The organism is Paraburkholderia steynii, from assembly GCF_900100565.1.
Classification (GTDB): Bacteria; Pseudomonadota; Gammaproteobacteria; order Burkholderiales; family Burkholderiaceae; genus Paraburkholderia; species Paraburkholderia terrae.
In genome coordinates, this window is sequence record NZ_FNDI01000002.1 from 457,823 (window position 1) to 559,136 (window position 101,314).

General features: G+C 61.1%; 88 protein-coding genes and 3 pseudogenes (1 of these 91 only partly in view). 42 read left to right on the plus strand and 49 right to left on the minus strand.

The annotated features are described in order from the left end of the window. A protein-coding gene (locus BLT65_RS05950) for a ShlB/FhaC/HecB family hemolysin secretion/activation protein (protein ID WP_091775883.1) crosses the window boundary here: on the plus strand, positions 1-1,400 show its 3' portion. The gene continues 382 nt to the left of window position 1, outside the view; only the last 1,400 of its 1,782 coding nucleotides appear in the window; the start codon falls outside the window, past its left edge; it ends in the stop codon at positions 1,398-1,400. 82 nt (positions 1,401-1,482) lie between these two features. Here the strand turns inward: BLT65_RS05950 and BLT65_RS05955 are convergent, their stop codons facing one another. The 8 genes from BLT65_RS05955 to BLT65_RS05990 all read right to left on the minus strand — a co-directional run bounded on the left by BLT65_RS05955 (position 1,483) and on the right by BLT65_RS05990 (position 12,008). Further along, a complete protein-coding gene (locus tag BLT65_RS05955; protein WP_091775886.1) occupies positions 1,483-2,628 on the minus strand; it encodes a cytochrome D1 domain-containing protein in 1,146 nt (381 codons plus the stop codon). A gap of 167 nt (positions 2,629-2,795) precedes the next feature. Continuing rightward, a complete protein-coding gene (locus BLT65_RS05960) occupies positions 2,796-3,338 on the minus strand; it encodes a DUF3280 domain-containing protein (protein ID WP_244186428.1) in 543 nt (180 codons plus the stop codon). A 144-nt stretch (positions 3,339-3,482) separates the two neighbouring features. Then, a complete protein-coding gene (locus tag BLT65_RS05965; protein WP_007576887.1) occupies positions 3,483-3,668 on the minus strand; it encodes a hypothetical protein in 186 nt (61 codons plus the stop codon). A gap of 133 nt (positions 3,669-3,801) precedes the next feature. Next, complete coding sequence (locus BLT65_RS05970; RefSeq protein WP_091775892.1) at positions 3,802-5,265, minus strand: heavy metal sensor histidine kinase; 1,464 nt, start codon at positions 5,263-5,265, stop codon at positions 3,802-3,804. Continuing rightward, positions 5,262-5,948 (minus strand): heavy metal response regulator transcription factor, encoded by a 687-nt coding sequence (locus BLT65_RS05975; RefSeq protein WP_007576885.1) that lies wholly within the window; start codon positions 5,946-5,948, stop codon positions 5,262-5,264. Before BLT65_RS05975 ends, BLT65_RS05970 begins: the two co-directional genes overlap by 4 nt. A gap of 78 nt (positions 5,949-6,026) precedes the next feature. Further along, positions 6,027-7,538: an efflux transporter outer membrane subunit gene (locus BLT65_RS05980; RefSeq protein WP_091775895.1), complete on the minus strand. Its 1,512-nt coding sequence runs from the start codon at positions 7,536-7,538 to the stop codon at positions 6,027-6,029. Then, positions 7,535-8,773, minus strand: a complete 1,239-nt coding sequence (locus BLT65_RS05985; protein ID WP_091776165.1) for an efflux RND transporter periplasmic adaptor subunit — start codon at positions 8,771-8,773, stop codon at positions 7,535-7,537. Before BLT65_RS05985 ends, BLT65_RS05980 begins: the two co-directional genes overlap by 4 nt. 49 nt (positions 8,774-8,822) lie before the next feature. After that, positions 8,823-12,008: an efflux RND transporter permease subunit gene (locus tag BLT65_RS05990; RefSeq protein WP_091775898.1), complete on the minus strand. Its 3,186-nt coding sequence runs from the start codon at positions 12,006-12,008 to the stop codon at positions 8,823-8,825. Positions 12,009-12,296: 288 nt separating this feature from the next. Between BLT65_RS05990 and BLT65_RS05995 the strand changes: the two genes are divergently transcribed. Then, positions 12,297-12,905: a CDP-alcohol phosphatidyltransferase family protein gene (locus BLT65_RS05995; RefSeq protein WP_042311829.1), complete on the plus strand. Its 609-nt coding sequence runs from the start codon at positions 12,297-12,299 to the stop codon at positions 12,903-12,905. Between the two features lie 22 nt (positions 12,906-12,927). On the opposite strand, the gene BLT65_RS06000 is transcribed toward BLT65_RS05995, so the two are convergent. From BLT65_RS06000 to BLT65_RS06135, 28 genes are all read right to left on the minus strand, one after another. After that, positions 12,928-13,206: a hypothetical protein gene (locus BLT65_RS06000; protein ID WP_042311776.1), complete on the minus strand. Its 279-nt coding sequence runs from the start codon at positions 13,204-13,206 to the stop codon at positions 12,928-12,930. Positions 13,207-13,354: 148 nt separating this feature from the next. Then, positions 13,355-14,386 carry a histone deacetylase family protein gene (locus tag BLT65_RS06005; protein WP_091775901.1) on the minus strand — a complete coding sequence of 344 codons (1,032 nt, stop codon included), beginning with the start codon at positions 14,384-14,386 and terminating at the stop codon, positions 13,355-13,357. A gap of 63 nt (positions 14,387-14,449) precedes the next feature. Further along, on the minus strand, positions 14,450-15,772 hold the full coding sequence (locus BLT65_RS06010) for a TIGR00366 family protein (RefSeq protein WP_091775905.1): 1,323 nt from the start codon (positions 15,770-15,772) through the stop codon (positions 14,450-14,452). 203 nt (positions 15,773-15,975) lie between these two features. Further along, positions 15,976-16,704 carry an ABC transporter ATP-binding protein gene (locus tag BLT65_RS06015; RefSeq protein WP_042311826.1) on the minus strand — a complete coding sequence of 243 codons (729 nt, stop codon included), beginning with the start codon at positions 16,702-16,704 and terminating at the stop codon, positions 15,976-15,978. Positions 16,705-16,750: 46 nt separating this feature from the next. Then, positions 16,751-18,679 (minus strand): branched-chain amino acid ABC transporter ATP-binding protein/permease, encoded by a 1,929-nt coding sequence (locus BLT65_RS06020; RefSeq protein WP_091775908.1) that lies wholly within the window; start codon positions 18,677-18,679, stop codon positions 16,751-16,753. 8 nt (positions 18,680-18,687) lie between these two features. Continuing rightward, positions 18,688-19,563: a branched-chain amino acid ABC transporter permease gene (locus tag BLT65_RS06025; RefSeq protein ID WP_091775911.1), complete on the minus strand. Its 876-nt coding sequence runs from the start codon at positions 19,561-19,563 to the stop codon at positions 18,688-18,690. 107 nt (positions 19,564-19,670) lie between these two features. Further along, the gene (locus BLT65_RS06030) at positions 19,671-20,885 is read right to left on the minus strand and encodes an ABC transporter substrate-binding protein (RefSeq protein WP_091775914.1); all 1,215 of its coding nucleotides are present in this window, start codon (positions 20,883-20,885) and stop codon (positions 19,671-19,673) included. A gap of 317 nt (positions 20,886-21,202) precedes the next feature. Then, entirely contained in the window at positions 21,203-21,682 is a 480-nt protein-coding gene (locus tag BLT65_RS06035) for a nuclear transport factor 2 family protein (RefSeq protein WP_091775917.1), read from the minus strand. 150 nt (positions 21,683-21,832) lie between these two features. After that, on the minus strand, positions 21,833-22,528 hold the full coding sequence (locus BLT65_RS06040; RefSeq protein WP_091775920.1) for a GntR family transcriptional regulator: 696 nt from the start codon (positions 22,526-22,528) through the stop codon (positions 21,833-21,835). A gap of 8 nt (positions 22,529-22,536) precedes the next feature. Continuing rightward, positions 22,537-23,625 carry an ABC transporter ATP-binding protein gene (locus BLT65_RS06045; RefSeq protein WP_091776168.1) on the minus strand — a complete coding sequence of 363 codons (1,089 nt, stop codon included), beginning with the start codon at positions 23,623-23,625 and terminating at the stop codon, positions 22,537-22,539. Positions 23,626-23,639: 14 nt separating this feature from the next. After that, positions 23,640-24,434, minus strand: coding sequence for an ABC transporter permease (locus BLT65_RS06050; RefSeq protein ID WP_007576855.1), 795 nt, complete (start codon positions 24,432-24,434; stop codon positions 23,640-23,642). Between the two features lies 1 nt (position 24,435). Continuing rightward, positions 24,436-25,320 (minus strand): ABC transporter permease, encoded by an 885-nt coding sequence (locus tag BLT65_RS06055; protein WP_091775923.1) that lies wholly within the window; start codon positions 25,318-25,320, stop codon positions 24,436-24,438. A gap of 51 nt (positions 25,321-25,371) precedes the next feature. Continuing rightward, complete coding sequence (locus BLT65_RS06060) at positions 25,372-26,403, minus strand: ABC transporter substrate-binding protein (protein WP_007576850.1); 1,032 nt, start codon at positions 26,401-26,403, stop codon at positions 25,372-25,374. Between the two features lie 76 nt (positions 26,404-26,479). Continuing rightward, complete coding sequence (locus BLT65_RS06065) at positions 26,480-26,794, minus strand: NIPSNAP family protein (RefSeq protein WP_042311757.1); 315 nt, start codon at positions 26,792-26,794, stop codon at positions 26,480-26,482. Between the two features lie 9 nt (positions 26,795-26,803). Further along, positions 26,804-28,276, minus strand: a complete 1,473-nt coding sequence (locus tag BLT65_RS06070) for an aldehyde dehydrogenase (RefSeq protein WP_007576847.1) — start codon at positions 28,274-28,276, stop codon at positions 26,804-26,806. 33 nt (positions 28,277-28,309) lie between these two features. Further along, a complete protein-coding gene (locus BLT65_RS06075) occupies positions 28,310-29,353 on the minus strand; it encodes an LLM class flavin-dependent oxidoreductase (RefSeq protein WP_091775927.1) in 1,044 nt (347 codons plus the stop codon). Positions 29,354-29,469: 116 nt separating this feature from the next. After that, on the minus strand, positions 29,470-30,426 hold the full coding sequence (locus BLT65_RS06080; RefSeq protein ID WP_091775930.1) for a flavin reductase: 957 nt from the start codon (positions 30,424-30,426) through the stop codon (positions 29,470-29,472). Further along, a complete protein-coding gene (locus tag BLT65_RS06085) occupies positions 30,419-31,327 on the minus strand; it encodes an alpha/beta fold hydrolase (protein WP_091775933.1) in 909 nt (302 codons plus the stop codon). Before BLT65_RS06085 ends, BLT65_RS06080 begins: the two co-directional genes overlap by 8 nt. Beyond that, positions 31,317-31,904: an amino acid synthesis family protein gene (locus BLT65_RS06090; RefSeq protein ID WP_007576843.1), complete on the minus strand. Its 588-nt coding sequence runs from the start codon at positions 31,902-31,904 to the stop codon at positions 31,317-31,319. Before BLT65_RS06090 ends, BLT65_RS06085 begins: the two co-directional genes overlap by 11 nt. A 969-nt stretch (positions 31,905-32,873) precedes the next feature. Further along, positions 32,874-34,406, minus strand: a complete 1,533-nt coding sequence (locus BLT65_RS06100) for a T6SS phospholipase effector Tle1-like catalytic domain-containing protein (RefSeq protein WP_091775936.1) — start codon at positions 34,404-34,406, stop codon at positions 32,874-32,876. A 2-nt stretch (positions 34,407-34,408) separates the two neighbouring features. Further along, the gene (locus BLT65_RS06105; protein ID WP_091775939.1) at positions 34,409-34,927 is read right to left on the minus strand and encodes a DUF3304 domain-containing protein; all 519 of its coding nucleotides are present in this window, start codon (positions 34,925-34,927) and stop codon (positions 34,409-34,411) included. 3 nt (positions 34,928-34,930) lie between these two features. Beyond that, a complete protein-coding gene (locus BLT65_RS06110; protein ID WP_091775942.1) occupies positions 34,931-36,307 on the minus strand; it encodes a DUF4123 domain-containing protein in 1,377 nt (458 codons plus the stop codon). Between the two features lie 3 nt (positions 36,308-36,310). After that, positions 36,311-38,650, minus strand: a complete 2,340-nt coding sequence (locus BLT65_RS06115; protein ID WP_091775946.1) for a type VI secretion system Vgr family protein — start codon at positions 38,648-38,650, stop codon at positions 36,311-36,313. Between the two features lie 380 nt (positions 38,651-39,030). After that, positions 39,031-39,717 carry a GntR family transcriptional regulator gene (locus BLT65_RS06120; RefSeq protein ID WP_091775949.1) on the minus strand — a complete coding sequence of 229 codons (687 nt, stop codon included), beginning with the start codon at positions 39,715-39,717 and terminating at the stop codon, positions 39,031-39,033. A 144-nt stretch (positions 39,718-39,861) separates the two neighbouring features. Beyond that, positions 39,862-41,025 (minus strand): GGDEF domain-containing protein, encoded by a 1,164-nt coding sequence (locus BLT65_RS06125; RefSeq protein ID WP_091775953.1) that lies wholly within the window; start codon positions 41,023-41,025, stop codon positions 39,862-39,864. Positions 41,026-41,116: 91 nt separating this feature from the next. Beyond that, the gene (locus BLT65_RS06130) at positions 41,117-41,935 is read right to left on the minus strand and encodes a flagellin domain-containing protein (RefSeq protein WP_042311733.1); all 819 of its coding nucleotides are present in this window, start codon (positions 41,933-41,935) and stop codon (positions 41,117-41,119) included. Between the two features lie 64 nt (positions 41,936-41,999). Further along, a complete protein-coding gene (locus BLT65_RS46350; protein WP_143036485.1) occupies positions 42,000-42,206 on the minus strand; it encodes a hypothetical protein in 207 nt (68 codons plus the stop codon). After that, on the minus strand, positions 42,181-43,332 hold the full coding sequence (locus tag BLT65_RS06135) for a porin (protein WP_042311731.1): 1,152 nt from the start codon (positions 43,330-43,332) through the stop codon (positions 42,181-42,183). The genes BLT65_RS46350 and BLT65_RS06135 overlap by 26 nt, the downstream gene beginning before the upstream one ends. A 562-nt stretch (positions 43,333-43,894) precedes the next feature. Here BLT65_RS06135 and BLT65_RS06140 point away from each other — a divergent pair. Then, on the plus strand, positions 43,895-44,656 hold the full coding sequence (locus BLT65_RS06140; RefSeq protein ID WP_042311818.1) for a FadR/GntR family transcriptional regulator: 762 nt from the start codon (positions 43,895-43,897) through the stop codon (positions 44,654-44,656). 79 nt (positions 44,657-44,735) lie between these two features. On the opposite strand, the gene BLT65_RS06145 is transcribed toward BLT65_RS06140, so the two are convergent. Next, positions 44,736-46,316, minus strand: a complete 1,581-nt coding sequence (locus BLT65_RS06145; RefSeq protein WP_091775956.1) for an aldehyde dehydrogenase (NADP(+)) — start codon at positions 46,314-46,316, stop codon at positions 44,736-44,738. A gap of 229 nt (positions 46,317-46,545) precedes the next feature. On the opposite strand from BLT65_RS06145, the gene garL reads away from it, so the two are divergent. The 5 genes from garL (at position 46,546) to kdgD (ending at position 51,807) form a co-directional block, all read left to right on the plus strand. Continuing rightward, on the plus strand, positions 46,546-47,349 hold the full coding sequence (garL, locus tag BLT65_RS06150; protein ID WP_091775959.1) for a 2-dehydro-3-deoxyglucarate aldolase: 804 nt from the start codon (positions 46,546-46,548) through the stop codon (positions 47,347-47,349). 60 nt (positions 47,350-47,409) lie between these two features. Beyond that, positions 47,410-48,303 carry a 2-hydroxy-3-oxopropionate reductase gene (locus BLT65_RS06155; protein ID WP_007576827.1) on the plus strand — a complete coding sequence of 298 codons (894 nt, stop codon included), beginning with the start codon at positions 47,410-47,412 and terminating at the stop codon, positions 48,301-48,303. Beyond that, positions 48,300-49,361: a lactonase family protein gene (locus BLT65_RS06160; RefSeq protein ID WP_091775962.1), complete on the plus strand. Its 1,062-nt coding sequence runs from the start codon at positions 48,300-48,302 to the stop codon at positions 49,359-49,361. The genes BLT65_RS06155 and BLT65_RS06160 overlap by 4 nt, the downstream gene beginning before the upstream one ends. A 96-nt stretch (positions 49,362-49,457) precedes the next feature. Then, positions 49,458-50,798 (plus strand): glucarate dehydratase, encoded by a 1,341-nt coding sequence (gene gudD, locus BLT65_RS06165; RefSeq protein WP_091775965.1) that lies wholly within the window; start codon positions 49,458-49,460, stop codon positions 50,796-50,798. A gap of 91 nt (positions 50,799-50,889) precedes the next feature. After that, the gene (gene kdgD, locus BLT65_RS06170; RefSeq protein WP_091775968.1) at positions 50,890-51,807 is read left to right on the plus strand and encodes a 5-dehydro-4-deoxyglucarate dehydratase; all 918 of its coding nucleotides are present in this window, start codon (positions 50,890-50,892) and stop codon (positions 51,805-51,807) included. A gap of 816 nt (positions 51,808-52,623) precedes the next feature. On the opposite strand, the gene gcvA is transcribed toward kdgD, so the two are convergent. Next, positions 52,624-53,538 (minus strand): transcriptional regulator GcvA, encoded by a 915-nt coding sequence (gcvA, locus tag BLT65_RS06175; RefSeq protein ID WP_244186429.1) that lies wholly within the window; start codon positions 53,536-53,538, stop codon positions 52,624-52,626. A gap of 173 nt (positions 53,539-53,711) precedes the next feature. Between gcvA and BLT65_RS06180 the strand changes: the two genes are divergently transcribed. The 20 genes from BLT65_RS06180 to BLT65_RS06275 all read left to right on the plus strand — a co-directional run bounded on the left by BLT65_RS06180 (position 53,712) and on the right by BLT65_RS06275 (position 79,024). Next, entirely contained in the window at positions 53,712-54,557 is an 846-nt protein-coding gene (locus BLT65_RS06180; RefSeq protein WP_091775974.1) for a transketolase, read from the plus strand. Continuing rightward, the gene (locus BLT65_RS06185; protein ID WP_091775977.1) at positions 54,554-55,552 is read left to right on the plus strand and encodes a transketolase family protein; all 999 of its coding nucleotides are present in this window, start codon (positions 54,554-54,556) and stop codon (positions 55,550-55,552) included. Before BLT65_RS06180 ends, BLT65_RS06185 begins: the two co-directional genes overlap by 4 nt. Positions 55,553-55,604: 52 nt before the next feature. Next, positions 55,605-56,369, plus strand: coding sequence for an SDR family NAD(P)-dependent oxidoreductase (locus BLT65_RS06190; RefSeq protein WP_091775980.1), 765 nt, complete (start codon positions 55,605-55,607; stop codon positions 56,367-56,369). 149 nt (positions 56,370-56,518) lie between these two features. Next, on the plus strand, positions 56,519-57,562 hold the full coding sequence (locus BLT65_RS06195) for a TRAP transporter substrate-binding protein (protein ID WP_091775983.1): 1,044 nt from the start codon (positions 56,519-56,521) through the stop codon (positions 57,560-57,562). Between the two features lie 5 nt (positions 57,563-57,567). Beyond that, a complete protein-coding gene (locus tag BLT65_RS06200; RefSeq protein WP_091775986.1) occupies positions 57,568-59,427 on the plus strand; it encodes a TRAP transporter large permease in 1,860 nt (619 codons plus the stop codon). 102 nt (positions 59,428-59,529) lie between these two features. After that, positions 59,530-61,518: a transketolase gene (gene tkt / locus BLT65_RS06205; RefSeq protein WP_244186430.1), complete on the plus strand. Its 1,989-nt coding sequence runs from the start codon at positions 59,530-59,532 to the stop codon at positions 61,516-61,518. Positions 61,519-61,544: 26 nt separating this feature from the next. Next, complete coding sequence (locus BLT65_RS06210) at positions 61,545-62,501, plus strand: D-2-hydroxyacid dehydrogenase (RefSeq protein WP_091775989.1); 957 nt, start codon at positions 61,545-61,547, stop codon at positions 62,499-62,501. A 1,289-nt stretch (positions 62,502-63,790) separates the two neighbouring features. Then, positions 63,791-67,330 carry an efflux RND transporter permease subunit gene (locus BLT65_RS06215; protein ID WP_091775992.1) on the plus strand — a complete coding sequence of 1,180 codons (3,540 nt, stop codon included), beginning with the start codon at positions 63,791-63,793 and terminating at the stop codon, positions 67,328-67,330. Positions 67,331-67,449: 119 nt separating this feature from the next. Beyond that, on the plus strand, positions 67,450-68,241 hold the full coding sequence (locus tag BLT65_RS06220) for a GntR family transcriptional regulator (protein ID WP_091775996.1): 792 nt from the start codon (positions 67,450-67,452) through the stop codon (positions 68,239-68,241). Next, entirely contained in the window at positions 68,238-70,004 is a 1,767-nt protein-coding gene (locus tag BLT65_RS06225) for a fumarate reductase/succinate dehydrogenase flavoprotein subunit (RefSeq protein ID WP_091775999.1), read from the plus strand. Before BLT65_RS06220 ends, BLT65_RS06225 begins: the two co-directional genes overlap by 4 nt. A 14-nt stretch (positions 70,005-70,018) precedes the next feature. After that, entirely contained in the window at positions 70,019-70,264 is a 246-nt protein-coding gene (locus tag BLT65_RS06230; RefSeq protein WP_035995390.1) for a 4Fe-4S dicluster domain-containing protein, read from the plus strand. Positions 70,265-70,328: 64 nt separating this feature from the next. After that, entirely contained in the window at positions 70,329-71,762 is a 1,434-nt protein-coding gene (locus BLT65_RS06235) for an ABC transporter substrate-binding protein (protein WP_091776002.1), read from the plus strand. Between the two features lie 37 nt (positions 71,763-71,799). Beyond that, the gene (locus BLT65_RS06240; RefSeq protein WP_091776006.1) at positions 71,800-72,645 is read left to right on the plus strand and encodes an ABC transporter permease; all 846 of its coding nucleotides are present in this window, start codon (positions 71,800-71,802) and stop codon (positions 72,643-72,645) included. Continuing rightward, a complete protein-coding gene (locus BLT65_RS06245; protein WP_091776010.1) occupies positions 72,642-73,433 on the plus strand; it encodes an ABC transporter ATP-binding protein in 792 nt (263 codons plus the stop codon). The genes BLT65_RS06240 and BLT65_RS06245 overlap by 4 nt, the downstream gene beginning before the upstream one ends. Before the next feature lie 29 nt (positions 73,434-73,462). Then, entirely contained in the window at positions 73,463-74,458 is a 996-nt protein-coding gene (locus BLT65_RS06250) for a HEAT repeat domain-containing protein (protein ID WP_091776016.1), read from the plus strand. Continuing rightward, complete coding sequence (locus BLT65_RS06255; RefSeq protein WP_042311869.1) at positions 74,455-74,742, plus strand: gamma-butyrobetaine hydroxylase-like domain-containing protein; 288 nt, start codon at positions 74,455-74,457, stop codon at positions 74,740-74,742. The genes BLT65_RS06250 and BLT65_RS06255 overlap by 4 nt, the downstream gene beginning before the upstream one ends. 171 nt (positions 74,743-74,913) lie before the next feature. Beyond that, on the plus strand, positions 74,914-75,990 hold the full coding sequence (locus BLT65_RS06260) for an LLM class flavin-dependent oxidoreductase (protein WP_042311871.1): 1,077 nt from the start codon (positions 74,914-74,916) through the stop codon (positions 75,988-75,990). A gap of 18 nt (positions 75,991-76,008) precedes the next feature. Then, complete coding sequence (locus tag BLT65_RS06265) at positions 76,009-76,824, plus strand: class II aldolase/adducin family protein (protein ID WP_091776019.1); 816 nt, start codon at positions 76,009-76,011, stop codon at positions 76,822-76,824. Beyond that, positions 76,824-77,420 carry a cysteine dioxygenase family protein gene (locus BLT65_RS06270; protein WP_091776022.1) on the plus strand — a complete coding sequence of 199 codons (597 nt, stop codon included), beginning with the start codon at positions 76,824-76,826 and terminating at the stop codon, positions 77,418-77,420. The genes BLT65_RS06265 and BLT65_RS06270 overlap by 1 nt, the downstream gene beginning before the upstream one ends. Next, positions 77,417-79,024 carry a rhodanese-related sulfurtransferase gene (locus BLT65_RS06275; RefSeq protein WP_091776025.1) on the plus strand — a complete coding sequence of 536 codons (1,608 nt, stop codon included), beginning with the start codon at positions 77,417-77,419 and terminating at the stop codon, positions 79,022-79,024. The genes BLT65_RS06270 and BLT65_RS06275 overlap by 4 nt, the downstream gene beginning before the upstream one ends. Before the next feature lie 29 nt (positions 79,025-79,053). Here the strand turns inward: BLT65_RS06275 and BLT65_RS06280 are convergent, their stop codons facing one another. Next, on the minus strand, positions 79,054-79,965 hold the full coding sequence (locus BLT65_RS06280; protein ID WP_091776029.1) for a LysR family transcriptional regulator: 912 nt from the start codon (positions 79,963-79,965) through the stop codon (positions 79,054-79,056). A gap of 190 nt (positions 79,966-80,155) precedes the next feature. Between BLT65_RS06280 and BLT65_RS06285 the strand changes: the two genes are divergently transcribed. Both BLT65_RS06285 and BLT65_RS06290 read left to right on the plus strand, forming a co-directional pair. Then, complete coding sequence (locus tag BLT65_RS06285) at positions 80,156-81,088, plus strand: ABC transporter substrate-binding protein (RefSeq protein ID WP_091776032.1); 933 nt, start codon at positions 80,156-80,158, stop codon at positions 81,086-81,088. A gap of 46 nt (positions 81,089-81,134) precedes the next feature. Continuing rightward, a complete protein-coding gene (locus tag BLT65_RS06290; RefSeq protein ID WP_091776035.1) occupies positions 81,135-82,337 on the plus strand; it encodes an acyl-CoA dehydrogenase family protein in 1,203 nt (400 codons plus the stop codon). 1,003 nt (positions 82,338-83,340) lie between these two features. Here the strand turns inward: BLT65_RS06290 and BLT65_RS06295 are convergent. Then, complete coding sequence (locus BLT65_RS06295) at positions 83,341-84,639, minus strand: FAD-binding oxidoreductase (RefSeq protein ID WP_244186431.1); 1,299 nt, start codon at positions 84,637-84,639, stop codon at positions 83,341-83,343. Between the two features lie 989 nt (positions 84,640-85,628). On the opposite strand from BLT65_RS06295, the gene BLT65_RS06305 reads away from it, so the two are divergent. Further along, positions 85,629-86,336, plus strand: a complete 708-nt coding sequence (locus tag BLT65_RS06305) for a hypothetical protein (RefSeq protein ID WP_091776043.1) — start codon at positions 85,629-85,631, stop codon at positions 86,334-86,336. A gap of 415 nt (positions 86,337-86,751) precedes the next feature. Here the strand turns inward: BLT65_RS06305 and BLT65_RS48555 are convergent, their stop codons facing one another. From BLT65_RS48555 to BLT65_RS06320, 3 genes are all read right to left on the minus strand, one after another. Continuing rightward, complete coding sequence (locus BLT65_RS48555; protein ID WP_341865826.1) at positions 86,752-86,913, minus strand: class II aldolase/adducin family protein; 162 nt, start codon at positions 86,911-86,913, stop codon at positions 86,752-86,754. Positions 86,914-87,444: 531 nt separating this feature from the next. Beyond that, positions 87,445-87,783 (minus strand): type II toxin-antitoxin system RelE/ParE family toxin, encoded by a 339-nt coding sequence (locus BLT65_RS06315; protein WP_091776047.1) that lies wholly within the window; start codon positions 87,781-87,783, stop codon positions 87,445-87,447. Then, complete coding sequence (locus BLT65_RS06320) at positions 87,783-88,067, minus strand: type II toxin-antitoxin system Phd/YefM family antitoxin (protein WP_042312033.1); 285 nt, start codon at positions 88,065-88,067, stop codon at positions 87,783-87,785. The genes BLT65_RS06315 and BLT65_RS06320 overlap by 1 nt, the downstream gene beginning before the upstream one ends. A gap of 328 nt (positions 88,068-88,395) precedes the next feature. On the opposite strand from BLT65_RS06320, the gene BLT65_RS47820 reads away from it, so the two are divergent. From BLT65_RS47820 to BLT65_RS06345, 5 genes and pseudogenes are all read left to right on the plus strand, one after another. Next, positions 88,396-88,677: a CppA family protein gene (locus BLT65_RS47820; protein WP_081921203.1), complete on the plus strand. Its 282-nt coding sequence runs from the start codon at positions 88,396-88,398 to the stop codon at positions 88,675-88,677. Continuing rightward, positions 88,661-89,122: pseudogene (locus tag BLT65_RS06330) on the plus strand (UPF0182 family protein); the annotation flags it as partial. The gene BLT65_RS47820 and the pseudogene BLT65_RS06330, both read left to right, overlap by 17 nt. 506 nt (positions 89,123-89,628) lie before the next feature. Then, positions 89,629-90,249 (plus strand): SEL1-like repeat protein, encoded by a 621-nt coding sequence (locus BLT65_RS06335; protein ID WP_091776050.1) that lies wholly within the window; start codon positions 89,629-89,631, stop codon positions 90,247-90,249. A gap of 67 nt (positions 90,250-90,316) precedes the next feature. After that, on the plus strand, positions 90,317-90,514 hold the full coding sequence (locus tag BLT65_RS48670) for a hypothetical protein (RefSeq protein WP_208545734.1): 198 nt from the start codon (positions 90,317-90,319) through the stop codon (positions 90,512-90,514). 252 nt (positions 90,515-90,766) lie between these two features. Further along, positions 90,767-91,350, plus strand: a pseudogene (locus BLT65_RS06345) (hypothetical protein); the annotation flags it as partial. A gap of 435 nt (positions 91,351-91,785) precedes the next feature. Here BLT65_RS06345 and BLT65_RS06350 read toward each other — a convergent pair. From BLT65_RS06350 to BLT65_RS48560, 3 genes are all read right to left on the minus strand, one after another. Further along, positions 91,786-92,070: a hypothetical protein gene (locus tag BLT65_RS06350; RefSeq protein ID WP_042304718.1), complete on the minus strand. Its 285-nt coding sequence runs from the start codon at positions 92,068-92,070 to the stop codon at positions 91,786-91,788. Between the two features lie 247 nt (positions 92,071-92,317). After that, positions 92,318-92,617 carry a hypothetical protein gene (locus BLT65_RS06355; protein WP_091776053.1) on the minus strand — a complete coding sequence of 100 codons (300 nt, stop codon included), beginning with the start codon at positions 92,615-92,617 and terminating at the stop codon, positions 92,318-92,320. A gap of 585 nt (positions 92,618-93,202) precedes the next feature. Next, a complete protein-coding gene (locus tag BLT65_RS48560) occupies positions 93,203-93,325 on the minus strand; it encodes a DUF4304 domain-containing protein (RefSeq protein WP_333783733.1) in 123 nt (40 codons plus the stop codon). Between the two features lie 331 nt (positions 93,326-93,656). Between BLT65_RS48560 and BLT65_RS06365 the strand changes: the two genes are divergently transcribed. The 3 genes from BLT65_RS06365 (at position 93,657) to BLT65_RS06375 (ending at position 95,599) form a co-directional block, all read left to right on the plus strand. Next, positions 93,657-94,478, plus strand: coding sequence for a YkgJ family cysteine cluster protein (locus tag BLT65_RS06365; protein WP_244186436.1), 822 nt, complete (start codon positions 93,657-93,659; stop codon positions 94,476-94,478). Positions 94,479-94,532: 54 nt separating this feature from the next. Next, positions 94,533-95,252, plus strand: a complete 720-nt coding sequence (locus BLT65_RS06370; protein ID WP_091776059.1) for a DUF1223 domain-containing protein — start codon at positions 94,533-94,535, stop codon at positions 95,250-95,252. A 143-nt stretch (positions 95,253-95,395) separates the two neighbouring features. Next, positions 95,396-95,599, plus strand: coding sequence for a cold-shock protein (locus BLT65_RS06375; protein WP_035988139.1), 204 nt, complete (start codon positions 95,396-95,398; stop codon positions 95,597-95,599). Positions 95,600-95,766: 167 nt separating this feature from the next. Here BLT65_RS06375 and BLT65_RS06380 read toward each other — a convergent pair whose 3' ends face one another. Continuing rightward, complete coding sequence (locus tag BLT65_RS06380) at positions 95,767-96,525, minus strand: H-NS histone family protein (protein ID WP_091776063.1); 759 nt, start codon at positions 96,523-96,525, stop codon at positions 95,767-95,769. 388 nt (positions 96,526-96,913) lie between these two features. Here BLT65_RS06380 and BLT65_RS06385 point away from each other — a divergent pair, with 388 nt between their 5' ends. The 3 genes from BLT65_RS06385 (at position 96,914) to BLT65_RS06395 (ending at position 99,732) form a co-directional block, all read left to right on the plus strand. Further along, positions 96,914-97,240, plus strand: a complete 327-nt coding sequence (locus tag BLT65_RS06385; RefSeq protein ID WP_091776066.1) for an H-NS histone family protein — start codon at positions 96,914-96,916, stop codon at positions 97,238-97,240. Between the two features lie 385 nt (positions 97,241-97,625). Further along, complete coding sequence (locus BLT65_RS06390) at positions 97,626-98,660, plus strand: D-alanyl-D-alanine carboxypeptidase family protein (protein WP_244186433.1); 1,035 nt, start codon at positions 97,626-97,628, stop codon at positions 98,658-98,660. A gap of 214 nt (positions 98,661-98,874) precedes the next feature. Continuing rightward, positions 98,875-99,732 carry an MBL fold metallo-hydrolase gene (locus tag BLT65_RS06395; protein ID WP_091776072.1) on the plus strand — a complete coding sequence of 286 codons (858 nt, stop codon included), beginning with the start codon at positions 98,875-98,877 and terminating at the stop codon, positions 99,730-99,732. 604 nt (positions 99,733-100,336) lie between these two features. Here the strand turns inward: BLT65_RS06395 and BLT65_RS06400 are convergent. After that, a complete protein-coding gene (locus tag BLT65_RS06400) occupies positions 100,337-100,594 on the minus strand; it encodes a DUF4242 domain-containing protein (protein ID WP_012404431.1) in 258 nt (85 codons plus the stop codon). A gap of 47 nt (positions 100,595-100,641) precedes the next feature. Beyond that, a pseudogene (locus BLT65_RS06405) lies at positions 100,642-101,314 on the minus strand (AAA family ATPase); the annotation flags it as partial.

Sequence of the window (101,314 nt, forward strand, 5' to 3'; positions counted from 1 at the left end):
GTAAGGTCGGACTCGACATACTGACGAAGGGATTGCAGCAGACAATCCTGTCGCGCGGCTACGTGACAACGCGCGTTCTGCTGTCCGAACAGGACCTGTCAACGGGCACATTGAAAGTCGCGCTCGTACCGGGTGTCGTGCGCCATCTGCGCTTCGCCAACCCTGACACGCGCGGCACATGGAAGTCAGCATTTCCCGCGCGCGACGGCGATCTGCTGAACCTGCGCGATCTTGAACAGGGGCTGGAGCAAATGAAGCGCGTCGCATCGCAGGACGTGGACATGAAGATCGAACCAACGGACGCGCCAGGCGAAAGCGATGTCATGCTCAACGTCAAGCGCTCGAAGCCCTGGACGTTCGTCGTCTCAGCCGACAACTCGGGCACGGACGCAACGGGTAAATGGCAAGGCAACATCAGCCTCGGCATTGATAACCCACTCGGCCTGAATGACGTATTCATGGTCGGCGCGAACCAGGACCTGTCGTTCGGCAACAAGACACTCGGCTCGCACGGTTTCAACGGCTCGTATTCCGTACCGTGGGGCTACTGGACGGCAACGCTCTCGGGCAACACCAATACCTACTATCAGAACGTCGCAGGCGTGAACCAGACGTTTGTGTCCAGCGGCAACTCGCAGACGGCCGCATTCAGGCTCGCACGCGTGCTCTCGCGCAGCCAGAGCGACGTGCTCGGCGCATACGTCCAGCTATCGAAGCGCTTCGGCGAGAGCTTCATCGAAGGCACGACGATCCCGATTCAGGACCGCAACAACACCTTCATTGAAGCGGGCACAACGGATCGTCATTTCTTCGGCGCGGCACAGTTCTACGGCACGCTTGCGTACCGTCAGGGCATTCACGGCCTCGGCGCGACGGGCGACCCCGACCCGAACCTGTATGACCCGACCGCACAGAGCAAGACACGCCCGACGTACCTGTACAAAATGGCGGTACTCGACGCAAACCTGTCGATACCGTTCGCCGTCGCGTCACAGAACTTCCGCTACGTGACGACCTTTCACGGCCAGTTCACCAACGATCTGCTGTTCTACATCGACGACCTGACCATCGGCAGCCGCTACACGGTGCGCGGTTTTGACGGCGAAACGATGCTCGCGGCAGAGAAAGGCTTTTACTGGCGCAACGAACTGCAATGGCCCGTATTCCAGACGGGACAGACGATATACGCAGGCATCGACTACGGGCGCGTGTTCGGCCCGAACACGGCGATTCTGGCGTGTACCCAACTCGCAGGCGCGGTGATTGGCATTCGTGGCGGCATCCCGGCGAAGTACGCGGGTTTCTCGTATGACCTGTTCGCGGGCACGCCCATCTACAAACCATCGGGATTTCCGACTGCACGCGTCACGGCAGGTGTACAGGCGACGGTCCAGTTCTAGAGCAACGAATGCACTCCGGAATCCATTGTGCAAAGCGTTACACCTGAATGGGACCGACGCCCCGACGGTCCCCGCCCTCTCTTCACCGCGACTCAATCGACCCCTGACTCGGCGGCGACGTCACGATACCCCACGCCAGCGGCAAGTCGCCAATCTGCCCGACCGTCTGATAGGTCTTTGCATCAAGCACGAACACGGCATTCGAGCGCCCGCACGCCATCAGCACTTTCGACCCATCCGGCGTGAAGCTGAAATGCCAGCAGCGCTGCCCGACAGGCGCATCGGTCACGTGCTCGTACGTCTTGGCATCGAACACCTGCAAGGTCTTGTCGCGCGCGGCGGCGACGAGCAGATGCTTGCCCTCGGGATCGAACGCGACGCCGTATGGACCCATCTTCGTATCGACCGTCTTCAGTGTCTTTAACGTCGCCGCGTCGAGCACGACGAACTTGTTGGTGTTCTCCAGCGTCACCACATACTGCTTGTGGTCCGGCGACGCCTTGATGCCGCGCGGCCGCGAGCCCTTGTCCATCTTCACCGTGCGCACGAGCTTGCCCGTGCCGGTGCGATACACCGACACCGTATCGTCGCCCTCGTTGGTGACGAGCAGTTCACGCCCATCCGGCGAAAATTCCACACCCTCTGTCTCGTGCCCGCTCTTCACCGAGCGCACCACCTTCATCGTCTTCAGATCGACGATCGCGACTTCGGCGGGCGGGCCGTTCGCGTCGTCATCGTCGTCGTGGCCTTTCCCCGGGCCGCCGCCCGCGCCGGCTTCCGGCTTGCCTTCGGGCTTGCCTTCCGGTTTGCCCGCGCCCTGAGCGCCCTGATTCGCCGCCAGCGCCTGCGGCGGCGGCCCGCTCTCGCCTGGTTCAAATGTCACATAAGCAAACCCGCGATGCACGCGCACGAACTCCGGGTTCTTGCCGATCTTCACGCGCTTGACTACCTCGTCCGTCGACGTATCGATCACCGACAGATCGCCCGTCTTGTTCGCCACCAGCAGCTTGCTGCCGTCCGCCGTCAGGCTCAGCCCGCGCGGGCCGTCCTTACCAAGCGCGATGGTCTTCTTCAGCGTCATCTGATCGAGGTCGATCACGCCGACGCCGTTCGTCTCGCTCGTCACGTACGCGACGGACGCTGCCGATGCCTGGCCGATACCCGCGCCAAGCAGCACGGCGAGCGCGACGGATACGGCCATGCGTGTATGTCTGGTCGTGCAATGCATCGATGTCTCCTGCGGAGTGTTGTTCGACGGGCCCGCGTCGGATCGCGCGAGCCATGTTCGTTGTGCCGCAAGGGCAGATTCACCCACGCTCAAGTTAGCGCATCGCGCGTCGGGATGACAGCATGGAAGGCCGGGAGTTTTTCCCGAAATCGATGGATGCGAGCGGCTCAATGCGCGGCTTCCGGTTCCGACGCGAGCAGGCCAACCAGCGCATCGACGCCGCGCCGCCACGACTGGTCCGTATTGCCGCGGATATCGACGGAACGCTGGAACACGACCTGCCCGCCCGCCGTGTCTTCGATGCGCAGATTGATGTTGAGGATCAGGTTGCTGATTTTCTGCACCCAGCACACGCCGACGCGTTGCACGCCGAGCTTTCGGCCGATCTCCAGTTCGCAGCCGTTACAGGCGCTCAGGTCCTGCGTCTTCGTGAAGCCGTCGATCAGCGCCGCCGCCGGACGATTGTCCGCGACCTTGTACAGGCCGCGCTGGTCGACACGCGCGCGCAACTCAGTGCTTGCCATCTCGGCGCGCGCCTGTTGCGACTGGGTGACGGAGGCATCGTTGTACGCCGCGTTGTCGTCGATCACGACGCAGTCGAGCAACACGATGGAGGACGGCGCGGCATCGACTGTCACCGAAACGGTACAGAGTGCGGCGCCCGCAGCGAGCAGACTACACAGCGCGCGAGCGCGCCGCAGTCCACACATGTCAGCGTTGGATCGCCAAGCGGTCAACCGGTAAGCCCTCCACGATCGAAATACACCCGGAGCAGGCGCACCAAAACGCACCCGCCCTCGCGGCAATCGTGAAGCAGATAACGCGCCTGAACGCTGCAGCGCGCCGGCGGCAGGTCAGGTTTCGGAAACCGAATCCGCAGTCTGCGCCGCCGCTTCCGCAGCCAGCGCCTTACCGACCTCATCCGCGAATCGCTGCAACGCTGAAAGTGGCCCGCAGACGCTGTGATACATCTGACTGCCGATCTGCGCGTCCAGCAACACCTGCATGCCGGACTTCTTAGCCATTTCGATCAGATCCACCTCGTTCTCCTTGCCGGATACGCTCTGTAGCGACAACATCAGCGTACCCAGTCAATTTGACCGTCATTCCCCTGAACAGAGGCCATGAAGCGGATCAATTTACCTGTTTCGACGCCTAACCTTACCGGCAGCCTCACGGCGATTTGAGCGGCGCCGACACCACGGGCCGTGACGCAAGCGGCTGCGCGTCCTTCGCGGGCGGCTCGGCTTTCGGCGGGCGCGCCGTATCGGCGCTCATGATCGAAAAACCGAAGGTGTTCACGCCGTCCAGGCTGCGCGCGAACACCACGCCGCCGTGCATATCGGCGACCGCCTTGACGATCGCCAGCCCGAGGCCGTGATTCTCGCGGCTGTTCGTGCGCGACAGTTCCGCACGATAGAAGCGGTCGAACGCGTGATCGAGCACGTCCCGCATGATCGGCTCGCCGGGATTGGCGACAGCGACCCACACGCGGCCCGCTTCGCGCGACACCGTCACCTGGATCATCGCGCCGGGCGTCGTATGGTGGATCGCGTTGATCAGCAGGTTCGCGAAAGCCCGGCCGAACAGCGAACGATTGACGCGCGCCACCGCATCGCCGTGCAATTGCGCCTGCACCTGGGCCTCTTCCATCGGCATTTCGAGGAACTCGATGGTGCGCGCAATTTCCGTTGCAAGCGAGACCTCGACCAGTTCGGTCGCCCGCTCGCCCTGATCGGCCCGCGCCAGAAACAGCATGTCGTTGATGATGCCGCGCATCCGCTCGAACTCTTCGAGATTCGATTGCAGCGTGCGGCGCAGATCGTCGACCGAACGGTTGCGGGTCAACGCCACTTGCGTCTGCCCAATCAGGATCGTCACAGGCGTGCGCAACTCGTGCGCAACGTCGGCATTGAACGACTCGAGGCGCACGTACGCCTGATCCAATCGCTCCAGCGCGCCGTTGAACGAATGGGCGAGATCGTTCAACTCGAAGGGAAGTTCCGTGGTGCGCAACCGCTGCGAGCGGTTATCGGCGCTCACTTCGGATGCGTCCACCGTCAGTCTGCGCAAGGGCGCGAGGCCGATGCGCGTGACCCAGTAGCTCAGTAGCGACGCGCCGAGCGCGCCCAGCGCCGACAACGCAGCCAGTGCAAGGCCGAATTCGCGCAACGCCTGCTCAGTCGGTGCGTAACTGGTCGCCACCTGCAACTGCACCTGCGGACGCTCGCCGTTCGGCGGAATGGTCAGCGTGCGCGTCAGCAAGTCATGGTCGGTGCCGTTATTCGTGACGCGTGCATAGTCGCCGCGCCATTGCTGCGCAATCGTACCCGTCACAGCGTGGCCGTAATTGAACAGCGGATTCGTGCTCGAAATCGAATAGGCACTCGTGCCGTCGCGCGGCGTCATGTCCGCGAGCTTCTCTTGCGCGATGCGCCACTTGTCGCGGTTGATCGCGTGATGCACGATGATCCGCGCGACTTCCGTGCGGCTATCGAGCGAATCGCGCAGGCGCTGCTCCAGTTGCGAGCGCAGCACGAGGAACAGCCCCGTGTCCACCAGCGTAAAAACAGACAGCGCGACGAGCGCGAACAGCAGCGCGAGACGTCGTGCGATGGAACGGGTCGAGCGAGTCATGATGCCTCCGCTTCCTCGCGGACTTCAAGCACATAGCCCATGCCGCGCATGGTGTGCAGCAGCTTGGTCTGGAACGGGCCGTCGAGCTTCGCGCGCAGCCGCTTGATCGCCGTCTCGACGACGTTCGTGTGGCTGTCGAAGTTCACGTCCCAGACGAGTTCCGTGATGATCGCCTTCGACAGAATATCGCCCTGCCGACGCGCGAGCACGCTGAGCAACTGGAATTCTTTCGCGGTCAGATCGAGCCGCACGCCGCTGCGTGTCGCGCGCCTGCCGATCAGATCGACATACAGGTCGCCGACGCAGATCAGCGTCGATTCCTGCACGCGCGTGCGCCGTGCGAGCGCGTGCAGCCGCTCGACCAGTTCGAGAAACGAAAAGGGCTTGGTCAGATAGTCGTCGGCACCTTCGCGCAGGCCGCGGACACGGTCGTTCACGTGATCGCGCGCGGTCAGCATGATGACGGGCGTCGACTTGCGCATGCGCAGTGCCTTGAGCACGCTGAGCCCGTCGCGCTTGGGCAGCATCACGTCGAGCACGATGATGTCGTAGTCGAACTCGGACGCGAGATGCAGGCCCTCTTCGCCGTCCAGCGCGACGTCCACCACCCAGCCCTGCTCCGTCAGCCCACGGCGCAGATAATCGACGACCTTGAATTCATCCTCCACGATGAGCAGCTTCATGGGCGCTCCTTTTGTATTGTCCTCTTCATTATAAGTAGGCTTTTCAAACCTGTTCAGCCCGTCCTTTACAGTTTGCTTTCAATCTGGTGGGTGCGTACTCGATGCACCTGCATCATTCGATGCATCTTTTGCTGCATCGCCCGGCATGCGCTGCGCATCCGCTTGCTGCACGTCCCAACCGCCGCCGAGCGCTTTCACGAGCGCGACGGATGTCGTCATCTGCTGGCCGTGAATCTGCACGTCCGTACGCTGGCTCGTCAGCAGTGATTGCTGCGCGGTGATCACATCCAGATAGGCGACGAGTCCGCCCGAATAGCGGTCGTTGGCGAGCGACAGCAGCCGCTGCGCATCGGCCACGGCATCGTGCGACTGGGACGCGGCGCTATCCAGCACGGAAAGCCCCGTGATACCGTCCTGCACCTGCTGGAACGCCGTCAGCACGGTTTGGCGGTAATTGGCCTGCGCAGCCTTGTAGCCCTCGCTAGCGAAATCGACATTGGCCGCGCGCCGCCCACCGTCGAACACGACCTGGCTCACCGCGGTGCCTAGTGTCCACACCAGGCTCGGCGCGCTAAACAGGCTCGCGAGGTCCGTGCTTTGCCAGCCGATGCCCGGCGTCAGCGTCAGGCTCGGAAAGAATGCTGCCTTCGCGACGCCGATCTGCGCATTCGCCGCCGCCATCGCGCGTTCCGCCGACGCAATATCCGGGCGACGCTGCAGCACATCGCTCGGCAGGCCAAGCGGGATCGCAGGCACGGAATACTCGACCACTTTCGGCTCGATCGAAAACTGCGGCGCGGGCACCGCGACGAGCGCGGCAATCGCATGCGCGAACGCCTCGCGCTGTGTGACGAGAAGCTGCGCCTGAACGCGCGTCTGATCGAGCAGCGACTTCTGCTGCAACACGTCGAGCCCGGAAACGGCGCCGAGATCGTGCTCGGTCGTCACGTAGTCGAGCGCTTTCTGTTGTAACTGCACCGAGCGGTTCAATACGTCGATTTCCGCATCGAGCTCGCGCAGTGAGAAATAGTCGGTGGCGAGATCGGTGGTGAGCACGAGCCGCGCATTCGCGAGGTCGTCGCGCGACTGTTCCGCCGACGCCCGCGCGCCCTCCACTTCACGTCGGATGCGGCCGAACAGATCGACGTCGTAGTTGATCGTCGGGCCGATCTGCAAGTCGTTTTGCACCATCGACTGGTTCGGCACCGTGAAGCTCGTGGCGGGCCGGTTCTTCGAAATGCGCTGGCGGGCCGCCGAGGCCGACAGATCAACTTCGGGAATCAGTTGCGCGCGCGTATTGGCGAGCGTGGCGCGCGCCTGCGCGTAATGCGCGCTGGCGGCGGCGAGCGTCTGGTTTTCCGCAAGCGCCTGCGTTTCGAGCGTATCGAGCGTCGCGTCGCCGAACGCCTTCCACCAGTCTGGCGCGAGCGGCGCATGTGAGGGCTGCGCAAGACGCCAGTACGAATCCGTGCGCCACGTAGGCGGTGCGTCCGTCATCGGCGTCTTGTAGTCGGGGCCGACCGTACACGCGCACAACGTGGCCGCAAGGGCCAGCGTACTCGCTCGCGCGGCAAGGATAAGGGTATTCACGACGCCGCCTTGTTCTTCGCCTGCGGCTGCGATTGCGGACGCGTCACTACGACATGGTCGCCGTCCTCGATCGAATCGCTCGGGTTGATGATCACGCGGTCGTTCGGCTCGACGCCGCTTTCGATTTCAAGCGTCTGCCCGAGATCCTGCGCAATCGTTACCTTGTGCAGATGCACGACGCCATCGTTGTCGACCACGGCAACGCGCGGCCCTTCCGCGCGGAACAGCAACGCATTGCCCGGTACCGACAACTGCGCGCGCGCGCCCGAAGGCAGCGCGACCTGCACGTAGGCACCCGGCCTCAGCTTGCCGTCGGGATTGCGCAGTGTCACTTCGACCTGCAATGAACGTGTGGGCACGTCGATCGCGCCGGAAATGTGCGTGATGCGTCCATGGAACTGCTGGCCCGGCAGTTCTGCCTGCGTGACGACCACATCCTCGCCGACCTTGATGTTCTGCGCGTAGGCCTGCGGCAATTGCACAAAGACGCGCAGCGGGTCCGACTGCGCGAGCGCGAACAGCGCGCGGCTCGTGCCGCTGCCCGCGTCGATCAGATCGCCGACATCGACATTGCGTTGCGTGACCACGCCCGCGAACGGCGCGACGATGCGCTTGAAGCTTTCGAGCTGGCGCAAGCGCTTCACGTTCGCTTCGGCGGCGGCGAGATTGGCGACATCCTGCGAGTATGTGCTTTGCCGTTCGTCGAGTTCCTGTTGCGAGACGGCGTCGCGCTGACGCAATTGCTGCCAGCGCTCGTACGAGCTCTTTGCGAGGCCGAGGCTCGACTGCATCTGGTCGCGCTGCGCAACGGCTTGTGCAAGTTCCTGATCGATCTCAGGCGTATCGAGTTCGGCGAGCAACTGCCCTTCCTGTACGCGTGCGCCGATATCGGCATACCAGTGCAGCAGATAACCCGTTGCGCGCGCGAAGATGGGCGACTCGACGTAGCCGCGCAATGTTCCCGGCAGGACCGTGACGCCCGCGCTGCCATCCGTCTGCTTCGGCGTCACCACATCGACGTATTGCTTGGCGTTTTGCTGCGTGGTCTGCGCGACAGAGCGGCTTTGGATGATGTTCGCCACGACAGTCCGCAACGCGCCGATCGCCAGCAGAATCAGCACGATCACGACCGCGATCTTCGCGCGGCGCCATTCGCGATGGCGCGGCGGCAGCGCGTGCCCGTCCTGGGTCTCCCGTGCGGGGATCGCTAGCGAAGAATGCGTTTTTTCAGTCATCTCAATCGTCCGTGTTCGGGCTGTGTCCGTGCTCGTCGTCTCGGCCATGTCATCCATGAGCGTCACCGTGCTGTTGCTCGCCGTGCTCGCGTATTGCCTTGCGATGCGCGAGCCGGCTGTGAATGCCCGCGAACAGCAAGGGCACGAAGAAAAGCGTCGATACCGTCGCGAACAGCAGGCCGCCGATTACCGCCCGCCCGAGCGGCGCATTCTGCTCGGCGCCTTCGCCGAGTCCGAGCGCCATCGGAATCATGCCGATGATCATCGCGAACGCCGTCATCAGAACGGGCCTGATCCGGCTCGCGCCCGCTTCGAGCGCTGCCGTGAGCGGCGGCGCGCCCGCCGTGAGGCGTTGGCGCGCGAACGACACCATCAGAATACTGTTCGCGGTCGCGACGCCCATCGTCATGATTGCGCCCGTCAGCGCGGGGACGCTCAGATGCGTGCCCGTCAGGAACAGCATCCACACGATGCCCGCCAGCGCGGCCGGCAACGCGCTGACGATGATCAGCGGATCGATCCACGACTGGAAGTTCACGACGATCAGCAGATAGACGAGCACAATCGCCATCGCCACGCCGATGCCAAGGCCGAAGTACGACGTGCGCATCGTCTGGACCTGGCCGCGTATCGCGATCTGGCTGCCGCGCGGCAGCGTCGCGCGCGCCTGATCGACGAGCTTTTCGATCTGCCTGTCGACGCTGCCGAGATCGCTCCCCTCGACGCTCACGAACACATCGATCACGGGGCGGATGTTGTAATGCGTGACCATCGCGAACTGGGTCTGCGGCGAGACCTGCACGAGGTTGCCGAGTAGTTGCGTCGGCCCGGTCAACGATGCCGATACGGGTGTGCGCAACAGTTGATCCACTGACGAGATCTGATATTGCGGCGTCTGCACGGCGAGGTTGTATTCGACGCCGTTGCGCGGGTTGAACCAGAATCCCGGCGACGTCTGCGTACTGCCCGACAGCGAGATCAACACGTTCTGCGCGACATTGTTTGCGTTGAGATTCAGCTGCTGCAAACGCGTGCGGTCCATTTGCAGATTGATGACAGGCTCGTCGAGCTTCTGCTGGATGTGCGCATCGACGGCGCCTGGAACGGCGCGGATCTGCTTGAGCAGTTTGCGCGCGATGTCCAGATTGCCTTCCTGATTCGCGCCGACGATCTGTACGTCGACGGCGGCGGGCAAGCCGAAGTTGAGGATCTGCGTAACGATATCGGCTGGTTGAAAGAAGAACTCGGTGCCCGGAAAACGCTGCGGCAATATCGCGCGCAACCGGTCGACATAGCCGAGGCTCGGCTTGTGGTCTTCGTTGAGCGCAAGCAGGATGTCGCCGTCGAGTGTGCCGATCGTTCCGGCGTTGCTGTATGAGAGATTGATGCCGCTATAGGGCAAACCGAGGTTGTCGAGCACAGTCCCGAGTTCGTCGGGCGGAATCACCTCGCGCACCACCTTCTCGACCTGATCGGCGAGCCGGGCCGTTTCTTCGATCCGCGTGCCTGTCGGCGCGCGCATATGCAGGCGTATCTCGCCGGCATCGACGCGTGGGAAGAAGTCTTCGCCCAACACGAATGCCAGGCCCAAGGACACCACACAGAAGCCGAGAAACAACGTGCCGAACATCCGACGCCGCACCAGCAGGCTGCTGAGAACCATGATGTACGCGGCCCGCATCGTCTCGAAGCCGCGGTCGAAACGGTGATACATCCGCATGAACAGATTGGGCCGTGCATTCTCGTCGCGCTTGTGCGCGTGACCCATCAGCAGCATCGCGAGCGTCGGCACAAGGGTTCTCGACAGCACGTACGATGCGAGCATCGCGAACACCACGGCTTCCGCGAGCGGCACGAACAGATAGCGCGCGACACCCGTCAGAAAGAACATCGGCACGAACACGATACATATACACAGCGTCGACACGAGCGCGGGAATAGCAATCTCACCCGCGCCGTCGAGAATCGCGTCGTGCAGATTGGTGCCCATGTGCAAATGCCGCTCGATGTTCTCGATAGTGACGGTTGCATCGTCGACCAGTATCCCCACCGCGAGCGCGAGGCCGCCTAGCGTCATGATGTTGATAGTCTGGCCGAGCGCATGCAGCGCGATCAGCGACGTCAGAATGGACAGCGGAATCGAAATGGCGATGATGCAGGTACTGCGCCAGTTGCCGAGAAACAGCAGGATCATCGCGGCCGTCAGCGCGGCGGCGATCAAGGCTTCGCGCACCACGCCCTGAATGGCGGCCTTCACGAACACCGATTGATCGAATAGCGGCGTGACCTTGAGATCGGGCGGAAGCGCGGCCTCTGCGCTCGGCAAGAGCCCGCGCAGCGTGTTGACAATCGAGAGCGTCGACGCGCTGCCCGTCTTCAGAATCGAAATCAGCACGCCGCGTCGGCCATTTTCGCGCACCACGTTCGTCTGCGGAGAAAAGCCGTCGCGCACGTGCGCCACTTCGCGCAGATAGGTCGTCGCGCCGTTGACCGTGCGCACCGGAATGTCGTTCAGACCCGCGACGGTGGTCGGCGAGCCGTTCATGTTGACCGTGTATTCCTTCGGTCCGATCTTCGCGGTGCCTGTCGGCAGAATCAGGTTTTGCGCGTTGACGGCGTTGACAACGTCGAGCGGCGTCAGTCCCTTGGCGAGCAGTGCGCGCGTGTCGAGATCGACGGAAATCAGGCGGCTCTTGCCGCCATACGGATACGGCACGGCTGCGCCGGGAATCGTCACGAGTTGCGGACGCAGGAAGTTGAGCGCCGTGTCGTTCAGATCCTGCTCGGACAGACGCGGGCTCGACAATCCCAGTTGAATCACGGGAATGCTGGATGCCGAATAGCTGATGACGAGCGGCGGCGTCGCGCCGGGCGGCATTTGCTTCAATTGCGCCTGCTCGACGGCAACGGTCTGCGCGATGGCTGTTTGAATGTTCGCGTTCGGTTGCAGGAACAGCTTGATGATCGAGATGCCCGCGAGCGATTGCGATTCGATGTGCTCGATGTCGTTGACGGTCGTCGTGAGGCTGCGCTCGTTGACGGACGTGATGCGGTTCGCCATGTCCTCGGCGGACAGACCCGTGTAGTTCCAGATAATGCTAACGACGGGAATGTTGATTTCCGGCAGAACATCGACGGGCGTCGTGAACAGCACGAATGGCGTCGCCAGCACGATCAATATGGCCATCACGATGAACGTGTACGGCCGCTTCAATGCGAGATTGACGATCCACATACAGGTGTTGGTATCCGAAAGAAGCGCGCAAGTGTGACGTGAGGCAGCGGCGTCAGTGTCTTTCTGCGCGTCCGCGGCAACCAGGTGTAAATGCTAGTGCGCAAGGCCCAACGAACTGATGGCGCCAAAATGGCAGTTTTGCCATTTTCGACTTTGAATGCTATTTGTCGTGCATGCACGTATTACCGTCTGTTTCAGCGTGAGCGCGTTTTTGCGGCACGTGCCTTGCAGGCATCGCATGCAATCGCGACCGCTATACTCGTTCCACTGCCCGACAAAAAGGCCCATATGAAGCGTTTTTCGATGATTCGCGAGTTTCATCTCGCCGACTGGTTTACGCTCGGCAATGCCGTGTGCGGCACGGGCGCACTGTTTTCGATGATGAGCTACATCGGCAGCGCGAACGTCATGCACGTGTACTTCGCCAGCGCGCTCGTATTTGCGGCGCTGGTGTTCGACGTGCTGGATGGACGCATCGCGCGCTGGCGGCAGAAGGCTTCGCTGCTCGGGAAGGAACTGGATTCGCTAGCCGACGTGATCTCGTTCGGCGTGGCGCCCGCCATCATCGGCTATGGATGTGGCATGCGGGGCCTGTATGACCGCGTTCTGCTTGCGTATTTTGTGGCGTGCGGCGTGTCGCGGCTCGCGCGCTACAACGTGACGGCTGAGACGATGTCGGGCGGGACGGGGAAAGTGACCCACTTCGAGGGCACGCCTATTCCGACATCGTTCGCAATTGTGCTGCTACTTGCCATCGCCGCGTGGCAGGGGGCTCTCGGTCCGCAATTATGGTTCGGCGAGTGGCGGATTGCAGGTCATGTGCTGCATCCGTTGACGCTGGTCTATGGCATTTCCGGATCGCTGATGATCAGCCGCATCCGTATTCCAAAGCCCTGATTGTCAGGCATGTGGTGCGTGATCAATTGCCATTGTAAACGGTGCGATTGAGCGTTTGCAGTTGCCCGTCACGCTCGGACTGTATCAATTGCTGGCGCACGTCCTGACGCGTCTCCGGGTCATTACGGGCGCCTTGCGCCGCGCTGCCCCAATTGACGCCGCCCTGACCCGTGTCCGCTGGCGCTGCCGATTGCGCCTGGGTCTGGTCCATCGGTTGATCGGTCGGCATTTGCTGCGCGTATGCGCTCGACATGGCTGCTACGCCCGCCGTTACCACGAGACTGAGAAGAAGTTGCTTCATTTCAAGGCTCCTTGATCGCGAGAGACTGTGCAGCGAATACAGTCGTCGCAGACGGCTCGCGGTGTCTGCAACGGCTGTATTAACTCTACGCTTCAAGAGTGGCGCAATGCTGGCATAAGTATGACGAAGCTGCCAGATTCGCGGCGGTTTATGCCCGGCCTTCAAAACCCAACAGTACATTGACGGCATTGATGCCGATCTCATCGACCATGTACCCGCCTTCCATCACGAAGAGCGTCGGCAAACCAAAGCCCGCGAGCATTTCACCGACGCGCAAGTAGTCCGGCGTGCGCAAACGGAAATGGCTGATGGGATCGCCCTCGAACGTATCGACACCGAGCGAAACAACGAGCGCGTCGGGCGCATGATTCGCGATTGCCGAACCCGCTTGCTGTAACGCAGGCCCGTACTGTTCCATTGCCGTTCCCTTCGGCAGCGGCAGATTCAGGTTGAAGCCCTCGCCTTCGCCCATGCCGCGCTCGTCGGCAAAGCCCGAGAAGTACGGAAACGATACGGCGGGATCGCCGTGTATCGACACGAACAGCACGTCCTTGCGGTCGTAGAAAATATCTTGTGTGCCATTGCCGTGATGGAAATCGATATCGAGCACGGCGACGCGCTTCGCGCCTTGCGCGATGCAACGTTGCGCGGCGATTGCGGCATTGTTCAGATAGCAATAGCCGCCCATGTACTCACGGCCTGCGTGATGACCCGGCGGACGGCACAGCGCAAAGACCGCCTTGTCGCCGCGTGCCAGCGCATCGATTCCTGTCAACGCCGAGTTCGCGCTCGACGATACCGCGCTCCATGTTCCCGCGTTGATGGGCGAACCGGCATCCATCGAAAAGAAGCCGAGCTTGCCGTCGATGAATTGCGGCATCGCCGTGGAGGGCAAGCCACGTACGGGCCATACGAGCGGCAACGCCTGGCATGCGCGGCCCGTTGCGGCCCACTCGTCCCATGCCGATGCGAGAAACTCAACGTAACGTTCGCTATGCGCGCCGACATAGCACGACCGCTCATAGACGTTCGGCGCCAGAACATCGCCCAAGCCCGCAGTTTTGACCTGCTTCAGCACGGTCTCTGCGCGGATAGGCTTTTCGAAAGAATCGGAGACGGCGCCGTCCTTGAGTTCGACGCCTTGATGCAAGCGGTGATCGCTACTGTAGATAGTTTGCATGGTTCTGTACGCCGCAGAAAGGAACGCACAGTCTACCGTTGCGACACCGCGTTGCGAACGACGTCAGAAAAGATACAGTCCCGCGACGAAAATCACGCCCGAGAACAGCAGCGCCGTCACGCAATAGCCCATGATGTCGCGCACGCCGAGCCCGGCGATCGCCAAAGCAGGCAGCGCCCAGAACGGTTGGGCCATGTTGGTCCACGCTTCGCCATAGGCAATCGCCATCGCAGACTTGCCGAGGTCCGCGCCGATCGCCTTCGCCGCGGGCATCACGAACGGACCCTGCACGACCCAGTGGCCGCCGCCGCTCGGCACCGCGAAGTTGATGACGGCCGAACTCAGCAACGTCAGCAGCGGGAACGTGTGGACGTTCGCAATTTCGATGAACCAGTTCGTGATCACGCCCGCCAGACCCGAATGGTCCATCGTGGCCTGAATGCCCGCATAGAACGGAAACTGGATCATGATCCCCGCTGTGCCGCGCGCCGCATTGCCGATCGCACGTGCATAAGCCATCGGCGTCTTGTGCAGGAGAATGCCCGCAGCGAGGAAAACGATGTTGACGGTATCGATGTCGAGGCTAAAGCCTTTCTTCGTGAAGCGGATCACCAGATACGCGGCGATCAGCAGCGCGACCAGAATCGACAAAATGCGGCTCTCTTCGATACGTTCGGCCGGCGTGGATTGCGCCGTGATCTTGCGTTCCATCACGGGTTCGTCGACGAGCAGCGCGGGATCGACGGAGACGACATCTTCGGCTCGCGGCATCATCGCGCGCACCAGCAGCGGCAATGCGACGATCAGCGCGGCGGTAATGAAGAGGTTGTATCCCGTGAAGAGCGTCTGCGACACGGGAATCAGGCCAATCACCTTTTCCATCGGATTGCCCTTGGTCGCCGCGACCAGCGGCACCGAGCCCGACAGGCCGCCGTGCCAGGTGAGGAAGCCCATATACGCGGCCGCAACCAGCAGCCGGTAATCGACGCCGCGCACACGCCTCGCCACTTCTCGCGCGAACATGGCGCCGAGCACGAGACCGAAGCCCCAGTTGATCGCGCATGCCGCGCCGCTCACGAATGCGACCAGCATCGTCCCTTGTGCAGGCGTCTTCGCCACGCCGCCAAGAGCCGACAGCACGCGCTTGACGGGACCCGACGTCGCCAATGCATGTCCCGTCACGAGGATCATCGCCATCTGCATCGTGAAGGCGAGCAGATTCCAGAAACCGCTGCCCCACATGAAGACGAGATCGCCGGGTGACTGGGGCGTGAGGCCCAATGCCAGCGCAAAGGTAATCGCCGTTAGAAGCAGCGCGAAAATAAGAGGATCAGGCAGAAAGCGATGAACCACCTGCGTAAAGAAGCGGGCAATACCTTGAATCACGACGTCTCCGGCACTTGTTCAATTGTTCGTTGGATGCGCGCGAGATTCTGCCACAGCTATGCGTAACGAGTCGGCGAACTGCACAAGCAGTCGCGTTACGTTCTATTGGAGAGGAATGAGTGCGGGCGGGTCGCTGAATTAAAGCTTTCAACGACCTTAAAGAAATGAATGGAATGTGCGCCGTCATTAACGGCGCATCCGGCTCAGTGCCCCAGATAAGCGGCCTTGACCATCGGATCATTACGCAACTGCATCGCCGTTCCATGCGTCGCGATGCGGCCGTTTTCCAGCACGTAGCCGTAATCGGCGACGTTCAACGCGGCGGCCGCGAACTGCTCGACGAGCAGCATCGTCACGCCCTGTTCTTTCAGTCGCTCGATGATCCGAAACACCTCGTCGACGAGAATTGGCGCGAGTCCCATCGACGGTTCGTCGAGCAACACGAGATCCGGATTCAGCATGATCGCGCGCGCCATGGCCAACATCTGCTGCTCGCCGCCCGACAGCGTCCCCGCTAGTTGATTGCGGCGCTCCTTGAGGCGCGGAAACAGATCGATCGCGCGTTCGAGATCCGCGTTGATGTCGCCGCGCGGACGCGCCCACGTCAGGCGCGGAAATGCGCCGAGCAACAGATTGTCGGTGACGGTCATCGTCGAGAACACGCGCCGGCCCTCGGGCGAATGCGCGAGACCCAGACGCGCGATACGGTGCGAATCGAGCGAATCGATGCGTTTGGCCGATGCGCCTTCGCCCATCCTGATCTCGCCCTCGCTCGGACGGATCATGCCGGATACGGCGCGCATCGTCGTGGTCTTGCCCGCGCCATTCGAGCCGATCAGCGTGACGACGGAAGCCTTCGGCACGTCCATCGAAATGCCGTGCAGTACCTGAACCTTGCCGTAGCCCGCATGCAGGTTGCGGATCGATAACATCGCGTGTTCCCCATTCATGCCGTTGTCGTTCGATCGAAACGTGTGCTCAAGCGGTCACGCCGCCCAGATACGCTTCGATGACTTTTTCGTTTTCCTGGATCTCGGACGGTTTGCCCTCGGCGATCTTCTGCCCGAAATCGAGCACAGATACCGTGTCGCACACCGACATCACGACGTCCATGTGATGTTCGATCAGCACCACCGTAATGCCGTGATCGCGAACCTTGCGAATGATGCGCACCAGTTCCTTGATGTCGGGCGCGGTGAGACCCGCGGCGGGTTCGTCGAGCAACAGCACCTGTGGATCGAGTGCCAGCGCGCGGGCAATTTCGAGCAGACGCTGCTTGCCGTACGGCAGATTGCGCGCCTCTTCCGCCGCGACGTTCTCCAGACCGACGAAGCGCAGCATGCCGAACGCGCGCTCGCGTGCCGCGCGTTCTTCATGACGATAGCGCGCAGTCATCAGGCCGATATCGGCGAAGTTCGAGCGGAACGTATGATGCAGACCGACCAGCACGTTTTCGAGCGCGGTCATCTCGCCGAACAACTGCACGTTCTGGAACGTACGCGCGATGCCGGACAGCGCAATCGCAGCAGACGTTCGCCCTGCAATCGATTCGCCGCGATACTCGATCGCGCCCGCCGTCGGTATATAGATGCCCGTCAGCACGTTCATCATCGTGCTCTTGCCTGAGCCATTCGGTCCGATCAGACCATGTATCGTGCCGCGCCGCACGTTCAGGTTTACGTTGTTCAGCGCCTTCAGGCCGCTGAACTGCATCAGTACGCCACGCACATCGAGAATCGTTTCGTGGCCTTTGGCTTGCACGTCGAGCACGGCATCAGCGGTGATTTCCGCGGGCCTTTCGGTATTGACGGTCACGGTACGCATGCGGCCATGCGTGAAGAACTTGCGCACGAAGCCGACCACGCCGTCCTGCAGGTAGTAGACGACCAGCAGAATCATCAAACCGAAAATTGTCAGCCGCCAGTCGGTCAGCGCGTCGATCCAGTACGAGAACACCGCGAGGCCAACCGTGCCGACAATCGGAATCGCGACCTTGCGCGGCGTCACGCTCTTGCGCGCAATCGAGAACAGCGCGCCCGCGACCACGATGACGGCGAGCGCCGTCGCGACCATGCGGAACATCGAGATGTCGTCGAGCAGCTTGGGCAGCAGCACGATGATCGTCGAGCCGATCAGCGCGCCCGTGCGCGTCTTGCGGCCGCCCATGATGATCGCGAGCAGGAACAGGATGGTCAGCTCGAAGTTGTATGTGTTGGGCGAGATGTACTGCTCAGAATACGAATACAGACAGCCCGCGAGCCCGGCAAAGCCCGCGCTGATCACGAACGCGTAGACCTTGTGCCGGTACACCGAGACGCCCATGCAGTCGGATGCAATCGGGCTGTCTCGCAGCGCTTCGAATGCGCGGCCCAGGTGCGACTTCAGCACGCGATGCACGACCACAAGCGACACGACGAGCAACGCGGCTACCACCCAATAGTATTGGGTTTCATCGAGCATATGGCCCGCGATCACGGGTTTCGTGATCTTGATGCCCATCGGCCCGCTGGTAAGGAAATCCATTTCGTTGATCAGGATCTGGATGATCGTGCCGAACGCGAGCGTGACCATCGCGAGATACGGACCCGACACGCGCAGTGCGGGCAGCGCGAGAATCGCGCCGAACGCCGCCGTCACGACGATCGCCATCGGCACGGTCACATAGAACGGCATGCCGAGCTTGATGAACAGCACGCCCGCCGTGTAAGCGCCGACGCCGAACAGCCCCGCGTGTCCAAGCGACACTTGCCCCGTGTAACCGACCACGATGTCGAGACCGAAGAGCAGGATCGCGTAGATCATGATCGTCTCGACCAGGTGGATGTAGTACGGGTTGCCCGACAGCACCGGGAAGACCGCTAGCGCGACCAGCCCGAGCAGCGCGCCGATGAGGTTTTTCTTTTTCACGGCGGACCTCAAACTTTCTTGATCGCGGTTTTACCGAACAGACCCGCCGGACGCAGCGCGAGCACGATCAGCAGCAGCACGAGTCCGGGCACGTCTTTATAGCCCGTCGAGATGTAGAAGCCGGTTGTGGTCTCGGCGATCCCGAGTATCACGCCGCCGACCACGATGCCAAGACCACTCGACAATCCGCCGATAATCGCCACCGCGAACGCCTTGAGGCCGAGCACTGCGCCCATCGTCGCGCCCGTCAGCGTGAGCGGCGCGATCAGCACGCCGGCGAAGGCCGCCGTCAGCGACGACAGCGCATACGAGAACGTGATGACGAGACCCGTGTTGATACCCATCAGCGCAGCGGCATCGCGATCGTTCGAGGTAGCCACGACCGCCTTGCCGAAGATGCTGCGCCGGTTGAAGAACTCGACGGCCAGCATCAGCACCAATGCGCCGCCCACGACGAGCAGTTCCATCGGCAGCACGTTCGCGCCGAACACCTTGATAGGCGCTTCGGGCAGCGGCGACGGAAAGCGCAGGTCGTCGCGGCCCCAGACGTTTTCCGCGACGTTCTTGAAGATGATGCCGAGCGCAATGGTCGACATGATCCAGCCGAACTCGGACTTGATCTTGATCGCGGGCCGCACGCCGATCCGTTCGACGAACGCGCCCTGCAACAGGCCGAATACGCACACGATGGGAATCATCAGCCAGTAGTTGACGCCCAGCGTGACAAGCGTGAGACCCACGAGCGCACCGAGCATCAGCGCATCGCCCTGGCCGAAGTTCAGCGTGCCGGATGTCGCGAACGTGAGTTGGTAGCCGAACGCGATCACGGCGTAGATCATGCCGAGCGCAATGCCGCTATAGATGAGCTGAAGAAGAATGGCCATAGTCCAATTGCCTCGATCGCAACGCCCCGTAGGTGATGCCGTGAGCCACGCAGCACAAAGCCGCCCCCGCCGGTCTGGCGGGCGCGGCTTCGCTTTTCATGCTGTGCTCAGTTTGCGGATGCCTGCTTGCTGCGCAGTTGCCCGCCGCCTTTCTTGTCGTTGTCGTATGCGTAGATCACGCGGCCGCCCTTCACTTCGCCGACGACGGGTACGTTCGGGCTGATCGCCTCGTGGTCGTCGTGCGAGAACGGCTTGTCGTACACCATCACGACGCCTTCGACCTTCGTGTTGAGGTTTTCGAGCGCGGCGCGCACCTTCGGCCCATCCGTCGTGCCTGCCTGCGTGATCGCGGCGGCAAGCAGATAGACCGAGTCATAGCCTTGCGCCGCTGACACGGGCGAATCGATCCGGTTGTTCTTCGGCTTGAATTCCTTCATGTAGGCTTCGATGAAGGCCTTGCGCTTCGGCGTGTTGGGTTCCTGGATGAAGGTCTGCGGCATACGCGCGCCTTCGCCGTTCGAGCCGGCGTTGTCGATGTAGTTCGCCATCGACAGCGTCCAGCTGCCGATCAGCGGCACCTTCCAGCCAAGCTTGGCCATGCCGTTGGCGATCTGCGCGAGCTCGGGTCCGATACCGTAGGTCAGCACGGCTTCCGCGCCCGCGTCTTTCGCCTTCAGCAACTGGGCCGTCATGTCGACGTCCTTGATGTTGAACTTCTCGACGGCAACCGGCTTCACGCCCTTCGCAGCGAGCGCCTTTTCCAGATCCTCGCGGCCGAGTTGTCCGTAGTTGGTCGAATCGGCGAGAATCGCGACCTTCTTGAAGCCGCGTTTGGTGACGGCTTCTTCAACGATCATCGGTGCCTGAATGCGGTCGGCGGCTGAGTTGCGGAACACGTAGTTATCCGGCTGATCCGCGAACTGCTTCGTGACGATACTGCCCGTCGCGACGTTGTTGAACACGGGGATTTTCGCTTCCTGGAAGAAGCGTTGCGATGCGAGCGCGACACCCGTATTGATGTAGCCGACCACGGCGACTACCTTTTCCTTGTTGATGAGTTCCTGCGCGATCTGCACGCCGCGTTCGTTCTTCGCTTCGTCGTCGCGCTCGACGAGTTCGATCTGCCGGCCCAGCACGCCGCCCGATTTGTTGATCTCAGCAGCCGCAAGCCGCACGCCGTCGCGCATGCTGACGCCCATCGACGATGAACCGCCTGTGAAAGGACCATCGACACCGATCTTGATGGGTTCGGCCGCATAGCCCCCCGTTGCGACCACACACAATGCGAGAGCAGCAACAACGCTCTTCAGGCGAAGTACCATGTTCGTCTCCGTAGCATGTTCTTTATATTCGACGGGCGCGGGCTGTCTCCCGACACCGCCTGATTCGTAAAATGGCGTGCTTTATATCGCCTTCATACGAAACGGCAACCTAGTATAGAAATCGTAAGCTTTTTGCCACTATGCGGAGTTACCCGTAAGGAACAACAAGTTCAGTGTGCTTACGCACGTACGCACTGTATCGGTGCAGATGCAACGAGTGTTGGTTGTGCGTGCAACTGGGAATGGAAGCGCGCCTAGCCGACATGCAGATGTCGGCTGGCAGAAGGTGATGAAAGATTCCGGGTCAGAACGACAGATCAAAGACCCAGATCGCTCAACCCTGGATGATCGTCGGGGCGGCGGCCGAGCGGCCAGTGGAACTTGCGCTCGCTTTCCTTGATCGGCAGGTCGTTGATGCTCGCGTGACGATGATGCATCAGGCCATCGGGGCCGAACTCCCAGTTTTCGTTACCGTATGAGCGGAACCAGTTGCCAGCATCATCGCGCCACTCGTAGGCGAAGCGCACCGCGATACGGTTGTCCGTAAAGGCCCACAGTTCCTTGATCAGACGGTACTCGAATTCCTTGCTCCATTTGCGTTCAAGGAATGCGCGCGCTTCCTCGCGGCCCTGAACGAATTCGGCCCTGTTTCGCCACCATGTGTCGGTGGAATAGACCAAGGCGACTTTTGCGGCGTCGCGAGAGTTCCAGCCGTCTTCGGCCTGGCGTACTTTCTGAGTAGCGGTTTCGCGCGTGAACGGCGGCAGCGGCGGACGGACTTCGGTAGTGCTGGACATCGACTTCTCTCTTTGTGAATGGTGACGGTGTAGGTCATTATTCGCAAATGCGAGTCGTCGTCATGTCGGGAAGTGTGGTGGTTTTTGGATTTGCACGGCGGCTATTTCGAGGTTCGGTATGTGTGATGCGGTGTGAGGCGTTGAATGCGCTCAAGCCGACGCTTCCCCCACCGTTTGACGCAACAACTCCGCTGCGATGTCCGCGACGCGCGCCACATGCGCGGTCGCTGCGTCGCGGGCGCGTTGCGCGTCACGGGCACGAAGTGCATCGAGTATGCGGTTCATTTCCTGCACGGCCTGCCGGCCGCGATCGTCGGATGCAATCGTCATCGCACGCAGGCGATTGATGCGCGCATTCAGCGTTTGCACGATCTCCCATGCGACCTTCTTGCCGCCGCCATGAAACATCTGCTCATAGAACATTGTCGTCAGTTCGCGCACGGCCTGATGCTCATGCCGCTCGAATGCCTGTTGAATGCTCGCGATGCAATCGGCAAGCCGCGCGAACACGGCTTCGTCGGCGCGCAGCGCGCATGCCATTGCAGCATCGCCTTCCAGCAATGCGCGAATCTCGTAGATCTCGGCAGCCGTATCCGAATCGAGCAGCGCGACGATCGGCCCCTGGTTCGGGATCGAATCGACGAGTCCTTCCGTCTCCAGGTGCCGCAACACTTCGCGTACCACCGTCCGGCTCACACCCAGTTCCTCGCACAACGAACGCTCGACGAGCCGCTCGCCCGGATGAAAATGCGCCTCGAGTATGGCGGTGCGCATTTTCTCCAGCGCGAGTTCGCGCAACGTCGTCGTGCGACGTTCGACTTTCAGCGAAGGCTGCGCGTCACTCATGGCTGGGCTCACGCCTGAGCAAAGAGACGCACATCGCGCGTATCCCAATCGACGAGCGCTTGCGTGCCGATCGACAACCCGCTGTCATGCCGATGCCCCGCCGGCATGCGAATCGAAATCTCCTGCTGCCACGGCGTCGCGACCGCGTAGTGCATGGCGTCGCCGAGATACGTGATGTCGCGCACGGTAACGGGCAAGCCTGTCGCGCTGCTCGCGTCGCGCAGTGACTGAATGCGCATCTGCTCGGGGCGAACCATCAGCGTGCCGTCGTCGCCTGCCGTGAGCGCCGGATTGAAACTGCCGGACGCCACTTCATGGCCGTTCGGAAACACGCCGTTCATACGGCCATCGCTGTGCGACGTCACGCGCACCGGCAGGAAGTTCGAATTGCCGATAAAGCTCGCGACGAAACGCGACGCCGGGTTCGAATAGAGTTCCTCGCCCGTGCCGACCTGTTCGATACGCCCCTTGTTGAACACGGCGATCCGGTCCGACAGACGCAGTGCCTCTTCCTGATCGTGCGTTACATAGAGAATCGTGACGCCCGTCTCCTGATGGATGCGGCGCAGTTCGAGCTGGATTTCTTCGCGCAGCTTCTTGTCGAGCGCCGACAGCGGCTCGTCCATCAACAGCACAGGCGGATCATAGGCCAGCGCCCGTGCAATCGCGACGCGCTGCTGCTGTCCGCCCGACAGTTGTGCGGGCATCCGGTCGCGGCACTCGGACAGATGCACGAGCTTGAGCATTTGCTCGACCTTCGCCTTCACGTCCGCGTCGGGAAGGCGGCGCACGCGCAGCGGAAACGCGATGTTCTCGCCCACCGTCAGATGCGGGAACAGAGTATAGCGCTGGAACACCATGCCGATATTGCGTTTGTTCGGCGCGACGGACAGCAGCGGCTTGCCGTCGAGCAGCACGCGTCCTTCGCTCGGCTCCTGGAAGCCCGCGACGATATACAGCGTCGTGCTCTTGCCCGATCCCGACGGCCCAAGAAAGGTCATGAACTCGCCCTTGCGCACGTCGAGGGAAACCTGGTCGATAGCGACGACGTCGTCGTAAGTCTTGCGCAGGCGCTGGATTTGCAGGAATGCAGTCATGTCGTTCACCTTGGTTATCGCGCGCGGCGCAGCACGGCGCCCGCAAGCATCAATACAGCCGTCAAGCCGACCAGCAGCGAAGACGCCGCCGCGACGACGGGCGTCAAGTCCTGCCGCAGCGTCGCCCAGATACGCACGGGCAAGGTCTGCAACGTGGGGCTCGCCATGAAGATCGACACCACCACTTCGTCCCACGATGCGAGGAACGAGAAGATCGCCGCAGCGAAAATGCCGAGCCGGATCGCGGGCAATGTCACGCGCAGTTTCACTTCGAGCGGCGACGCGCCGCAGATCAGCGCGGCATCTTCAAGCGCCGTGTCGAAGCTCGCGAGCGAGTTGCTGATCGATATGATCGAGAACGGCAACGCGATGATCAGATGGCCGATCACGAAGCCCGTGATCGTGCCGTTCAGGCCGATGCGCAGGAAGAACGCATACAACGCGACAGCGAGCACGACGACGGGCAGCACCATCGGCGTCAGAAAGAACGCCTGCACGGCATTGCGTCCCCGAAACTTGCCGCGCACCAGCGCAAGCGACGCGAGAAAGCCGATCAATACCGAGAGCACCGTCACGATCACCGCGAGCTTCGCGCTCGTCAGCAACGAGTCGATCCAGCCGGCGTCGGTGAAAAGCTGTCGATACCACTCCAGCGTCCAGCCAGGCGGAGGAAATATCAGCCATTGCGAATCGCCGAACGACAGCGCGACGATGAATACGATCGGCAGCAGAAGAAAGAGCGCGACGGCGGCGCCGATAGAGAGCAATGCCCAGCGCAGCGCGCCCAGACGATCGAAATCGAGCAACATGTCAGCGACCTCCCAAACTTGCACTCGCACTGCCCGTAAAGCGCAGTTGCAGCGCATACAGCGAGAGCGTCACGGCGAGCAGCACGAAAGCGGCGGCGCCAGCGAGACCCCAGTTCAACAGTTGCTGCACGAGCTGCGCGATGAGTTCAGCCAGCATCATGTACGACGCGCCGCCAAGCAACGCAGGCGTGACGAAATAGCCGAGCGCCATCACGAACACCATCAACGCACCCGACGCGACGCCGGGCATTGCCAGCGGCACCAGCACGCGCCAGAATGCCTGCCACCGGCTCGCGCCGCAGATCGCCGCCGCTCGCAGCGTCGACGGATCGATGCCGCGTAGTGTTGCATGCAGCGGCATCACGAGAAATGGCAGCATGATGTACGTCATGCCGATGGTCACGCCGATCAGGTTGTTCACGAGCGTCAGCGGCTCGCTGATGATCCCGAGCGCCATCAGCATCCGGTTGATCGGTCCCGTCTGTTGCAGCAGCACCATCCACGCGAAGGTGCGCGCCAGCAGGTTGGTCCACATCGACAGCAGCAGGATCGCAAAGAACACCGAACTCAGCTTGCGCGGCGCAATGGCGAGCAGCCACGCAGTCGGAAAGCCGATCGCGAGCGTCGCTAGCGTCACGACCGTCGCGACCAGAAACGTGTTGCCGAATACGCGCAGATAGTCCGTCGAGCCGACCAGTTGCGCGTAGTTGTGCAAACCCGGCGACGGCTCCAGCACGCTGCGCAACAGCAGCGACAGCACGGGCAGCAGAAAGAAGATCACGAGCAGCAGCAGCGCGGGTATCAGCAGGCGAACGCTGCGCCAGTCGCGCCGCCGGCGCGCGGCCGTCGCGGGCGGATGCGCGACGGTACTCAGGACATTAGGCATGGTGTCTCCCATCCACTCCGATAACGATTGCGACGCTGTCGTGCAGCACGCTTACTTTGACTGCCACGCGTACCAGCGCTTCGCAATCGCGTCGCGATTCTCGGCCCAGTACTTCATGTCGAGATTGATCTGCGAGTTCTTGTACTGGTCGGGCAGCGTCTTCGCGATGGCGGGCGACATCAGCGCGGCCGACTTCACGTTGATAGGCGCATAACCCGTGTCCGTTGCGAACTTCGCCTGTGCTTGCGGGCTCGTTGCAGCAGCGAGGTACTTCATCGCTTCAGCCTTGTGCTTCGCGCCCTTCGGGATCACGAGCATGTCGGCCGCCGTCAGGTTCTGGTTCCATGAAATGCCGACGGGCACGCCCGTCTGTTCGAGCGCATGCAGGCGCCCGTTCCAGAACATGCCGATAGGCGCTTCGCCCGATGCGAGCAATTGCTGCGATTGCGCGCCACCGCTCCACCAGACAATGTCGCCCTTGATCGTGTCGAGCTTCTTGAACGCACGGTCGAGGTCGAGCGGATAGAGCTTGTTCGGCGGCACGCCATCGGCGAGCAGCGCAATTTCTAGCACACCAGGTGCCGACCATTTGTAGAGCGTGCGCTTGCCGGGGAATTTCTTCGTATCGAACAGATCGGCCCAGGTGGACGGCTGCGCGTCCTTGTATTTCGCCTTGTTGTAGCCGAGCACGAACGAATAGTAGAAGCTGCCTACGGCCGCCGGCGTCGCGAAGCGCGGGTCCAGCTCATCCTTCTTTACGACGGAGTAATCGATGGGTTCGATCAGGCCGGCCTGTTGCGCCGCATACGCAAAATCGCCTTCGACATCGACGACATCCCAGTTCACGTTGCCACTGTCGACCATCGCCTTGAGCTTGCCGTAGTCGGTCGGGCCATCCATCAGCACGTTGATGCCCGTCGCCTGCGTGAACGGCGCCGCCCAGTTCTTCTGCTGCGACGATTGCGTGGTGCCGCCCCAGCTCGTGAACACAATCGGGTCCGCGGCAAGTGCCGGCGTTGCCGCGAGCGTCGCCGCGCAAAGCGCGATCAGCGGCGCGAAATACGTGGTGCTTCTGCTGCTCATGTCTGTCTCCAGGGAATATGTCTTGTGTCGATGCGATGGGATTCGTACAGCGGGCGGCCCGTCGAAATGCGTTCTCTCAGGCTAGCGGCGAAAAACGCGCTGGCTTCATGATCTTGTTTTCCATCTCTTCCATCAGCGCCTGAATCTTCGGCGCGAAGGCCTGCCATGCGGGGTCTTCAGCGAGCGCCGCGCGTCGGCGTTCGCGTTCGTCGAGACTCGGATAGGCCCAGATATGCACGATCTGATTCTGCGGACCGATCTCCGAAAAGAAGTAGCCGATCAGTTGGCCCAGATAGCGCTTCTGCAACGCAATGCCTTCTTCTTCGACCAGCTTCAGATAGGCAGGCACGGCGCCCGTCCTGATGCGATACGTGCGGATTTCGTAGAACATGCGGGCTCCTTAACGCATCACGAACGGATCGGCGATCGGTTCATCCGATGTGCGAATCCAGACCGATTTCGTGCGCGTATATTCGAGCACCGCTTCGAGCCCGCCTTCGCGTCCAAGCCCACTCAAACCATAGCCACCGAACGGCACGATCGGCGACACTGCGCGATACGTGTTGACCCACACAATGCCCGCGCGCAACGCACGCGTGAGCCGATGCGCGCGCGTCAGATCGCGTGTGAAGACGCCGGATGCGAGGCCATAGCGTGTGTCGTTCGCAAGGGCGATCGCGTCGGCTTCCGTGTCGAATGTGACGACGCTCAGCACCGGTCCAAACAGTTCTTCCATCACGCTCGGCACCTGCGCATTCGGGCAATCGACGATGGTCGGCAAGAAGTAATTGCCCTTGCCGATACCGTCCGGCTGCTTGCCGCCCGTTACGATGCGCCCGCCCGCTTCGACACTCGCGCGCAGCACGTTCTCGATATGTTCAAGTTGACGACGCGTCGCCAGCGGTCCCATTTCGGTTGCCATGTCCTGCGGGTTGCCGATGCGGATCGTTTGCGCTTTAGCAATGAGACGTTCGAGAAGCGCATCGTGAATACCGCGTTGCACGACGAGCCGTGAACCGGCCACGCAGCTTTGCCCCGTCGCCGCGAAAATGCCCGCGATTACGGCGTTGCATGCGCTGTCGAGATCGGCGTCGTCGAATACGAGCACGGGCGACTTGCCGCCGAGTTCCAGCGACATCGCCGCGAGGTTCTCCGCCGAATTGCGCACCACGTGACGCGCCGTTTCAGGTCCGCCCGTGAAGGCGATGCGCGAGACGAGCGGATGGCTCGTCAGCGTGCGTCCGCAATCGTTGCCGAAGCCCGTCACGATGTTGACGACGCCCTTCGGAAAGCCCGCTTCCTGCACGAGCCGCGCGAATTCGAGCAAAGGCGCGGGACCTTCTTCCGATGCCTTGAGGACAATCGTGCAGCCCGCTGCGAGTGCCGGTCCTACTTTGACAGCCGACAGAAACAGTTGCGAATTCCACGGCACGATGCCCGCCACGACGCCAACGGGTTCGCGCCGCAGCGTCACTTCCATATCGGCTTTATCGACGGGCAGCCACGCGCCCTGAATCTTGTCGGCGACGCCCGCGTAATAGCGGTAATACTCGGCGACATACCCAATCTGGCTGCGCGTCTCGCGAATGATCTTGCCCGTGTCCTGCGTTTCGAGTTCGGCAAGACGCGGCGCATGTTGCGCGACGAGATCGGCGAGTTTGTACAGCAGCTTGCCGCGCGCGCTCGCCGTGAGGTTTGCCCACGCCGGGTCGTTCAATGCGCGATGCGCGGCGCGCACCGCGCGGTCGACATCGTCCGCGCTCGCGGCGGGCATTTGCGCCCAGACGTCGCCCGTCGATGGATCGATGCTGTCGAAATGCTCGCGCGCCTCTTCGAATGCACCGTCGATGTATTGCTGGAACCGCTGGACCATGTCAGCCACTCCGTTGTCTGTTAGCGCGTGACGTCAGCGGGTTGCAAAAGCAGGCATCACGTCGGAAATGAACAGTTCCAGCGACTTGCGCTTGCGTTCGAAGCTCATATGACTGTCGAGCCAGAAGCTGTACTGGTCGTAGCCGAGTTCCTCATAGCCCTTGAGCCGCGCGATCACCTGTTTCGGTTCGCCGATCACGAGGTTCTTACGGATCGACTCGGACGAGTATTGCGGGAACATGGCGACGTCGGCATCCGTCAGTGGCTCGATAAAGCCTTGTTCGATGGAACGTTCGTTCTTGAACCACTTGCTGAAGTAGCGATAGAACGTCGCGAGATCTTCCACGCCTGCATCCACTTCCGCCGCATTCGCGCCGACGAACGTATGCATCAGCATCATCACCTGCGGACGCGGCACCTCGGGATGCGCGGAGCACGCAGCGTTGAAACGCTCCATCAGGCTCACGACTTCGGCATCGCCCGAAGCCAGCGACGTCACCTGAACGTTGCAGCCGTTCGCCACCGCGAACGCATGCGAGTTCGGGTCGCGCGCGGCGAGCCACATGGGAGGATGCGGTTGTTGAATCGGGCGCGGCACGGGCGTCGTTTTGGGCCACGACCAGAATTCGCCCTGATGCTCGTAATCGCCGTTGAAGAGCTTGCGCAACGCGGGCACCAGTTCACGCATCCGCGCTCCGGCGCTCATCGCATCGAGGCCGGGCAACAGGCGCTCATATTCAAATGAATAGGCGCCGCGTGCGATGCCGAGATCGAGCCGGCCATTGCTCGCGACGTCGACCATGCCCGCTTCGCCTGCGAGACGAATCGGATGCCAGAACGGCGCGATCACCGTGCCCGTGCCCAGTCGAATACGCTCCGTCTTCGCCGCGAGGTAAGACAGATTGACGAACGGGTTCGGCGCGATCGTGAATTCCATCGCGTGATGCTCGCCGATCCACGCGGTCTCGAAGCCCCCGCGCTCGGCCATCTGCACGAGTTCGGTCATCTGATCGAACAGTTCGCGATGCGACGTCGTGTCGTCATATCGCTCCATGTGCAGGAATAGTGAAAACTTCATGATGTTCAGTCTCCTGTGTCGACGAGAGTTAGCGCTTTAGCGCTTACTCTCGTCCCATGCAAGGCTCTCGACGAGAGTTAGCGCTTTAGCGCTTACTCTCGTCTCATGCAAAGCATTCATTGAGTCAGCGCTAACGTCTGCACAGTGCCCGCTTCCGTGTCGCCGACGTAGATGCCGAAGGCATCCTCGCTGCGTTCGCGTACATAGCGTTCAAGCATCGAGCGCACGGCGTCGTCGTGCAATTCATCCCACGGAATCTGCGCCAACGGCACGATGCGGATCGCGCTGTCCATCCACGCTGCGCCGCTGTCGATCACGCGGCCGCGATAATAGACTTGCACACTCGGTGCCTGGCCGCTGCCCGATTCGAATACGGCGAACAGAAAGTCGAGATGCGCGTCGAGGCCGAGTTTTGCCAGCACGCCGCGCAGACTGGCAGCATCGCTTGCGGGTTCGAGTTTGTTGCCAGTCGGCAGTTGCAAACCTTTGGGCGTATCGAGCAGCACGATGCCATCGCGATGTTCGAGAATCGCGCCGACCTGCGCGCGCGGACCGGCCGCTGCGAGTGCGTCCTGCGACAGGCTGAAGTTCACATACGCGCCCCGGCAATAACCGAGCGGCGACGAGCTGGTATGAAGAAAATCGACCACGCGTCCGATCAATATAATGTGGTCGCCAGCATCGACGACATCGTGCGTCGTGCAGTCAAAACACGCGGCTGCGTTGTCGACAACGGGCGCACCCGTTGCGCGCGCACTCCACGCGACTTGTGCGAACTTGTCGGCGGCCTTCGATGCGAACACGCCCGACACCGCTTTCTGGTCTTCGGCCAGCACGCTCACCGCGAACTGAGGCGCTTGCGAAAACACCTGATAACTCGATGCCGTCTTCGCGATGCAGACGAGGATCAGCGGCGGATCAAGCGACACCGACGTGAACGAATTCGCCGTGAAGCCGCGTGGCGAACCGTCGGCCTGGATCGTCGTGACGACCGTCACGCCCGTCACGAACGCGCCGAGCGCGCGGCGAAATTCGGCGATGTCAAAGGGCAGTTCGTTGACGGCATCAGTCATGGCGTTCTCCAGAGATCGATCCGTGCAGCGCGTTCGCTGCTGTCGCGGCGCGCTGCGCCGAGGTTTCCGTCAGAAACGCGAGCAGCCGTTCGTTGACGCGCGCCGGATCGGTGACGTTCATCATGTGACGTTCGTTGGCGATGATTTCCGCGCGGCCGAATGGCGCGGCCTCCGCCATCGCGCTCGACATCGACGGGCTCGAGTTCGGATCGAACTCGCCCGTGAGAAACAGCGCGGGTACGGCGAGTTCTGCAAGGCGGCCGACATGCGCATCGTCCGAACTGGCGAAGAGCCGGTACGTGCGCGCATAGCCGACGGGATCGACCGACAACAACAGATCTCGCACGGCCTGCGCCGATTGCGTCAGATGTACGGGAATCGGATCGCCGAACCAGCGTGACAGCGTGGCGTCCACGCCGGCGGCGGCGGGATTCTCCGTGGGCGCATCGCCGAGCATCGCGGCGCGCGTCATCACAGCTTCACGCTGTGCGGGCGTGCGGTCGTACACCGCGTTCAGCGCGACGACGCTCAGCGTGCGTTGCGGATGCGCAAGCGCAAATTCGAGTGCGACGAGCGCGCCCATCGAATGCCCGACCACATGCGCCTGTTCGATCTGCATCGCATCGAGCAGCGTTTCGAGTTGCGCCGCGTATTCGTCAAGCGTCGGCGCGGGCGTCGGCAGTGTGCTGTTGCCGTGGCCGAGCATGTCGTACACGACGACCTGATACGCCGCCGTCAGCGCATCGATCTGCGGTGCCCACACGCTCTGGTTCATGCCGACGCCGTGGACCAGCACCACCGTCTCGGGTGCATCCGCCGACTGCGGCGCGTAGACGCTGTAGCTAGTGCCCGCAGCCTCGCCACGCGACACGGTGCGCCCGGAGACATGCTCACGCTTCATTGGACTCGAGCTCCTTCAGGTCCTGATAGCGGTCGCCGATCCGATGATGCGGACGGCCGCCAATCGATGCGCCGAGCGCAATCACCAGTTCATCGGGTGCGGGTGCATCGACGATTGAAAACTGCACCGTCAGATAGTGCGAACGCATGCCTTCGTCGTGCTTGTGCATCAACGGAATGGCGATCGGGCAGTTCGGGCCGCCGCGCAGATTCGTGAAGCTCAGATAGCTCTTCGCGCCGACGGCTTTCCGATAGTAGTTGCCGAAACGCAGCGTATGGATCAGCGCGGACGCATGCTCGATCTCGCCCGACGTACCGACGATAGCCGCCTTGCCATACCCTTCGATCGCATCGCCCGAACCGGCGACGCGCAGCATTTCAGCCGTCAGCATTTCGCCGAGTTGTGGCGCCAGGCCGTGAATCTCCGGCTTCAGATCTTCGACGAAGCCGCGTCCCGCCCACGGGTTGCGCAGCACGGCCGCCGCGCCGATCAGCTTCAGCGGCCGGGCCGCAGCCTTGCCACCTTCGATAAAGGTCTCTTCGACGTACGTGACCAGCTTGCGCACTTCCAGCTTCATATCGTTTCTCCTGACGGGGCCTAGGCCGTGAATGTCGTTTGTTGAGATTATGGTATTCCATCTTATGGTCCGCACCAAGGACCAAAGTATTATGGAATACCATGATACGGATGCGGTGACTTCAGGCACGGTTTGGGCATAAGGCGACGACTTGTGCGACGCAGCATCCCGATGGGAAGGCGCAAAAAAGAAAAGCCGCCGGCAACGCCGGCGGCCTTGTTTTTGAACCAGATCAGCCGTTATCAGCTGACTCGTCCTGCTGCACCAGCGCATTCAACGCCCAGTTCCGCCGTACGCCAATCCGAAATCATCGAAAGGTTGCGTTTTTTTGGCAGTGGGTTCGTGCCTTGGACACGTCCGAGCCGCGTGAGAACTACTGGCTATATAACAATCAGCATCCGCTGCGATGCTGCGAAGCGACCAACCTGGGCGATGGATCGCATTTGCACACACAGAGGTCATCGCTCAACGCACTGTGTTTGCCACCAGCACCTGTTTCGTGGGGATGCGCTCCGACGCACACGATATAACCGGTCGTACCGCAGGCGAAGCACTTGACCATGTCGTGCTCATACGCGATCTCTTTGCCGTCCAGTGTGTCGCCTCGACGGGGCGAGAAGACGATTCCACACGCGGTCGTAGAGTCGCCGTCCCTGATGTCATAGCGTATGGTCAATTGCTCTCGTCCTGGATTTTGTTGTCGTCAACACTCTTTCCAAATGCAAGTAGTCTGGGTGTCTCACCGCGCCCGACAGTGAGAAGACCGCGCCTGACTGTGCCTTGCAGGTTTCGAAAATTGCAATCGCGAATCCGCCCCGCAAGATCGGTCGAATAACCGAGCGTTCCTTTGTTAAGGAAGGGCACGACGTGAGACACGGTATTGTGAAAGTTGCTGATCGTGTATTGAAGATGAGGTGAGCGTCGGCAATCGTCACCGACCGGGAATTTTGTAGTCCGCCAGACAGCGGGTTATCGCGTGACTGACGGCGTGGCCTGAACATGTGTGCTTCCGAGGGGCGTAAGCTGGTTCGAGGAAATGGAGTCCGTTCCGGCTATGGTGGGAGGATTTTTGACGACATTGGTCTGTTCTCCGGACGGCGAAATGATCTCCCGCGCTGTCAGATACAGCCCCTTGCCGATGAACGATTCGAATCCAGCTCGCGAGTCGTGAACATATTGATCGAAGAAACGGATCAGGTTGTCGGAAAGTACTGGCGGGTTGAGCCAGGCTTCATAGTAAGCCTGCTCTTCCGCGGAAAGTTTCGGTGGTACGCCGCCGTTTTTTGCGCGGTCGTGCCACTCGCACGGGTTTGTCTTCTCAACCTCCATCCAGTAACGCCGCCAGTTGAGCGAGTCCATCTGCGCAGTGATCGTTGTATGGGAAGACCTGATTCTCTCAAGGTCCTTTTCGCTCTGTGAATTTGCGCCGCAAACGCCCTTGTACACATCACATGGGTTTGTCTGATACCGGGCTTTCAGCCACCCGTAATAAAGACGCATGTGTGCAGCCATCTTGGCGTCTAAAGTGGTTCCGATATCCGCCGCAGCCTCAAACTCGTCAAAAGCTGCTTTCAAGTCTGCGCCATAGTCAAAGAGGTCTGAGGTCTTCTTGTCGAGAAGCGCGGGTGGTGTGAAGGGAACTCCGGCTATCGCAGCTTCAAGGCGCATTCTGTTAAGCGGGATACGTGCAAGCGTGTCAATGCGCGCCTGCTCGCCCGGTTTGTATCCGCCGCCCACGTCGGAATGCACGCCAGGATAGACAAACTCACGATGTGTAGCTGTCATCACTCCCAGTCGCGTAAGCGGGAATGCTGAGCGGACTTCGTGTCCGGCCACAAGGTGCAAACACTGTTCTACTTCGTTCGGCACACGCATCAACATATCGCTAAAGTCATGTGCGGGCATTCCGACTGACTCGACCGTATCGAAGAGTCCGAGAAATCGGATATGCAGCGGCGCGCTCTTGCCATCGTCAGCAGTCGGACAGGGCCAGTGTGGTATGCCATTGATGCGTTCAACCTTATCGAGCAGTTTGTTGACGAAGGCGCGCGCCAACGTCGCGCCGCGCGAGAAGCCAAAAACGGCTACGTCAATACGCGTAACGCGATGATTTGTGGATAACGAATCGTTGAGCAGACGCATTGCTCGTTTCAATCGCGCATCTCCCCCTAGTCCTGTTCCGCCACCTAATAACTCGCTATCTCTAATATCATCTATCCAGCTTGGGTCACTCGAATCAAATCGTGTCCCGATTCCTTCCAGGTAGTGTCGGACGATCAAAGGCGCGTCGCTCGCGTGCCCCTCATAAAGTCTCGCAACGTTAGATAGTTTTTCATTCGCGATGTCTGCATTCTTGTTGTTTCCGGTCCCGTCGAAGAAGAAACTGATCCAAGGCTGTTGGTCACAAGTGGTACAGGTATCGAACTCTTCCGCGTGCAATTGAGTGAGAGTCTTGATCGCCTTCCCAAACGCTTCGTGACTATCGGTAAACCAGTCCTGCATCGCTATTCTCCAATTTTTCGCATCACTCGTTGACCATAGAAAATCTGGTCGCGTCTTGGATTTCGCGTGGCCCTTGGTCCATTTGGATCAGAGAGAATTTCCACTTCTACTTGTTGGCCGGAAAAGAACCGAACGATCATGTAGTTAAACCTGTCACCAGACGGAGGCGACGAGCCTCTCACTATGACTGTTTTATGGAGAAGGGGCGTCTGGTCCGCGTTGATATCCTTGGTCCCTTCCTGCCACCGAACGGTGATTTTCTGCCCGGCATCCGGCATCGACCTGCAACAGTCTGTGCCGCCAGTTCCACCGTTTTTGAATGGATGAACGCTGCCCCCAATATTCAACGGCCGGTCATCGGCGTCGTCCAGGCTGTAGTAGACGTACTTGTCGGTGTAGTTAGCGGTAAAGACAGCGACCTCTGGCACGTAGCCGATTTGTGAAAGGCTCGCGCAGCCAAGCAACGGTGTAGCAGCTGTGAAAATCGCGAGTACTATTCGTTTTCCCATATCTATTTTCATCAGTTATTTTTGTTCCCTTGTTATCGATAGATCGAGCGGATCGATGGAATGCATCACGGCTTCGGGATTCTTGCTAATCAGCGTGACTTCCAGTACACCGCTATTTTCGTCAATTGGAAGATCGCCTTCAACGGTCAACACATGCTTTTCCGACCACCCATAAGGCTCGCTCCAGTAGACCGTCATCCGCAAACCCGGGACTGGAACCTCCATATGATTACGTTCGATAAAACTCGGCGAGCGAGGGTTCCACTTGATGCCGCCGTGTATTTTCTGATATTCGATGTGTTCGTCATCCGTGAACCAAAAGCGGACGAAGTTAATGTCTTTTCCTCTCGCATTCACAAAACGCAGAGTCGTCTTTACGCGGCCCGCTTCCTGTAGCTTGCTGTGCCAATTTGCGCGCTTTTCTTCATCAACTCGTTGTTGTCTAGTCGTTAACAGTTCCTGCCATACGTCGCCGCCTATTGCACGATATCGATCGATCAGCGGCAGTCTCGATGCGCTCTGATCTGCAAGCATCTGCTGCAATACCGGGTGCGTGTCGTAGTTGTGAAGGTAATGAAGTCCGTAGGCGACGAATGCCGCGACATCGGTTTTGCTGTAAAGACCATAGTCCAGCGCACGCGTAACAAACGGCCCAATTTCCTCCATTCGTTCGTTGGGGTGACGGGACTTGATGAGGCCGGGCGTGGCCTTGTCGAGCCATTCGAGTACCTGTCGCGGTATTACCTCCCGCTGCAACTCCGTCACGGTCTTTGCTGGAATAGGAAAGGCATCCCACGCGCGGGGTATCGTGCAGCTTTCACCGGCCAGTTCGACTAGCCGTTTTCGCGTGTTCAATGTCCACCACGCATGACACGGACCGAACAAGTGCCTTCGCGTCTCGTCCGGTAACGAGCGATGCAGTACCTGCAGGTACGATGGCTGGTAGAAAAAGAACCAAACGTCATCCTCGGTAGGGCCGAGACGCGCGTGAAGCAGAGTTTGCAGGTGATCGACAAACGGCTCCATGTCGCACGACGTCCAGACCCACGAGACAAGCTGCGCGTCTATTTCAGCCAGTTGCAATACCTTCCAGAAGACCATCAGCGGATTCACCTGCTGATTGAGGAAGCTGGCCGTGTAGGTTTCTTCCCCCTGTATGTCGGGCATTGCGAAAAGCGTCGGGCCGGTCTGCTCCAGGTGGTCCAAGCCGGAACCCGAATAGAGTGGTATGTGCTGGCTATCCCAGTCGTTGAACAGAAAATCCCGTTCCCGGACTTCCATGCGGCCGATATCGACAAGTGCGTATAGGCGCACCCCTGGATCGGATGCCGTCAGCTCTGCGTGCATTGCACGAAAGCGCGCAAGCATACCGTTTTCGAAGTCGAGATACATCGCTCAGCCCTCCAGCTTTGCGAACGGCATCCCCGACTGACTCGCGCGCAGCGCACATTGCGTTGCGGCCGGCTTGGGCAGAACAGGCAGTTCTTCGGGAAGATGGGCCGGCCCCCGGCGCGAGAACGACGCAGCTTTCCACGTACGGTCCCCTCGCGTGCCGTCCTCGATGCCCGTCATCGTCATGCGCAGGTAAGACCCGCCGCACTTGAGGATGAGTTCTTTCTTTGCCTCGATCACGACACGCCCATTCGCGCTCCGGATCGTCATATCTTTCTCGGAATCGAGCGACATGGCGTCGTTCTGCGCCTGTATCTCGACCTTTCCTTTTCCAGCAAATAGCTTGATTCCCATCCGGCAGGCGAATACCGACACGGCTTCACCCGCAGCCATCGTGATGCGCTTCATGATGCTCATATCCGCGTTGCCGCCAGCGGTGGCAATGAGGTTCTTCGCCGCGCTGAACTGGAGTTCACCGCCCGTAGCCATTGCGATTCCTTCCGGGGCGGTCACGAATATCCCCGAGCGCTTGAGTTGATCGATTGTCTCGTCGAGAAGTGCTTTCTGCCGTGCGCAGTCGGCTGCAATCGCCTGTGCCGTCTTTACGGTTTCCGCGAGAGCCGAACTCTGGTCCAACGCCTGACGTAGCAGGTCCAAACCAGGCGCCATATCCAGTTGCTGTCCGGTTGCACCCGGCTTGTCATGCGCAATGAACAGCAGACCTTTCCCGCCCCGCACGGCGGCATGCCCGGACGTCCGAATCTCTGCGCCTTCACCGCGCTTCTGTTTCTTCGAATCGACCAGAAACCCGAGATTCAGTTGTGTCTTGCCGGAATGTTCGGTCGAGAGCTTGATGCCCTCCTGACCTTCCCAGTCCTCCATACGCAGCTTGTTGTTGCTCTGCGTCCGGATCACATTGCGCGATAGCCAGCGGTTGTCGCTCGTGATGTGATCGACGGCCTGGCTGTTGTGCATCGCGTGCGCAATGTATGGCCGGTTCGGATTGCCGTCATGGAAAGCAATCGCAACCTCGGTGCCGTCGAGCAACGGGAAGTGAAAACCCGTTTGCAACGCACCCGCAAAAGGCTTCGCAAGACGCAGCGGCACGCTCTCGCCGCCCGGATTCCATTCATCGAAATCCAGATCGAAGCGAACGACGTAATAACCGGCGGCGGTCAGGTACGCATATTTGTACTGGTCGGGTGACGTCACGCGGGCACTGAGTGTGCCCGCAATCCTGGGCCACGCTCCCTCATCCAGCGCGAGTCGGAAACGCCGGTCAGAAGGAATCGCCTTGTATGTATTGGCGTAGGCATCGTCCCGCGCACCACGATGGACCACTTCGACGATGACCTGCCCGTTCGGCGCATCAGGTAGCGCTTCATCGATATGCAGGACGCGCGCGGGCATCAGCGCAAGAACATTGCTCTCGCCTTCATAGATGACCTGGGAGGCGACAGCCGCCTCGTGCCTGAGTTGGGCTTCCCACTTCGCGGCCTGTGCGTCCGGGTGATGCGTGCCCCATACATAGGGCTGGCCGTAGGTGGTCTTATTTTCGGCTGCTACGTTGGCATCGTCCCTGATTCGCTCCCATGCACTGTCGGCGTTATAGTCGGCAACCTGGAACGATTGCGCTACGGTCTGCATCCGCGTGACGAGCGAAGTGACGGCCTCGATGCCCGACTCCAGACCAGCCTGTTCGCGATACGGCACATCGAGCGACGGCTGATAGACATAATGGTCAATATCGTCACAGACGTTCAGCACGTCGCCATGCTCACCCGCCGTGATATAGCTGTAGAGGCCTTCCTGCTTCATCAGCAGTTGCACCCACGCCAGGTCATCCATCTGGTACTGCATGCGAAACGCGTGCTGCGGGTACTGCCGGCGCAGCCGGAAACGGTAGTGATGGCCCCGCAAGCCATGTCGTTTCAGTACCTTCTCGATGATTTCCGGCGCTGTGACGTGCTGATAGATGCGACTGGAATGCACGCGCGCCAGCTTCGAAAAATGCGCCTCGAGCACCACTTCATAGCTGGTGAAATCGCGCGTCGTCTTCAGTTCGGTAAAACTGGTGATCCAGCCCGAAAATCGGCGCCCGTCGAGGTCTTCCGTAACGATCGAAAACGTCGCATCCTTGCCGAGATAGTCTGCACGCGCCAGTCGAAATGGGTGTGTGAGCCGGATCGTGACGCAGTAGGGTTCGCCAATTCTCTCAGTCGCTGCGAAGGAGACTACTGATAGCCCGCTTGCGCTTGTACTGCCCGGCACTTCGAGAAAGAAGGGCTGTCTGCCAGTCAGTCCATTGAGACGCAGGCCACCGCCTTCAAAACCTTCAGCCATAGTTTGATATCCGAATTATCCCGATGTCTGGGTGACATCGTGGGCCGACGATGATTCGAACGTGCAACGGCGTGCCGCGCTATGAGAAATATCTGAAAGTGGCGCACGCGGAGAAATTTATGCTTTCTGAATGACGAAACCAGAAAAATCAGAATCTTTTGATTTGCACCGATCGGGACAGGTAGACCTCACGCCCGCTCCGACACCATGCATATGAGTCCGTATACGGAGTTGCGGCCCGTCAAGACCTTCTGGGCGGCCAGATTCCGATCGACAACGCGTGCCTACGGCTCCCGGAAGCGGGTATTGCCGCGTCGCCTCAAAAGAAAGGCCGCCGGTGATGCCGGCGGCCTTGGGGACAGTAGAAGAAAGGAAACGAATCAGGCGTTGTCGGTCGATTCGTCCTGCTGCGCGAGCGCATTCAGCGCGAGTTCCGCCGTGCGCCTGATATGCGCAAACGACGCCGCCGACGCCGCGTCGCCATCGCGCCGCTCGATGGCGTCAAGCAACTTGTTCATCTCGCGATTCGACTCGCCACCGCGACCGGGCACGGCAATCGTCAACGCGCGCAACCGGTTGATACGCGCGTTAAGCGTCTTCACGACAGTCAGCGACACATGTTTCTGCGCGCCTTCGAACATCGCCTCGTAGAAGCGTTCGGTGTAATCGAGCACGCGCGGCAGGTCTTCTTTCTCAAAGGCGTCTTCGATGGTCTTGCGGATGTCGCGCAGTTGCTGCACGAGTTCGGGTGACGACTGCTCGGCGCAGGCGCGTGCCGCGTTGGCTTCAAGCAAACCGCGCAGTTCATAGATTTCGCCGACCTGCGCCGGGTCCAGCCGCGCGACGATCGGCCCTTGCCGCGCGACGATCTCGACGAGCCCTTCCGTCTCCAGGTGCCGCAGCACTTCGCGCACCACCGTCCGGCTCACGCCCAGTTCATCGCACAGCGTCCGTTCGACGAGCCGCGCGCCCGGCCGAAAATATCCTTGCACGATCGCGCCGCGCAGCTTGTCGAGCGTAAGTTCGCGCAGCGTCTTCGCGTTGCGGTCGATTCTGAGGTCTGACATAGGCAGCAGTAAGGAAATGGACGAAGGCCCAACTCGGCTCGCGAAACGCGAACGTTGAAGCTGGAATGCCATATTATCGTCCATCTTGCCGCGCTGACGGCTGGATGAAAAGCGGCGGCTATCCGCCCAGGCGCTCGGGCGCCTCTAGATCAGGATCACGTGGTCGCTGAGCTGGACGCAATTACGCCCGCCGCGTTTCGCGTTATACAGGGCTTCGTCGGCATCTCTCGCCAGTTGCTCGATGGTCGCGTCGCTCGCGGCCATGCACGCGACACCGATACTGCATGTATAGCCGGGCAGCGTCGCATCGTCTTTCTGCGCGACGCGCTGGCGGATACGCTCGGCGTGTTCCCTCGCCTCGTCGGGAAGCACGCGCGGCAACAGTACGGCGAACTCCTCGCCGCCCCAGCGCGCGACATGCCCCGGCGCCGGCAACAGATCGGCGACGCGCTTCGCGAAGTCGATCAGGATGCGATCGCCCGTGGCGTGCCCATATGTATCGTTGACCCGCTTGAAGTGATCGAGATCGATCAGCAGCAGCGACAGCAGTCCGCCCGTGCGCATCGTCTTCTCGCGTTCCTGCTGATGCGCACTCAGAAACGCGCGACGATTCAGCAGCCCCGTCAGCGGGTCCATGAACGACTGCTGTTCGAGCTGGTTACGCAATCTGTCCATCGCGACGAACATCAAGCCGACCGTCACCGTCAGCGACATCAAAGCGCTCGTAATCAGATAGATCTTCTGGATGAAGTCGGGAGCAAACAGTCCGGCGCTCGCCCAGGCCGGCACGAACATCGAGATGCCCCGCGCCGCCGTCGCGACCGTCTGCACCAGTTGCATCGAGCCGACGTAGAGCGCCGTGTTGCTGCCTTTGCCGAAACGCAGCATCGTGAGGCTGTTCATGCCGAACGTCGCTGTGAGGATCGCGGACATGCATAGCGTGCGTCCCGCCACGGAAGGATGCACCCACGTCATCCAGCTCATCGCGATCACGCCGATTACGAGCAGCAGCGCGATGAAGCGCCTCGACGGACGGAGCCCATAAAACAACTGGCTGCCGATCAGCCACAACCCTGTGCCGAGAATCAGGCCGACGTTGGCGACGACAATCGAAAGCCAGTCGCCGATGCCGCCGCGCAACGCCAGCAATATCGCCGACAACGACACGATCAGCGCCCCCGAAGCCCAATGCCCGACGCCGCGAATATTTGCCGGAAACCCGCGCCCCAGCGAGAACATGACTAGCGCCATCAAGCCTGGCATGACTGACGACATCAGAATGACGGTGCGAAGATCGAAGGCTGGCATACGGTTCCGGGGCGGGCACGCGACATGAAAATCATCCGTTTCATGTGCGCTTGCGGGACAGCCTCGCAATATACCTCAGCCCGTGCCGCCGTTACTCGAGCAGCTTCAGCACGGTCTGCGGCATCGAGTTGGCCTGCGCCAGCACCGAGATGCCCGCCTGCTGCAACACCTGTGCCTTCGACAGATTCGCCGTTTCGGTCGCGAAGTCCGCGTCGGTGATTTGCGAACGCGCGGAGCTCATGTTCGTTGCTTGCGTGTTCGTCGTCGAGATGGCAGCCTGGAACGTGTTCTGCGTCGCGCCGAGCGTTGCCTGGAAGGTGTTGACGCTCGTGAGAACGCTATCGATCGTGCTCATCGCGGCCTGAGCGCCCGATGCGTTCGAAACCGACAGGCCGCTGACGCCGAGGCTGCCTGCATCCCATTTCTGCGAGCCGAAGTCGGCCGTGATCTGCTGGTTGTCGAATGCACCGATCTGGAAGTCGATCGTACCGATGCCGCTCAGAACGGACTGGCCGTTGAACGTGGTCTGTTGCGCGACGCGCGTGATTTCTGTCAAGCGGGTCGACACTTCCGACTGCAGGTTCGCCAGCGCGTTCGAGTCGAGCGAGCCGTCACCCGCCTCCACTGCGAGCTGGCGAATACGCTGCAGGTTACTGACGATCGATTGCAGCGCGCCGTTCGTCGTCTGCACCATCGAAATGCCGTTGTTCGCATTCGCAGCCCCTTGCGTCAGTGCATTGATCGACGCCGTTTGCGTCGTCGAAATCGCGAGACCGGCCGCGTCGTCGGCGGCGGTATTTACGCGCTTGCCCGACGACAGACGGTTGATCGCGTGCGAGAGCGCGCTTTGCGAGCCCGACAGGTTGTTCTGCGCCGTCAGCGACATGATGTTGGTGTTGATGTTCAGCATTCGCTTCCTCGTTCCTCAATAACTGCCATTAAAGACCTTTTGCATCGCCAGCCTGTAAATGCATTCATTCGCGGCGTTGCTTCTTTTCTAACGGTTCGATAACGGCAAAATTAAGAGCGAAAAACCTTTCATTCATGCCATTTACGCTTACTTCAACTTTCTTACCGGATATTTTTAAAAGACATAAAAAAACCCGCATGCGCGAATTGCGCATACGGGTTTTGCTGACCGTCAAAAGCAATACATCAGAACTTGTGGCGAATACCCACAATCGCGATCTCTTGCGTGCTCGTGCCGTTGTAGCCGTACGAGCCGATCGATGCCTGCGCTGCCTGCGTCGTGCCATCGGACAGACGCTGCGTCCCGTTGGCATGCTGATACGCTGCGACGGCGTAGAGGTCGGTGCGCTTGGACAGGTTGTAGTCCGCGCCCAGGCTGACCTGGTGATAATGCGCCGACGTATCGCCCGATGCCGCCGTGTACGCATAGCCCACGCCGGCGATCAAAGCGGGCGTTGCCTGGTACGCGACGAATGCCTTGCCGCTGTTGTACTTCTCGGTCGTCGAGAAGCTCGAGCTTGCATCGGCCTTCAGTTGCGTGTTGCTGTACGACGCGCCCAGCGTCACCGAGCCGAGTACATACTGGCCGCCCAGTTGAGCGATGCTGACCGATTTCGCGCTCACGTAACCGTCGTTGATGTGGCTGTCGAAGATCGAGTCCGTCGTGCTGCTCGACCAGCTCGTGCGCCCGCCCGTTGCGGAGTTGTTTGTTGCGCGCAGATAGCCTGCCGCCAGCGACAGGTTGCCGACCGAGTACGTCGCCGCGCCGCTATACGTGTAGCCTTGTCCCGTCTGGCCAGCCACGCCGCTGAATGCATACAGGCCTTCGAACTGGAAGCCCGCGTAGTTCGGCGACACATACTTGACGGCGTTCGACACGCGCGCGCTGTTGTCGTTGTTGTCGACGTCGCCCGGCGTCGCGAACGTGGAGCCGAAGTAGTTGTCGGCGGTGACGCCCTGAACCGTATCCGTGATCGGGTCGTACTGACGGCCCAGCGTGACGGTGCCCCACTTGTCGCCCTGGAAGCCCACGTAAGCCTGGCGGCCGAACAGGCGCGAACCCTGACCCATCTTGCCCGTGCCGACATCGAAGCCGCTTTCCAGCGCGAAGATCGTCTTCAGGCCGCCGCCAAGATCTTCACTGCCCTTCAGGCCCCAACGGTCGCCGCTGAGGTTGCCGTTGATCATGCCCGTCAGGTTGCTGTTCGAGTCGGCGTTGTGAACGTAGCCGATACCTGCATCGATAAGCCCGTAGAGCGTGACGCTGTTCTGTGCATGAGCCGCGATCGTCATCGAGCTCAACGTGAGTGCAACAGCCGCAATTGCAGTTCTTTTCATCTGTTCCTCTATCACTCGTTTAAAAATGTATTGCGATCGCGAGAATACAGGTGCTTAAAATTCGATAAATTACTTGTTGGTTATATGCAACTGATTAGCTTTCCTGCCTTTTATAAAGCAAAAAAGGCTATGTGAATACACATAGCCGAAGCCCGGAATCATTATTCATCTGCGTGGAAGGAGAGAATATGAAGCGATTTCCAGACAGGCGCCAATCTAGGTGACGCGATTTTTGAAGTCAACGCGTGAGCATCAATGACGCGTTTCCTAATCTTTCTTTCTTGCTGCGGATAAGCAGATCGATATTGCTGACGCGTGATGTTGACCGCACACGAAACGACGTTTTGGCTGCTGCAGCGTGAGGGACGTGTACGCGATGTCGTCCGTAGCATTCGCGGTCGCGTTGCGATGTCCGACAAGCCGGTCAGACTGATCTCGTCAATTCGCTCTACGCAAGCACACAGGCGCTTCGCAGCCGCCACGAGTCGCAAGCCAAACCCGGCCTTTCGTTGTAGGACAACGTATAATGCAGATAAATCTCGAAAATCCCCAGGAGCGTTACATGGCCGCGTCTGCAGCACCAGGTTCGACCCCACGGCGGGCACGCGGGAGCCTTGCTGATCAGGTCGTCGCCTATGTCAACGAGCAGGTTAGTTCGCACGCGCTAAAGCCGGGCGATCAACTGCCGACCGAAACAACGCTGATGTCCTTGCTCGGCGTCAGCCGCACCGTCGTGCGCGAAGCCATTTCGCGTCTGCAGGCCAATCGCGTGATCGAAACGCGTCACGGGATCGGCAGTTTCGTACTGGAACCGCGCCGCGAGCCACTCGGTCTGGACATGGTACCCGCCACCACGTTGAACGACGTGCTGTCGGTACTGGAATTGCGCATCAGCCTCGAGACGGAATGCGCGGGGCTCGCCGCGCAGCGCGCAAGCGAACGCGATATCGCGAAGATTCGCGCGGCGCTCGATGCCATCGAAGAAACGAGCCGCGTCGGCGGTGACAGCACGGCCGCCGATCTGCGCTTTCACATTTCAATTGCGACCGCGACGGGCAACCGCTATTTCGTCGACATTCTCACGCAGTTGGGCACGGCGCTGATTCCGCGGCATCGCGTGGATTCGGCGGGGCTCGCGCAAAGCGATCCCAACGCCTATATGGCGCGCGTGAATCTCGAGCATGAAAATATTCTCGATGCGATTGCACGCAAAGATCCTGACGGTGCGCGCGCGGCAATGCGCATGCATCTGTCGAGCAGCCGTGAGCGTCTGCGCCGCGCAAGCGCACAGGCGGAAGAAGCGGCGGCGACACGCGCGCTGTAAAGCACTACAACGATCAAACGAAAAAGCGGCCATGAATACATGGCCGCTTTTTCATTACAACGCCAATCGCGTCAGACGATCACGCGTTGACGATCTGCCCGTCGCGACGACGCCAGAGTCCGAGCGGATTGTCGTCGGCCAGCGCCTGCGGCAGCAGTTCAACCGGAAAATCCTGATAGCACACAGGACGCAGAAAGCGGTCGATCGACGTCGAACCGACGGACGTCACGCGGCTGTCCGCCGTTGCCGGGAACGGCCCGCCATGCACCATCGCGTGACACACTTCGACGCCCGTCGGGAAACCGTTGACGAGCAAACGCCCCGCCTTGCGCTCCAGGATCGGCACCAGTTTCTTCGCGAGTTGCACGTCGTCGCGATCCATTGCAATCGTCGCCGTCAGTTGTCCCGCGAAGTGCTCCGCGACGGCGAGAAGTTCCTGCTCGTCCTTGCACCGCACGATGGTCGATGCGGGACCGAACACCTCGTCTTCCAGTTCGGGCTTTTTCAGAAAGACGGCTGCATCGGTGACGAACAGCGCCGCGCACGCCTGCGTCGGCCCCGTCGCGTCGAGACCATGCGCAACGGGCTCCACACCTTCAATTGCAGCGAGCCTCGCCTCGCCCTCCTGATACGCGGCATGAATTCCCGACGTGAGCATCGTCTGCGCAGGCTTCAAATTGAGCGCCTGCGCCGCGGCTTGCGTGAACTCGCGCAGTTCGGGACCGTCGATCCCGATCACCAATCCCGGATTCGTGCAGAACTGCCCCGCGCCGAGCGCGAGCGAATCGACAAAGCCACGCGCGATCGCCTCGCCGCGAGCCGTGACAGCAACGGGCAGCAGGAACACAGGGTTGATGCTGCTCATTTCCGCGTAGACGGGAATGGGCTCGGGACGATTCGCCGCGACCTTCATCAGCGACGTGCCGCCCGCGCGCGAGCCCGTGAAGCCGACCGCCTTGATGGCGGGATGCGCGACGAGCGCCTCGCCGACCGTGCTGCCCGCGCCGACGATCATCGAGAACACGCCTTCGGGCAAGTTCATTTCGGCCGCCACGCGCTGAATGACGCGCCCGACCATCTCCGACGTACCGAGGTGAGCACGATGCGCCTTGACCACGACCGGGCATCCGGCGGCCAGCGCCGCCGCCGTGTCGCCGCCCGCCACCGAAAACGCGAGCGGAAAGTTGCTCGCGCCGAACACGGCCACCGGCCCAACGGGAATCTTCTGCATGCGCAGATCCGAGCGCGGCAACGGCTTGCGCTCGGGCAACGGCGAATCGAGCGTCGCTGTGAGCCATTGCCCCGCGCGCACTTCATTGGCGAACAGCTTCAACTGCCCCGTGGTACGTGTACGCTCGCCTTCCAGCCGCGCCTTCGGCAACCCGGATTCGGCGTGCGCGCGTTCGATCAATGCATCGCCGAGCGCCGTGATGCCATCCGCGATCCGCTCCAGAAACTCGGCCCGCTGTGAAAGCGGAAGATGCCGGTAGGTGTCGAAAGCGGCGGCCAGTTCGCAGGCGTGCGAGACGTCCTCAACCGTGCCGCTGCCGAACACGGGCGTGTCGATCTCCTTGCCCGTCGATGGATTGAATGCGCGCAGCGCCCTGTCTGCGCCATGAACTGCCTGCTGCCCGATCAGCATGTCACCCGTCAATTGCACGATGTCTCTTCTCCATTTGGCTGGTTTAACATCGGTCATCGTACAACATACTTCGACGATGACGCAATGCGCGCTTCAAGCGGCGCGGCGCTTGCCATAAGCTTTCAGGGTTTACCATCCTTTCTCGCAGTCAACTGACAACGTATCTTGTGTTCGGACGTCCTATGACATACCATATTTCGCAAGACGCACTTCGCCGGGCAGGCAGCGCCCACCCCAGGAGAAAGAGATGGCTTTGTCGTCACCGCATCAACCGTATCAACCCTATCAAGCATTGCCGAATAGCTTTCGCGCCGCCGTCAAAAACGGCGAGCGCCTGATCGGCTGCTGGGCATCACTGGCCAGCCCGATTACGACTGAACTGCTCGGCACAGTGGGTTTCGACTGGATCCTGCTCGACGCCGAGCACGCGCCCAATGACGAACTCACGCTGATACCGCAGCTGATGGCGCTGAAAGACAGCCGCTCCGCACCCATCGTGCGTCCGCCGTCCAACGACAACGTCATCATCAAGCGCATGCTCGACGCGGGCTTCTTCAATTTCCTGATCCCGTTCGTCGACAGCGCCGACGACGCGCGCCGCGCCGTCGCCGCGACCCGCTACCCGCCGCACGGCATTCGCGGCGTGTCGGTGGGTCAGCGCGGTAATCGGTACGGCGCGGTGACCGACTACCTGCAAGTGGTCAACGACAACATCTGCGTCATCGTGCAGATCGAGAGCCGCGCGGCCGTCGCTGCGATCGACGAGATTCTCGCGGTGGAAGGCGTCGACGGCGTCTTCATCGGTCCTTCCGACCTCGCCGCTGCATATGGTCATCTGGGCAACGCCGGTCACCCGGACGTTCAACAGGCCATCGCGCATGTCTTCGAACGCGCGAAGGCAGCGGGCAAGCCGTCCGGCATCCTCGCGCACGTGCAGCAGGACGCCGAGCGCTATCTCGGCATGGGCGCCACACTGGTCTCCGTCTGCGCCGACATGGGCCTGTTGCGCAGCGGCGCGCTCAATGTCCGCCAGCACTTCATGCCGGGCTGATTGGCCTTAGCGGCCTGAACGCACGGACGTCACCTCACATCACACTATCGGGAGTAGCGAATGCAAACAGCAGGCTTCATCGGACTCGGCATCATGGGCAAGCCCATGGCGGCCAATCTTCGCAAGAACGGCATCGAGCTCACCGCCTTCACGCGCAGCGGCGTGCCCGACGAACTGACGCAGGCGGGCGTGACGGCATCCGCGAGCCCTGCGGATGTCGCCGCGAAAGCGGACGTGATCTTCATCATGGTGCCGGACACGCCCGACGTCGAACGCGTGCTGTTCGGCGAGAACGGCGTCGCGAGCAAGCTGCGCCAGGGGCAGATCGTGGTCGACATGAGCTCGATCTCGCCCATCGCCACGCGCGACTTCGCGGCCCGTGTGCGCGAGAAAGGCGCGGACTATCTCGATGCGCCCGTGTCGGGTGGCGAAGTCGGCGCGAAGGCCGCGTCGCTGACCATCATGGTAGGCGGCGCGCAAGCCACGTTCGACAAGGTCAAGCCGATGTTCGACATGTTGGGCAAGAACGTGTCGCTGATCGGCGAAGTGGGCGCGGGCCAGATCTGCAAGGTCGCCAACCAGGTGATCGTCGCCGCGACGATCGAGGCCGTGGGCGAAGCGCTGCTGCTCGCGTCGAAGGCCGGCGTCGATGCAGAGAAAGTGCGCAAGGCATTGATGGGCGGTTTCGCCTCGTCGCGCATTCTCGAAGTGCATGGCGAGCGCATGACGAAGCGCACGTTCGACCCGGGCTTCCGGATCGAGCTGCATCAGAAAGACTTGAACCTCGCGCTATCCACAGCACAAGCGCTCGGCGTTTCGCTGCCGGCCACGTCGACCTGCCAGGCGCTGTTCAACGCCTGCGCGGCGCACGGCGGCAAGGCATGGGACCACTCGGGCATGGTTCGCGCGCTTGAATATCTGGCCGACCACGAAATCGGACAGCAGCCGAAATGACGTTTTTCGCAATCGTCTCGAATGCGGTGGATGGCGATCTCGCCGTCTTCCGCGTCGATGGTTCGACGGGCGGCATTGAACGCATCGCGCGCCATCCGGCTGGCGACACCGTGATGCCCCTCGCCCTCTCCGCCGATGGCCGCGTACTGCACGCCGCCACGCGCGGCGCGCAGCGGAGCATCGTCACGTATTCGGTCGATTCGCACACGGGCGCGCTTGTGCATCTGCGAACCGCGTCCATTGAATCGAGTCTCGCGTATCTGTCGCTGACCCCGTCGGACGACTGGCTGCTCGGCGCGTCGTACGGCGAGTCTTCCGTGAGCCTGTATCGCGCAAGCTCATTGGACGGTGCTGAAATCAGGCCGCGCCAGGTGGTCGAAGGCTTCGTGCATGCACACGCGGTGATCGCGTCGGCGGATGGCCGCTTCGCGTACGCGACGTCGCTTGGCTCCGACATGGTGTTCTGTTTTGCCATCGTCCATGACGCAAACGACGCAACGCTCGAACTCGTGCAGAAGGTACCCGTGGAAGCGGGCTTCGGCCCGCGTCATCTGCGCCTGTCGCCCGATGAAAGAACGCTGTATGTGTCGAGTGAATTTCGCGCGACGGTCGCCGTGTTCTCGCGCGATGGCGAAACAGGTGCGCTGTCGGCCCGCAGCGTATCGGCGCGCGCACCGTCGCTCGCGCATCTGAACGATGGCTGCCCGCGCACTGCGGAAATCGATGCGGCCACAGCCGCAACGCTCGTCTGGGCCGCCGATTTGCAGGTGACACCCGATGGCCGCTTCGTCTACGTCGCCGAGCGCACGTCGAGCCGTCTGATCGCCTACCGCGCGACCCGCGAAGGCTCGCTCGAATACGCGGGTTACACCGACACGGAAGCGCAACCGCGCGGCTTCAGGATCGACCCGTCGGGCCGCTTTCTCGTCGCTTGCGGCGAGAAGTCCACGCAGGTCGTTGTGTATGCGATCGACGCCGACTCGGGCGCCCTTTCTGCCGTGTCGCGCTGCGAAGGCGGACGCGGCGCGAACTGGGTGGAGATCGTCGCGCAGACGTAGCGCTTCACGCCGGACACGGCAGCGCGAACCTCTTTCATTGAATTTCACAGGCCCATCACAGGCCACTTTTGGGACCCAACCCCAGGACCGACTCTCATGTCTACGATTACCCAAGGCGCCCCAACCGTCACCGAATTGCGCGTCGTCCCCGTCGCTGGCCGCGACAGCATGCTGATGAACCTGAGCGGCGCACATGGCCCGTTCTTCACGCGCAACATCGTGATTCTGCGCGACAGCGCGGGCAACACCGGTGTCGGCGAAGTGCCCGGCGGTGAGAACATCCGCAAGACGATCGACGATGCGCGTCCGTTCGTGGTCGGTCAGTCGATCGGCAATCTGCAGGCTGTGCTCAACAAGGTGCGCAAACAGTTCGCGGATCGCGACGCGGGTGGCCGCGGCTTGCAGACCTTCGATTTGCGCACGACGATCCACGCCGTGACGGCGCTCGAAGCCGCCTTTCTCGACCTGCTCGGCCAGCACCTGGGCGTGCCTGTCGCGGCGCTGCTCGGCGAAGGCCAGCAACGCGACGAAGTCGAAATGCTCGGCTATCTGTTCTACATCGGCGATCGGAACAGGACGGACCTGCCGTACGCGAGCGGCGCCGAAGGACGCGACGACTGGGAACGCCTGCGCACGGAAAAAGCGCTGACGCCGGAAACCGTCGTGCGACTTGCCGAAGCCGCGCAGGCGCGTTATGGCTTCAACGACTTCAAGCTCAAGGGCGGCGTGCTCGCGGGCGACGCCGAGATCGAAGCGGTGACGGCACTGGCCGAACGCTTCCCAGAAGCACGCGTGACGCTCGATCCGAACGGCGCGTGGTCGCTGGCCGAAGCGATCCGCCTGTGCCGCGACCAGCACGACGTCCTCGCGTATGCGGAAGATCCGTGCGGCGCGGAGAACGGCTACTCGGGCCGCGAAGTGATGGCGGAATTCCGCCGCGCGACGGGCCTGCCGACGGCGACCAACATGATCGCCACCGACTGGCGCCAGATGGGCCACGCCATCCAGTTGCAATCGGTCGACATTCCGCTCGCCGACCCGCACTTCTGGACGATGCAGGGCTCGGTGCGCGTCGCGCAGATGTGCAACGACTGGGGCCTCACGTGGGGCTCGCATTCGAACAATCACTTCGACGTGTCGCTTGCAATGTTCACGCATGTCGCGGCGGCCGCGCCGGGCAAGATCACCGCGATCGACACGCACTGGATCTGGCAGGACGGCCAGTATCTGACGCGCGATCCGCTGCAGATCGTCGGCGGCAAGGTGAAGGTGCCGGCGAAGCCGGGCCTTGGCGTCGAACTCGACATGGACGCGCTCGAGAAGGCACACGCGCTGTATCAGGAGCACGGACTCGGCGCGCGAGACGATGGCGTCGCGATGCAATACCTGATTCCGAACTGGAAGTTCGACAACAAGCGCCCTTGCCTCGTACGTTGATCTTCTGACGCCTAGAACCATTCCGGAATGACGCGGCCAGCGTGGCCGCCAATACTTCAACACTGACTGACACACCCAAGTGAACTCAAACATGACCACGCCACAAGAACTCAAAGCGATCGTATCCGAAGGCCTTCTGTCGTTCCCCGTCACCGACTTCGACAGCAACGGCGACTTCCGTCCCGACACGTATGCCGCGCGCCTGGAATGGCTTGCACCGTATGGCGCGACGGCACTCTTTGCTGCGGGTGGCACGGGCGAATTCTTCTCGCTGACGAAGTCGGAATATTCGAATGTGATCCGCACCGCGACGGAAACCTGCAAGGGCAAGGTACCGATTCTCGCGGGCGCGGGCGGCCCGACGCGTGTCGCGATCGAATACGCGCAGGAAGCCGAGCGCAATGGCGCGCAGGGCGTGCTGCTGATGCCGCACTATCTGACGGAAGCGTCGCAGGAAGGCATTGCCGCGCACGTCGAGCAGGTGTGCAAGGCGGTGAAGAACATGGGCGTGATCGTATATAACCGCGCGAATTCGAAGCTCGGGGCGGATTCGTTGGAGAGGCTCGCGGACAAGTGTCCGAACCTGATCGGGTTCAAGGATGGTGTGGGTGATATCGAGAGCATGGTGACCATTCGCCGGCGCATGGGCGATCGGTTCTCTTATCTTGGTGGTCTGCCGACTGCTGAAGTTTATGCTGCTGCTTATAAGGCACTGGGCGTGCCCGTTTATTCTTCTGCTGTGTTCAATTTCATTCCTAAGACGGCGATGGAGTTCTATCGCGCGATTGCTGCGGATGATCATGTCACTACCGGCAAGCTGCTCGATGAGTTCTTTTTGCCTTATCTGGCGATTCGGAATCGTCGGCAAGGGTATGCTGTGAGTATTGTTAAGGCTGGGGCCAAGCTTGTAGGCCATGACGCTGGGCCTGTGCGGGCGCCCCTCACCGATCTGAGCGAAGACGAGTTGGCGCAACTCGATGTGCTTATCAAGAAGCTTGGAGCGCAGTAAGAGGTTTTTTGTCTGCGACGCTGGTGGGGTTGTCGCTTTTTTTGGTGCTGGCGGTGCCGGGTGGTTTGCCTGTTCTTGCGCTGGCATCCGCGTTTTGTTAGCGTGCTTCACGCGTCGCCCCTGTGCGGGGCGGCACCTACTTTTCTTTGCCGCCGCAAAGAAAAGTAGGCAAAAGAAAGCGGCTAACACCGCAAGTTCTTGTGTTTGCCTGAGGGCCCCCAAAGGTTCCTACGCGTCACACGGCAACCACGTGACCCATGCTCGTTGCCAACGCATTGAAAGAGCGCCTCACCTGCTCCACGCGCCCGCGTTGCGGCACGCCATGGCAGATAGTCCACGGCCGCCCAGGTGGCAAACTGTGTGTCGGCCCCTTGTGCTCCACACGCATCACTTCGGACCGATAGCGCAAGCGTTCCACCCTGTAAGAGCGCTACCCTATACGACGCGACAACCTACACACAGTTTGCCACCTGGGCGGCATATACCATTCGGTGCCGCTGGCCTGAGTACGGGTATTCGAAGCGGGTGAGGCGCACATTCAAAGCGTTGGCAACGCACGCAAATAGAAATGCTGCCGTGTGAAGCGTAAGACCCTTTGGGGGCCCTCAGGAAAAAACTAGAACTGGCGGTGTTAGCCGCTTTCTTTTGCCTACTTTTCTTTGCGGCGGCAAAGAAAAGTAGGTGCCGCCCCGCACAGGGGCGACGCGTGAAGCACGCTAACAAAGCGCGGATGCCAGCGAACGAAAAGGCCAGAACAACCAAACCGCGAAAGCCAGAAAACCAACAAAAACCACGCCGCAAGGGCAAAAAAAAACCTCACCCCAATTCCCCGAACAACCAATCCTGAAAACTCTTAACCTTAGGCAAATCCGCCCGCGACTTAAGCAAGTTCATGGTATAGCCATTCACGCGCAAACCTTCTAAACCTAAAGGCGCAACGAGGGCCCCGGCCTTCAACTCCCTCTGCGCGAGCAACAAACTTTCAAGACACACTCCCAGCCCGTCAACAGCCGCCGAAATCGCCATAAAAGAGCGATCAAACCTTGGCCCCCGCGTAATATCCAGCACAACTTTGCGATGCAACCGCATCCAGTCCCGCCATCCAACGAGACACCCTTCACTATGAATCAACGTGTGATGCCTTAAATCCGCGACAGCGCGAATCGGATGCTCGCCCAACGCCAGCCTTGGCGCACACAACGGCACAATCGTCTCCAAAGGCAAATCGAGCACCATCGTCCCCGCCGGTTGCAATCGCCGCGCGCCATACCGGATGTCGATATCCACCGCTTCCTTGATCAGATCGACAGGCGCCGACGACGCATTGAGCCGCACATCAATATCTGGATGCATCGCACTGAAGCGCGCGAGCCTCGGCATCAGCCATTGCGTCGCAATGCTAGGCGTCGCATGCACCGTGAGAATGTCGCTCTTCTCGACACGCCCAATGTCCCGCGTGGCCTTGTCGATCCGCGCAAACGCTGCGCCGATTTCCTCTGCATATTGCCGACCCGTGTCAGTCAGGATCACCGCGCGATGCACGCGATGAAAGAGCCGCACGCCCAACTGATCCTCCAGAAGCTTGATCTGATGGCTGATCGCGGAAGGCGTCACAAACAGTTCGTCTGCTGCAAGCGCGAACGACGATAGCCGCGCAGCGGCCTCGAATGCCTGTATCGACTTGAGTGTGGCCCGGTTGTGCATAGCAATATCCACATGAAATGAATTCACCGATAAGCCACTTTAATTCGTTTGAGCCAATGCTTTCAAGTCGATACGCTTGTCTTACTCGCAGCACACACCAAACAAGGGATTACCCGGATCTGCGAGCTGCATGAAGCATCCCGTCATGAATCACCGAGCGCCCGGCCTTCATCGAGCCTGACGCCGCAAAGGAGACACGCGTGAATACGAGCGAAGCCGGGCAGACCGCCCAACTCGCGGAACACGCCTACCGCATCCGCCGCAACGCGCTGCTAATGGGCGAAGTACAGGGCCAGGGCTATATCGGCCAGGCGCTCGACATTGCCGACGCGCTCGCCGTCGCCTACTTCGGCGCCATGCGCTACCGCCCCGAAGACCCCGAATGGGAAGGCCGCGACCGCTTCCTGCTGTCGAACGGTCACTACGCGATTGCGCTGTACGCCGCGCTCTTCGAAGCCGGCATCCTGCCCGCCGACGAACTCGAAACCTACGGCAGCGATGACAGCCGTCTGCCCATGTCCGGCATGGCGAGCTACACGCCTGGCATGGAGATGTCAGGCGGCTCGCTCGGCCACGGTTTGACGATTGCCGTCGGCCGTTGCCTGGGACTGAAGCGCAAGAACTCGGACTCATTCGTCTACACGCTATTCTCCGATGGCGAACTCGACGAAGGCGCGATCTGGGAAGGCGTCATGTCCGCCGCGCACTGGAAGCTCGACAACCTGATCGCGATCGTCGACGTCAACAACCAGCAGGCCGATGGTCCATCGACGCAGATCATGGCCTTCGAGCCGCTCGTCGAGAAGCTCGAGGCATTCGGCTGGTACACGCAACGCGTGAACGGCAACGACATCGACGCCGTCAAGCAGGCTTTCGACAACGCCCGTCATCACGACAAACCGCAACCGCGCATCATCGTCTGCGATACGAAGATGGGCTGCGGCGTGCCGTTCCTCGAAGAACGCGAGAAGAACCATTTCATCCGCGTCGACGCACACGAGTGGAAGCTCGCGCTCGAAGCACTCGAAGCCGGGAGACAAGCATGAGCACCGTCGCCAGGAAACCCAAGCTGAAAACGTCGGCGATGATCGCCTCGATCGCAGGCGAAGGCCAGGTCACGCGTTCCGCGCCGTTCGGCCACGCGCTCGCCGAACTGGCGCGCACGAAGAGCAACGTGATCGGCATGACGGCCGATCTCGGCAAGTACACCGACCTGCACATCTTTGGGAAGGAGTTTCCTGACCGTTACTACCAGATGGGCATGGCCGAGCAACTATTGATGGGCGCAGCCGCTGGCCTCGCGCATGAAGGCGCACAGCCGTTCGTGACGACCTACGCGGTGTTCGCCACGCGCCGCGCCTACGACTTCATCCATCAGGCGATCGCCGAAGACAACCTCGACGTGAAGATCGTCGCCGCACTGCCCGGCCTCACGACAGGCTACGGCCCGAGCCATCAGGCCGCCGAAGACCTCGCGCTGATGCGCGCCATGCCGAACATGACGGTGATCGATCCATGCGACGCGCTCGATATCGAACAGATGGTGCCCGCGATCGCCGCGCACAAAGGCCCTGTCTATGCGCGTCTATTGCGCGGCAACGTGCCCGCCGTGCTGGATGAATACGACTACAAGTTCGAACTCGGCAAGGCGAAGCTGCTGCGCGACGGCAACGAGGTGCTGCTGATCTCGTCCGGGATCATGACGATGCGCTCGCTCGAAGTGGCGAAGGCGCTGGAAGCGGACAACATCGGCGTCGGCGTGCTGCATGTGCCGACCATCAAGCCACTCGATACCGCCACGATCCTGCGCGAAGCAAAGCGCACGGGACGCATGGTGATCGTCGCGGAGAACCATACGGTGATCGGCGGGCTCGGCGAAGCAGTGGCGCGCACGCTGCTGGGCGCGGGCGTCACGCCGCCGTTCCGCCAGATCGCGCTGCCCGACGAGTTCCTCGATGCGGGCGCCCTGCCCACGCTGCACGATCGCTACGGCATCTCGACGGATGCGATGTGCGACACCATCAAAGGCTGGCTCGGCTAACAGCCTGTAGCAACACCACAACCCCTAATCAAGCATTCAGGAGAACAGCATCATGTCAGAGTCGCGTCTTCTCGACGGCAAGGTCGCCGTCATTTCCGGCGCCGCATCGCCGCGTGGCATCGGCATGGCCACCGCGCGCATGTTCGCGCAGCACGGCGCGAAAATCGCGATCCTCGATCTCGACGCCTCGGCGGCACGGGATGCAGCGGCGTCGATCGGCCCCGAGCATCGCGGCTATGTGTGCAACGTCACCGACAAACAGGCGTGCCAAACCGCCGTTGAACAGATCGTCGCGGACTTCGGCGCGATCGACGTGCTCATCAACAACGCAGGCATCACGCAAGCCGTGAAGCTGCTCGATATCGATTCCGAAAGCTGGGACCGCATTCTCGATGTGAACCTGCGCGGCGTGTTGTATCTGTCACAAGCCGTCGTGCCGCAGATGAAGAAGCAGAAAAGCGGCTCGATTGGCTGCATGTCGTCGGTATCGGCGCAGCGCGGCGGCGGCATTCTCGGCGGCCCGCACTATTCGGCAGCGAAAGCAGGCGTGCTCGGACTCGCCAAAGCGATGGCGCGCGAACTCGGTCCCGATGGCATCCGTGTGAACTGCGTGACGCCCGGCCTGATTCAAACCGACATCAACGCGGGCAAGATTCCCGACGACAAGCGCGGCGAGATTCTTGCCGGTATTCCGCTAAACCGGCTCGGACTGCCCGACGACGTAGCAGGCGCATTTCTGTTTCTCGCATCGCCGATTTCGTCGTACATCACGGGTGCCGTCATCGACGTGAATGGCGGCATGCTGATCCACGGCTGACGCACGGATAACCCCCACCGACGCGCGGCCCGGTCAAGCCAGCCGCGCGCGACAACGCAGTCGCCGTACACAGGCAAACGCGCCGCAGAGCACGTTGTCCGCGAATACAACTATACCGATGCATCACATCCGTATTGGAGGAAGACATCATGAGCAACCGCACGACTATCCGCCGCGGCATCGACCGACGCACCTTTCTGAAAGCCGGCGCGAGCGTCGCTGCCGCGGGGCCGCTCTGGGGCCTGTCGATCCGCCGCGCGTCAGCTGCCGACTTCTCGTACAAGCTCGCGACGGGCCAGGACCCGACCCACCCGGTGAATGTCCGCGCCCAACAGGCCTGCGACAAGATCCGCGCCGCGACCAACGGCAAGCTCGATATCAAGGTATTCCCGTCCAACCAGCTCGGCTCGGACACCGATCTGCTGTCGCAGGTGCGCAGCGGCGGCGTCGAGTTCTTCAACCAGGCATCGTCGATTCTCGCGACGCTCGCGCCCGCCGCGGGCATCGTCAACACCGGCTTCGCCTTCCCCGACTACGACACCGTCTGGAAAGCAATGGACGGCGACCTCGGCGCGTATGTCCGCGCGCAGATCGAGAAGACGGGCATCGTGACCGTATCGAAGGTATGGGACAACGGATTCCGCCAGGTCAGTTCGTCGACGCGCGTCATCAAGACGCCTACGGACCTGAAGGGCTTCAAGATCCGCGTGCCGCAGGCGCCGATGCTCACGTCGCTCTTCAAGGCGCTCGACGCCGGCCCCGCCCCCATCAACTTCAACGAACTGTATTCGGCGTTGCAAACGGGCGTTGTCGAAGGACAGGAAAACGCGCTGCCCATCATTGCGACGGCCAAGCTGTACGAAGTGCAGAAATCGATCAGCCTCACGTCGCACGTGTGGGACGGTTACTGGATTCTCGGCAACCGCCGTGCGTGGGAAAAACTGCCGCCCGACATGCGCGCGATCGTCACGCGCGAATTCGAAGCGGCCGGGATGCTGCAACGTGCGGACATCGCGAAGCTCAACGGCTCGCTGCGCAACGATCTGAAGGCCAAGGGCGTCACTCTCGTCGACGTGGACCGCCCAGCGTTCCGCGACGCGCTGCGCAAAACGAGCTTTTATAGCGACTGGAAAGGGAAATACGGCGACCAGGGCTGGAGCCTGCTCGAAAAGTACGTCGGCAAACTGGTGTAAACGCCATGCACACCATCTCTTTCCCGCATCCGTCGCCGCGCCGTATCGTCAGCGTGATCGACAACCTGCTCGCGCACGTCGTCGAGATTCCGGCTGCGCTGCTCGTGGTCGCCGAGATCTTCGTGCTGCTCGCCGGCGTCACGAGCCGCTATCTGCTGCACACGCCGCTCGTCTGGTCTGACGAACTCGCGTCGATGCTGTTCCTCTGGCTGGCGATGCTCGGCGCCGTCATCGCCTTGCGTCGCGGCGAGCACATGCGGATGACGGCGCTCGTCGGCAAGGCGTCGCCCGCCGTGCGCGCGTTTCTCGATGTCGTCGCGATCGCCGCGCCTTTGGCGTTTCTGCTGCTGGTGATCGGACCCGCCGTCGAGTTCGCGCAGGACGAAGGCTTCATCACGACGCCCGCGCTCGAAATCTCGAACTCGTGGCGTGCCGCGGCCCTGCCAGTCGGCTGCGCATTGATGCTGGCCGTCGCTTGCCTGCGTCTGATCCGCACCTCCAACTGGCAGATGACGATTGCGGCGCTCGCGCTGGTCGCGGCGATCGCGGGCGGCTTCGTTGCGGTGAGCCCGCTGCTGCACGAACTGGGCAACGTGAACCTGCTGATTTTCTTCGTCGGCCTTGTCGCGTTGTGCGTGCTGTCGGGCGTGCCCATCGCGTTCTCGTTCGGGCTCGCGACCTTCGGCTATCTCGCACTGACGACGAGCACGCCGCTCAGCGTGGTGGTCGGGCGCATGGACGAAGGCATGTCGCATCTGATCCTGCTGTCCGTGCCGCTCTTCGTGTTCCTCGGGCAACTGATCGAAATGACGGGCATGGCCAACGCGATGATCGCGTTTCTCGCCAGCCTGCTCGGCCACGTGCGCGGCGGTCTTTCTTATGTGCTGGTCGGCGCGATGTATCTGGTGTCGGGCATCTCCGGCTCGAAAGCGGCCGACATGGCCGCCATCGCGCCCGTGCTGTTCCCCGAGATGAAGGCGCGCGGCGCAAAGCCCGGCGACCTCGTCGCGCTGCTCGCCGCCACCGGCGCGCAGACCGAGACGATTCCGCCGAGCCTCGTGCTGATCACGCTCGGCTCGGTGACGGGCGTGTCGATCTCCGCGCTATTCACGGGCGGCATGCTGCCCGGCATCGTGCTCGCTATTACGTTGTGCGGCGTCGTCTGGTGGCGCTATCGCAGCGACGATCTGTCGGCCGTGCGCCGCGCGACACGCGGTGAAATCCTGCGCAAGCTCGCGATCGCCGTGCCTGCGCTCGCGCTGCCCTTCGTGATCCGGCTCGCCGTGGTGGAAGGCGTCGCGACCGCGACGGAAGTGTCGACGATCGGCATTGCGTATGCGGTGCTCGCGGGTCTGCTGATCTATCGCCGCTTCGAATGGGCGCGGCTCAAGCCGATGCTGATCGACACGGCCGCGCTGTCGGGCGCGATCCTGCTGATCATCGGCGCGGCGACGGGCATGGCGTGGGCGCTCACGCAATCCGGCTTCTCGGGACAGCTCGCGCAGACGCTGGGCGGCTTACCCGGCGGCGCCGCGATGTTCATGGCCGCGTCGATGCTGGTGTTCATCGTGCTCGGCAGCGTGCTCGAAGGCATTCCCGCGATCGTGCTGTTCGGCCCGCTGATGTTCCCCATCGCGCGGCAAATGGGCATTCACGACGTGCATTACGCGATGGTCGTGATTCTGTCGATGGGCGTGGGCCTGTTCGCGCCGCCGTTCGGCGTCGGCTACTACTCGGCGTGCGCGGTGAGCCGCATTCATCCTGACGAAGGCATGAAGCCGATCGTCGGCTACATCGCGGCGCTGATCGTCGGTCTGATCGTCGTTGCCGCCGTGCCGTGGATCTCGATCGGGTTCCTGCACTGACGCATTGCGCTGCGTCCGTTGCACGACGCAGCGCGCTTCTTTTTTTACCCTATCCAACTTGCGATAGCCGCCGCGCGATGCGCGCAGCGGCAAGGAGAAGTCATGTCCGCACTCATGCCGTCGCTCGAAACGCGACCGCTTGCCAACGCGATCCGTTTTCTGGCCATCGACGCCATCGTGCGCGCCGGCGAAGGCCATCAGGGCGTGCCGCTCGGCATGGCCGAGATCGCGACTGCCCTGTTCACGCAGCACATGAAGTTCAATCCCACCGATCCGCAATGGCCCGATCGCGACCGCTTCGTGCTGTCGAACGGACATGGTTCGATGCTGCTCTATGCGTTGCTGCACCTGACGGGTTACGCGCAGTTTGGCATCGATCAGATCCGCTCGTTCCGCGAAATGGGCTCGCATTGCGAGGGGCATCCCGAGTTCAATACCGCGGCCGGCATCGAGGTCACGACCGGGCCGCTCGGGCAAGGCATCGCGAACGCGTTCGGCATGGCCGTCGCCGAAGCGTATCTGAACGCGAAATTCGGCGACGCAATCGTCAACCACCACACCTATGCGTTCGTCGGTGATGGCTGCCTGCAGGAAGGCGTCGGGCAGGAAATGATCTCGCTTGCAGGGCATCTACAGCTCGGCAAGCTGATTCTCTGCTGGGACGACAACCGCATCACCGACGACGGCAGCACCACGCTGTCAATCAGCGAAGACGTGAGCGAGCGTTTTCGCGTCGCGGGCTGGCATGTAATCGAAGTCGACGGCCACGATCTCGACGCACTCGCATCTGCGCTCGCCGAAGCGAGACGCGATCCGCGCCCGTCGATGCTCGCCTGCCGCACGGTGATCGCGCGCGGCATCGCGCGTCTGCAAGGACAACGCGGTGGTCACAGCGGCAAGCTGTTCGAAGCCGACGCCGACGCGGCGCGCAACGAACTGAACTGGCCGCACGCATCGTTCGACATTCCGCGCGACGTGCTCGACGAATGGCGCGCAGCGGGCCGGCGCAGCGAACGCGAATACCTCGCGTGGCACGAACGTCTCGCCGCGTTGCCCGACGACACGCGCGCCGAATTCGAGCGCATTCAGGCGGGCCGCTTGCCCGAAGGCTGGCAGCGCGTGCTGGAAGACTATAAAAAGCAGGCGATCGAAAAAGGTGAAGGCCAGGCGGGCATCATGATTTCCGCCGAGATCAACGATCTGCTCGCGCAATTGCCCGAGCGCATGGTCGGTTGCGCGGACCTCGAAGCGCCGACGAGCCACAAGCGCAGCCTGCACGCCTTCACCGCCGAAGATCGCAGCGGCGCATACGTGCATTGCGGCGTGCGCGAGCACGTGATGGGCTCGATGGCGAACGGCATGGCCGCGCACGGCGGCGTGATTCCGCTGGCCGTCACCTATCTCGCGTTCGCCGACTATGAACGCCCCGCGATGCGGATGGCTGCGCTGATGGGCCTGCCCGTGAAATTCGTGTTCAGCCACGATTCGATCGGCGTCGGCAAGAACGGGCCGACGCACCAGCCGGTGGAGATTCTCGCCTCGTTGCGCGCCATGCCGAACATGCGCGTGTTCCGTCCCGCCGATGCCGTCGAAGCCGCCGAGTGCTGGGCGCTCGCGTACGAGCATCGCAGCGGCCCGAGCACGATGGTGTTTGCGCGACAGACCTTGCCGCTCGTGCGCACGCGTTCGAGCGCGGACAACCTGTGCGCGCGCGGCGGCTACGTACTCGCCGAAGCCGAAGGCGGCAAGCGCGCGGTCACCTTGCTCGCGACGGGTTCGGAAGTCGTGCTGGCGGTTGCGGCACGCGAACGTCTGCAACAGGAAGGCATTCCGACTGCCGTCGTTTCTTTGCCCTGCTGGGAACTGTTCGACGAACAGGACGACGCGTATCGCCGCGCTGTGCTGGGCGTGGACACGGTCCGCGTCGGCGTCGAGGCGGCCGTGCGATTCGGCTGGGACCGCTATCTCGGCGAACGCGGCGGCTTTGTCGGCATGACAGGATTTGGCGCGTCCGGCCCGGCGGAAGCGTTGTACGAGCATTTCGGCATCACTCCCGCGCATATCGTCGCGGAAGCCAAGCGTCATCTCTGACCGATCGGACATCAACAGGAACCAGCATGCAGAAGATCGTCTTTCTCGACCGCGCGACGCTCGCGCCGCAAATCCGGCTCACGCGGCCGTCGTTCGAACACGAGTTCATCGAGTACGACCATACCCAGGCGGATCAGGTCGTCGCGCGTCTGGAAGGCGCGACCATCGCCATCACGAACAAGGTGCCGCTCACTGCCGATACGCTCGCCCGCTTGCCGTCGCTGAAGCTCGTGGCCGTCGCCGCGACGGGGACCGATTGCGTCGACAAGGAAGCATGCGAAAAGCACGGCATCCGCGTATCGAACATTCGCGGCTACGCGGTGAACACCGTGCCCGAGCATACTTTCGCATTGATGCTCGCGCTGCGGCGCAATCTGATCGCGTATCGCGACGACGTGTTGAATGGCGAGTGGCAGAAGTCCGGGCAGTTCTGCTTCTTCAATCACGCGATACATGATCTCGGCGGCATGACGCTCGGCATTATCGGAGAAGGCGTGCTTGGGCAGCGGGTTGCCGAGATCGGCAAGGCATTCGGCATGCGTGCGCTGTTTGCGGCGCACAAGGGCCGCGATGGGCTGGGTCCGCTTTATACGCCGTGGGACGAGGTGCTCGCGACGAGCGACATCATCACGATTCATAGCCCGCTGACGCCGCGAACGCGCGGCATGCTCGCTATGGAAGAGTTTCGCGCGATGAGGCGCAAGCCACTCATTATTAACACGGCACGTGGTGGGCTCGTTGATGAGGATGCGCTGGTGCGCGCGCTTGATGAAGGGCTGATTAGCGGCGTTGGGTTTGATGTGCTGTCTGGCGAGCCGCCTGGGGATGATAATCCGCTGATGCGTATTGCGAGTCGCCCGAATGTGATTGTGACGCCGCATGTCGCGTGGGCATCGGATGAGGCGCAGCAGGCGCTGGCGGATCAGTTGATGGATAACATTGCGAGGTTTGTCGGCGGCGCGCCGGTGAATGTGGTCGTGTAGCGCGAGGTTTCTTGTCTGCGACGCTGGTCGGTGTTTTGGGCTTTGCGCTGGTATCTGGGTTGGGTCTTTGCTGTGCGGGTGGTTTCGTTGTTCTGGCCTTTGCGATGGCATCCGGGTTGGGTCTTCGCTGTGCGGGCGGTTTCGTTGTTCTGGCCTTTGCGCTGGCATCCGCGCTTTGTTAGCGTGCTTCACGCGTCGCCCCTGTGCGGGGCGGCACCTACTTTTCTTTGCCGCCGCAAAGAAAAGTAGGCAAAAGAAAGCGGCTCACACCGCCAGCCCGTGTTCTTATCCAGGGGCCCCCAACGTCCCCATGCTTCACACGGCAGTGCCCTGGTTGGTGCTCGTTGCCAACGCTTTGAATGAATGCCTCACCCGCGTCAAATACCCGTACTCAGGCTAGCGGCAGCGAATGGTTTGCGCCGCCCAGGTGGCAAACTGTGTGTAGGTTGTCGCGGCATACAGCTTGGCGTTCTTACAGGGTGGAACGCCTGCGCTATTCGGTCCGGAGTGAGGCGTGTGCAGTACCACGGCCGACACACAGTTTGGCACCTGGGCGGCGGTGGACTATCTGGCACGGCGTGCCGCAACGCGGGCGCGTGGAGCAGGTGAGGCGCTCTTTCAATGCGTTGGCAACGAACATGGGTCACGTGATTGCCGTGTGACGCGTAAGACCCTGTGGGGGCCCTCAGGCAAACACAAGAACTGGCGGTGCGAGCCGCTTTCTTTTGCCTACTTTTCTTTGCGGCGGCAAAGAAAAGTAGGTGCCGCCCCGCACAGGGGCGACGCGTGAAGCACGCTAACGAAGCGCGGATGCCAGCGCAAGAACAGGCAAACCAAACCAGCCGCGCCACGAAGACATAACGCGGATGCCAGCGCAAAGGCCAGATCAACCAAACCGCTTGCGCAGCAAACACCACTCCGCCTAAGAGCAGCGAAAACCCAAAAAACCAAACCGCCTGCACCGCGAAGGTGCCACATAAATTCTGACGAACCGCCAGCGCACGGCTTGCAATACCCATAAAGACTACTTACGTCCAACACAAGCCGCGCATGGGCACCACATGCTGCTGCATCAGCCGCTAATCAGCGAAACAAGGCTAGCAGAGGGAAAGCGTCGCAGACAGTCAGCCCCATTCCCCCGAACAACAAAACTAACATCTGTTTCCACCGCGACAAGCGGTAACGCAAAACTACACCTCCGTAACCCGCCGTCACGCGGCGCCCCCTAGCATCGTTGTCACCCCGCCCGCCGCATGCCCTCGCGCACGGGCCGCCTTTGACAACCGCTGATGAACCTTTCGCGTCCCTTTATCGAACGCCCGGTGGCGACGACGCTGCTTTCGCTTGGCATCGCGCTCGCAGGCATATTCGCTTTCGCCCGGCTTCCCGTTGCGCCGCTGCCGCAAGTCGATTTCCCGACCATCTCCGTGCAGGCCAGTCTGCCCGGCGCAAGTCCGGACACAGTCGCGAACAGCGTCGCGAGTCCGCTCGAACGTCATCTCGGACAGATCGCCGACGTCACCGAAATGACCTCGCAAAGCTCCGTAGGCATGACGCGCATCACGCTGCAATTCGGCCTCGACCGCAACATCGACGGCGCCGCGCGCGACGTGCAGGCCGCGATCAACGCCGCACGCGCCGATCTGCCGTCGAGCCTCAAGAGCAATCCGACCTATCGCAAGGTCAATCCCGCCGACGCGCCCGTCCTCATTCTCTCGCTCACGTCACACACGCTCACGCAGGCTAAGCTCTACGATCTCGCGTCGACGATACTCGTGCAGTCGCTGTCGCAATTGCCCGGCGTCGGTGAAGTGGACGTGAACGGCTCGGCCAATCCCGCCGTGCGCGTCGAGTTGAATCCGACCGCGCTCTATCACTACGGCATAGGCCTCGAAGACGTTCGCGCGGCGCTCGCATCGGCAAATGCCAACAGTCCGAAAGGGATCATCGAAAGCGAAGGCAGGCGCTTCCAGCTCTATGCGAACGATCAGGCACGCACCGCCGCGCAATACAAGAACCTCGTGATCGCGTATCGCGACGGCGCAGCCGTGCGCCTGTCGGACGTCGCCGAAGTCGTCGATTCCGTCGAGGATCTGCGCAATCTCGGCCTCGCCGGCGACAATCAGCCGTCAGTGCTGGTGATGCTTTACCGGCAGCCCGGCGCGAACATCATCAGTACCGTCGACGGCATCCGCGCGACCGTCGCGCAACTCAAGCCCGCGCTGCCCGCCGATGTCGACATCCTCGAAGCCTCCGACCGCTCGACGACGATCCGCGCCTCGCTGCGCGACACGGAAGCCACCCTGCTGATCGCCGTCGCGCTGGTGATACTCGTCGTGTTCTTCTTTCTCGGCAGCGCGCGGGCCGCGTTGATTCCGAGCGCGGCCGTGCCCGTGTCGATCGTCGGCACGTTTGCGGTCATGTATCTGCTCGGCTATTCGATCGACAATCTGTCGCTGATGGCCTTGACCGTGGCAACGGGCTTCGTCGTCGACGATGCGATCGTCGTGCTCGAAAACATCGCGCGGCATCTCGAAGCGGGCAAGTCGCGCATGCAGGCGGCGCTGCTCGGCGCCCGCGAAGTCGGCTTCACCGTGCTGTCGATTTCGATTTCGCTGATTGCCGTGTTCATTCCGATCTTGCTGATGGGCGGCATCATCGGGCGGTTGTTTCGGGAGTTTGCGGTGACGCTATCGGTTGCGATACTCGTCTCGCTCGCTGTATCGCTCACGACTACACCCATGATGTGTTCACGGCTGCTCGCGAGCACAAAGCGCGATAACGGCGGCAACGCATCGCGTATGCAACGTCTCTCGCATTTGCTGACGCAGCCGCTGGAACGCATGCGTGAAGGTTACGCGCGGACGCTCGACTGGTCGCTGCGCCATCCGTTGCTGATGATGTCGTTGCTGCTCGTCACCATCGCGTTGAACGTGTTTCTCTACATCGAGATTCCCAAGGGTTTTTTCCCGCAGGAAGACACGGGCCGTTTGATCGGCGGCATTCAGGGCGATCAGAGCGTGTCGTTTCAGGCGATGGAAACGAAGCTCAAGCATCTGATGCAAATCGTCCGCTCGGACCCTGCAGTAGCGAGCGTTGTTGGCTTCACAGGCGGACGTCAGACCAATACCGGTTTCGTGTTCGTGTCGCTGAAACCGCTGTCAGAACGTAACCAGACAGCCGATGAAGTGATCGCGCGGCTGCGTCCCAAGTTGAACGAAGTGGCGGGCGCGCGTCTCTATCTGCAACCCGTGCAGGACATTCGCGTCGGCGGCAGGCAGAGCAACGCGCAGTATCAGTTGACGCTGCTAGGCGACACGAGCGCCGACGTGTACAAATGGGCGCCGCGCCTGACTCAGGCGTTGCAGTCGCTGCCCGAACTCGAAGACGTCAACTCCGACCAGCAACAAAGCGGACTCGAAGCCGATGTCGATATCGACCGCGCGACGGCCGCGCGCCTCGGCATCACGCCCGCGCAGATCGACAACACGCTGTACGACGCGTACGGTCAACGGCTCGTCTCGACGATCTACAACCCGATGAACCAATACTATGTCGTGATGGAAGTCGCGCCGCGTTACTGGCAGCATCCGGAGACGCTGAACGATCTGTATGTCAGCACGTCGGGCGGCTCACCGAGCGGCACGCAGTCGACGAACTTCGTCGCGGGTACAGTCAGCGGCCCGACCGCCGCGAGCACGTCACAAGGCAGTTCGAATGCCGCGCAGGCTGCCGGATTTGCGCAGGCTGTCACGACGCCAGGCGGCACGGCGACGCCTACTGAACCTATCGCAGCGTCGACAAGTGCCACGTCCGCGACGAGCGCCGATGCAGCCAGCAGCACGAGCGCGGCATCCGACGTCACCGTCACGCTTCCCACAGCAGGCGCAACGCCGTTCGCGCTAGCCGTTCCCGCGCTGAACAGCACGAGTACGAGCGGCACGACCTCGACTACAACGAGTAGCGCCGCGACCGTCGCCGCCGACTCGGCCCGCAACCTCGCGATCAATTCGCTCGCGGCAAGCGGCCATTCCAGCGCATCGGCGGGCACGTCCGTCAGCACCGCGCAGGAAACGATGATTCCATTCAGCGCGTTCGCGCGCTTCAAACCCGGCCACACCGCCCTCGGCGTGAACCATCAGGGCAGTTTCGTCGCCACGACGATCTCCTTCAACCTGCCGCCGCATGAATCGCTCTCGACAGCGATGACGGCTATCAACCGCACGATGATCGACATCGGCATGCCCGCATCCCTCCACGCGAGCTTCGAAGGCACGGCGCGTACCTTCCAGCAGTCGCTGTCGGACGAGCCGCTACTGGTGGCCGCCGCGCTGCTTTCCGTGTATATCGTGCTCGGCGTGCTGTACGAAAGCTACGCGCATCCGCTGACCATTCTGTCGACGCTGCCCTCAGCGGGCGTCGGCGCGCTGCTCGCGCTGATGCTGTTTCACGTCGAGTTCACGGTGATGTCGCTGATCGGCGTCATTCTGCTGATCGGCATCGTCAAGAAGAACGCGATCATGATGGTCGACTTCGCGATCGACGCGTCGCGCTCGGGTATGTCGCCGCGCGACGCGATCTACCACGCGAGCCTGATGCGCTTTCGCCCCATCATGATGACGACCTGCGCCGCGCTGCTCGGCGCGCTGCCGCTCGCGCTCGGCAGCAGCGAAGGCGCCGATCTGCGGCGGCCGCTGGGCATTTCGATTGTCGGCGGATTGATCGTGAGCCAGATACTGACGCTGTATACGACGCCCGTGGTGTACCTGTATGTCGACCGCCTCGGCGTCTGGCTGCGCTCGCGTTTTGCACGGCGGGCGCTTCAGTAAATACCCGGATAACGCGATCTATTCCCGCCGTTTGCTCAAATAGATAGCAGAAATAGTTGGTTTGGCCGCCGGATTGCGCTCACTAGACTGCAACTCATCTTGTCATAACAAGTTGAGCCATGTCGAAACCGGCCAGCCCCCTCGCCCCCGTCGCCTCCGTTCCGCTCTACGCGCAGATCAAAGATGCGCTGCGCGTGCAGATTCTCGACGGCACCTATGCGCCGCATTCGCAGATGCCGTCCGAGCACGAACTCTGCGCGATGTACGGCGTGAGCCGCATCACCGTACGCCAGGCGCTCGGCGACCTGCAAAAAGAAGGCCTGTTGTTCAAGCTGCACGGTAAAGGCACGTTCGTATCGAAACCCAAGGCGTTTCAGAACGTGAGTTCGCTGCAGGGCTTTGCGGAAGCGATGTCATCGATGGGCTATGAGATCGTCAACCAGTTGCGCAGCTTTCGCGTCGTCGAAGCCGATCGCAACGTGGCCGCGCGCCTTGGCCTCGAAGAAGGTGCGCCCGTCACGGAAATCCATCGCGTGCGGCTGCTGAACCGCGAGCCCGTATCGCTCGAACTGACGTGGCTTCCCGAAGCGCTCGGCACGCGTCTGGCGAATGCCGATCTCGTCACGCGCGACATCTTCCTGATCCTCGAAAACGACTGTGGCGTGCCGCTCGGCCATGCGGATGTCGCAATCGACGCGATCCTCGCCGACGACGAAATCGTCGACGCGCTGCGGGTCGAGGAAGGCAGCCCCGTGTTGCGCATCGACCGACTTACGCACGACGCGGCAGGCACGCCGATCGATTACGAACATCTGTACTTTCGCGGCGATGCGTTTCAGTACCGCTTCCGTATCGACCGCGAAAAAGCGGGCAAAAACGCGAAGCACAACGCAACGAGGAAAGCACGATGAACACTCATGTACTCGAATACGACATCGTCGTGGTCGGCGGTGGAACGGCGGGACCGATGGCCGCTGTCAAGGCGAAGGAAGCCAATCCGAACCTGAAGGTCTTGCTGCTCGAAAAAGCCAACGTCAAACGCAGCGGCGCGATCTCGATGGGCATGGACGGCCTGAACAATGCCGTCATTCCAGGCCACGCGACACCGGAGCAATACACGCGGGAAATCACGATCGCCAACGACGGCATCGTCGATCAGGCCGCCGTCTACGCCTACGCGAAGCACAGCTTCAAGACCATCGAGGAACTCGACCGTTGGGGCGTGAAGTTCGAAAAGGACGGCACGGGCGATTACGCGGTCAAGAAAGTGCATCACATGGGCTCGTATGTGCTGCCGATGCCCGAAGGACACGACATCAAGAAAGTGCTGTACCGGCAACTGAAACGCGCGCGCATCGCGATCACGAATCGCATCGTTGCGACGCGGCTGTTGACCGACGCGCAGGGCAATGTGAATGGCGTGATGGGATTCGATTGCCGCACGGCCGAGTTCTACGTGGTTCGCGCGAAAGCAGTGATTCTGTCGTGCGGCGCGGCGGGCCGACTCGGCTTGCCCGCCTCCGGCTACCTGATGGGCACGTACGAGAACCCGACCAACGCGGGCGACGGCTACGCGATGGCCTATCACGCGGGCGCGGCGCTGGCGAATCTCGAATGCTTCCAGATCAACCCGTTGATCAAGGACTATAACGGCCCCGCCTGCGCGTATGTGACGGGTCCGCTGGGCGGCTTCACGGCGAACGGTAAAGGCGAACGCTTTATCGAATGCGATTACTGGAGCGGGCAGATGATGTGGGAGTTCTATCAGGAACTCCAGAGCGGCAACGGCCCCGTGTTTCTTAAGCTCGATCACCTCGCCGAAGAAACCATCCAGACCATCGAGCAGATCCTGCACACGAACGAACGTCCGAGCCGTGGGCGCTTTCATGCGGGACGCGGCACCGATTACCGGCAGCAGATGGTCGAGATGCATATCTCCGAGATCGGCTTTTGCAGCGGGCACAGCGCGTCAGGCGTGTATGTCAACGAGCACGCGGAGACGACGGTGGGCGGCCTTTACGCTGCCGGCGACATGGCCGCCGTGCCGCACAACTACATGCTCGGCGCGTTCACGTATGGCTGGTTTGCAGGTCAGAGCGCAGCCGCTTTCGTTGCGGGCCGCGAACATGCGCCGCCCGATCAACAACAGATCGATGCCGAACGCGCGCGCGTCTATGCGCCGCTCGAACGCGAACATGGGCTTGCGCCTGCGCAGGTCGAGTACAAGCTGCGCCGGATGGTCAACGACTATCTTCAACCGCCTAAGGTGACACGAAAGATGGAAATCGGCCTGCAACGCTTCGAGGAAATCGGCGACGACATCGCGTCGATCAAGGCCACGCATCCGCATGAACTGATGCGCGCCGCCGAAGTCCGTGCCATCCGCGATTGCGCCGAAATGGCCGCGCGGGCGTCGCTGTATCGCACGGAAAGCCGCTGGGGCCTGTATCACCATCGCGTCGATTATCCGCAGCGCAACGACGCCGACTGGTTCTGCCATACGCATCTGCGCAAGGATGCATCGGGCCGCATGACCAGCGAGAAACGCGCGGTCGAGCCATACATCGTGCCGCTCGACGAACGTGAACGCGGCTCATACAGCAACCTGCGCATTCACGACGACAAACCCGATCCGCGCGCGAACGCCCAGGCGCTCGCCGATGTGACCGCCTGACAGGAGCACCCGCGATGTCCTTCACCCCACACGACATTCTTCATCGAAGCGCGGCACCCGTCACGATCGACGAAAGCAAATGCATCGCCGATAAAGGCTGCACGGTATGCGTCGACGTGTGCCCGCTCGATCTGCTCGCGATCGACGTCAGCAAAGGCAAGGCCTATATGCAGTTCGATGAATGCTGGTACTGCATGCCATGCGAACAGGATTGCCCGACGGGCGCCGTGAAAGTCGATATTCCCTATCTGCTGCGCTAGCGAAACGACGCGAGCATTCAGCACTCACTGTCCTTGCCTTGATACCAACGAAAGAGCCGACATCATGACCATCCGCTACGCTCTACCGCACTTCATCTCCGTTGCTTCCCTCGCCCTCGCATTCACTGCGGGCTCGGCGCATGCTGAAACGATCCGCGTCGCCATCGGCACGCAGGACACGACGATCAACTGCGCGACAGGCGGCCTGCTGATCCGCGAACTGAATCTGCTCGACAAGTATCTGCCGCATACGGGCAAATACAAGGACGTGACCTACGACGTGCAATGGAAGGACTTCACGTCCGGTGCGCCGATCACGAACGAGATGGTCGCGGGCAAGCTCGACTTCGGCGTGATGGCGGATTTTCCGGGCTCGCTGAACGGTGCGGCGTTCCAGAAAGCGGGCCGCAAGAGCGAGTTCATTACCGTGTTGTCGGGCAGCGTGGAGGGCAGCGGCAACGGCATCGTCGTGCCTGAGAATTCGCCGATCCGTTCGATCGCCGACCTCAAGGGCAAAACGATTTCCGTGCCCTTCGCCTCGACGTCGCACGGCATGCTGCTGCGCGCGATCAAGGCGCAAGGCTGGAATCCCGAAACGGACGTGAACATCATCACGCAAGCGCCGGAAGTGGCGGGCAGCGCGCTGAAGGCGAACAAGATCGACGCGCATGCGGACTTCGTGCCGTTCGCGGATCTGTTTCCTTATCGCGGCATCGCGCGCAAGATTTACGACGGCGCGCAAAGCCATGTGCCCACGTATCACGGCGCGCTCGTCGATGCAGCCTATGCGCAGAAGTACCCCGAAGTGGTCGTCGCGTATCTGCGCGCCGCCATCGAGGCGAACCGTCTGATCGCGCAAGACCCCGAGAAATACAGCTTGCTGATCCAGAAGACGACGGGCATCGAAGCACCCGTCGATTATCTGTATCACGGCCCGCTTGGCCTTCAGACACGCGACCTCACATGGAAGCCGGAGTACCGGCAGGCCACGGCGACCGCAATCGAAACGCTCAAGCTGCTGAAGAAAACGGACGTCGATCTGGATGTGAACACGTTCATCGACGACCGGTATATCCGCCAGGCGTTCAAGGAGTCCGGTCTCGACTACGACGCCGCGCTGAAGAACTACGCGAAGCAACCGCTCGTCGCCAACGACGCCGTGACAGGCAAGCCGATCCGCGACTTCAACGACGTCGCCCAGGTGTGGCTCGACAACGAAGCGAAGGTCCGCAATTACGCATCGGCGGATGAAGCGTTCGCGGCGCTCGGCAAGATCGAGCAGTCGGGCGGCAAGGCGCGTGCCGTGTTCGTTCACGATCACGCAAACGGCCTCAAGCTGTTCGCGAACCAGGCGTGGTACGTGAAGGACGCACATGGCGCGATCACCGCGTTCCTGCTAAAAGCAGGCGCCGACCAGTACGCGCAACAGGTTTCAGGCTCAGTCGTCGATTATGCCGCCGCGAAAACGGGCGCGGCGCAAGCCGTCGCGTCGCGCTGAGCGCGTTTCATCGTCACGCCACATCGGGAAAACGTCTATGGCCGCCACCTTTGAACTCCGCGACAGACGCGAATCGACACGCGAGCGCGCGCCCCGCTTCGCCCCAACGACCAAACGTCGCGTATGGCGCGCGGCGTCGCTCGCCGCATGCGTCGTGCTCTGGCAACTGGCCGTGTACTTCAGGCTGTCGGCGGGCTTCATCACGTTCGCGAACGTGCCCGCGCCTTCCGATGCCCTGCCCGCCCTGTGGTCGCTGCTGCATTCGCCGAAGCTGCCGATGCATCTGGCCGCAAGCATCTGGCGCGTGCTGGCGGGCTTCTGTGTCGCGGCTGTGGCCGGCGTCGGCCTCGGTCTCGCGATCGGCCGCTACCGCGCCGTCGAAGATACCGCGCTGCCCGCGCTCGAAGTGCTGCGCCCGATTCCCGCCGTCGCGTGGATACCGCTCGCGATCCTGATGTTTCCGTCGTCGGAACTCAGCATGATGTTCATCACGTTCATCGGCGCGCTGTTTCCGATTCTGCTCAACACCGTGCATGGCGTGGAAGGCGTCGATCCACGGCTTGTTGCGACGGCTCGGAGCCTCGGTACGAAACCGTTTGCGCTCTATACGGAAGTGATACTGCCGGGCGCCGCGCCCGCGATTTTCACGGGCCTCGCAATCGGCATGGGGACCGCGTGGTTCTGTCTCGTCACCGCAGAGATGATCGCGGGTCAATACGGCATCGGCTATTTCACGTGGGAGTCGTACACGTTGCAGAACTACCCGGATATCGTCGTCGGCATGGCGCTGATCGGCGCGCTCGGAATGGGCAGCAGCGTGCTCGTCAAACGTCTCGGTGTCGCGCTGACGCCGTGGTACAGACTGCAGGAGACCCGCCGATGAGCAGCGTCGCCATTGAAGCCGCCACCACGGCGGCCAGCATCAGCGTGCGCGGGCTGGCCGTCGAAGTCGGGCCGCCGCATGCACGCATCGCGACGCTCGACGGCCTCGACGTCGATATCGCGCCCGGTCAGTTCGTCTGCGTGCTCGGCCCTTCGGGCTGCGGCAAGTCGACCTTGCTCGGCGCGATAGCGGGCCACATCGCCGCGACGCAAGGCATGATCGCCGTCGACGATGAAGCTGTCGACCGTCCGCATCCCGAACGCGGCCTCGTATTTCAGCAGCACACGCTGTTTCCGTGGAAGCGCGTGATCGATAACGTCGCGTTCGGTCTCAAGATGAAGGGACTCGGCGCGAGCGAGCGGCGCAGGCAGGCTGCGGAACTGCTGGAACTCGTCGGACTGGGCGGCTTCGACTCACACTATCCGGCGCAGCTATCGGGCGGCATGCAGCAGCGCGTCGAGATCGCGCGCGTGCTGATCAACCGGCCGCGCGTGCTGTTGATGGACGAGCCATTCGGCGCGCTCGATGCGCAAACGCGCCGCATGATGCAGACGCTGTTGCTCGATATCTGGGCAAAAGTACGCACCACTATCGTGTTCGTCACACACGACATCGAAGAAGCGCTGTTTCTCTCCGACCGTATCCTGATGTTGTCGCAGCGCCCGGCGCGCGTGGTCGCGGATATTCCGGTGCCGTTGCCGCGCCCGCGGCGCGACGATACGACGCTCGACCCCGCCTTCATCGATATCAAGCGCCAATGCCTTGCACTGCTGCGCGAGATGGCATGACGCCGCGCAACTTCACACTTTGATCGTCCATGACCGACCCGACCATTCTGACCTACGATCCTCAAACACTCGCGCCGGAAGCGGCGGCGTTGTTGCCGCGTCTCACGGATGCAGATGCCGTCGTGCGACGCATCGCGCTGCTCGAACTCGCCGACCTCGAAGACCCCGACGCGCTGCAACCCATCGTCGCCGCGCTGAAGCACGATGAATCCGCCGACGTGCGCAGCGAAGCGGCGCGCGTGCTCGGCGCATGGGAGCAACAGGAGATCGTCGCGGCGTTGTGCGAGGCGTTGACCGACGCGGAACACGATGTGCGCGAGGCTGCAGCATCGAGTCTGTCGGCGTTGAAGGACGCGTCTTCCGGCGAAGTGTTGTGCCTGTGGGTCGATCACTCCGAGCCGTTCGTGAAGGCGGCCATACTGCGCGCATTGCGCGAACTGCGTTATGCCGACGCGTTTTCAACCGCAGTACGCGCGCTCGATTATGACGATGCAGGCGTGCGCATCGAAGCCGTCGGCGTGCTCGGCTGGCTCAAGGACGCACGCGCACTCGTGCCGCTCGCACGTGTCGCGACGCGTGACACCAGCGCGGAGATTCGCCGCGCGGCCGTCGGCGCATTGGGTTTCGCGCCAGCGGACGATGCCGCGATAGCCGACGCGCTGCTACACACACTCGCCGATTCCGCGTGGCAAGTGCGCGAAGAAGCCGCCACGACGCTAGGCAAGCTGCGTGTGCAATCCGCCCGCGACACGCTGATTGCCGCGCTCGATGACGCCTACTGGCAAGTGCGCCTGCGCGCGGCGCGAGCTTTGGGTCAACTGGGCGACCGCGCCGCCGCGCAGCCGCTCGTCGCACTTCTTCCACACACGATCAGCAACTTGCGCAAGGAAGCGGCGCTCGCGCTAGGCGAACTGCGCGACCCATCAGTGATACCCCCGCTGGAACACGCACTCAACGACGCCGATCCCGAAGTCCGCAAGGCTGTGCGGATCGCGTTGCAGCAGATCGGGCAAAGCGCGCGATGAAAACGCCCCGGCACATCGAGATCGACCAAGCAGCGCACACGTTGACGCTGCATTGGCCCGACGGCGCGACACAGTGTGTCACGCATCGCGTGCTGCGGCAGCTTTGCCCTTGCGCCGAATGCAAGCGTCTACGCCTGCGTGGTGCTGAGCCCGTCGTCCCGGACGACATCGCCGTGCTGGACGTTCGCCCCGCCGGATACGGCGTCCAACTGCTGTTCAGCGACAGCCACGAACGTGGCATTTTCCCGTGGGAATTTCTGGAACGCTTGCCAGCAACGCTCTGATTCACGCATGTCGAGCCAACGTCTAACATGCGCACTCGATATCTTTATCTGAATTTACTATTTAAATTCTGCATAACGCAGTGATAGCCTGATTTCGACCCGCAGACGCTTGACGCGTCTGCTTTCACATCCAATCGTCCGTCGAAGCGGAACATACGGCAAGGAGCCAACGTGAGCGTCGAATTCATCGGCATGATCCAGCAGCGCAAGGTATCGGAAACGCATCTGCCCCAAGGCCCCGCGATCGATACCGACTATGTGCGCGCCTTCGCGCAGGCCCACGAGAACGCGGGCTTCGATCGCATACTCGTGCCGCACAGTTCGACGAGCCCCGACGCGACCATCACGATTGCCTATGCGGCGAGCGTGACGTCGCGCGTTCACTTCATGCTCGCGCACCGTCCCGGCTTCGTCGCGCCGACGCTGGCCGCGCGGCAACTGGCCACTTTGGATCATTTCTCCGGTGGACGTCTCGCCGTCCACTTCATCTCCGGCGGCAGCGACGAGGACCAACGCCGCGATGGCGACTATCTCGCGCACGACGAACGCTATGCGCGCACCGACGAATATCTGCAGATCCTGCGGCGCGTCTGGACCGAAAACCAACCGTTCGATCATGAAGGCCGCTTCTATCGCTTTGAAAAGGCTTTCTCCGATGTGAAGCCGAAGCAGACACCGCATGTGCCGATCTATTTCGGCGGCGCTTCAGAGGCTGCGCTCGCCGTCGCGGGCAAGCACGCCGATGTCTACGCGCTGTGGGGCGAATCGAAACAACAGGTCGCGGAACTGATCGGGCGCGTACGTGCCGAAGCGGCAAAGCATGGCCGCAACGTGCGCTTCTCGGTGTCGTTCCGCCCGATTCTCGCGTCGACGGAAAAGGCCGCGTGGGAACGCGCCGAGCACATTCTCGAAGAAACACGGCGTCTGCGCGTCGAACAGGGTTTTTCGCGCGGCGGCCCGCAGCAGAGCGAAGGTGCGAAGCGCCTGCTGGCCGCATCGGGAGACGGCGTGCGCGCCGACGACCGGCTGTGGACGGCAGTTGCGAAGGAAATCGGCGGACGCTCGAATTCGACGGCGCTCGTCGGCACGCCGGCGCAGGTCGCGCAAACGCTCTCCGAGTATTACGAACTCGGCGTGACGACCTTCCTCGTTCGCGGCTTCGATCCGCTCGAAGATGCAATCGACTACGGCCGCGAGCTGATTCCCACGACGCGCGAGTTGACCGCCCGCATCCGCCGCGCCGCGTGACCGGGAGCCTATAAACACATGAGCACTGCACTCCACGATACGGCGTCACTCGCGCTTCACCAGACGCCCGTGCGCAAGTTCTGGTTCGACGACGACGCTGCGCCGCAACGCACGTTTGCGCAGGAACGCCGCCATCGGCAGGAACGCCTTGCAGGCGCATTCCGCCTGTTCGCGCGCTATGGCTTCGCGCAAGGTCTCGCGGGTCATATCACCGCGCGCGATCCCGAATGGACCGATCACTTCTGGGTCAATCCGCTCGGCAAGCATTTCGGCCGCATTCGCGTGTCGGACCTGTTGCTCGTCAACCAACATGGCGAGATCGTCGTCGGCGATGGCCCCGTGAATCAGGCGGCATTCGCGATTCACGCGGCGATTCATGAAGCGCGGCCTGACGTCGTCGCCGCTGCGCACACGCATTCGCTGTACGGCAAAGCCTGGTCCACATTGGGACGCAAGCTCGATCCGTTGACACAGGACTCGTGCTCGTTCTACGAAGACCACGCGCTGTTCGACGACTTCAGGGGCGTCGTGCTCGATACGGACGAAGGCGCGCGCATCGCCGACGCGCTCGGCCAGCACAAGGCGGTGATCCTGAAGAACCACGGCATTCTGACGGCCGGGCCGAGTGTCGAAGCGGCTGCATGGTGGTACATCGCGCTCGACAACGCCTGCCACGCGCAACTGCTCGCCGAAGCTGCGGGCACGCCGCAACCAATACCGCAGGACATGGCCGCGTTGACGCATCAGCAGGTCGGCCGTCCGGGCGGCGCACTGCACTCGTTCGAGAGCCTGTACGAAGGGCTCGTCGAAGAGGAACGGGAGCTGCTCGACTGATGGCGATTCACAAACTGCGTCATTTTGTTAGCGAGATCGCGGCGCTCGTCGATGCCGATACCGCTGAACCCGAATTGCTCGAACGTGGCGGCCACGCGTTGCGCGAGCTGATCCACGCCGATGACTGGCTGCCCGAGGCCTTTGCGCAACCGTCCACGGAGCGCTATCAGCAATACCTGCTGTATGCCGACGTGCAGCAACGCTTCTCCGTGGTCAGCTTCGTCTGGGGCCCTGGACAACAGACGCCGATCCACGATCACACGGTGTGGGGTTTGATCGGCGTGCTGCGCGGCGCGGAACTCGCCGCGCCTTATACCCGCGACAGCGACGGCACACTGCGCCAGGCCGGCGACGAAATACGCCTTGAAAAAGGCGCTGTCGAATCAGTCTCGCCGCAAATCGGCGATATTCACCGCGTGCGCAATGCGTATGATGATCGCGTGTCCGTCAGCATTCACGTCTATGGCGCGAACATCGGCGCCGTGCTGCGCTCGACCTACGCGCCCGACGGCCTTAACAAGCCCTTCATCTCCGGCTATTCGAACGAAACCATCCCGAACCTGTGGGACCTCAGCAAGGAACGTCGTCATTCATGAAGTCATATCCCGTGCGCACTTATGAAGACGTGCGCGAAGCGCTGCTCGCCAGGCATGAAATCGCGCTGCTCGATGTGCGCGAAGAAGATCCGCATGCGCAGTGTCACCCGCTCTTCGCAGCGAATCTCTCGCTGTCGCGCGTCGAACTCGACGCATGGACGCGACTGCCGCGCCGCGACGTGTCTATCGTGTTGTTCGATGCAGGCGAAGGCTTCGCGGAACGCGCCGCCGACACACTGACGTCGCTCGGCTACACGAACGTCGCGTTGCTCGCGGGCGGGCTGGACGGATGGATACACGCAGGCGGTGAAGTGTTTCGCGACGTGAACGTGCCGAGCAAGGCATTCGGCGAATTCGTCGAGGCGCAGCGGCACACGCCTTCGCTTTCGGCGGAAGCCGTTGATGCGTTGCTGAAGAACGGCGACGACGTCGTCGTACTCGACGCGCGCCGCTTCGACGAATATCAGACGATGAACATTCCGGGCAGCATCAGCGTGCCCGGCGCAGAACTCGTGCTGCGCGCACGCGCGCTTGCGCCGAAGCCGACCACGCGTGTGATCGTCAATTGCGCGGGGCGTACGCGCAGCATCATCGGTACGCAATCGCTCGTCAATGCCGGGCTGCCGAATCCCGTCGCCGCGCTGCGCAATGGCACGATTGGCTGGACGCTCGCGGGCCAGCAACTCGAACATGGCAGCGACCGGCGCTTCGGTCCGCAAGCGGGGCTCGACGCGGCGGACATCGATGCATCGCAGCGTGCCGCACTCGCGCTCGCGCAACGTGCGGGCGTGAACCGCACCACGCTCGACGAGGCCGCGCGATGGGCCGCCGACTCGTCGCGCACCACGTATCGCTTCGACGTGCGCACGCCCGCCGAATACGAACGCGCGCACGCACCCGGTTTTCAGGGCGCGCCGGGCGGGCAGCTCGTGCAGGAGACGGACATGTTCGCGCCTGTGCGCGGCGCGCGTGTCGTGCTGTTCGACGACGACGGCGTGCGCGCAAACATGACGGCTTCGTGGCTCGCGCAGATGAACATCGACACCTACGTGGTGGACGCCGCATCGCCGGACGACCTGACGGCAAGCGGCCCGTGGCAAGCCGCGAAGCCGCAGCCTGCTTCGACGCAAACGCTCGCGCCGCAAGAACTCGCGGCGCTGCTGGCGGATGAAGCGAGCGGCACAGTCGTACTCGATGTGACGTCGAGTGCCAATCATGTGAAGGCGCATATACCGGGCGCGCGCTGGATCGTGCGCTCGCGTCTGTCGAATGCCTTCGACGATCTGCGCGCGTTGCCCGATGCGAAGCGCTATGTGCTCACGTGCGGAACGAACGCGCTCGCGCCGTACATCGCGCCGGAAGTCGCGGCGTTGACGGGCAAGCCGGTGCATGTACTCGATGGCGGAACGTCGGCCTGGGTACGCGCGGGTTTGCCTGTCGAGAGTGGCGATGCGCATCTCGCTTCGCCGCGCATCGACCGTTACCGGCGTCCCTATGAAGGCACCGACAATGCCCGCGAAGCGATGAACGCGTATCTGGAATGGGAATACGGTTTAGTCGCGCAACTGGACCGCGACGGCACGCATGGGTTCTTCGTGATCTGATCTGCGCTCGTCGGGAGTCGTCGAGAAGCTCAAGCCGCGCGCGACAAACGCGCGGCCTTGAAGCTTTTTTCGATGCTTTCCGACAGCACCGTCAACGCCGACTGCATCTTGCCAAGCGCGCGCGAGCGCACCATCCACACCGCTATTTCAGGCTTGAAATCACCAAGCTGAATCACGTCGAGTGTCGCCGCGTGCATGCTTGCATCCAGCAGTGGCAACGGCACGAGACCCAGCCCGACGCCATCCGCGACGAGGCCGAGTTGAAGCTCGGTGCCGAGCGTTTCCAGATTCAGCTTCAATGCGTAACCCTGCGCGGCCAGCGCATGCTGTAGCCCCGCGCGAAAGCCGCAGCCATCGGGATTCAGCACCCAGCCATATGCCTGGCATTCCGCCAGCGTATGCACGCGCTTTTTCATGCTGCCCTTGCGCGCGACGACCGCCAGCTTCAACGGACCGAGCGCCTCGCCTACCAACGCTTCCGGCAGTACCCGATTGACGGGCAGCAGCACGACAGCCGCATCCAGTTCACCGTCTTCGACCTTTTGCAGCAGCGGATTGCCCCACCCCGTCAATACACGCGCCTGCAAGTCCGGGTGCGCTTCACGTAACGCATGCAAGGCCTTGAGCATCGCGACGTCAGCGACCGTCTGCGCGACGCCGAGACGCAGCACGCCTGCCAGCGGCGCATCGTCGGTGACGAGATGCCTGAGGGCTTCGACTTCGCGCACGATCGCGCGGCATTGCTCGTAGACGGCGCGCCCCATCGGCGTGGTCTTCAAGGGCTTTGTGTTGCGGTCGAGCAAGGCCACGCCGAGCGCTTCTTCAAAGTTCTGGATGCGGCGCGTCACGGCGGGTTGCGTGAGCGCCAGCGCATTGGCCGCCTGATTCAGCGACTGGCTGCGCACGACAGCGACAAAGGCCTCGATCTCATCGAGTTTCATTGAGTACTTTCCACTTGATGAAGTATTGACGAATGATGTGTCGAGCTTAACGTGATTGACGTATCGCGTTCAAGGCCGAACGCGCATTTCGATCTCGCATATTAGCAAAGCAGAACAATGCGTTTGCCTTATAAAAAGCGACTGCGTATCGTAGGTTTTTCATCCTCTCTCGCGTCCATCACGACCCATCATGCACCGTCTGATTGCCCGTCTTCTTCTCATTGCGTTATCCGCCGCACCGTTCGCCGCGCATGCCGACACGACCCTCAAGGTCGGCGATCAGCAATTGCAGACGCGCGGCATTCTCGAAGCATCCGGGCAATTGAAAGACGTGCCGTACAAGATCGATTGGTTCAACTTCCCCGCTGCGCAGCCGCTTGGCGAAGCGTTGAATGCGGGTGCGATCGATGTCGGTGGACTCGGCGATGCGCCGTTGATCTTCGCCTACGCTGCCGGCGCGAAAGTGCGCGCCGTCGCGGTCACGCGCTCGCAGCCCATCGACCTCGCGATCATCGTCCCGGATCAATCGCCTATCAAAAGCGCTGCCGATCTGAAGGGCAAGCGCATCGCGACGACGCGCGGATCGATTGGCCATTACCTCGCTATCGCAACGCTGGAACGCGCGGGCATCAAGCTCTCCGACGTGTCGCTGCGCTTCATGCAGCCCGCCGATGCAAAGGCCGCGCTCGCGTCGGGCAACGTCGATGCGTGGTCCACGTGGGACCCGTACGTCGCGCTCGCCGAACAGCGCGATCACGACCGCAGCATCGCGAATGGCGTGAATCTCTCGTCGGGTCTGAGCTTCCAGGCCGCAACGGAAGACTCGATCAAGGCCAAGCGTGCGGAAATCGCCGACTTTCTGAAGCGCGTCGCGGCCGGGCAGCGCTGGGCGCTGTCGCATCCCGATGAAGTCGCCGCGATGCAATCGCGTGTGACGGGCTTGCCGCCCGAAGTGTTGAAGATCGTCTATCAGCGCGCGCAACTGCATCCCATCGCCATCGACGACCATGTGGTCGCCGAACAGCAAAAGACCGCCGATCTCTATCACCGCGCCGACGTCATCAAAACGCGGCTCGACGTCGCGCCGAGTTTCGACCGTCAGTTTCCGCTCGATGCGCAGTGATCTCGCGCCGCGCATTGTCTAGCTCCATCGACACACAGAGTCCGATATGACACGCCGCCATCCCGACAGTGCATTCATCGATACCGAGCGCGAGGCCGATGCCCTCGAGGCGCTCGCTGACCTCGACAGTCCGCAAGCCGATACCTGGCTCGCTGCGTTGACCGATGAGTTCGCCGCCAGCGCCGCCGCGCTCGACGCGGGTCCGCATTTTCCACACGACAATCTCGCCAAGCTGCGCCGCGCCGGGTTGCTCGCGTTGACGGTGCCGCGTGCGCTCGGTGGCCGCGAAGCGACACTCGCGCAGACCTTGAAGGTGATACGTGCAATTGCGCGCGGCGAGCCTTCGACCGCGCTGATCGTCGTAATGCAATGTCTCTACCATCTGCGTTTGCAGGCGAATCCCAATTGGCCGATCGCGCTCAAGGAACGCATTGCGCGCGACGCCGTCGAGCGCGGCGCGCTGATCAATTCGCTGCGCGTCGAGCCGGAACTCGGTTCACCGTCGCGCGGCGGACTGCCCGGCACCGTCGGCAAACAGGAGAACGACCACTGGATACTGAACGGCCGCAAGCTCTACTCGACGGGCAGCCCCGGGCTGACGTGGTTTGCTGTATGGGGCCGAACGGATGAAGCGTCGCCGCGCGTCGGCACATGGCTCGTGCATCGCGACACGCCCGGCATCCGCTTCGGCGAGCCGTGGAATCATCTCGGCATGCGCGCGACAGGCAGCCACGAAGTCATTTTCGACAACGTGCGCGTGCCGCTCGATCACGCTGTCGATCTGCAATTCCCCGGTCCATCAAACGGCATGGACCCCGTCACCAGTCTCTGGATGAACGTGCTGTTGCCTTCGATCTATGACGGCGTCGCGCGTGCGGCCCGCGACTGGTTCGTGCAGTGGACAGCGCAACGCGTGCCGTCGAGCCTGAATGCACCGCTGTCGAGCCTCGACAGTTTTCAGCAGACGGTCGGACGCATCGACGCCTTGCTCTTCAATAACCGCGTGTTGCTCGATGCGGGCGCATCCGGCCATGTAAGCGCGACGGAAGCGCCAACCATCAAATACCTCGTGAGCCAGCACGCGATCGAAGCCGTCGAGTTCGCACTCGAAGCGAGCAGCAACCCGGGCTTGAGCCGCAACAACGCGCTCGAACGCCATTATCGCGACGTGCTTTGCGCGCGCATTCACACGCCACAAAATGATACGGTGCTTGGCAATCTCGGGCGCGCGGCATTCGCGTCGCTCTGATAGCGCAACCGTGCTGTCCCAGCACAATAGACCGCAAAAATTGAGCAATAGACTCAGAAACGCTACTGAGTGGCCGTGCAATAGACCCCGAAAAATGAAAGCTTTTTTAATATTTTAAGTATCAACCGCTTTCGCCAGGGTCGACCACTGAAATTCGCCGTTGCAATAATTCGAGAGGTCGCCGGCCCTCCCGCAGAGCCACGCCAAAGCTCGGTCAGCGTCGCTTTGTCTACCCGCAATCTCTGCCCTCGCACATCACAACCAACTCGCGATATACGAGCGTGCGCGGGCGACAACAACTCTACGTTAGATAAAACGCAGTGGTATCGCCATCACACTTTGCACACACAACGCCGACGAATCGGGGTACCTCTTTCCCCGTCACCTTCGATCGTCGCGCAGCCAAACACTATGGCGACACAAACACTCGAGGCCGCAAGCAGCTCCAACTTCGATATCCGGAATCGAACAATCAAAATGAGGGCGTGCCGATCCACAAGATCCCATGCGATTGAGACTTGAAGCTCTCATGGCGTTAAATACATTCGAACTCTTTGCCGCCTTCAGTGCGGGCAGCTCAGAGCGAACCCATTACGACCGGTCGTCTGCTGGCGAGTGCTCGTAGCGTGGACGGCCAAGGGCAATCCCGCTGGTGAACTGCAAAGCCGATTGACTCGATATCGGCCTTTGCCGACACTCAGGCAGCGGCATCCGTCAGGCGGCTGTGAGTCGCTCTGCCGACATTCGCACTTCGGTGGAGGCGTACGTCAGCTTTTATTGAAAGCGGATGCGTACTTGCGACCCGTTGCCGCCGGCCGAGCGTTCGGAGTTGCAAGGGCAGGTATCTGAGTGGAGAGGTCATTCCGTACCGCCACTCGATTTCTTTTACTTCACTTATCGCCGCCTCGCAAATAGACCGACGGACGCTCTTTCCGTCGTTCTCGCGGCTCAAGGTCGTTCGGCAGCAACAGTCTTAAAACGAGACATTCGCTGCACCAAAAAATCACGCAGAGGCAGGTCGCGGGAAGGGCACGATATTCTGATTGAGGCGGAAGAGGTTGGCCGGATCGCAACGGGCTTTCAGACGCGCGAGCCTTTCATATTTGCGAGCGCCGTATGCACCTGGAGCGATGGCGGTATCTCCCTGTTCGTTGACGTAATTGGCCTGTATGTACTGGTCCGATATCCTTGTGGCAGCAGCCCGCCCCCATGCTATGCACCGTTCGTCGTCCGCCGGATCGTCCCACACGGGCTCGGCAATCCAATAGCATGCCGCTTGTCTCCCGGAATAGGCGGTCGCATCCTCAGGCACGTCTGCGACCGCGCCTCCCAGTTGCAACACGTAAAACTCCGAATCTGGAGTGGGAGCCGCTTCAACCTCCCGGAGCATCGTATCGATCGCATTGCTCGTGATACTCCGCCAGAAACCGCCTTTGGCATAGTACCGCCGGCACCAGGCGAAGTGGTGATCGTTGCAGCTTTGCAGCTGGACGAACGGCAGGTGCGCGATGCTTCCCTGTCCTGCCTGCGCGAGCCGTCCAAACGGACCGAGCATTTGCTCCGCGTGAGCGATATCGCCCACCCAGACCGCCGTCACGCTCAAACTCGATGACGTCAGGGTGAATGCAACGGAGAATTCGCGCGGTCGAGATCGAGCCAACTCGTCGAGGGTGCCGATCGCCTCCTTTGCGTGTCTGATCGGGTAGTTCCATTGGCCGACCATGACCGGCCCCAATGGGCAAAGCTTGAAACGGAAGCGGGTGACGATACCGAAATTTCCACCGCCCCCGCGTACCCCCCAAAATAGCTCTGGGTCTGAATGGATGTCGATCCAGTTCACCGCTCCGTCCGCGGTTACGATTTGAACTCCCGCAAGGTGATCAATCGTCAGCCCAAACGCGCGGCTGAGCCGTCCCATGCCACCACCCAGAGTCAGTCCGGCGACACCGGTGTGGGAGATCACGCCCGCTGGGACCACTTTGCCTTTGGGGACGAGCGCCTGATCGAGATTGCCCAACAGGGCTCCGCCGCCAACGTCTACCGTCCCGGCCTTTTTATCCATGACGACCGAATTGAGCCGTGAGAGATCAAGCACGAGACCATCGTCACAGGTGGACAGGCCCGGTATGCTATGGCCGCCTCCTCGCACTGCCAGGAGGGCATTGCTCTGGGCTGCCGAGTCGATGGCCCTTCGAACATCATCGACGCTCTCCGCCTGCAATATGGCGGCGGGCCTGCGGTCGACAAGGCCATTCCACACCCGCCGCGCATTGTCGTAGTCTGGATGGTCCCGACCGATCACCGGTCCTCGACATCCACACGAAACGAGCTTACTGAGCAACCTTTCATGCACGGCGTCGAAAGCTCCTTTAAATTTCTCGTTCCATGAAGATTGTGATTGGGCTCAGGATCGGTATCACCGAACGGAAGGTTTTGCCTCTCTTGCGGCCAAAGGCATCGCAAAGTGCGATGGCCACCTTCACGAACGCCACCGTCTCCAGACGAGCGGCGCACCCGCCATTTCGTATGGCGTCCACGCAAGCAGTCATCGGGCCCCGCGCAACGCCTTTACTCCGCGCCTCAGGGCGGACTTCTGCTGCTTGCCAATTCGACTCCGTCGTTAAGCACCCTAACTTCGTCCTTACCGCCCGGCGGTATTCGATCGTACGTCGGAGGCGGCGCCAAGGTATCCAGGGAGCGACACGGCAATTGATTTGACGATCAACAGAATAGGTAACTTACGGAATACTTTCGAACTCAAATTCGGCATTGTGTATGGGATCGCACATTTGCATGGAGCGTAACTGCGATGCTAACCATTTCGCGAATACAGAAATACCTTTGATAAGTACTGGTGTTTGAGAAGACGACGCTCCCAGAATCGGCTTACATAATTCAGACGGTATAGGCTGGACTGCCCGCTCCGAGTCGGTACCGTTGTAAATCTCCGTTCTGCTAACACCATGTCGAAGGGCATAAGTGCATCGCAAGCACCCATGCGCTGACAGTGAAACCTGACATTCACGGCGGCGAAAATCCAAATGGAAGCAAAGCAACCTGATGTCTCACCGACGGCGACACCTGAACGTTGGGTGAGGCAGAGTTGTTCGCATCGGACTTCCTGCAGGCTCCGAAGTGAACCGGCCTTTGGAATGACGGCTTCTTGTGTTGCGCGAACGGCAACTATTGGCTGAGGCCGTGTCAATGTTCAGATAAGATCTGGCGGTCGATCAAGCCGGGAGTTAGCATTTCGTTGCGTCGCCCTTTTACTCCGAATAGCGAGGAACTCCCATGTTGGCCATTCTGAAAACGCCGATTGACATTGCGATGTGGGTGAAACTTCACAATCTGATCACTTCCAGAAAAGGCACACGAAACGGGTTGGTGGCAGTTGACGTATTCGACCGGATCGATCTTAAAGACATGGTTCCCGGCGAGAAGCTCGTGCTCGTATCACACGGGAACGAGACCGAGTTCGGCGGCATGACGGCTGAGGTTCTTGCCGACAAACTCATCCGGAAGAACCTGACTTACGACACCACGGCGATAAAACTATCCGGTTGCAAATCGGGCTCCGATAAATTGGGGACACCGTACTGCACCCAGCTAGCACTTAAACTCTATGACCTCACGCGGCACTGCAAGCCACCTCTCATGGTCAACGTGACAGGATTGGCCGATACCGCGGTGACGTTTCCGGACGGCCGTGTGCGCGCGAAGGACCCATCGAAAACCCCAACGTCAGGTCCGACATACGACGAAATTCTCAATAAATATAAGAAGCTCGAGAAGACGGAAACAGTAAGCAAGTTCGATACTTGGAAAAATCTTTCGCTATCGATGAAGTATGGGAACCAGAAAGAAATCATCGAAAGTGCTCAACACATAGCCACGATATCTCAACCAATGTTCGAGGAACTTTATAAGTTGAACGAACAAACAACAGCGAGCAAAATAGACAGTTTGGTGAAGGCAAAGTGGGGGATGATACTTAACTGATGAGCATTCGGTCCCTCGTGATTTGCTATCTTGAATGACCGGAGTCGGCGAAATCCAATAGGCGGTATCGACATGGAGCCGACGGTCGATCCTCAGACTGCAACGGCAGGTATCCGAATCGATCAGTCGCTCGGTATTGCCGCCGGGCAGGAAGGTCCGCTGTTTAAGTTTACAGACCGCCTGCGTGACCGTGTGACCGCGGCGGAGAACGACAGCAAGTGTACGGACCCAATAATTCGAAGCGAGGCAGCGCACCGGCACCGCCGGGTCGGGTATCGGCAACGCGCACCGTCGCGTCCCGTTACACCGGCCTATTGGCGGTACGCTTCGGCCTGATCCGCTACCAGTGTGAGTGCGGCCGACCACGCAAGCACGTCGAGTTGCTGGTCGATCTCGGCGTCAGACTGACGCGCGGCTAACTCACATACTTCCGGTGCGGATAGCGCAGCCGCGTCCCTCCAGCGAGCGCCTGAACCTGCGCCTGACACGCGCGTTCGAGAAAGTAGATCTGGTTGAAGGCTTCGGGAATGCTGCGGCCCACTGCGAGCAAGCCGTGATTGCGAAGAATCATCGCCATATGCGGACCAAGATCGCTACTAACCACGTCGACGCAATTGATCTGGCGGTCCTTCGTGGCGGACGATTCTCCGATCGCATCTTCTTCGACGTACCAACGTCAGCGCGTCTCGAGCGCTACATTGTCTCGAGGCTGCGCCAGATGGCTGGCGCCCGATATGTGATCATGCCCGGTGTCCGGACCGGTTGAATGAGGTTCTCGCCGGCAGATCAGCAGATACAGACGCCTTGTTGCAGAAAGTAATTGACGCTGCGGCAGTGCGCGTCTTGCGCCATCAGGTCGCCGAGATCAACTCGGATGACGTCCGCGCGGCGGCCAGTTCAATGTTTGCGCACAGCGGTGCCGGGTAGCAGACGCGCAGGCGTGTCGATGAGCAGGCGCTGTCGTCCACCGAACGTGAAGGCGCTGCCCAGCTCAAGAAAAAAATCCTCGAGCGGTGGATGGGTGCCTCTTCGAGCTCGCTTTCGGAATACTCGTCCTTCAGGTCAAGGACCCCTGACTCCCGTTTCGGTCGCGTCACGTCGTAGTGGCTTACAACAGCCGCAGCACGATTCTTTGGAGAAGGCCCAGCAGATCGCGTCGCGTGTCGACGACGAGATGAATGTAAATGGTATCGTCGCGCACCTGATAGATGATCCGGTTCTTGCCAGAAATGGCTTGCCGAAAACTGTCATCAACGAAGCCCTCAAGTTCAGCGGGGACGTGGCCGCTTTCAGGAAACTGACGGATGTGCGCGACAGTTTCCTGAAGCTGCGCCGACGTCTGTCTCCATGTCTCCCACCCGAATGTTCGAACAATGTAACTTCTCAACTCATCGATGCTGATTCGGGCGGTCGGCAGGATGTGGTACTTCAACAGCGGGGCTGACATTAGCGAAGCTTTTCGTGGCGGTCGAGTTCGTTAAGCTCCGCAAAGAATTCGTCGCCGTCGATGTGATCTGCGCGGTCGATCTGTTTTTGGCCGATGGCCAGGATCTTCAGGAGTGCGATTGTCTGTTGCGTCGCTTCATACGTCCGCACATCCTGAACAACCAGCTTTGCTTCGCCGTTCTGCGTGATGATGAGCGGCTCTCCCGAATCGGTCAGGTCTTTGACGATTTGTGCCGCTTCGCTCTTGAGGTAGCTGATTGGTTTTACGTGATCGGCGATATGCATGCGGTGCTCCATTGCTGGTCTGATAGGACCAAATATAGACCATTATCGGTCCGACGACAACGACCATCCGTTGTACAACCCACGCGCATGAACAGGCTCCCGCGATGCCCACGTGGATGCCATGGCAGGAAAAGCGGAACAACCCGCGATACGGAATACAAAGTCAATACATACGTTCGTTAGCGCCCTTTATTTCGCACGGGTGGGCGCTATGGTACCTACGATCCGGTGGCACGCTAGCATGAAGCAACCACGAGTCCTTGCCATCTACCTGGAAACTGTATAAATTTACAGTACTGTGTTTATATACAGCACTTCGGGAGGCGTAATGGAGCACCTGGTCAGGGTCTATAACGAGAAAGATCGGCAAACCCTCGAATGGCTTCGCAAGCACGTTGGCGATGCCGCGATCGTCAGCGCTGTCGCGCAGTGCGCCGGATCGGGCAAACCTTACCTCTCGACAGTTTGCAGACGCCTTGGCGTGAGAACTCCGGCGTTTTCCGCGCCGCTTCGACAAACCTCGAGTCCGGTCGCCGACTATTCCCTTGCGACCATCCGGAGCATTCTCGCAGCCAGAACGGCGACAGCAAAACTGGGCGCTGCGAGGTAGGGATCCGTCCGAGCAGGGCAAGCTCATCGTCTACACGTTGCTGAAGGATAAGCTGGTCTACGGACCATTCCAGAGCAAGGCGCGAATCAGCAAAATACCGAGATCTCACAACAGATTTCACTATGGAATCAGATGGGCTCACGCGTCATCCGTGGCCATCTCGTGGTGGTGCCGATCGAGAATTCGATTCTCTACGCTTCGCGGCTCTACCCGCGCGCAGCGTCCGGGCAGTTGCCGGAGTTGAAGCGGGTTATCGCCGCGTACCTCGGCCACATCGAAGTCGTCAGGCACACCGGACACGCGCGCCCGTGAGGCGCTCGCGCACTACAACCGCGCGCTCGAACGGCCAAAAGCAGGAGACTGGAGCGCATTCGGCCTGGAACTCGATGCGCATCGGGCACTCCTTGAGTCGCTGGACGACGGGCGTTCGCAGAATAAAGAGTGACCAGAGCGAATTTCCGGGCGTGCGCAAGCGACGAGGATGAATTGCGAAGCGGCGCAATCGCAGCACCCTGTCCTGCTTCAGAAACTTCAACCGGCATCAGAACCGATGCACGATACCCACATCCGCGCTGACCACGCTGCGTGAAGTAGGCGTCGAGTTGAAGCCATCACCGGTCGTCGCCATCGCGTTGATTACATTGCACGCGCCATTGTTGGCCGAGCGTCTGGCTGTTCCCGCGTCAATACACCAACAACGCATACCGACCCCGTGCGTCTGAACAACGAGCAGTTTTGAAGCAGATTGAACTGCTGATCCTGCGCACTGCTTTGCTCGTTGATTAATTAAGGCATCCTTATTCCAAGATGAAATCCCGGCCCCCGTATCGTGGCACAGTCTTGATGCTGCCTTGCGTGGTGGCAGGCGCCACGGACTTCTAAATCCGCAGGTTGCATTCAGCAAAAGGTGAGCTAGAATAAGGTGCATTCTTCACCACAGGATCGCTCACCATGCAAATGGAAAGCTGGGTCGGGGCAATCGAGCGCGAATGGCATCAGTTGCGTCGCGCCGACCCTGCGCTGGATGTCGAAAAATTCTCCCGCCACGTCATTGCGGCAAACAAAACCGGATTCCTGTCACCGGAGTCGCTCGCCGCAATCGCAAACGCCCTTCTCACCAGCACGTTAAGCCATGCCCCGTATCTGGGCCGCTGGTTACTGGAGCGCATTGGCGCGAACCGCCATCCGGCCTGGCGAACGGCAATGGCCATATCCCTCGTCACACCCACAGGAGGGGAGGCGGACTTTGCGAGGGGTAATGCGATCCTTGAAGACGTGATGAAGGACGAAACCGCAGAGGATCGTCTGCGCGGCTTGGCCGCCGCCGCGCTCGCTGACAGCGCACGGCTCGGGCGGGGCATGCAGGTGGACGTGAGCCGTGCGCGCTCGCTGTACGAGCAGGCCATTGAACTGGGGCACAAAACCTCAGCGCACAATCTCGGACTTTTCTGGGAGGGCGTGTGGGGTGCAGAGGACAGGAGCGTTGTCCCGGACCGCACAAAGGCCATGCAGAGCTATCGACGCGGTGGAGATGACAAACGTTGCCAACGCCGTCTGGAAGCGTTGCGTTGAGGCCCTACCGCCAGCGAGTCGGGCGGGTGGAAGATCCTGAGCGGCACCCGACGGATTTCTCTCATCAATGGATAAAGGCAAGGTGACGGAGAAGAGACTCTCCGTCCTCCGTGATGCGAGGGCGTACTGCTCCGCCCGCAAGTCGCTCCGCGACAAGTTGCTGTTCAAGCAACGTACCAAGTTCTTCCCGATCGGCGATGTGATCGGCGGAGTCCCTGACCAGCATCACATCAATGTTGCAAATTCGTGGGCGCTCAACACGTGATGCTCCGGATGCAAAGAGAGATACGCAGGTCGTCAGGTTTCCAGTGACTGGCGTTCGATGACGACCCACAACGGTGGATTTAATACCGAGGGCGAAAAGCTTAACGTCGAAATGTGACAGCATGAGGACGGCCGTTTTGGCGCTGGACGCCCGGCGGAGACGCATAGGTAGCGACCGACACATCAGATGACAGCAGCGCCTCCTCTATAATCAGGATACTCAGAATATCAACATCGCACGGAGCCCTACTTTATGAGTCAAGCCCGCGGGCGATATGCGGGATCCCGGGACACCGGCCAACGCCGACCTCGCCACGAAAAAAATCTCCGCCCAACCGGCAGGGACGACCGTATGTGAAGGCGCCTCCCCGCGACTCCGCCCAGACTGCCTCCATCTTCAAAACACGATCTTTTCAGTTTCTGGTCGATGCGGTAGGCGCGGAGAATATCGCGATAGCACTTGAATCGAACATGACGCGCGTGGGCGAACTGATGAAGGGCGAGAGGTTCACGCCCGAGACTGCCTTTCACATGGAAACCACGCTTGGGTTACCGCATGGCTTTTTTGACCAGCCCAATCCTGCGCTCGCGGCCGAGATCATTGCACGCCTGAAGTCACCGCTCGACTTCATTCAAACCGATGACGGACCCGACGTCGAGTCGGAAGCACTTAAGCCGGCTTCTGCCCTGAACGTCGATAAGCAACCATTTCTTAAAGATAGTTTGTCCGAGGAAGTACAAATGCCAAAGAAAGTAGCGGGCGGGTCGCCCAGAGTCGTCAGGAACAGTCGAAGCGAAATGCCCGAACAGCCTAAACCTCGTACGCCACTTAAAGCCGACGGGTGCTGGCTTTTTTACCGAAGTTCTTCCGAGACGCAACTGTAGTTGCTGTCTGCTGGTGTTCCCCGACGCCCTTCTTGCCGTTCTCCACTTTCACTCATCCTGCTGCTGAGACGAAACGCCATCAGCATGTGGCATTGCTGATTGGCCTGTTCTTCTATCGTTTCTGCCGCCGTTGCCTCTTCGACTAATGCCGCGTTGCGCTACTGGCGTCGTCGAGCTGACTCATCGCGCCGTTGATCTGGTCAAGGCCACGCATCTGCTCGTCCGATGCGGCCGAGATATCTGCGTCGAGGTGTACCACCCGGTCAATGCCAGCCGCAAGGTTGAGGCGAGAATGCGAAAGTGCATTTTGCACGCGCCACCGAGGGTCAGGCGCTGAGTTATCAGACGCGTTCTCGACTATCGCCACCTCGACTGGCAGAAAATCGGCTACGAGCGTCGCAGGGCGTTCAGACGTGCAAACTCCGTCGGCCTCACAAAGGAGCGATAAAGCTCGCCAACCGTACCGAACGCGAATGCTGGTTTCAACGTTGCACCAGGGAGCGCACCCGAAAGCCAGTCGTACGCGTTCATGTCGCGCTGCTGGCAATGAATCGCGTCTGTGAGCAGAAGAAGCGCTTTGTGTGCCGAATGTTCGCCCAGGTCGATAAACAATCTTTCGAACGAGTCACCGGGATATCCAGTAACGCGAGATTCAGACGAGCGCTCGGTCAAATCATTCTCCTGTGCAGGGTGGCCAGCGTATCAAGCAACATGATGCTGCAACGAGCTTGTTGCAACTCTGCTAGTGGAGTCGACAACGCTGGCCTTTGAAAAATCCTTCGACAGACTCTCATGCGTGTTTTGCACGCACATGACATCCAACCATTGAAACGTACCGCATTCGCAACATCGCTGACGGATCAGTTTATCTGCTGCACCCGATCCCAATCGGCGATCGGGTGATATGGACCCGAACATTTCAGTGCACGGTGTGGACGCTGCTGATGGCCCCATCAGCGTCTTCGTCGGATGAGGCTTGATCAAGGATCGCGCACCGAAAGTCCAATTTGACGCGAAGGATGGCCGATTCGATACGTGCATCGCCGCGATGGCGGCTCAGGCGAGTATTGATTGCCTCCTCGACGGCGAGAATCGCCTGCTCGACGCTCTCCGGATCCTCGCTATCGAACCCGACCTCAACCTCAATGCTCTCCAGCAGGTCCAACGCTGTTGCAATGTCCTCGGATGCAACGAATAACGTCTCGGCATTTTCTCTCATCTACCCTCCCCGTTGGGTTGACTTGCGTCTTCAGACTGGTGCGAATTGCACGACCATCGTTGCATATCCAGAGCAAACCTGCCGGGCGACGACCGCGAATGTTGGGTTCAAAACAACAGACGGCTTGCTGGTCACAGCAAAGCGAATAGAATTGAAGGTTCCAGCGTGGTCGGTCCTTGGTCATTGCGTTCGAGTCCGGCAATTTTGAAGGTGTCGTGAAACGCTTAGACGCACTCGTGCCATGAGGCTTCATCTCTTTGCGTAGTATTGGCCACGTCACGACGACAAACGGGTCATTCCGGCCACCTCCCTCCGCACGCCGGGCGAAACGGTGCAGCTAGGCAAGAACATCCATCGGTCACGGAAGGGCTCTGATTAGCACATCCAATAGCTGTTGACGACCCGTTGAGCCGGTCGGAAACTCCGGAAGCAGCCGTTCAAAGCCGGCCTGCAATCAAATTGGCAGCATGCCCACCCCGGACCACCCCGGACGCTCAACTTAGAAATCCCAGAAGACCGTCCGAACGGGCGTGACCACCTCTCTCCACCCTCCGCGCCGCATTGATACAGTTGGGCCACGAACCCTCAACCGTGGCGATCGAACTGCACCGTCAACAGATCAACCCGATTACCTCGCTGGCGTCGGAAATGCGGCAAAGAACCGTCGAACCCCAGTCGGCGAAGCGTGGGAGCAAAACGCGCTTTCAACGCAGTTCATTTCATCACGGCCCAACGGCAAGTCCCGTCAAAATGCGGCAGCCAGGTTGCCGCCTGCTTTCGCAACCTAGATTGTCGAGCGATTCACGAGATGATGTCGAATGGATGAAACTGGCCGAACTTGCTCAGACGTCGCGATCGAGAGCGGGCTTACATCGATTTTGTAAGCCGTGAACAACCATATAACGGACGGCCGAATCGAAAATTATTTTCACATACCGGGCCACCGACTTGTAACCGGCACCACCTGGCCGACGAACTAAGTTAACCAGCCAATACCCGATCGCCGATCCTGCTAATGTCGATTCACTTTTCATGCACCATGTGTGGCCGTTGCTGCCATGATCTGCGCCTGCCACTCGCCATTGATGAAGCGCTCGACTGGATCGCGCGCGGTGGTGAGGTACAACTGCTTTGCGATGCGATCGTCTGGCCTCAGGAACCGCTAGAAACCGACGCGCTCGCTCAACACCGAAGGCGCCGCTCATTCGCTGCGCAAAGTGGGAGGTTGCCAGTACGTGTAACCGTGACGCTGGTGGCCGCGTTCGCGGGACCGTGCCCCAACCTTCGCCCGGACATGTCCTGCGGCGCCTACCATCGGCGTCCGCGTGTGTGCCGCATCTATCCCGCTGAGGTCAATCCGTTCTTACCGCTCGATCCGGCTGCGAAGGTTTGTCCTTCCGATGCGTGGTCCCACACCGGTCCGGCACTCATGCGCGCGGGCCGGATCGCAAATGCCGACACGGCAGCGCTCATCGCGCAGTCGCGTGAAGCCGACGAGCGCGACCGCGTCGCCAAGACGTATCTGTGTGCGCTGCTCGGGTACGACACCGCTGCCCTCGCCAACGAAGGTTTCGCGGTCTATGCGCCGGCACGCCTTCGCCTCGAAGCTGCACTGCGGGCGGCGCAACAATCCGGTGCGGCGCTTGACGACCCGCAGCCGCGCTCATCGCACCCTTGGCACTTCATCACGAATCGCTCGACGACACTCGCGACGCTGCAGTCAATCGGAGCAAGCGCTGGGCGTGCTGAGGACCCATCCGGCCCGGCACACACCCCGGCATACCTGGGCTTCTTTGACGGGGACATCAGCGATAGCGATCGACTGAATTCACTGTGCGCGCCGGGTCCGCTTCAACTGTAACCCGCTCGTGCTGGCGAGCGAATTACCATGACTGTCGATATCTGGAGTCAGGACATGCTGCCCCGTTCTCTCACCGTCATCATAGCGAGCGCTGCGGCGTTGCTCACCTCGCATGCGTTTGCTGCCGCGCCGCGCCCAGTTGTCGTTGAACTGTTCACATCGCAGGGCTGTTCGTCGTGCCCGCCGGCGGATCGCTTTCTGTCCGAGTTGAGCGACTCACGCACCGACGTTCTGCCCCTCGCGTTTCATGTCACATACTGGAATCAGCTCGGCTGGAAAGATCCGTTTTCGTTCGAGGGCGCCGATGCGCGTCAGGCCCGGTATGCGCAACGGTTTCGCGACTTCGAGTACACGCCGGAGATGGTGATCGACGGCAAGGCCGAGGTGGTAGGCTCTAATCGTACTGCGGCCAGCGCGGCCATTGACCACGCAAAGTCCGCCGGGGTGACGGCCGCTACGGTTCTCGCTACACGTGTAGACGGCGGTGTTTCGGTATCCATTGGCCCGGGCACCGGACGCGCGCATGTGCTGCTGGTCGGCTACGACGCCCGTCACGTCACCGCGATCGGGCGCGGCGAGAACGCAGGCCATACGCTCACTGAATCGAACGTCGTGCGTAGCATTGTGGCAATCGGCCAGTGGTCCGGCACAGCGCTCATGTTGCGTGCCGACGCCGTCGCCGGCGAACATCAAGTGGTTCTTCTCGAGGACAATGATGGTGCAATTGTCGGCGCCGCACGCGTTGTCGATACAAGTGAAGCGCCTGCTCGATGAGTGATGGGTTGTTGTTCGCCAGTGAGTGCGACTTGCTGATTGGCAGGCCTCATCCTATCGTGCGAAAAGTATTCCTTCGCGGGTGACCGCTTCGTGCCGTACCGCGTTCGCGAATGCGACTTTCAACATCTACAGGTTCATAAATGGCAACTGGCACAGTGAAATGGTTTAACGATGCGAAGGGCTTTGGTTTCATCACGCCGGACGAAGGCGGCGAGGACCTGTTTGCCCACTTCTCCGAAATCAAGACGGAAGGCTTCAAGTCATTGCAGGAAAACCAGAAAGTCAGCTTCGACGTGAAGATGGGGCCGAAGGGTAAACAGGCCGCGAATATCAAGCCAGTCTAACTGGCGCGCACATCGTCCCGACAGGTAACCCGCCTTATGGGGTTAAATTTTTTGGTTCAGCGTGTCAGGAGTCTGTGCATTGGTTGGCATTACGGTGGACTGGTTCGAGCAGGACGGACAAGTCCTGCTCATGACCAGTCACCCCACCGACAATCAGGTCGCGTCAATCAGGCGGCGACGGGCACCGAGGCGCTATCGCTGGCTGGTGCAGCTGCTACCGGGTTCTGCGGCGCCCGCTTTGCTGGTGCCTTCCTTGCCACCGCTTCTTTCGCCGCAGTTTTCCTGACTGCCTTCTTCGCCGGTGCCGGCTTCGTTACTGCCTTGACCTTCTTCGCGGCGACCGTTTTTCCTGTCACCTTTTTCGTCGCGGCTTTCTTTAAGGTTGCCTTCCTGGGCGAAACGGCCTTCGAGCCCGAGGCGCCCTCTGCCGCGGCGACAATCAGAAACTTCGAACGATCTTTGGCGCCAGCCAACCATGCCGGTGCAGGGCCACGGCCACTCCACGTCGCACCACTCTTTGGGTCGCGGTATTTCGGCGCCTGGGGGCCCTTCACATAATTGCCCGCCGCTGCTGGTTTTTTTGCCGCAATAGCCGGTTGTGCAGCGCTGCCGTCGATCAGAAACTTCGTACGGTCACGTGCGCTCGCGATCCACGCCGGGGCGCGGCCGTGCCCCGTCCAGGTGGCACCCGTCTTCGGATGACGGTACTTTGCCAATGCTGCTGGTTTGGTAATCGTCTTGGCGCCTGGCTTGCGGCCACGCTTCTTGCCGCCGGTGTGTGCTTCGATGTCGGCAACGGTCAAACCATGCTTTTCCATGAGGTCACGAATCTTCGCGATGACGCCGGACGACTGCTTCGCGGCAAGCGCTTCGGCCTGGGCCTGCAACCTGGCGATTTTCGCCTGCACGTTTTCGAGCGTAGCCATTCTTTCCTCTTTCTGTATGTAGTAGTGGCCGAACTATGCCAGCAAGTAAGACGCACGTCGATAGTGGCACGCTACAATTGAAAGAGGCTCAAGCTCAGCCCGGTGCTTCGTCAGATCTGGTTAATGCAGGATCAAGGGATGAGCGACGACGATCGCTGCGCTACGAAAGCGGCTATAGGCGGACCGCCCCCCGGCGTCACTCAGCTCCGGCGAAACCGCGACCTCAAATGCGCGAGCTGACGAGATAACTGCTGCTTTAATCTTCGGCTGGAAAACGGCGACAACCGCTCCCCGACCAACGCGATTGAGCAGATCAAATCCGCTTCAGACAGGTTGTCCACAGATCATGTGAAAGAAATAGTCGGACGGTACTCACGGATGAAAACGAATGGATGAACGTAAGCGGGACAGCATGATCGCCTATCTCCGCCGCCGCATGGAAGAATATGGCATTGAGCCGGACGACCTGGCGTCGGCAATAGCGGGCGATCAGGTAACGCAGAAACCAGCCCGGTATCAAAATGCGACGGGCGGTACCTGGACAGGTGACGGGGAAATGCCCCAGTGGCTGAAGCAGGCGATTAGCGCAGGACAAAGACTCGAACATTTTGAGGTGGCATCGGCGTCACCCGTGCAGGAAAGCCAGCGAAAGACGATCGACTGGCGCGACGACCCTTTCGCGGGGAGTCCACTTGCGCGGCAGTACACTGACTGACGAGTTCACCTTCTCGTGCTGTGCGAACACCGGTTGCAACAAACGGATTCGATAGCGCGGGGCCCTGTTGCCTTCAGGGCTGTGGAGATAAAAACGATGATGGAAAGGATGTTCGATCCATCGCATCGCGAGCATCCCGGCTCGCCCGGATCTCGAGGTTAGAACCGGCGCGACTCCTGGAAATCCTCACCTCTTATCGACCTGAGCACACGGAAGAGTGTCTCCCCGCGCAGCGGCTCAGAAAAGCGCCGCCCGACATCGCTCCCGCTGATCAGCCTTCCCTCTTCTGACCATCGCCGCGGGCTTCGGCGAATTGCGTCCGACGGCCTTAAAAATTCTGTTCACCTTCCCACACCCGATCCTGATTCAAGCGACTACATTTATATTGCAGGAAGACGATTTTTCGCGTGGAGTGGCCCTGCCTCCGAATTGCGGTTCGCAGTTCCGAAGTGAGAATGACATGAAGAAATTGATCTGCGCACTGCTTCTCGCGGCCACGTCTCTATGCGCGCGTGCTGACGCCCCGTCGCTCTACTCCCCGAGCGCGATCGTGTACGACGTTACGCGTGGCGACGTCTTGCTGGAAAAGAATGCCGACGATCTCCGACCCATCGCGTCGCTGACCAAACTGATGACCGCGATGGTCGTGCTCGACAAGGCACAGGAGATGGGAGATACCCTGACCATTGACGAGGCCGACATCGACCGGATCAAGCACTCGGGTTCCCGGATACCCGTCGGTACGTCGCTCGAACGCGAGGCGATGCTTCGGCTTGCACTGATGTCGTCCGAAAACCGTGCGGCTTCCGCCCTGTCGCGCTCGTTCCCTGGGGGCCAATCGGCGTTCATCGAGCAGATGAATCTGAAGGCGCGCGGGCTAAACATGTCCGACACGCATTTCGAGGATCCGACAGGACTTTCGCCGAACAATGTCTCGACGGCTCGCGATGTTGTCAAACTGGCAATCGAAGCGTCGCACTATCCGATGATCAGTTCATTTACCACGCTGACAGCGTACGAACAGACAATCGGCAGCCGGCCCCGTTTCTATCGCAACACGGATCCCGTTGTCCGCTGGACGGATTGGGACGTTCAGCTCGCCAAAACCGGATACACGCGCGAGGCGGGTCGCTGCATCGTGGTCGACGTCGCGATGCAGAGAGGCCCGGTGATCATTGCGCTGCTTGGCGCACGTTCATCCGGTGCCCGCTCCGCTGATCTGGCCACGATCCGCAACTGGGTGAACGGCGATGAAACGCCCGTACCCGTACCTCGGCCGTACTACGCCTCGACGCGTTCGCATCACAGCCACCCGGTCATCGCCAGCCAACCGCATCGCGTAAAGGTGCGATTCGCGTCGACCGGCCCGTCACATCGCCATGCGTCGCGCCGCGTGATCGCCAGTCGAGCCGGTGCGTAAGCGCGCCTGATCCGGCAAGACACGCATCGCCGTCGACACCAGAACGTGTTTCTCCTCGAAAGGGCCGCATTGCGAGACTGGTCGAACCACAGATCGCTCGCCTGGAGCCGCTATTCGTTGGATGCCACAGTCGCGTCTGGCTGCGGCGGGTGTTTGAACGATCTATCATAGTGAACCGTGAGGTCGCCATGACTTGTCGGAACCCGAGCATCGAATGAAGCCATCACGCAATACCGACTCCGTCCCTGGGGAGTGGTACATCGACACAGCGTGCATCAATTGCGGTGCATCGCGTCACGTCGCGCCGGGGCTGATTGCCGAGAGAAACGACAAGAGTGTCTTCGTTCGGCAGCCCATCACGCCGGACGAGCAACTCGCTGCCTGGCGTGCGGTGTTCGTATGTCCTACGGCATCGGTACGCAGCGAAACGAAGCAGCCTCGCCCGAACGCCGCAATCTTTCCGCAGCAGATCACATCGGGTGTATGGCGCTGCGGATTCAACGCACGGTCGTCGTTTGGCGCACATTCGTATTTTGCGGCGCGTCGGGACGGCAATCTGCTGATCGACTCACCGCGCTATGCGACGGAGCTGGTGAAATGGTTTGACGACGCCGGTGGTATTGCGCACATCCTTCTGTCGCATCGTGACGACGTCGCAGACGCGGACAAATACGCGCGCCAGTTCGGTGCTCGCGTCTGGATCCACCGGGAGGACAGGTCGGCCGCCCCCTATGCTACGGATCTGCTCGACGACCGGTCAGCAGCGAGCATCGCGGCCGGTGTGCGCGCAATCCCTCTGCCCGGGCACACTCGGGGTAGCGTCGCATACCTGCTCGAGGATCGCGTGCTCTTCTCTGGTGATTCGCTTGCCTGGAGCCCACGCGAGCGGGACCTCATCGCGTTCAGGGACGCGTGCTGGTATTCATGGACCGAACTCACCGAATCGCTTGGCAAGCTGGCCGCGTATCGTTTCGAATGGCTGCTTCCTGGTCACGGTTGGCTCGCACACTTGCCGGCCGAGGAAATGAGTGCTCGCTTGCTCGCGTTGGTTACACGCATGCGAAGTGATTGAAGTCGCCGGGATGCCTTCTTCCGGCATGACGCGTTTCTAACCCGTCGGCATCTAGCCCTGCAATCCAAAGGAGCGAGGTGAGATTGCATTCGCTCTAGCCGGGCAGGTCTGCCATTCTCCTGGCCTCGCGGCGCAACTTACTGATCGTCAACTGAATTTGCCCGATTCCCGCGTAGGAAGACTCGAGTTCGGCCTCACCTGATGTTAACGTCTCACCTTTGGCAAGGCAGATTCAGGTTGCTCCTCTGCCATTCGCGCCGTAGCGACCGCGAATGGCATCTCTCGTCCGTCGGACGCGAACTTCCGACCTGTTGCTGCCCGTCAGCCCGGCGCCGGCTATGGGCCGCTTTCAAGATGCACCGGTCATAGTCGCGCCTTTGGAGCCGGTGATATGGGCGCCCCGCTCCCGTCTTTCGGCGTCGTGTTTTCAACGGCTCGCCCCTGTCCTCGCGTTGAGCCATTGTTAGTTTTGGCCTGGAGGGACGGGCTGCGAGGCAGACTCGAACGCGTCGATTGCTGGTTGCCGCCGCTGCCCGAATACCTTGGCGGCAATCCTGTCGTTGGATCGGCTCAGCCATCAGACACTGCGTCCGTGCCCCACCTTCTAGTTAAACATTTCCGGCCGCAGGTCGCTTACCTCGATGATCACGTCGGCGGGCAGATTCGCCCGACGAGCAGCGGCGCGGATGGCGTCTGCGTTGGGTGCCTCATACAGGCAATAGGTCTTCTTCTTGTCCGCGCTGAGAAACGAAAAGAGCCACTCGACGCCTTCCTCGTCGTTGATTCTCTTCACAGTTGCAGCACTTTCACCCGTGACCTCGAGTTGTTCCGCAAAATTACGTTCAATCATAAAACGCGGCATGTGATTCTCCTTGAGTAGCGACTGCTCGTTGCGCGTCAAACACTGTACTAACTTTTGGGCAGAGCTTGTGTCTGCGCGCCACCGATGCGCTCCACGAGAGCGAACATCTTGAGTCTTCTGGCTGCAGCGGCCGCCATCGAGAGCAGATCTTGCGCTCGTTCTCTATCTTCTCTGCCATTGCGCGCCGCCAGCATGAGCGCGTATTCGTGCCGGCCATGGGCTAGCCACGGCCACGCCCGTAAGCGCTCATCCATGCGCAGCGCGTAGTCAAAATGCTGTTCGGCGGCAGACCAGTCGCCGAGAGCATGGGCCAGCATGCCAAGAAACCGTGCCGCAGATCCGCAGCAAAGCGTAAAGACTGGAACCGTGACGACCTGATCCTGGAACGGCAGGAGAAGGGCATAAATCCGTTCGGCATGTTCGACGTCCCGCAAGCGGGCAGCAACCTCCGCCAGATAGGTCAACGTGACAAGCCGCCTGCTGTCCACAGGGATGCTGGATTCCGATTCCGCAAGCCGATCGAGATTGTCGCGGGCCTGCGCTTCGAAGCCGAGATCACTACAGATCAACATGAATCCTGGCCGCCACGTAGCGTCCTCAGAATGCTCGTCGACAAACCGCTTGAAGATCGGCGCTACCTCGGCGAGCCGACCCTGTTCGCGGCGTATCGTGAACATTTGCATGCCGTAGACACCCGTTGCGAGATTCGCGTCAGCGTTC

Bases quoted from the DNA above. Each gene is read 5' to 3' on its own strand.
- BLT65_RS05955 (WP_091775886.1), bottom strand. From the start codon at position 2,628: ATGCATTGCACGACCAGACATACACGCATGGCCGTATCCGTCGCGCTC.
- BLT65_RS05960 (WP_244186428.1), bottom strand. From the start codon at position 3,338: ATGTGTGGACTGCGGCGCGCTCGCGCGCTGTGTAGTCTGCTCGCTGCG.
- BLT65_RS05970 (WP_091775892.1), bottom strand. From the start codon at position 5,265: ATGACTCGCTCGACCCGTTCCATCGCACGACGTCTCGCGCTGCTGTTC.
- BLT65_RS05975 (WP_007576885.1), bottom strand. From the start codon at position 5,948: ATGAAGCTGCTCATCGTGGAGGATGAATTCAAGGTCGTCGATTATCTG.
- BLT65_RS05985 (WP_091776165.1), bottom strand. From the start codon at position 8,773: ATGACTGAAAAAACGCATTCTTCGCTAGCGATCCCCGCACGGGAGACC.
- BLT65_RS05990 (WP_091775898.1), bottom strand. From the start codon at position 12,008: ATGTGGATCGTCAATCTCGCATTGAAGCGGCCGTACACGTTCATCGTG.
- BLT65_RS05995 (WP_042311829.1), top strand. From the start codon at position 12,297: ATGAAGCGTTTTTCGATGATTCGCGAGTTTCATCTCGCCGACTGGTTT.
- BLT65_RS06000 (WP_042311776.1), bottom strand. From the start codon at position 13,206: ATGAAGCAACTTCTTCTCAGTCTCGTGGTAACGGCGGGCGTAGCAGCC.
- BLT65_RS06005 (WP_091775901.1), bottom strand. From the start codon at position 14,386: ATGCAAACTATCTACAGTAGCGATCACCGCTTGCATCAAGGCGTCGAA.
- BLT65_RS06015 (WP_042311826.1), bottom strand. From the start codon at position 16,704: ATGTTATCGATCCGCAACCTGCATGCGGGCTACGGCAAGGTTCAGGTA.
- BLT65_RS06025 (WP_091775911.1), bottom strand. From the start codon at position 19,563: ATGGCCATTCTTCTTCAGCTCATCTATAGCGGCATTGCGCTCGGCATG.
- BLT65_RS06030 (WP_091775914.1), bottom strand. From the start codon at position 20,885: ATGGTACTTCGCCTGAAGAGCGTTGTTGCTGCTCTCGCATTGTGTGTG.
- BLT65_RS06035 (WP_091775917.1), bottom strand. From the start codon at position 21,682: ATGTCCAGCACTACCGAAGTCCGTCCGCCGCTGCCGCCGTTCACGCGC.
- BLT65_RS06040 (WP_091775920.1), bottom strand. From the start codon at position 22,528: ATGAGTGACGCGCAGCCTTCGCTGAAAGTCGAACGTCGCACGACGACG.
- BLT65_RS06045 (WP_091776168.1), bottom strand. From the start codon at position 23,625: ATGACTGCATTCCTGCAAATCCAGCGCCTGCGCAAGACTTACGACGAC.
- BLT65_RS06050 (WP_007576855.1), bottom strand. From the start codon at position 24,434: ATGTTGCTCGATTTCGATCGTCTGGGCGCGCTGCGCTGGGCATTGCTC.
- BLT65_RS06055 (WP_091775923.1), bottom strand. From the start codon at position 25,320: ATGCCTAATGTCCTGAGTACCGTCGCGCATCCGCCCGCGACGGCCGCG.
- BLT65_RS06060 (WP_007576850.1), bottom strand. From the start codon at position 26,403: ATGAGCAGCAGAAGCACCACGTATTTCGCGCCGCTGATCGCGCTTTGC.
- BLT65_RS06065 (WP_042311757.1), bottom strand. From the start codon at position 26,794: ATGTTCTACGAAATCCGCACGTATCGCATCAGGACGGGCGCCGTGCCT.
- BLT65_RS06070 (WP_007576847.1), bottom strand. From the start codon at position 28,276: ATGGTCCAGCGGTTCCAGCAATACATCGACGGTGCATTCGAAGAGGCG.
- BLT65_RS06075 (WP_091775927.1), bottom strand. From the start codon at position 29,353: ATGAAGTTTTCACTATTCCTGCACATGGAGCGATATGACGACACGACG.
- BLT65_RS06080 (WP_091775930.1), bottom strand. From the start codon at position 30,426: ATGACTGATGCCGTCAACGAACTGCCCTTTGACATCGCCGAATTTCGC.
- BLT65_RS06085 (WP_091775933.1), bottom strand. From the start codon at position 31,327: ATGAAGCGTGAGCATGTCTCCGGGCGCACCGTGTCGCGTGGCGAGGCT.
- BLT65_RS06090 (WP_007576843.1), bottom strand. From the start codon at position 31,904: ATGAAGCTGGAAGTGCGCAAGCTGGTCACGTACGTCGAAGAGACCTTT.
- BLT65_RS06100 (WP_091775936.1), bottom strand. From the start codon at position 34,406: ATGCAGGACTGGTTTACCGATAGTCACGAAGCGTTTGGGAAGGCGATC.
- BLT65_RS06105 (WP_091775939.1), bottom strand. From the start codon at position 34,927: ATGAAAATAGATATGGGAAAACGAATAGTACTCGCGATTTTCACAGCT.
- BLT65_RS06110 (WP_091775942.1), bottom strand. From the start codon at position 36,307: ATGTATCTCGACTTCGAAAACGGTATGCTTGCGCGCTTTCGTGCAATG.
- BLT65_RS06115 (WP_091775946.1), bottom strand. From the start codon at position 38,650: ATGGCTGAAGGTTTTGAAGGCGGTGGCCTGCGTCTCAATGGACTGACT.
- BLT65_RS06120 (WP_091775949.1), bottom strand. From the start codon at position 39,717: ATGTCAGACCTCAGAATCGACCGCAACGCGAAGACGCTGCGCGAACTT.
- BLT65_RS06125 (WP_091775953.1), bottom strand. From the start codon at position 41,025: ATGCCAGCCTTCGATCTTCGCACCGTCATTCTGATGTCGTCAGTCATG.
- BLT65_RS06130 (WP_042311733.1), bottom strand. From the start codon at position 41,935: ATGCTGAACATCAACACCAACATCATGTCGCTGACGGCGCAGAACAAC.
- BLT65_RS06135 (WP_042311731.1), bottom strand. From the start codon at position 43,332: ATGAAAAGAACTGCAATTGCGGCTGTTGCACTCACGTTGAGCTCGATG.
- BLT65_RS06140 (WP_042311818.1), top strand. From the start codon at position 43,895: ATGGCCGCGTCTGCAGCACCAGGTTCGACCCCACGGCGGGCACGCGGG.
- garL (WP_091775959.1), top strand. From the start codon at position 46,546: ATGGCTTTGTCGTCACCGCATCAACCGTATCAACCCTATCAAGCATTG.
- BLT65_RS06155 (WP_007576827.1), top strand. From the start codon at position 47,410: ATGCAAACAGCAGGCTTCATCGGACTCGGCATCATGGGCAAGCCCATG.
- BLT65_RS06160 (WP_091775962.1), top strand. From the start codon at position 48,300: ATGACGTTTTTCGCAATCGTCTCGAATGCGGTGGATGGCGATCTCGCC.
- gudD (WP_091775965.1), top strand. From the start codon at position 49,458: ATGTCTACGATTACCCAAGGCGCCCCAACCGTCACCGAATTGCGCGTC.
- kdgD (WP_091775968.1), top strand. From the start codon at position 50,890: ATGACCACGCCACAAGAACTCAAAGCGATCGTATCCGAAGGCCTTCTG.
- BLT65_RS06185 (WP_091775977.1), top strand. From the start codon at position 54,554: ATGAGCACCGTCGCCAGGAAACCCAAGCTGAAAACGTCGGCGATGATC.
- BLT65_RS06190 (WP_091775980.1), top strand. From the start codon at position 55,605: ATGTCAGAGTCGCGTCTTCTCGACGGCAAGGTCGCCGTCATTTCCGGC.
- BLT65_RS06195 (WP_091775983.1), top strand. From the start codon at position 56,519: ATGAGCAACCGCACGACTATCCGCCGCGGCATCGACCGACGCACCTTT.
- BLT65_RS06200 (WP_091775986.1), top strand. From the start codon at position 57,568: ATGCACACCATCTCTTTCCCGCATCCGTCGCCGCGCCGTATCGTCAGC.
- tkt (WP_244186430.1), top strand. From the start codon at position 59,530: ATGTCCGCACTCATGCCGTCGCTCGAAACGCGACCGCTTGCCAACGCG.
- BLT65_RS06210 (WP_091775989.1), top strand. From the start codon at position 61,545: ATGCAGAAGATCGTCTTTCTCGACCGCGCGACGCTCGCGCCGCAAATC.
- BLT65_RS06215 (WP_091775992.1), top strand. From the start codon at position 63,791: ATGAACCTTTCGCGTCCCTTTATCGAACGCCCGGTGGCGACGACGCTG.
- BLT65_RS06220 (WP_091775996.1), top strand. From the start codon at position 67,450: ATGTCGAAACCGGCCAGCCCCCTCGCCCCCGTCGCCTCCGTTCCGCTC.
- BLT65_RS06225 (WP_091775999.1), top strand. From the start codon at position 68,238: ATGAACACTCATGTACTCGAATACGACATCGTCGTGGTCGGCGGTGGA.
- BLT65_RS06230 (WP_035995390.1), top strand. From the start codon at position 70,019: ATGTCCTTCACCCCACACGACATTCTTCATCGAAGCGCGGCACCCGTC.
- BLT65_RS06235 (WP_091776002.1), top strand. From the start codon at position 70,329: ATGACCATCCGCTACGCTCTACCGCACTTCATCTCCGTTGCTTCCCTC.
- BLT65_RS06240 (WP_091776006.1), top strand. From the start codon at position 71,800: ATGGCCGCCACCTTTGAACTCCGCGACAGACGCGAATCGACACGCGAG.
- BLT65_RS06245 (WP_091776010.1), top strand. From the start codon at position 72,642: ATGAGCAGCGTCGCCATTGAAGCCGCCACCACGGCGGCCAGCATCAGC.
- BLT65_RS06250 (WP_091776016.1), top strand. From the start codon at position 73,463: ATGACCGACCCGACCATTCTGACCTACGATCCTCAAACACTCGCGCCG.
- BLT65_RS06255 (WP_042311869.1), top strand. From the start codon at position 74,455: ATGAAAACGCCCCGGCACATCGAGATCGACCAAGCAGCGCACACGTTG.
- BLT65_RS06265 (WP_091776019.1), top strand. From the start codon at position 76,009: ATGAGCACTGCACTCCACGATACGGCGTCACTCGCGCTTCACCAGACG.
- BLT65_RS06270 (WP_091776022.1), top strand. From the start codon at position 76,824: ATGGCGATTCACAAACTGCGTCATTTTGTTAGCGAGATCGCGGCGCTC.
- BLT65_RS06275 (WP_091776025.1), top strand. From the start codon at position 77,417: ATGAAGTCATATCCCGTGCGCACTTATGAAGACGTGCGCGAAGCGCTG.
- BLT65_RS06280 (WP_091776029.1), bottom strand. From the start codon at position 79,965: ATGAAACTCGATGAGATCGAGGCCTTTGTCGCTGTCGTGCGCAGCCAG.
- BLT65_RS06285 (WP_091776032.1), top strand. From the start codon at position 80,156: ATGCACCGTCTGATTGCCCGTCTTCTTCTCATTGCGTTATCCGCCGCA.
- BLT65_RS06290 (WP_091776035.1), top strand. From the start codon at position 81,135: ATGACACGCCGCCATCCCGACAGTGCATTCATCGATACCGAGCGCGAG.
- BLT65_RS06305 (WP_091776043.1), top strand. From the start codon at position 85,629: ATGTTGGCCATTCTGAAAACGCCGATTGACATTGCGATGTGGGTGAAA.
- BLT65_RS48555 (WP_341865826.1), bottom strand. From the start codon at position 86,913: ATGGCGATGATTCTTCGCAATCACGGCTTGCTCGCAGTGGGCCGCAGC.
- BLT65_RS06315 (WP_091776047.1), bottom strand. From the start codon at position 87,783: ATGTCAGCCCCGCTGTTGAAGTACCACATCCTGCCGACCGCCCGAATC.
- BLT65_RS06320 (WP_042312033.1), bottom strand. From the start codon at position 88,067: ATGCATATCGCCGATCACGTAAAACCAATCAGCTACCTCAAGAGCGAA.
- BLT65_RS47820 (WP_081921203.1), top strand. From the start codon at position 88,396: ATGGAGCACCTGGTCAGGGTCTATAACGAGAAAGATCGGCAAACCCTC.
- BLT65_RS06335 (WP_091776050.1), top strand. From the start codon at position 89,629: ATGCAAATGGAAAGCTGGGTCGGGGCAATCGAGCGCGAATGGCATCAG.
- BLT65_RS48670 (WP_208545734.1), top strand. From the start codon at position 90,317: ATGGATAAAGGCAAGGTGACGGAGAAGAGACTCTCCGTCCTCCGTGAT.
- BLT65_RS06355 (WP_091776053.1), bottom strand. From the start codon at position 92,617: ATGAGAGAAAATGCCGAGACGTTATTCGTTGCATCCGAGGACATTGCA.
- BLT65_RS06365 (WP_244186436.1), top strand. From the start codon at position 93,657: ATGTGTGGCCGTTGCTGCCATGATCTGCGCCTGCCACTCGCCATTGAT.
- BLT65_RS06370 (WP_091776059.1), top strand. From the start codon at position 94,533: ATGCTGCCCCGTTCTCTCACCGTCATCATAGCGAGCGCTGCGGCGTTG.
- BLT65_RS06375 (WP_035988139.1), top strand. From the start codon at position 95,396: ATGGCAACTGGCACAGTGAAATGGTTTAACGATGCGAAGGGCTTTGGT.
- BLT65_RS06380 (WP_091776063.1), bottom strand. From the start codon at position 96,525: ATGGCTACGCTCGAAAACGTGCAGGCGAAAATCGCCAGGTTGCAGGCC.
- BLT65_RS06385 (WP_091776066.1), top strand. From the start codon at position 96,914: ATGGATGAACGTAAGCGGGACAGCATGATCGCCTATCTCCGCCGCCGC.
- BLT65_RS06395 (WP_091776072.1), top strand. From the start codon at position 98,875: ATGAAGCCATCACGCAATACCGACTCCGTCCCTGGGGAGTGGTACATC.
- BLT65_RS06400 (WP_012404431.1), bottom strand. From the start codon at position 100,594: ATGCCGCGTTTTATGATTGAACGTAATTTTGCGGAACAACTCGAGGTC.